Annotated in this window: 100 protein-coding genes and 7 pseudogenes (2 of these 107 cut by a window edge); 45 read left to right on the top strand and 62 right to left on the bottom strand. The window is 72.5% G+C overall.

Annotation, left to right across the window (positions count from 1 at the left end; all coding sequences use genetic code 11):
- A protein-coding gene (locus ABZ576_RS11945; RefSeq protein ID WP_360739089.1) for a Tat pathway signal protein crosses the window boundary here: on the bottom strand, window positions 1–546 show its 5' portion. The gene continues 36 nt to the left of window position 1, outside the view; the window shows 546 of its 582 coding nt (coding positions 1–546); the start codon lies at window positions 544–546; its stop codon lies off the left edge, out of view.
- Between the two features lie 140 nt (window positions 547–686).
- Here ABZ576_RS11945 and ABZ576_RS11940 point away from each other — a divergent pair, with 140 nt between their 5' ends.
- Together ABZ576_RS11940 and ABZ576_RS11935 are read left to right on the top strand one after the other, a co-directional pair.
- Window positions 687–1,967: a hypothetical protein gene (locus ABZ576_RS11940; RefSeq protein ID WP_360739087.1), complete on the top strand. Its 1,281-nt coding sequence runs from the start codon at window positions 687–689 to the stop codon at window positions 1,965–1,967.
- Between the two features lie 512 nt (window positions 1,968–2,479).
- Window positions 2,480–3,274 (top strand): hypothetical protein, encoded by a 795-nt coding sequence (locus tag ABZ576_RS11935; RefSeq protein ID WP_360739151.1) that lies wholly within the window; start codon window positions 2,480–2,482, stop codon window positions 3,272–3,274.
- On the opposite strand, the pseudogene ABZ576_RS11930 reads toward ABZ576_RS11935, so the two are convergent.
- Window positions 3,254–3,418 (bottom strand): annotated as a pseudogene (locus ABZ576_RS11930) (IS5/IS1182 family transposase); the annotation flags it as partial. The gene ABZ576_RS11935 and the pseudogene ABZ576_RS11930 overlap by 21 nt on opposite strands.
- A 5-nt stretch (window positions 3,419–3,423) precedes the next feature.
- Complete coding sequence (locus ABZ576_RS11925) at window positions 3,424–4,107, bottom strand: NAD(P)-binding domain-containing protein (RefSeq protein ID WP_360739085.1); 684 nt, start codon at window positions 4,105–4,107, stop codon at window positions 3,424–3,426.
- 75 nt (window positions 4,108–4,182) lie between these two features.
- Here ABZ576_RS11925 and ABZ576_RS11920 point away from each other — a divergent pair, with 75 nt between their 5' ends.
- The 9 genes and pseudogenes from ABZ576_RS11920 to ABZ576_RS11880 all read left to right on the top strand — a co-directional run bounded on the left by ABZ576_RS11920 (window position 4,183) and on the right by ABZ576_RS11880 (window position 11,657).
- Window positions 4,183–4,563, top strand: a complete 381-nt coding sequence (locus ABZ576_RS11920) for a helix-turn-helix domain-containing protein (RefSeq protein ID WP_360739084.1) — start codon at window positions 4,183–4,185, stop codon at window positions 4,561–4,563.
- A 41-nt stretch (window positions 4,564–4,604) separates the two neighbouring features.
- Window positions 4,605–4,907: pseudogene (locus ABZ576_RS11915) on the top strand (GNAT family N-acetyltransferase); the annotation flags it as partial.
- Window positions 4,908–5,064: 157 nt separating this feature from the next.
- The gene (locus ABZ576_RS11910; RefSeq protein ID WP_360739083.1) at window positions 5,065–6,003 is read left to right on the top strand and encodes an SMI1/KNR4 family protein; all 939 of its coding nucleotides are present in this window, start codon (window positions 5,065–5,067) and stop codon (window positions 6,001–6,003) included.
- A 467-nt stretch (window positions 6,004–6,470) separates the two neighbouring features.
- On the top strand, window positions 6,471–7,250 hold the full coding sequence (locus ABZ576_RS11905; protein WP_360739082.1) for an HAD-IA family hydrolase: 780 nt from the start codon (window positions 6,471–6,473) through the stop codon (window positions 7,248–7,250).
- A complete protein-coding gene (gene rpe / locus ABZ576_RS11900) occupies window positions 7,247–7,948 on the top strand; it encodes a ribulose-phosphate 3-epimerase (protein ID WP_360739081.1) in 702 nt (233 codons plus the stop codon). The genes ABZ576_RS11905 and rpe overlap by 4 nt, the downstream gene beginning before the upstream one ends.
- A 65-nt stretch (window positions 7,949–8,013) precedes the next feature.
- Window positions 8,014–8,847, top strand: a complete 834-nt coding sequence (locus ABZ576_RS11895) for a mycofactocin-coupled SDR family oxidoreductase (RefSeq protein ID WP_360739079.1) — start codon at window positions 8,014–8,016, stop codon at window positions 8,845–8,847.
- A gap of 23 nt (window positions 8,848–8,870) precedes the next feature.
- Complete coding sequence (gene tal / locus ABZ576_RS11890) at window positions 8,871–9,998, top strand: transaldolase (protein WP_360739078.1); 1,128 nt, start codon at window positions 8,871–8,873, stop codon at window positions 9,996–9,998.
- 49 nt (window positions 9,999–10,047) lie between these two features.
- Entirely contained in the window at window positions 10,048–11,253 is a 1,206-nt protein-coding gene (locus ABZ576_RS11885) for an MFS transporter (protein ID WP_360739077.1), read from the top strand.
- A gap of 92 nt (window positions 11,254–11,345) precedes the next feature.
- Complete coding sequence (locus tag ABZ576_RS11880; protein ID WP_360739076.1) at window positions 11,346–11,657, top strand: antibiotic biosynthesis monooxygenase family protein; 312 nt, start codon at window positions 11,346–11,348, stop codon at window positions 11,655–11,657.
- A 156-nt stretch (window positions 11,658–11,813) separates the two neighbouring features.
- Here the strand turns inward: ABZ576_RS11880 and ABZ576_RS11875 are convergent, their stop codons facing one another.
- Complete coding sequence (locus ABZ576_RS11875) at window positions 11,814–12,605, bottom strand: alpha/beta fold hydrolase (RefSeq protein ID WP_360739075.1); 792 nt, start codon at window positions 12,603–12,605, stop codon at window positions 11,814–11,816.
- A gap of 352 nt (window positions 12,606–12,957) precedes the next feature.
- On the opposite strand from ABZ576_RS11875, the gene ABZ576_RS11870 reads away from it, so the two are divergent.
- Window positions 12,958–14,205 carry an SGNH/GDSL hydrolase family protein gene (locus tag ABZ576_RS11870; protein ID WP_360739074.1) on the top strand — a complete coding sequence of 416 codons (1,248 nt, stop codon included), beginning with the start codon at window positions 12,958–12,960 and terminating at the stop codon, window positions 14,203–14,205.
- 120 nt (window positions 14,206–14,325) lie between these two features.
- Here ABZ576_RS11870 and ABZ576_RS11865 read toward each other — a convergent pair whose 3' ends face one another.
- The 17 genes from ABZ576_RS11865 to ABZ576_RS11785 all read right to left on the bottom strand — a co-directional run bounded on the left by ABZ576_RS11865 (window position 14,326) and on the right by ABZ576_RS11785 (window position 31,317).
- A complete protein-coding gene (locus ABZ576_RS11865) occupies window positions 14,326–15,090 on the bottom strand; it encodes a metallophosphoesterase family protein (RefSeq protein ID WP_360739072.1) in 765 nt (254 codons plus the stop codon).
- Window positions 15,091–15,177: 87 nt separating this feature from the next.
- Complete coding sequence (locus ABZ576_RS11860; protein ID WP_360739071.1) at window positions 15,178–16,401, bottom strand: ATP-dependent carboxylate-amine ligase; 1,224 nt, start codon at window positions 16,399–16,401, stop codon at window positions 15,178–15,180.
- Window positions 16,398–17,171, bottom strand: a complete 774-nt coding sequence (locus tag ABZ576_RS11855; protein ID WP_360739070.1) for an inositol monophosphatase family protein — start codon at window positions 17,169–17,171, stop codon at window positions 16,398–16,400. Before ABZ576_RS11855 ends, ABZ576_RS11860 begins: the two co-directional genes overlap by 4 nt.
- Window positions 17,172–17,177: 6 nt before the next feature.
- Window positions 17,178–18,413, bottom strand: coding sequence for an ATP-grasp domain-containing protein (locus ABZ576_RS11850; RefSeq protein WP_360739069.1), 1,236 nt, complete (start codon window positions 18,411–18,413; stop codon window positions 17,178–17,180).
- The gene (locus ABZ576_RS11845; RefSeq protein WP_360739067.1) at window positions 18,410–19,582 is read right to left on the bottom strand and encodes a hypothetical protein; all 1,173 of its coding nucleotides are present in this window, start codon (window positions 19,580–19,582) and stop codon (window positions 18,410–18,412) included. Before ABZ576_RS11845 ends, ABZ576_RS11850 begins: the two co-directional genes overlap by 4 nt.
- Window positions 19,579–20,649 (bottom strand): amidohydrolase family protein, encoded by a 1,071-nt coding sequence (locus ABZ576_RS11840; RefSeq protein ID WP_360739066.1) that lies wholly within the window; start codon window positions 20,647–20,649, stop codon window positions 19,579–19,581. The genes ABZ576_RS11845 and ABZ576_RS11840 overlap by 4 nt, the downstream gene beginning before the upstream one ends.
- A 53-nt stretch (window positions 20,650–20,702) precedes the next feature.
- On the bottom strand, window positions 20,703–21,551 hold the full coding sequence (locus ABZ576_RS11835) for a nucleotidyltransferase domain-containing protein (protein ID WP_360739064.1): 849 nt from the start codon (window positions 21,549–21,551) through the stop codon (window positions 20,703–20,705).
- Complete coding sequence (locus ABZ576_RS11830; RefSeq protein WP_360739063.1) at window positions 21,548–22,576, bottom strand: hypothetical protein; 1,029 nt, start codon at window positions 22,574–22,576, stop codon at window positions 21,548–21,550. The genes ABZ576_RS11835 and ABZ576_RS11830 overlap by 4 nt, the downstream gene beginning before the upstream one ends.
- A complete protein-coding gene (locus tag ABZ576_RS11825; RefSeq protein ID WP_360739062.1) occupies window positions 22,573–23,844 on the bottom strand; it encodes an MFS transporter in 1,272 nt (423 codons plus the stop codon). Before ABZ576_RS11825 ends, ABZ576_RS11830 begins: the two co-directional genes overlap by 4 nt.
- Window positions 23,841–24,533 carry a class I SAM-dependent methyltransferase gene (locus tag ABZ576_RS11820; protein ID WP_360739061.1) on the bottom strand — a complete coding sequence of 231 codons (693 nt, stop codon included), beginning with the start codon at window positions 24,531–24,533 and terminating at the stop codon, window positions 23,841–23,843. The genes ABZ576_RS11825 and ABZ576_RS11820 overlap by 4 nt, the downstream gene beginning before the upstream one ends.
- Window positions 24,530–26,581 carry an alpha-hydroxy-acid oxidizing protein gene (locus ABZ576_RS11815; RefSeq protein ID WP_360739060.1) on the bottom strand — a complete coding sequence of 684 codons (2,052 nt, stop codon included), beginning with the start codon at window positions 26,579–26,581 and terminating at the stop codon, window positions 24,530–24,532. Before ABZ576_RS11815 ends, ABZ576_RS11820 begins: the two co-directional genes overlap by 4 nt.
- Before the next feature lie 17 nt (window positions 26,582–26,598).
- Window positions 26,599–27,171 carry a thiamine pyrophosphate-dependent enzyme gene (locus ABZ576_RS11810; protein ID WP_360739059.1) on the bottom strand — a complete coding sequence of 191 codons (573 nt, stop codon included), beginning with the start codon at window positions 27,169–27,171 and terminating at the stop codon, window positions 26,599–26,601.
- Window positions 27,172–27,177: 6 nt separating this feature from the next.
- Window positions 27,178–27,699 (bottom strand): thiamine pyrophosphate-binding protein, encoded by a 522-nt coding sequence (locus ABZ576_RS11805; RefSeq protein WP_360739057.1) that lies wholly within the window; start codon window positions 27,697–27,699, stop codon window positions 27,178–27,180.
- 109 nt (window positions 27,700–27,808) lie between these two features.
- Window positions 27,809–28,903, bottom strand: a complete 1,095-nt coding sequence (locus tag ABZ576_RS11800; RefSeq protein ID WP_360739056.1) for a GNAT family N-acetyltransferase — start codon at window positions 28,901–28,903, stop codon at window positions 27,809–27,811.
- Window positions 28,900–29,658 (bottom strand): YqcI/YcgG family protein, encoded by a 759-nt coding sequence (locus tag ABZ576_RS11795; protein ID WP_360739055.1) that lies wholly within the window; start codon window positions 29,656–29,658, stop codon window positions 28,900–28,902. Before ABZ576_RS11795 ends, ABZ576_RS11800 begins: the two co-directional genes overlap by 4 nt.
- Window positions 29,651–30,628 (bottom strand): nucleoside-diphosphate kinase, encoded by a 978-nt coding sequence (locus ABZ576_RS11790; RefSeq protein ID WP_360739054.1) that lies wholly within the window; start codon window positions 30,626–30,628, stop codon window positions 29,651–29,653. The genes ABZ576_RS11795 and ABZ576_RS11790 overlap by 8 nt, the downstream gene beginning before the upstream one ends.
- 521 nt (window positions 30,629–31,149) lie before the next feature.
- Window positions 31,150–31,317 carry a hypothetical protein gene (locus ABZ576_RS11785; RefSeq protein WP_360739052.1) on the bottom strand — a complete coding sequence of 56 codons (168 nt, stop codon included), beginning with the start codon at window positions 31,315–31,317 and terminating at the stop codon, window positions 31,150–31,152.
- Between the two features lie 643 nt (window positions 31,318–31,960).
- Here ABZ576_RS11785 and ABZ576_RS11780 point away from each other — a divergent pair.
- The 3 genes from ABZ576_RS11780 (at window position 31,961) to ABZ576_RS11770 (ending at window position 34,588) form a co-directional block, all read left to right on the top strand.
- The gene (locus ABZ576_RS11780; protein WP_360739050.1) at window positions 31,961–32,383 is read left to right on the top strand and encodes a DUF1232 domain-containing protein; all 423 of its coding nucleotides are present in this window, start codon (window positions 31,961–31,963) and stop codon (window positions 32,381–32,383) included.
- Window positions 32,384–32,439: 56 nt separating this feature from the next.
- Window positions 32,440–32,958, top strand: a complete 519-nt coding sequence (locus tag ABZ576_RS11775; RefSeq protein ID WP_360739048.1) for a hypothetical protein — start codon at window positions 32,440–32,442, stop codon at window positions 32,956–32,958.
- A 373-nt stretch (window positions 32,959–33,331) separates the two neighbouring features.
- Window positions 33,332–34,588: a PQQ-binding-like beta-propeller repeat protein gene (locus ABZ576_RS11770; RefSeq protein WP_360739047.1), complete on the top strand. Its 1,257-nt coding sequence runs from the start codon at window positions 33,332–33,334 to the stop codon at window positions 34,586–34,588.
- Here the strand turns inward: ABZ576_RS11770 and ABZ576_RS11765 are convergent.
- Entirely contained in the window at window positions 34,581–34,823 is a 243-nt protein-coding gene (locus tag ABZ576_RS11765) for a hypothetical protein (protein WP_360739158.1), read from the bottom strand. The two genes, ABZ576_RS11770 and ABZ576_RS11765, sit on opposite strands and share 8 nt — an antisense overlap.
- 40 nt (window positions 34,824–34,863) lie before the next feature.
- Here ABZ576_RS11765 and ABZ576_RS11760 point away from each other — a divergent pair.
- The 7 genes and pseudogenes from ABZ576_RS11760 to ABZ576_RS11730 form a co-directional block, all read left to right on the top strand.
- A pseudogene (locus tag ABZ576_RS11760) lies at window positions 34,864–35,304 on the top strand (helix-turn-helix domain-containing protein); the annotation flags it as partial.
- A gap of 42 nt (window positions 35,305–35,346) precedes the next feature.
- Window positions 35,347–35,574, top strand: a pseudogene (locus ABZ576_RS11755) (cupin domain-containing protein); the annotation flags it as partial.
- Window positions 35,571–35,930, top strand: a pseudogene (locus ABZ576_RS11750) (GDSL-type esterase/lipase family protein); the annotation flags it as partial. The pseudogenes ABZ576_RS11755 and ABZ576_RS11750, both read left to right, overlap by 4 nt.
- A 164-nt stretch (window positions 35,931–36,094) precedes the next feature.
- Window positions 36,095–36,472, top strand: a complete 378-nt coding sequence (locus tag ABZ576_RS11745; protein ID WP_360739046.1) for a VOC family protein — start codon at window positions 36,095–36,097, stop codon at window positions 36,470–36,472.
- Between the two features lie 131 nt (window positions 36,473–36,603).
- The gene (locus ABZ576_RS11740) at window positions 36,604–37,161 is read left to right on the top strand and encodes a hypothetical protein (RefSeq protein WP_360739044.1); all 558 of its coding nucleotides are present in this window, start codon (window positions 36,604–36,606) and stop codon (window positions 37,159–37,161) included.
- Window positions 37,162–37,308: 147 nt separating this feature from the next.
- Complete coding sequence (locus ABZ576_RS11735; RefSeq protein ID WP_360739042.1) at window positions 37,309–38,547, top strand: epoxide hydrolase; 1,239 nt, start codon at window positions 37,309–37,311, stop codon at window positions 38,545–38,547.
- A 192-nt stretch (window positions 38,548–38,739) separates the two neighbouring features.
- Window positions 38,740–39,141, top strand: a complete 402-nt coding sequence (locus ABZ576_RS11730) for a hypothetical protein (protein ID WP_360739040.1) — start codon at window positions 38,740–38,742, stop codon at window positions 39,139–39,141.
- A 105-nt stretch (window positions 39,142–39,246) separates the two neighbouring features.
- On the opposite strand, the gene ABZ576_RS11725 is transcribed toward ABZ576_RS11730, so the two are convergent.
- On the bottom strand, window positions 39,247–39,792 hold the full coding sequence (locus tag ABZ576_RS11725; RefSeq protein WP_360739038.1) for a GNAT family protein: 546 nt from the start codon (window positions 39,790–39,792) through the stop codon (window positions 39,247–39,249).
- Window positions 39,793–39,971: 179 nt separating this feature from the next.
- On the bottom strand, window positions 39,972–40,484 hold the full coding sequence (locus tag ABZ576_RS11720; protein WP_360739037.1) for a DUF1203 domain-containing protein: 513 nt from the start codon (window positions 40,482–40,484) through the stop codon (window positions 39,972–39,974).
- A gap of 190 nt (window positions 40,485–40,674) precedes the next feature.
- Between ABZ576_RS11720 and ABZ576_RS11715 the strand changes: the two genes are divergently transcribed.
- Window positions 40,675–41,058, top strand: coding sequence for a DUF393 domain-containing protein (locus ABZ576_RS11715; RefSeq protein WP_360739036.1), 384 nt, complete (start codon window positions 40,675–40,677; stop codon window positions 41,056–41,058).
- Window positions 41,059–41,088: 30 nt separating this feature from the next.
- On the opposite strand, the gene ABZ576_RS11710 is transcribed toward ABZ576_RS11715, so the two are convergent.
- From ABZ576_RS11710 to ABZ576_RS11650, 13 genes are all read right to left on the bottom strand, one after another.
- A complete protein-coding gene (locus ABZ576_RS11710; protein WP_360739035.1) occupies window positions 41,089–41,670 on the bottom strand; it encodes a nitroreductase family protein in 582 nt (193 codons plus the stop codon).
- 227 nt (window positions 41,671–41,897) lie between these two features.
- Window positions 41,898–43,235: an aminotransferase class V-fold PLP-dependent enzyme gene (locus ABZ576_RS11705; RefSeq protein ID WP_360739034.1), complete on the bottom strand. Its 1,338-nt coding sequence runs from the start codon at window positions 43,233–43,235 to the stop codon at window positions 41,898–41,900.
- Window positions 43,236–43,421: 186 nt separating this feature from the next.
- Complete coding sequence (locus tag ABZ576_RS11700; RefSeq protein ID WP_360739032.1) at window positions 43,422–45,113, bottom strand: DUF885 domain-containing protein; 1,692 nt, start codon at window positions 45,111–45,113, stop codon at window positions 43,422–43,424.
- A complete protein-coding gene (locus ABZ576_RS11695; RefSeq protein ID WP_360739031.1) occupies window positions 45,110–46,015 on the bottom strand; it encodes an EamA family transporter in 906 nt (301 codons plus the stop codon). Before ABZ576_RS11695 ends, ABZ576_RS11700 begins: the two co-directional genes overlap by 4 nt.
- The gene (locus tag ABZ576_RS11690; protein WP_360739028.1) at window positions 46,012–47,274 is read right to left on the bottom strand and encodes an ATP-grasp domain-containing protein; all 1,263 of its coding nucleotides are present in this window, start codon (window positions 47,272–47,274) and stop codon (window positions 46,012–46,014) included. The genes ABZ576_RS11695 and ABZ576_RS11690 overlap by 4 nt, the downstream gene beginning before the upstream one ends.
- The gene (locus tag ABZ576_RS11685; protein ID WP_360739025.1) at window positions 47,271–48,596 is read right to left on the bottom strand and encodes a biotin carboxylase; all 1,326 of its coding nucleotides are present in this window, start codon (window positions 48,594–48,596) and stop codon (window positions 47,271–47,273) included. The genes ABZ576_RS11690 and ABZ576_RS11685 overlap by 4 nt, the downstream gene beginning before the upstream one ends.
- Window positions 48,593–50,017 (bottom strand): ATP-grasp domain-containing protein, encoded by a 1,425-nt coding sequence (locus ABZ576_RS11680; protein WP_360739023.1) that lies wholly within the window; start codon window positions 50,015–50,017, stop codon window positions 48,593–48,595. The genes ABZ576_RS11685 and ABZ576_RS11680 overlap by 4 nt, the downstream gene beginning before the upstream one ends.
- A 77-nt stretch (window positions 50,018–50,094) precedes the next feature.
- Window positions 50,095–50,847: an iron-containing redox enzyme family protein gene (locus ABZ576_RS11675; protein WP_360739020.1), complete on the bottom strand. Its 753-nt coding sequence runs from the start codon at window positions 50,845–50,847 to the stop codon at window positions 50,095–50,097.
- 48 nt (window positions 50,848–50,895) lie between these two features.
- On the bottom strand, window positions 50,896–51,195 hold the full coding sequence (locus ABZ576_RS11670) for a 2Fe-2S iron-sulfur cluster-binding protein (RefSeq protein WP_360739017.1): 300 nt from the start codon (window positions 51,193–51,195) through the stop codon (window positions 50,896–50,898).
- Window positions 51,192–52,208, bottom strand: coding sequence for an NAD(P)/FAD-dependent oxidoreductase (locus ABZ576_RS11665; RefSeq protein WP_360739015.1), 1,017 nt, complete (start codon window positions 52,206–52,208; stop codon window positions 51,192–51,194). The genes ABZ576_RS11670 and ABZ576_RS11665 overlap by 4 nt, the downstream gene beginning before the upstream one ends.
- A 594-nt stretch (window positions 52,209–52,802) precedes the next feature.
- A complete protein-coding gene (locus tag ABZ576_RS11660) occupies window positions 52,803–53,771 on the bottom strand; it encodes a ParB/RepB/Spo0J family partition protein (RefSeq protein WP_360739013.1) in 969 nt (322 codons plus the stop codon).
- Window positions 53,772–53,868: 97 nt separating this feature from the next.
- The gene (locus tag ABZ576_RS11655) at window positions 53,869–54,324 is read right to left on the bottom strand and encodes a helix-turn-helix domain-containing protein (protein ID WP_360739010.1); all 456 of its coding nucleotides are present in this window, start codon (window positions 54,322–54,324) and stop codon (window positions 53,869–53,871) included.
- A 548-nt stretch (window positions 54,325–54,872) separates the two neighbouring features.
- Window positions 54,873–56,132, bottom strand: coding sequence for an MFS transporter (locus tag ABZ576_RS11650; RefSeq protein ID WP_360739005.1), 1,260 nt, complete (start codon window positions 56,130–56,132; stop codon window positions 54,873–54,875).
- Window positions 56,133–56,498: 366 nt separating this feature from the next.
- On the opposite strand from ABZ576_RS11650, the gene ABZ576_RS11645 reads away from it, so the two are divergent.
- Window positions 56,499–57,617 carry a transposase gene (locus tag ABZ576_RS11645; protein ID WP_360739002.1) on the top strand — a complete coding sequence of 373 codons (1,119 nt, stop codon included), beginning with the start codon at window positions 56,499–56,501 and terminating at the stop codon, window positions 57,615–57,617.
- 90 nt (window positions 57,618–57,707) lie between these two features.
- Here ABZ576_RS11645 and ABZ576_RS11640 read toward each other — a convergent pair whose 3' ends face one another.
- The 4 genes from ABZ576_RS11640 to ABZ576_RS11625 all read right to left on the bottom strand — a co-directional run bounded on the left by ABZ576_RS11640 (window position 57,708) and on the right by ABZ576_RS11625 (window position 61,186).
- The gene (locus tag ABZ576_RS11640) at window positions 57,708–58,289 is read right to left on the bottom strand and encodes a TetR/AcrR family transcriptional regulator (RefSeq protein ID WP_360738999.1); all 582 of its coding nucleotides are present in this window, start codon (window positions 58,287–58,289) and stop codon (window positions 57,708–57,710) included.
- Window positions 58,290–58,714: 425 nt separating this feature from the next.
- Window positions 58,715–59,482, bottom strand: coding sequence for a glucose 1-dehydrogenase (locus ABZ576_RS11635; RefSeq protein WP_360738997.1), 768 nt, complete (start codon window positions 59,480–59,482; stop codon window positions 58,715–58,717).
- Between the two features lie 214 nt (window positions 59,483–59,696).
- On the bottom strand, window positions 59,697–60,566 hold the full coding sequence (locus ABZ576_RS11630) for an NAD(P)H-binding protein (RefSeq protein WP_360738994.1): 870 nt from the start codon (window positions 60,564–60,566) through the stop codon (window positions 59,697–59,699).
- Window positions 60,563–61,186, bottom strand: coding sequence for a ScbR family autoregulator-binding transcription factor (locus ABZ576_RS11625; protein ID WP_360738991.1), 624 nt, complete (start codon window positions 61,184–61,186; stop codon window positions 60,563–60,565). The genes ABZ576_RS11630 and ABZ576_RS11625 overlap by 4 nt, the downstream gene beginning before the upstream one ends.
- 91 nt (window positions 61,187–61,277) lie before the next feature.
- Between ABZ576_RS11625 and ABZ576_RS11620 the strand changes: the two genes are divergently transcribed.
- Window positions 61,278–62,327, top strand: a complete 1,050-nt coding sequence (locus ABZ576_RS11620) for a ScbA/BarX family gamma-butyrolactone biosynthesis protein (RefSeq protein ID WP_360738988.1) — start codon at window positions 61,278–61,280, stop codon at window positions 62,325–62,327.
- Here ABZ576_RS11620 and ABZ576_RS11615 read toward each other — a convergent pair.
- The 3 genes from ABZ576_RS11615 to ABZ576_RS11605 form a co-directional block, all read right to left on the bottom strand.
- Entirely contained in the window at window positions 62,290–62,838 is a 549-nt protein-coding gene (locus ABZ576_RS11615) for a hypothetical protein (protein ID WP_360738986.1), read from the bottom strand. The genes ABZ576_RS11620 and ABZ576_RS11615 overlap by 38 nt on opposite strands.
- A 193-nt stretch (window positions 62,839–63,031) precedes the next feature.
- Window positions 63,032–63,574, bottom strand: a complete 543-nt coding sequence (locus ABZ576_RS11610; RefSeq protein ID WP_360738984.1) for a GNAT family N-acetyltransferase — start codon at window positions 63,572–63,574, stop codon at window positions 63,032–63,034.
- A complete protein-coding gene (locus ABZ576_RS11605; RefSeq protein WP_360738981.1) occupies window positions 63,571–63,909 on the bottom strand; it encodes a helix-turn-helix domain-containing protein in 339 nt (112 codons plus the stop codon). The genes ABZ576_RS11610 and ABZ576_RS11605 overlap by 4 nt, the downstream gene beginning before the upstream one ends.
- A gap of 97 nt (window positions 63,910–64,006) precedes the next feature.
- On the opposite strand from ABZ576_RS11605, the gene ABZ576_RS11600 reads away from it, so the two are divergent.
- Window positions 64,007–64,888, top strand: coding sequence for an NAD(P)-binding domain-containing protein (locus ABZ576_RS11600; protein WP_360738978.1), 882 nt, complete (start codon window positions 64,007–64,009; stop codon window positions 64,886–64,888).
- 62 nt (window positions 64,889–64,950) lie between these two features.
- On the opposite strand, the gene ABZ576_RS11595 is transcribed toward ABZ576_RS11600, so the two are convergent.
- The 5 genes from ABZ576_RS11595 to ABZ576_RS11575 form a co-directional block, all read right to left on the bottom strand.
- Complete coding sequence (locus tag ABZ576_RS11595; RefSeq protein WP_360738976.1) at window positions 64,951–66,117, bottom strand: alkaline phosphatase PhoX; 1,167 nt, start codon at window positions 66,115–66,117, stop codon at window positions 64,951–64,953.
- Between the two features lie 219 nt (window positions 66,118–66,336).
- Window positions 66,337–66,882, bottom strand: a complete 546-nt coding sequence (locus ABZ576_RS11590) for a DUF3291 domain-containing protein (RefSeq protein WP_360738973.1) — start codon at window positions 66,880–66,882, stop codon at window positions 66,337–66,339.
- A gap of 31 nt (window positions 66,883–66,913) precedes the next feature.
- The gene (locus ABZ576_RS11585) at window positions 66,914–67,594 is read right to left on the bottom strand and encodes a transcriptional regulator (protein WP_360738971.1); all 681 of its coding nucleotides are present in this window, start codon (window positions 67,592–67,594) and stop codon (window positions 66,914–66,916) included.
- Window positions 67,595–67,682: 88 nt separating this feature from the next.
- A complete protein-coding gene (locus ABZ576_RS11580; protein WP_360738968.1) occupies window positions 67,683–71,759 on the bottom strand; it encodes a hypothetical protein in 4,077 nt (1,358 codons plus the stop codon).
- Between the two features lie 181 nt (window positions 71,760–71,940).
- Window positions 71,941–72,681: a VOC family protein gene (locus tag ABZ576_RS11575; protein ID WP_360738965.1), complete on the bottom strand. Its 741-nt coding sequence runs from the start codon at window positions 72,679–72,681 to the stop codon at window positions 71,941–71,943.
- A gap of 121 nt (window positions 72,682–72,802) precedes the next feature.
- Between ABZ576_RS11575 and ABZ576_RS11570 the strand changes: the two genes are divergently transcribed.
- Window positions 72,803–73,060, top strand: coding sequence for a helix-turn-helix domain-containing protein (locus ABZ576_RS11570; RefSeq protein ID WP_360738962.1), 258 nt, complete (start codon window positions 72,803–72,805; stop codon window positions 73,058–73,060).
- 191 nt (window positions 73,061–73,251) lie between these two features.
- Here ABZ576_RS11570 and ABZ576_RS11565 read toward each other — a convergent pair whose 3' ends face one another.
- Entirely contained in the window at window positions 73,252–74,112 is an 861-nt protein-coding gene (locus tag ABZ576_RS11565; RefSeq protein ID WP_360738960.1) for a hypothetical protein, read from the bottom strand.
- Between the two features lie 539 nt (window positions 74,113–74,651).
- Here ABZ576_RS11565 and ABZ576_RS11560 point away from each other — a divergent pair.
- From ABZ576_RS11560 to ABZ576_RS11550, 3 genes are all read left to right on the top strand, one after another.
- Window positions 74,652–75,209 (top strand): GNAT family protein, encoded by a 558-nt coding sequence (locus ABZ576_RS11560; RefSeq protein WP_360738958.1) that lies wholly within the window; start codon window positions 74,652–74,654, stop codon window positions 75,207–75,209.
- A 556-nt stretch (window positions 75,210–75,765) separates the two neighbouring features.
- A complete protein-coding gene (locus ABZ576_RS11555; RefSeq protein WP_360738955.1) occupies window positions 75,766–77,940 on the top strand; it encodes a discoidin domain-containing protein in 2,175 nt (724 codons plus the stop codon).
- Window positions 77,941–78,070: 130 nt separating this feature from the next.
- The gene (locus ABZ576_RS11550; RefSeq protein ID WP_360738953.1) at window positions 78,071–79,159 is read left to right on the top strand and encodes a DUF1996 domain-containing protein; all 1,089 of its coding nucleotides are present in this window, start codon (window positions 78,071–78,073) and stop codon (window positions 79,157–79,159) included.
- A 29-nt stretch (window positions 79,160–79,188) separates the two neighbouring features.
- On the opposite strand, the gene ABZ576_RS11545 is transcribed toward ABZ576_RS11550, so the two are convergent.
- Window positions 79,189–82,326: an amidohydrolase family protein gene (locus ABZ576_RS11545; RefSeq protein ID WP_360738951.1), complete on the bottom strand. Its 3,138-nt coding sequence runs from the start codon at window positions 82,324–82,326 to the stop codon at window positions 79,189–79,191.
- A 231-nt stretch (window positions 82,327–82,557) separates the two neighbouring features.
- Here ABZ576_RS11545 and ABZ576_RS11540 point away from each other — a divergent pair.
- From ABZ576_RS11540 to ABZ576_RS11520, 5 genes and pseudogenes are all read left to right on the top strand, one after another.
- Window positions 82,558–83,246, top strand: a pseudogene (locus ABZ576_RS11540) (alpha/beta hydrolase); the annotation flags it as partial.
- A 245-nt stretch (window positions 83,247–83,491) separates the two neighbouring features.
- Window positions 83,492–84,466, top strand: a complete 975-nt coding sequence (locus ABZ576_RS11535) for a thiopeptide-type bacteriocin biosynthesis protein (protein WP_360738949.1) — start codon at window positions 83,492–83,494, stop codon at window positions 84,464–84,466.
- Window positions 84,463–87,171 (top strand): lantibiotic dehydratase, encoded by a 2,709-nt coding sequence (locus tag ABZ576_RS11530; RefSeq protein WP_360738947.1) that lies wholly within the window; start codon window positions 84,463–84,465, stop codon window positions 87,169–87,171. The genes ABZ576_RS11535 and ABZ576_RS11530 overlap by 4 nt, the downstream gene beginning before the upstream one ends.
- The gene (locus ABZ576_RS11525) at window positions 87,168–87,323 is read left to right on the top strand and encodes a hypothetical protein (protein ID WP_360738945.1); all 156 of its coding nucleotides are present in this window, start codon (window positions 87,168–87,170) and stop codon (window positions 87,321–87,323) included. Before ABZ576_RS11530 ends, ABZ576_RS11525 begins: the two co-directional genes overlap by 4 nt.
- A 142-nt stretch (window positions 87,324–87,465) precedes the next feature.
- Complete coding sequence (locus ABZ576_RS11520; protein ID WP_360738943.1) at window positions 87,466–88,770, top strand: lanthionine synthetase LanC family protein; 1,305 nt, start codon at window positions 87,466–87,468, stop codon at window positions 88,768–88,770.
- A 221-nt stretch (window positions 88,771–88,991) separates the two neighbouring features.
- Here the strand turns inward: ABZ576_RS11520 and ABZ576_RS11515 are convergent, their stop codons facing one another.
- A complete protein-coding gene (locus ABZ576_RS11515) occupies window positions 88,992–89,435 on the bottom strand; it encodes a MarR family winged helix-turn-helix transcriptional regulator (protein ID WP_360738940.1) in 444 nt (147 codons plus the stop codon).
- A gap of 88 nt (window positions 89,436–89,523) precedes the next feature.
- Here ABZ576_RS11515 and ABZ576_RS11510 point away from each other — a divergent pair, with 88 nt between their 5' ends.
- Together ABZ576_RS11510 and ABZ576_RS11505 are read left to right on the top strand one after the other, a co-directional pair.
- Window positions 89,524–90,081, top strand: a complete 558-nt coding sequence (locus tag ABZ576_RS11510; RefSeq protein WP_360738938.1) for a quercetin 2,3-dioxygenase — start codon at window positions 89,524–89,526, stop codon at window positions 90,079–90,081.
- Complete coding sequence (locus ABZ576_RS11505; RefSeq protein ID WP_360738935.1) at window positions 90,078–91,025, top strand: alpha/beta hydrolase; 948 nt, start codon at window positions 90,078–90,080, stop codon at window positions 91,023–91,025. The genes ABZ576_RS11510 and ABZ576_RS11505 overlap by 4 nt, the downstream gene beginning before the upstream one ends.
- Here ABZ576_RS11505 and ABZ576_RS11500 read toward each other — a convergent pair.
- The 3 genes from ABZ576_RS11500 to ABZ576_RS11490 all read right to left on the bottom strand — a co-directional run bounded on the left by ABZ576_RS11500 (window position 91,014) and on the right by ABZ576_RS11490 (window position 95,127).
- Window positions 91,014–92,549 (bottom strand): patatin-like phospholipase family protein, encoded by a 1,536-nt coding sequence (locus tag ABZ576_RS11500; protein ID WP_360738933.1) that lies wholly within the window; start codon window positions 92,547–92,549, stop codon window positions 91,014–91,016. The two genes, ABZ576_RS11505 and ABZ576_RS11500, sit on opposite strands and share 12 nt — an antisense overlap.
- A gap of 7 nt (window positions 92,550–92,556) precedes the next feature.
- Window positions 92,557–94,260, bottom strand: coding sequence for a GMC family oxidoreductase (locus ABZ576_RS11495; protein WP_360738931.1), 1,704 nt, complete (start codon window positions 94,258–94,260; stop codon window positions 92,557–92,559).
- 192 nt (window positions 94,261–94,452) lie between these two features.
- Window positions 94,453–95,127, bottom strand: coding sequence for a triacylglycerol lipase (locus ABZ576_RS11490; protein ID WP_360738929.1), 675 nt, complete (start codon window positions 95,125–95,127; stop codon window positions 94,453–94,455).
- 667 nt (window positions 95,128–95,794) lie between these two features.
- Between ABZ576_RS11490 and ABZ576_RS11485 the strand changes: the two genes are divergently transcribed.
- Entirely contained in the window at window positions 95,795–96,565 is a 771-nt protein-coding gene (locus ABZ576_RS11485; protein WP_360738926.1) for a class I SAM-dependent methyltransferase, read from the top strand.
- A gap of 110 nt (window positions 96,566–96,675) precedes the next feature.
- Here ABZ576_RS11485 and ABZ576_RS11480 read toward each other — a convergent pair whose 3' ends face one another.
- Window positions 96,676–97,119 carry a hypothetical protein gene (locus ABZ576_RS11480; RefSeq protein ID WP_360738924.1) on the bottom strand — a complete coding sequence of 148 codons (444 nt, stop codon included), beginning with the start codon at window positions 97,117–97,119 and terminating at the stop codon, window positions 96,676–96,678.
- Between the two features lie 265 nt (window positions 97,120–97,384).
- On the opposite strand from ABZ576_RS11480, the gene ABZ576_RS11475 reads away from it, so the two are divergent.
- Entirely contained in the window at window positions 97,385–97,867 is a 483-nt protein-coding gene (locus ABZ576_RS11475) for an FxLYD domain-containing protein (protein WP_360738921.1), read from the top strand.
- A gap of 121 nt (window positions 97,868–97,988) precedes the next feature.
- Here ABZ576_RS11475 and ABZ576_RS11470 read toward each other — a convergent pair whose 3' ends face one another.
- The gene (locus tag ABZ576_RS11470; protein WP_360738918.1) at window positions 97,989–99,212 is read right to left on the bottom strand and encodes a cation:proton antiporter; all 1,224 of its coding nucleotides are present in this window, start codon (window positions 99,210–99,212) and stop codon (window positions 97,989–97,991) included.
- Window positions 99,213–99,222: 10 nt separating this feature from the next.
- A complete protein-coding gene (locus ABZ576_RS11465; RefSeq protein ID WP_360738915.1) occupies window positions 99,223–99,459 on the bottom strand; it encodes a hypothetical protein in 237 nt (78 codons plus the stop codon).
- A gap of 11 nt (window positions 99,460–99,470) precedes the next feature.
- On the opposite strand from ABZ576_RS11465, the pseudogene ABZ576_RS11460 reads away from it, so the two are divergent.
- Both ABZ576_RS11460 and ABZ576_RS11455 read left to right on the top strand, forming a co-directional pair.
- Window positions 99,471–101,381 (top strand): annotated as a pseudogene (locus tag ABZ576_RS11460) (DUF2254 domain-containing protein).
- 142 nt (window positions 101,382–101,523) lie between these two features.
- Window positions 101,524–102,048, top strand: coding sequence for a phosphatase PAP2 family protein (locus ABZ576_RS11455; RefSeq protein WP_360738913.1), 525 nt, complete (start codon window positions 101,524–101,526; stop codon window positions 102,046–102,048).
- Between the two features lie 34 nt (window positions 102,049–102,082).
- Here ABZ576_RS11455 and ABZ576_RS11450 read toward each other — a convergent pair whose 3' ends face one another.
- Window positions 102,083–103,045, bottom strand: a complete 963-nt coding sequence (locus ABZ576_RS11450) for a LysR family transcriptional regulator (RefSeq protein WP_360738910.1) — start codon at window positions 103,043–103,045, stop codon at window positions 102,083–102,085.
- Window positions 103,046–103,175: 130 nt separating this feature from the next.
- Between ABZ576_RS11450 and ABZ576_RS11445 the strand changes: the two genes are divergently transcribed.
- The 3 genes from ABZ576_RS11445 (at window position 103,176) to ABZ576_RS11435 (ending at window position 107,321) form a co-directional block, all read left to right on the top strand.
- On the top strand, window positions 103,176–104,459 hold the full coding sequence (locus ABZ576_RS11445; protein WP_360738909.1) for an MFS transporter: 1,284 nt from the start codon (window positions 103,176–103,178) through the stop codon (window positions 104,457–104,459).
- 87 nt (window positions 104,460–104,546) lie between these two features.
- Window positions 104,547–105,503, top strand: coding sequence for a Rieske (2Fe-2S) protein (locus tag ABZ576_RS11440; protein ID WP_360738907.1), 957 nt, complete (start codon window positions 104,547–104,549; stop codon window positions 105,501–105,503).
- A gap of 126 nt (window positions 105,504–105,629) precedes the next feature.
- Window positions 105,630–107,321, top strand: coding sequence for a RecQ family ATP-dependent DNA helicase (locus tag ABZ576_RS11435; protein WP_360738905.1), 1,692 nt, complete (start codon window positions 105,630–105,632; stop codon window positions 107,319–107,321).
- 43 nt (window positions 107,322–107,364) lie between these two features.
- Here ABZ576_RS11435 and ABZ576_RS11430 read toward each other — a convergent pair whose 3' ends face one another.
- The gene (locus tag ABZ576_RS11430; RefSeq protein WP_360738902.1) at window positions 107,365–108,432 is read right to left on the bottom strand and encodes a PP2C family protein-serine/threonine phosphatase; all 1,068 of its coding nucleotides are present in this window, start codon (window positions 108,430–108,432) and stop codon (window positions 107,365–107,367) included.
- A 288-nt stretch (window positions 108,433–108,720) separates the two neighbouring features.
- Here ABZ576_RS11430 and ABZ576_RS11425 point away from each other — a divergent pair, with 288 nt between their 5' ends.
- Window positions 108,721–109,596, top strand: a complete 876-nt coding sequence (locus tag ABZ576_RS11425) for a PhzF family phenazine biosynthesis isomerase (protein ID WP_360738900.1) — start codon at window positions 108,721–108,723, stop codon at window positions 109,594–109,596.
- A 57-nt stretch (window positions 109,597–109,653) separates the two neighbouring features.
- Here ABZ576_RS11425 and ABZ576_RS11420 read toward each other — a convergent pair whose 3' ends face one another.
- Both ABZ576_RS11420 and ABZ576_RS11415 read right to left on the bottom strand, forming a co-directional pair.
- Window positions 109,654–111,057: an MATE family efflux transporter gene (locus tag ABZ576_RS11420; RefSeq protein ID WP_360738897.1), complete on the bottom strand. Its 1,404-nt coding sequence runs from the start codon at window positions 111,055–111,057 to the stop codon at window positions 109,654–109,656.
- Between the two features lie 5 nt (window positions 111,058–111,062).
- On the bottom strand, window positions 111,063–111,612 hold the 3' portion of the coding sequence (locus tag ABZ576_RS11415) for a cysteine synthase family protein (RefSeq protein WP_360738895.1). The gene runs 479 nt beyond the window's last position; only the last 550 of its 1,029 coding nucleotides appear in the window; its start codon lies off the right edge, out of view; the stop codon is at window positions 111,063–111,065.

Below are 111,612 nucleotides of genomic sequence, written 5' to 3'. Positions count from 1 at the left end.
GTTCAGCGAGGTGGTGAAGTAGTAGTTGGGCGCCTTGGACTTGCCGTCGGGCAGGTAGGCGCTGGTCAGGGCCGGGCTGTAGCTGCGGAAGATCGCGAGCGACTTGGTGAGGCAGTTGTTGGTCAGCACGGCGTAGCCGTTGGCCTTCATCTGGCGGTACGTCTGCTGGGCGGTCGTGAGATCGCCGTTCGCGGTGTTGATGCATCGGTAGTAGTCGTAGCGGGTCAGGCTGACGCTGCCGCGCAGCTGCGTCCAGCTGCCGCCCTTGATCCAGCTGCCGTTGTTCTTGCCCGGCGCGGTGTAGCTGTCTCCCTCGGCGTTCTCCGTCGCGCCCCAGATCCAGTGGCTGGAGTTCTTCGGGTCGCGGATGGCCCAGGCCACGTGGCCGGCCCCGCGGGCCCCCTCCTTGTCCTGGAACAGGCACACGCGGCCGAGCGGTGCGGCGTTCGCAGGGGTGGGCAGAAGGGCGGGCGTCGCGGAGCCGATCAGCGCCGCCGCCAGGACGGTCAATGCAGCACGACGCGCACGTACGTTCGTTCGAATCATGGTGCGTTCCTCTCTCGGTGTTGCGTGAGTTGTGGGCTTCGGCGACGCGGTGCAGCGCCGCCGGAATCGACAGTGCCAAGGGGATTCGAGAGAGGCCACACGGTCGGAGCGGTGCATGTTGCAGTACAACTTGCACCGCTGTGACCAGCGCTTTCATCGTCACGGTGCAACAAAGAAGGGGTGTTCAGGTGGGGCATTCACCACCATCGTTCGAGAAACTGGCCGAGGACTTCGCTGACGCCCTCGACGCCTGGTCCCAGGAGGTGAAGGTTGCGCTCAACGGACGACCGCAGAAGGTGCTCGCCAACGGGCTGAACGTCAACCGGGGGAACGTCTCCCGGTGGCTCGGCGGCCGGGAGCAGATCTGGAAAGGCGGAGCAGCTCTCCCCGGCGCAAGGCTTACTCAGGAAGTGCTGCGAGTCCTTCAGCGGCAAGAAGGCGAGTCCACCCGCCTGATGCAGTTGGCCGGCCAGGTGGATTGCCTGCAGAGACAGTTGACGGTTCACGGCAGGGACTGGAGGAAGCGAGCGGGAGATCATCTCCAGCGCCTCACCGGGGCACCGTCTGGCACCGTCACCTGTGCAGAGGCACCTGTCGGCGCTACGGAGGAAGGGAACGAAGCTGCCGCCCTGTCCCCCACGGACGGTGACCTGCCTGTTGGTCCTGGTCTCGGTCCCGGCACTTCCGTCTCACCGGTCAAGAGCTCAGCCGGCGGCGGGGAGCCGCACGGCCTTGGCCGGCCCGGTCCCGCCGGCCGTCAACCGGTCACCCAGGACAGCCCGCGACGGGCGCGCCGACGGGATCGCATCCCCAGGAAGGCGAAGATCACTTCCGCTGTTCTCGCGACGCTCTCAGTCGGCGGCGTACTGGGAGCCTGGATCTGGAACGGCGACACGGCCGAAGGGCCTGTTTCGTCGGCCGGTAAAGAGAGCGCTTCCGCGGAGACGGGCGCCACTGCTGCTCCCGGAGCACTGGAAAAGGGAGTCCTCGGCGAGGACAGCCGATGCAGCGCTCCCTTCCACGGTCCGGAGGCGGTCACCTGGAGGGTGTGCGCACGGGTAGAGCCGGAGCGCGTGTCCTTCGCCCTCAAACTCACCAACCAGGGCCGGGCAGCATCCACGGTCAAGATCCGCCTGGAGTATGTGCAAGCCACCGCATTCCACCCCTGTCCGAAGGCGACGAGCGCCCATCCGCTCAGCATCCCGGCGGGGAAGACCGTCATCACGGATCCCGGGCAATGCAGCGTGCCCCGGGAAGAGGCGCCCGCCGCGTATCAAGGCGTCGGCTGGGTACTCGCCGAGCACGCGAACGCGGGCTCGTACGAGCTGTCCCCCACCGCGAACGTCTACCTCGACCGGGTCATCTGGAAGCCGGACCTGGTGGAGGCGCCGCCAATGACCGGGCCGCGTCCTGCAGGGTGACGGCGCCGCGGCGCAGCATCGCGTCCAGGCCCTCGCCGCGGACCAGTTCCATCACCAGGAACGGGACTCTGCTGTCCCCCGTGCCGGTCTCGCCGAGCTGCCGCACCAACCGGTAACGGCGCCCGAGGAGTTGGTCGCGTACTGTCTGCCCTCCCGCTTCGGTGGACCGCCTCCACCGGCGAACCGACACCCCAGGATCATGGCGCGTCCGCGAGCACGGCGCCCCGGATAGGCAGCAACTTGTCACACGGCAGAAGCGTTCCGCACGAAGACCCGAGCGTCGTGCGCGCTTGACACCGAGACCGGGAAGTCCCTTCGGGAGCGGGCGGGACGGTCAGGCAGGTCGGCCGAAGCCGGCGGCGGCCGGATCCAGGCCGCGCAGCGGGGTGAAGTCGACGTCCGGCTTCGGGTCGTACGCCTCCTACGGAGGCCTGGCAGGATTGCGGCTTCGTGGCTTTGAGGGGGCGGAGGTGAGAAGACAAGACCTCGCGGATGCGCTGGACGCGGAACTTATGAGACGGCTGTTGCCGGCGTCTGCGGTTCACGCCATCGGGGGTTGGCTAGCCGAAGGTGGAGCGCGGTACGCGGCTGGCGTTGGTGGTCACGCCGTCGAGTACCTGCCTGCGCAATGGACGGGTGTCGAGCCGTGGCCTCGGGTGTTTCCGGACCGGAGCCAGGGAACTGTGGCGATGGTCAGCCGTACTCAAGTGGTCGCTGCGGTGCAAGCGGCATGTGAACGGCATGAGTGGTCCGAGGCTCTCGTGGCCTCGTATGTGTGGGGCCAGGGCAGGACCGCGTATGGCCCCCACCGCCTCAAGGGAATTCTGGAGGGCGACGCAGTCGACACGGCGGTCGCGCAGGCGGCCTTGGCTCTGCGTGAAGAGGACGCGGTCGCAGGCTACAGGGCTATGCAGGGAGTGGTTAAGGGCTTGGGCCCGGCGTTCTTCACCAAGCTCCTGTACTTCCTCTCTCTGGCGATGGCCTCCTCAGGCGTACCTCGTGCGCTCATCCTCGATCGCAGGGTCGCGCGTGTCCTACGCCGTCACGCAGCGCGGGTCGGGGCGGTCATGGGTCTTCCCTCCGCGGAAGCGATCGCGGCCTGGACTTGGTCGGACGGCGGCTGGACACCGCACCGGTACGACATGTACCTGCAATGGATGACAGCCGCCTCCGCACAGCTCGCCTCGGCCGGTGTCGGGTGGCCCGACTCGCCGAGCCCGGACCTGTTGGAGCTGGCGCTCTTCCATGGGGTCTGGGACCCGACGGCCTGGGCGGTGTCCGCAAAGTCAGGGCAGCCACAGTCGTAGGCAGGCGAGGGTGACCATGGCCTGGTGGTGGCGGGCTCGTTCGTCGTGGCGGGTGGCGAGGGCCTTGTCGTGTTCGAGTTCGTGCAGGCGGCGCTCGACGACGTCGCGGAGCCGGTCGGCGTTCCGTTCGAGTCGGCAAAGGCTAGGGCCTAGCGGAAAGCCGCCGGGCCGACCTCCGCTTCCTGGTGGCTCGGGCCGGCCGCATATGCGAGCGGAGGAGCGATTGCCTGGGCGTCCGCTCCCTCGCCGACCCACAGGGTGATGAACAGCGCGGCGGTCGCTTCCAGGAGTCCCGCACGTTCGAGACCGCCGCCGGATACGGGTTCACAGCCGATGTCCCTCACCAACTCGTACACGTGCGCAAGGGCCGTCGCGTCATCCCCGCAGACCGGCACGGCCAGTGGCCGCCCGTCGAAGACGGGTGGCCGCATGCGCCACACGTCCTCGTGGCAGAGGTTGAAAGCCTTGACGACGTGCGCTTCCGGTACCGCCGCAGCCAGTCGTTGCGCGGCGGAGGGGCCACCTTCCGTCAGCAGCCGGAAGCCCGGCCCGACCGGGTTGGAGCAGTCGAGCAGCACCTTGCCCTCCAGAGCCGCGTGCAGGTCTCGTGCCACGTCCGCTCCCGCCCCGAAGGGCAGCGCGGCCAGCACCACCCGGCCGAACTCGGCCGCCGCACGCAGACTGCCAGACTTCGCGCTGCGGCCCATGCGGGTCGCGAGCAGCTCCGCCTTGTGTGCGTCCCGTCCCCCGATCATCACCTCGTGCCCAGCCCCCACCCAGTGGGTGGCGAGCGCGTCGGCCATGTTGCCCGTTCCCAGCACGCCGATTCTCATCACGTGGTCCCTTTCCGTCCCCTGCTTCGACCGTTCACACCAAGGCTAGGAAGCTGTTCGGGCACCATTTGGTACGTGACGACCGACGCCTTCCTCGCCGACTGCCGCGCCCGCCTCGCCTTCGACCTGCTCTCCAACACCTGGAACGCCGTGGTGCTCTGGGCCCTGCGCGACGGCCCCAGGCGCCCGGCCCAACTACGGGAGCGGATCGGCGGCATCAGCTCCAAGGTCCTCACCGAGACTCTGCGCCGGCTGCAGTTCAACGGACTGGTCGACCGGCAGGCACACCCCGACGCTCCATCGCGGGTCGAGTACCGACTCACGGCTCTCGGGCGGACCTTGCTGGCACCCATCGATGCCGTCGGCGCGTGGGCCTTCGCGTACGGCGATGAGGTGATGGCCGCTCAGGAAGCGGCGTGCGCTCCTGAGCAACGGTCCTCTCGTCCGGCTCGCTAGACGGGTCGACAGCGTGCACAGACGCCGCCGGCTGCGATGCATCGCGTTTCGGCGACAGACACTTCACGTTCTGGGAGACCCCGGACGGCACCACCGTCTCGATGGCGGCCGCGACCTCGGTCGTCGGCGGCATGGTCCGGGTGGATCCCGTCTACACCCCGGCCCACCTGCGGGGCCGCGGCTACGCGGGCGCCGTGACGGTCGGGGCGAGCCGGGCAGCGCTCGCCGCCGGCGCGACGGACGTCGTCCTGTTCACGGACCCGGACAACCCCACGAGCAATGCCCTCTACCAGCGCATCGGGTACGTCCGCATCGCCGACTTCGCCGGCTACACGTTCTCCTGAGGCGCACCACGAACCTGCCGAGTAGCATGATCGACGCAAACGCCCGAGGAATCCCCCTCGAGCTCGCCACCCGCGAGGCACGGCAAGTCCCCCTGGCCGGAACGGCCGAACGCACTTAACCGTACTGTCGAGCCCCACGCTAGGAGCACGCTCTCCGGTGACCGTCGATGTCGATCTCCCCGATCACATACGCGCTCGCTGCACCGAGCTCGGCGACGGTGTCCTGTACGCGGTCAGGACCCTGGCCCGGCAGCTGGCCGACGATCCACGCCTGGGCGAGCGCGCCGGCAGGCTGGGCCTGTACACGGCGACGATCGACAGCGACACCTTCGATGCGTGCCCACCCCTGATCGTGCGCTACGCCTACGGTCCGCCCCTGCTGGAAGCAGACCGGGTCGAGATCCGGGACGTCGAGGCGACCGGGCCACTCCCCCACGCCGGCGAGGAGCAGGCCCCCGCGCCCGCGCCGGATCCCCGTATGCGGCAGATCGCCGCGCGACAGGTGACCGAGGCGTGGCGGCGGATCACCGGCTGGCTCGAGCAGCACGCGCCCGCCACCCATGCGGCACTGCTGCCCGGCGCGTCCACGCACGAGATCGGCGCGCTGGAGCGGGCGCTCGGGGTACGTGTACCGGCGGAGCTGCGGGCGTTGTGGCTGTTGTGCGCGGGGTGCGAGGACGCCCCGGGGGCGGGTGTGATGCCCGGGCACGGCTGGGCGTTGATGCCGCTGGGCACGGTGGCTGCCTCCTACCGGCGGCACAGGGATGACCAGCGGCAGCCAGGCGTCGGGTGGGGCGGTGACGACTCGACGGTTTGGAAGCCCTCCTGGATTCCGTTCTGCTCATGGTCGGTGACCGACATCAGCTTCGGCCTTTTCCTCGACGTCGAGACGGGCAACGTCGGGCACTGGGACGACACGTCTGTGCGCACTGTCGGGGGCCAGACATTGAGCGTGCTGCTGGAGGAGACGGCCGACAAGCTGGAGAATCCGCAGCTGGCCACCGGCTACCTGCCGGGGCTGATCGGCGGCAGGCTGGTATGGGGGCCGCCGCTCGCCGCGGATGAGGCTGCCCTGTGGGAGCGGTTCACCGGCTGACGTGCGGGGTGCTTGCGGATACCGCTCCGGGCATGGCGCCGGCCGGGCCTCGGGGAGGAGCCGGCGGCCTGTAGGAGGGCTGCCGTTTGAACCTGCCTTGTGCGGGCCGGGCGTTGAACCCCGGTCGGCCCGGCCGCGCGAGTCGTTTGGCCTGTAGAGCCGTAGTCCGCCATCCGCTACCGCGCGGGTGAGCCCGTCAGACGACCGAGGGCATTGCCGGACGTGACCAGGTCAGGCCGTGGGAATAAGCCGGACCCGGGAATCCGCCTGGAAGTGCCTCGGAGGGAGCCGTTCTCTTGCGCGGAAGCCGAATGGTGCATTGTTGGTGGCGCAGAAGTGTGGTTTGACTCGGGCGTTCAGGGGGTGGGGAGTTGGTCACCTGTTGGAGAACGTCTGTTTACCGCCATCCTAAAACGGACAAAAAGGGCGGGATGTTTCACGGTATGTGATCACCGCAGGTGATACCGATGGCCTGGCGGCTTTCTGTGCGGCTGATACGTGGTTGCTGCATCCAGGTGGCGCCGGTTCGCGCCTGTAGTGTGATCAATCCAGCCGAACAATCCTGCCCGGAAGGCGAGTACATGGCTGTACTGCGCAACGCTGTCCTTTTCGACCTCGATGGCACGCTGATCGACTCCTACCCGGACGCGGAGGACTGCTGGAACGAATGGGCCGAGTCCGTGGGGCTCGGTGACGTATTCGACCTCGCTCCCTTTTACGGGCAGAAGCGCGCGGATATCATCCGGACGCTGCTCCCCCACCTGTCGCAACAGGAGACGGAAGAGCAGGCGGAGAAGGTGCGACTGGCCGAGCGGGCCAGGGTGGCGAAGGTCGTCGCCCTCCCCGGCGCCGCGGACGTACTGGCCGCGCTGCCTGTCGAGCGCTGGGGAATCGTTACTTCCAACGACACCGAAGTGGCCCGGGCGCGTCTGCTCAGCGCCGGACTGCCGGTGCCCGAGGTGATCGTGAGCGCGGATCACGTGGTTCACCCGAAACCGCATCCGGAAGGTTTTCTGCTCGCCGCCCGAAAGCTGGGGTTCGAGCCCGCCTCGGTCGTCGGGATCGACGATTCCCCCATCGGTATCACCGCCGCACGGGACGCCGGCATGACGGCGGTCGCCGTGCGATTCCGACACGAAGTCAGCGCCCTGAGCAACGCCCACGTCATCGCTGACGGCGTCGGCGCCATCGATTTCTCTGTGCAACCCGGCGGCATCACTCTCAGCATCGGAGGGAAACACGTATGAGCATTCGCATCTCGCCCAGCATCCTGGCCGCCGATTTCACCCGGCTCGCCGACGAGGCGGAGGCCGTGGCCAATGACGCGGACCTGCTGCACGTGGACGTCATGGACAATCACTTCGTACCGAACCTCACGGTGGGATTACCCGTCGTGGAATCCCTCGTGAAGAAAGTGCGCTTACCGCTCGACATCCACTTAGGGGTGGAGGCCCCCGACCGGTGGGCGCCCGATTACGCCGAAGCCGGTGCGGGGAGCGTCACGATCCACGCCGAGGCGACGCACTCCCCGGTACGCACGCTCAGGTCCATACGCGCCGCCGGAGCGCAGGCAGGGCTGGCCCTCAATCCGGCCACTCCCCTGCAGCCGTACGAAGGGCTGCTCGCGGAAGCCGACACCCTGCTCATCATGACGGTCGAGCCGGGATTCGGCAGCCAGCGTTTCCTGGACTTCACGCTCGACAAGGTCCGCCAGGCGCGCCGCATCATCGACCAGCTCCGCCGATTCGGCGGCAGGGACGTGCCCCTGTGGCTGCAGGTAGACGGAGGAGTCAACGAAAGCACGATCGAGCGGTGCGCCGAAGCGGGCGCGGACTCGTTCGTGGCCGGGTCGGCGGTCTACGCGGCGTCGGACCCCGGCGCCGCCGTGCGCGCTTTGCGCCGGCGTGCCGACGCTTCACGCACGGTGGGCGCGCGCGCCTCGTGACAGGCGGCGCCACCGCAGCGGGCGCAGCCGCCGTTCCCGGATCCGGCATGGAGAGGAAGACACACATGGGACGCGTAGAAGGCAAAGTCGTACTGATCACCGGTGCAGCGCGCGGCCAGGGCCGTTCGCACGCCATCCGGCTGGCGCAGGAGGGCGCGCACATCATCGCCTCCGACATCTGCGAGGAGGTCGGCAGCACGCACTACACGCTGGCGACCTCCAAGGACCTGGAGGAGACGCGCCGCCTGGTGGAGAAGGAGGGCGGCAAGATCCTCACTCTCGGCGCCGACGTCCGCCGGCTCGACCAGGTGGAGGCGATGGTGGCCGCGGGCCTGGCGGAGTTCGGCCACATCGACGTGGTGTGTGCCAACGCCGGCATCGGTTCGCTGGGGCGCTCCTGGGAACTGAGCGAGAAGCAGTGGCACGACATGATCGACGTCAACCTCACCGGAGCGTGGCACACCATCCGCGCCACGGTTCCCCACATGATCGACGCCGGCCGCGGCGGCTCGATCATCTTCACCAACTCCGTCGCCGGTACGCTGGGCCGGCCGAACATGTCGCACTACGCGGCGTCCAAGCACGGACTGGTGGGGCTGATGAGGTCCCTCGCGAACGAACTGGCGCCCTACTTCATCAGGGTCAACAGCATCCACCCGGGGAACGTGGACACCGACATGGTGCAGAACCCCACCGGACGTCGTCTGCTCCTGCCCGACGTGGAGAACCCCTCCCGTGAGGAGTTCGCCCGCGCCGCCACGGAACTCAGCCTCATGCCGGTGCCCTGGGTGGAGTCCTCGGACATCAGCAACGCGGTGCTGTGGCTGGCCTCCGACGAGGCCCGCTACGTCACCGGCGCGACCCTGCCCGTGGACGCCGGCGCCGCGATCAAGGCCTGACGACACCAAGGAGCCACTCCCCCATGGCAGGACCCTTACGGCAGCTCAGTGAGGCAGGCGTGTCCGTCTGGCTCGATCACCTGAGCCGCGAGAGCCTCACCTCCGGCAGCCTGGCCGCCGCCCTACGCGAACGAGAAGTCGTCGGCGTCACCACCAACCCGTCCATCTTCCACAAGGCGATCACCGGCCCGGGATCCGCCTACGACGCGGACCTGCGCGACCTCTCGCTGCGGGGCGCCACCCCGGAAGAAGCCGTCCGCACACTGGCGACCGCCGACGTGCGCGCCGCCGCCGACCTCCTGCTCCCCATCCACCAGCGCACCGGCGGGCAGGACGGGCGCATCTCACTCGAGGTCGACCCCCGCTTCGCCCACCACACCGAGGCGACGCTGGCGGAGGCGCGGCACCTGTGGTGGATGGTCGACCGCCCCAACCTGCTCGTCAAGATCCCCGCCACTCCCGCGGGGCTGCCCGCCATCAGCGCGGCGATCGCCGAGGGCATCAGCGTCAACGTCACCCTCATCTTCTCCGTGGAACGCTACCGGGCCGTCGCGGACGCCTACCAGGCCGGCCTGGAGGCAGCGCTGCGCAACGGCCGGGACATCTCCACCATCGAGTCCGTGGCGTCCTTCTTCGTCTCCCGGATGGACACCGAGGTCGACCGCCGCCTGGAGAAGATCGGCAGCCCCGAGGCGCTGGACCTGCGCGGCCGGGCCGGGCTCGCCACCGCGCGGCTCGCCCACCGGGCGTACGAGGACATCACCCGTTCGCCGCGCTGGCAGGCCCTGCGGGCGGCCGGGGCCCGTACCCAGCGCGTGCTGTGGACGTCCACCAGCACGAAGAACCCCGCCTATCCCGACACCCTGTACGTCAGCGGGCTGGTCACGCCGGGCACGGTCAACACCCTGCCTCCCGAGACCCTCGCCGCGGTCGCCGACCACGGCGACATTCAGCCGGAGACCGTACGCACCCACTACGACGAAGCCGCCCGGGTACTGTCCGCGCTGCACGACCTGGGCATCGATCACGACGAGGTCGTCCAGCTCCTGGAGGACCAAGGCGTCGGGGCGTTCGAAGAGGCGTGGGCATCACTCCTCGACAGCGTCGGCGCCTCCCTCGACCGCTTCCGCCACGCGACGAAAACCCGGTGAACACCGTTCCATGACGTCCCCGACTCCCCCCACCGAAGCCGGGCCACGAGTGTCACGTGCCTTCGTGGTCCGGCTCGGCCTGGCCTATCTGGGTCTCTACAGCGCCGTCCTCTCCGTGGCCCTGGTGACCCTCGCGCTGCGCATCGAACACGTCGATCCCGAGCACAAGGAGAGCAGCCTGGCCGTCGCCGCGGCCCTCGGCGCGCTCGTCGCCCTGTTCGCCAACCCGCTGGCCGGACGGCTCTCGGACCGCACCACCGCCGCCTGGGGCCGCCGCCGGCCCTGGCTGGTCGCCGGCGTCCTCGGCGGTGGCGCGGGTCTCGCCGTCGTCGCCCTCGTGCCGTCGGTGCCGGCCATCACCGCCGGCTGGTGCCTGGCGCAGGCCGGGTTCAACGCCTCCATCGCCGCACTCGCGGCCACCGTGCCCGAGCAGGTCCCGCTGCACCAACGAGGCATGGTGTCTGGGGTCATGGGCTTCAGCCAGCGTCTGGCCGTCCCCCTCGGGATGGGCGCCGCCGCGCTCTTCTCGGCCGGGCCCGCCGGCCTGCTCGTACCGGCGGCCGTCGCCGCCGGCTGCATCGCCCTGTTCGCGCTGCCCCTGCAGGACACCCGCGCACCGGAGCGGCAACGGCCGTTCTCCCTGCGCGAGTTCGCCGGAACCTTCTGGACCGATCCGCGCAGCCATCCGGATTTCGGGTGGGTGTGGCTGACCCGTTTCCTGACGTACTTCGCCTCCGTGGCTCCGGTGCCCTACCTCGCCTACTACCTCACCGACCACATCGATCTGTCGGGCGGCACGGTCGCCACCACCGTCGCCCTGCTCACGACGCTCAACTACACGCTGAGCGCCGTGACGGCGGCACTGGGCGGATGGCTCTCCGACCGCATGGGCCGCCGCAAGATCTTCGTCACCGCGGCCGCGGTCCTGCTCGCGGCCGGCCTCGCCCTGCTCGCCGTCGCCGACGCGCTGCCGGCCGTCTACCTCGCGCAGACCCTGCTCGGTGTCGGCTCCGGCTGCTACTTCGCCGTCGACATGGCCCTGGCGACCGAGGTCCTGCCCAGCTCGGAGGACGTGGGCAAGGACCTCGGCGTCATCAACAGCGCCGACGTCCTCCCCCAGTCCATCGGCCCCGCACTCGCCCCGCTGCTCCTCGCCGTCGGCCACGGCCACAACTACACCGCTCTCTACCTGTTCACCATGGTCGTCGGCCTGCTGGCCCTCGTCACCGTCACCCGCATCAGGAAAGTGCGCTGACCCGGCCCGCACGACAACCCCTCGCCGGTCCGGCGGTACCGCCGGGGGCCTGCGAGGCGATCAAGCCCACACGCGAAAGGCAAGGACACACGATGATCTACGAGAACGCCTACCTGTACATCACCCCCGGCCGCGAGGAGGAGTTCGAGCAGGCACTGCTCACAGCCGCTCCCATCCTCAAGTCCGCCGAGGGCTGCGTATCGGTCGACCTGCACCGCGACGTCGAGACGCCCGGCGCCTATCTGCTGCGGGTCGGCTGGGCGTCCCTCGAACACCACGTCGAGATGTTCCCCAAGAGCGAGCAGGCACCCCGTTTCGCCGAGGCCATCGAACACTTCTTCGCCAAGGCGCCGGAACTGCGGCACTTCGCGGCGGACCCGGCCGGGACGCCCGCCGGGGAGTGAGGCACACGGCAAGCGGCGGTCACCGGGGCTCCCCGGTGACCGCGCCCCGCTCGCCGGACCGCCGGTGAGCGGCCGCCATGGTCTCGCCGCCGGGGCCGGCCGGTTCGTCGGCCGGTTCGTCGGCCGGTTCGTCGGCCGGAGGCGGCCGCGGTGTTTCTACGGCTGGTGCGCGGCGCTGGTGAGGAAGTCGAGGACGAGGGGGCCGGCGTGGGCGCGGGCTTCTTCGAAGTAGGCGTGCCTGGCTCCGGAGATGAGGTGGAGGCGGGCACCGGGGATGCGGTCGGCGAGCAGGGGTGCGTTTGCGGTGGGGTTGAGCAGGTCGTCCGTTCCGTGGACGACCAGGGTGGGTGCGCTGATGGCGGGCAGAAGGTCCCAGGCGTTGTGCCGGTTGCTGGCCGTGAGGTGGTGGCGTCGGGAGTGGGCGGGCATGGCGGGGTCGCCGAGGGTGTGGTGCGGACCGGGGTGGTCGGCGAGCCATTCGGGGGTGTACATCAGCTCCAGCAGGGCCTGCCGCGCGGCTCCGGGCCGGGGCTGGGCCAGGGCTCGACGGACTTCGTCGCCGCGTTCGATGCCGTGCGGGCCGCCGGGTGAAGTGCAGCCGAGGACCAGGGCGCCGACCCGGTGCGGGTGGCGGGCGGCGAGTTGCTGGGCCACGCGGCCGCCCATGGACGTGCCGTAGACGTCGGCCCGGTCGATGCCGAGTTCGTCGAGGACGGTGATGACGTCCTGGGCGAACAGTTCGGTGCTGTGGGGGGTGTCGGGCTTGTCGCTGTCGCCGGTGCCCCGGTAGTCGAGGGTGAGGGTGCTGCGGGCGGGGTGGAAGTCGGCGCGGACCGCGTCCCACCAGTGGTGGTTGTTGGCCTGGCCCGCCAGCAGGACCAGCGGCGCTCCCTCGCCTTGCAGCTGGTAGGCGATGCGGGTTCCGTCCGGTGCCGTCGCGTACGTCATCGGCTGGTCCCCTCACTCGTGTGCCGGCGGGCCCAGTATCTCCCGCTCGGGCCCCGCGGCCGGGGCCGGCCTCGTACGTCCACCGGGGTGCGTGGCGATCGGACAAGGGGCCGGCCGGCATGAGGAGCCGGCCTCGGCCACCGTTGACGCCCGGGACGAACGCGTCGTACGGCCGTGGCCCGGCCGGTGCGGGGCCCGCCGCCGGCGGACCGCACGGGGGTTCGCCGCGTCCTCTTTCCGTGTGGTCCCCTGCCTCCCGGCGCGCAATCACCGAGGCCGACGGGCATGTCCCGGGTGACCAGCGTCGCCCCGCGACCGTGGGGCTCCGACCACGGTCCCGTCGGGAGAGGTCATGCAATCCAGCCGAACACCGCACGACACCGGCGCGGAGGCCACCTCCCGCGGCGCCGTGCAGGTACCGAACGCCCGTGCAGCGGCGGGGCCGGACGGTGTGCTCGGCGGAGGCACGTCGGACGAGCCTCCCCGCCCCGTACGGATCATGCCACTGGGCGACTCCATCACCGTAGGCGTGGGCAGTACCGGTATGGCCGGCTACCGCGACGCACTCTTCGACCACCTCCACCGCCTCGGCCAGGACGTGGACTTCGCCGGGCCGTATGTCGACGCCCTCGAACCGCAAGGAGATCCCGACTACGCCGCGATCTCCGGCATCACCATCCAGGCGCTCGCCGAGCTGCTCCCGCAGTGGGTCCCGGCCGCCCGCCCGGACTGGGTGCTCGTCCACATCGGCACGAACAACATGTACGGCCCCGAATACACCGCCGCCCCCGGTCAGCTGCGCGCCTTCGTCGAGACCCTGCGGCGCCTGGCCCCGTCCGCCGGCATCCTGCTCGCCTCGGTCATCCCCTCCCGGGTGCCGCCGTGGCAGGCGCACATCGACGAGTACAACCGCCATGTGCGCCGGATCGCCCAGGAAACCGGGGGCGGGAACCGGGTCTTCTTCGTCGACATGGCCCCTGCGCTCCACGCCTCACCGCAGGGAGGCGACGACCTGTCCGACCTCGTCCACCCCAACGACCAGGGCTACGCCAAGATGGCGGCCGTCTGGCGCGACGCCCTCCACGCCCACCTGCCCGCTCCCGCGGGAGGCCCGATCCTCGACCACAACCCGCACCTCCAGACCCCCTGGCTCTCCGACGCGGTGCAGCAGGCCCGCGGTAACGCCCCCGCCTGCTTCCCGGGCTGGTCGAACCAGGGCGTGAACGCCTGCCACGGGCGTCTCGTCGGCCTCGACAACGGCTCCCACGCGGTCGGCCTCTTCACGGCTCCCGGATTTCTCGGCATTTCCACCCGGCTCGCCACCACCCCCGGCCGTCCGGTCCGGGTCACCTTCCGCGCCCGCGCCAACACGCTCGGCGCGAGCGTGGCCTGCGGCGAGCCCGCCACCCTCGGCAGGACCTTCGGCATCCAGGCCGAGGGGCACCCCCTGGCCACCGTGACCGTCACCGACGACTGGCGTACGTGGACGTACGACTTCACGCCCACCGGCCCGGACACCGACCTCCGCTTCACCCCGGGTGCCCAGCCCGGCTGCGGCCCTGTGTTCACGGACGTCGTGGCACGCGAGAACAGCTCGTGACGGTGGGGGACCCGCTCCCACGCCCGGCGGAGCCGTCCGTCCCACAGGGGCGGCCGGCGCCCGGATCCGAGGGAGCGGGTGAGCGGCGGGCAGTGCCGCTCGTCGGCCGGCGACGTCGGCTCAAGAGGTGGTCCGGCCGTCCCGGGGGCCGAACGTGCGGACTGCCTCGGCGTCGGTGGTGACCGCCCGGACGTAGTGCTCGGCCCACGCGCGGCAGCCGTGGTAGCCCGACTGTCCGGAGACCCGGTCGACGGCGCCGTCGACGTCGAAGCGGGTGTGCCGCAGCTGCACCTGTCCGTCGTGCAGCAGGGCCCAGGAGCTGCCGGCCCTGCCGTACGGCATGCCGATGCTGCCGGAGTTGACGACGAGGCGCTCGTCGACGAGGCGCATGAACGGCATGTGGGTGTGCCCGCACACCACCGTCCGTACGTCGTCGGGCAGTTCGGCGAAGACCTCCGCCCAGCGGTCCAGGCGGGTGTCCACGAGGACGACCTCGTCGTCGTCGCGCGGTGTCCCGTGGCAGAACACCACCGTGCCGAAGCCGTCGACCTCCATGGTCACCGGGTGGGGTAGCTGCGCGAGGAATTCCACGTCCTCGTCCCGCAGTTGTCCGGCGGCCCACAGGTCGATCTCCCACGCCTGGTCGGCCGGGAACTCGCCCCGCGCCATCTCGACCAGTTCCCGGTCGGCGTTGCCGCGGACCAGGACCGCCCTGTCACCGAGGGCGCGCAGCCGGTCCAGTACCTCGACCGGCTGCGGACCGGCCGCGTGGTCGCCGGTGACGACGATCAGGTCGGCCGCCATGACATCGGGTTCGTCCAGTACCGCCTCCAGGGCCGGCAGCACACCATGGATATCGGACAGGACGGCGACACGTGCGACCATCGGGCGGCCTTTCGGAGACATCGGGCGTTCGGGGCTGCCGTCGGCCCTTCGCCCGGGCCGACGAGTACAGGAATCCTAGGGGGGTGCCTAGGCCACCTCCAGCCGGAAACGGGACAGCACCTCAGCCATGCGTTCCCGCACGACACCCGAGTTCTCTCCCTCGATGTGCACGTGGCCGCTGGCGGCGTTGGAGGCGCGCGGTGGGTCGAGCCGGTCGCCCACCGCGGCGGTGAGCTCGCCGCAGACCACACCGGGCAGGGCCAGGAGTTCCGCCAGGGACGAGATGTCCGTGACGACGCCGGGACGGGTCGGCAGCAGCAGCTCGCCGACCGAACGGTCGCGGGTGTACGTCAGTTCCGGTCTGCGGCCCACGTACACGTCCGCCACCGCGGCCAGCATGTCGAATCCGCGGGAGAGCCCGTGGCTGGTGGGCAGTTCCGCACCGCCCGGACGCGCCGCTATCTCCCCCATGACGAACGATCCGTCGTCCCTGATGAAGAACTCGCCGTGCAGATAGCCGGTGCGGAGATCGAGTGCGTCGGTGATCCGCTGCGCCACCGCGCGCCCGTCGACGGGTTCCGGCTCCGACGGAGCCAGCGTGATGTCGCCGTTGACGGCCCCCTCCAGCGTGTCCAGTATGGGAGCCGGGTTGACCGCGATGTAGGCGTCCTGCACCTTGCCTTCGTGTACCAGCGCGCACAGCTGGTGCTCGGTGCCCCGAACGTATTCCTCGGCGATCCACCGCCGGTCCGGGCGGCTCCTCAGCGTCAGGTCGATCGCGGCCAGCCGGTCGGCGTCGACCTTCCAGGTGTCCACCGCCGAACCGGAGACGGCGGGCTTGACGATGACGGGCCAGCCGTGCCGGTCGGCGAACTCCTTCACCTCGGTGGCCGAGGTGACCGGGCGGAAGCGTGCCGCCGGCAGGTCCGCGGCGGCGAACAGCTCCTTCATCGCCACCTTGTCGGTGACCAGCCGCACTTGCCGGGGAGACAGGTGCGGCAGCCCGGCGGCGGCCGCGAACCGGTGGGCGAGGGGCTGCGCCGCCTCGTCGGGGTTGCAGAAGAACGCCGGACGCGGCAGGCCCAGGTCGAAGAGCCAGCGCCGGTAGCGCGCGGCCTCCTCCTCCGCCGGGACGCCGGCGCGCAGGCGGAACGCCGGTCTGCCGTCCGGCACTTCGACCGTGGAGGTCTCCGGGCACAGCAGAACCGTGTCGATGTCCGGTCTGTCCAGCACGTGCCGGGTGAAGCGCCGGCGTCGGCTGATCACCAGCAGCAGCGCGGGGCGTTCCGGACGGGGGCGGGGTGCGCTCATGCCGCGTCCTCCCTCACGTGGGAGTGCTCCGCCAGCAGCCGCGCCAGCGAGCGCACCACCTCCGGCCGCCCCGAGATGTCGATCCGGGTGCGCCTCGGTGACCGTCCGTGCACCACGGTCCGGCCGCTGGCGCGAACCAGGCCGTGGCCCGCTGCCGTGTCCCACCACGGGAGCGCCACCGAGACGTGCGCGTCCAGGGCGCCGGTGGCCACCCGCAGCAGGTCGCACGCCGCCGAACCGGTGCGCGCCACCTCGTAGCGCTGTCCCACCAGATCGAGGATCGCGCGGGCCTCGACGAGCTCGGCGGCACCGTAGGGGAGCGCGACGGCCACCCGTGCGCCCTCGGCCACGGCGGGCGGGTCCTGGGTGAAGTCGCCGTCGAGCGCCCCGTCGCGCAGGGCCATCCACTGTCCGTCGGCGGGCCGGACGATCGCGGCGGCCAGGCACCCGGCCCCGGAGACCGCGGCGACGCTGACCGCGTAGTGCGGCGAGGCACGGACGAAGTTCGCCGTTCCGTCGAGCGGATCGACGATCCAGGTCACCCCGGTGTGGCCGGGCCGGTAACCGGACTCCTCCGCGAGGACCGCGTCACCGGGCCGCGCCGTTCGCAGCAGGTCCGTGATGACCGCCTCGGCCCTGAGGTCCGCCTCCGTCAGCAGGTCCTCCGGACCGCTCTTGCGGCTCACCCGGTATGCCCGGCGGGCCGTGGCGCGGATCTCCGTCGCCGCGCGCTGCGCCATCATGATCGCGAACCGTTCGATCTCCGCCATGGTCACTCACCCCCGCTTCCCGCTCCCGCTGCCCAGCCTGTCCTGGAGCATGGCGATCACCTGGTCGAGACGGGACGTCACCTCCGCCTCGGACCGCCCCCGGACGGTGACCGTGGCCGCCGCCTGGTTCCAGCCCGTGGGCCGCGGCATGACCTCACCGACCTGGAAGCGCAGCTGGGTGTCGATGATCCAGTCGGTGGGGGGCGGCGTCAGGTCGGTCTCCAGGCGGCCTGGCGGGGCGTAGACCAGCGCGTAGCCGGTGAGGTGGTCGGCCGGGGGCGAAGGCCGGGTGATCTCCTCCCCCAGGTGTGCCCGGACGGCCGTCTCGTCGAGGTTGACGCCGGTGCGCGAGTGGAAACCGGGGATGATGCCGCCGCCGCCCGGACGGCCGCCGATCTCGCAGAAGACCACCTCGTCGTCGTTGAGGAACACCTCGTGGTGGGTGACGCCGCTGAAGTGCGGGTAGCAGGCCAGCACCTCACGGTTGAACCGGAGGAGCCGGTCGAGCGTCTCCCCCGGACCGACGGCGACGTCCCGGAAGGCACCGAGGTGCCGGTACGACGTCGTCTCCTCGATGCTCCGGCCGGCGGTCGCGGCGAGTGGCACGCCGTTGCTGACGACGCTGTCGATGTGGAAGAGGGTGCCGTCGATGCGCTCCTCCACTTCGTAGGTGTCGGGGGTGATGCCGGAGCGGTCCGCGCCGGCGAGGAACCGGCTCAGGTCGTCGGGGCCGTCCAGGAAAGCGATCCCGGCGGAGCTCTCGCCGCGGCGTGGTTTCGCCACCACCCGGCCGTGCCGGGCGAGGAGGCGCTGTGCGGCGCTCTCGGAGAAGGGCGCGTAGTCGGGGACGCGGATGCCGTGCTCCTTCAGCCGGTCCTTCATCGTGACCTTGTCGCGGTAGCCCAGGACCTGCTCTTCCGTGGGCCCCGGCACCCCCAGCTTGTCCCGCAGCCTGGCGGCGGCCAGCAGCAGGCCCTCGCTGATGGCCACGACGCGCTCCACGGGGTGCCCGTGGGCGCCGTGGTGGAAGAGCGCCGCGGCCTCCAGCAGTGCGTCGTCGCCGCGGGGAATGCCGACGACCGAGGCCAGTTCGTCACCGCGCGCCTGGTCCAGCTTGCGGATGTCGGTGACGAGGTGGACGCGGTTGCCGTCCGCCGGCAGGAACTTCCGGCCGTCGGTGTCCTGGTAGTAGCGGTACCCGATGTGGTCGATGACGAGTACGTGCCTCGGTCGGCTGCTCATCGCCGGCAGTACTCCGCGTAGCGCGCGGCCAGTTCGTCCGCCGCTTCCTCCGCGTCGGCGAGGGCCAGCTGTTTGCAGGTGTAACCGAGTTCCTCCCGCATGATCTCCACCGACTCGTCGGTGAACTCCACGAGCCCGTCCTCGGCGATGCGGGCGATCCCGTCGTGGCGCTGTCCGTCGCGGTTGATCTCCGTGGCCTCCCGCTCGCCGAGCCGTGGCGGCAGGTCGAGTGCGGTGCCGTCCGGGGTGATCCGGACCGGGAAGCCGCCGGGCAGGCCGTGCCAGCCGGGTACGTGCACCGTGGACTCGGAAGCGGCGGCCAGTGGCTCGAGGACGCCCAGCGCGGACGCCGCGGTCATCAGTTGTCCCTGACGGCCCCCGGTCCTGCGGTATTCGGTGCGCATCGAGTGGAACACGGTGTCCATCGGCAGCCGGTCGGTGACCTCCGTGCCGCCCTGCCAGAAGGTCAGGTCGTAGGCCGCGCCGCCGCTGTCGCCGGTACGGGAGATCCGGTGGCTGACGAAGTGGTGGGCCACGAAACGCGGCTGTACGTCGGCGGGGGCGCACCCCAGGTGCCGGGCCGCGATCATCCTGAGCGCCGGTATGGAGTTCGCCACGTTGCCGATGCCGAGCGCCGGGCTCAGGCCGGCCCCGGCGAGGGCGGGGTGCACCGCGTCCGGGTAGGAGGCGTTCACCACCACCGCGCTGGTGCCCGAGGCGCGTACCGCCTTCATGAGCTTGAGCACCGGGTCCAGGTGCATGGGCAGCCAGGGCCCGAAGTGGGCGGCGCCGACGCGTGCGAAGCGGTCGGCGGGGAGTTCGGAGATGACGTACCAGGACTGCCGGCTGGCCGCCGAGAAGATGATGTCCGGGTCGAACCGTGCGATGGCCTCCGCGGTGCCGGAGGTGTCGGCCAGGTCGTGTACGAGGGGGTCGACCGGGCAGTGCCGGCCCAGCTGCGTCGCGGCGAGCGACACCATGTTCGCGGTGCGTACGACCGCTTCGCCGTCGCGCCCGAGGAGTGCCAGGTGCCGGGGCTGCGAGGTGGCGGTCAGCCCGTGCAGGACACGCACCGACAGATCGCCGCAGCCCACGACGAGGATGCGGACGGGACGGTCGTGGTCCCGCCGGACGCGGTCGTCGAAACCTGTCGTCGGTGTCGCGTTCATGACGCCGCTCCCAGCAGGCCGGGCACGAACCGGGCGGTGTTGGCGGCGAGTTTCTCCGGCGGGCAGAGGCCGGAGAAGCGGGTCAGCCAGCCGGAGGCCTCCACGGTGTCCCAGTGCGGATAGTCGGAGCCGAAGAGCACGGAGTCGGCGCCGAGTTGCCGCACGGCCCAGTCCACGTGCTCCTCGCCGGGGTCCGGTACGACGGCGAAGTGGCGGCTGAAGATCTCGCTCGGGGTGGTCACGGAGCCGGTGAGCCGCCGGGTGTGACTGGTCAGCCGCCCCAGCACACTGGGTATCCAGGCGATGCCGGACTCCAGCATGACGATGCGGAGGCCGTCGGGGAGCCCGTCGGGCCGGGTGACCAGGTCGGCGAGGGCGATCATGTGCTCGCCCATGTGCCCGAAGGCGTGGGTCATGGCGTAGTCGTCGTAGGCGTCGGCCAGCGGGGACCACTGGAAGCAGCCGGTGCCGCCGTGGATGAACAGCGGCAGCCCCAGCCGCGCCGCCGTCAGCAGCAGCGGTGTCACCGCGGGAGAGTTGAGACGGACCGAGGGGGTGCGGCCGGTCGGCCGGACCACCACGGCCACCAGGTTCTGGTCGTGTTCGTCCTCGGCGTACCTGCGCAGGGTCTCCTCGCTCCACCGGGGGTCTTCGACCGAGGCGAGGAAGGCCCACTTCAGGGACAGCGGGGAGCGGGCGCAGGAACGCGCGGCCAGCCGGTTGTAGCCGTCGAACAGCCGGATTCGGGCCGCCTCGTCGTCGACGGCCTGTACCGACAGGCCGACGAAGCCGGGCTGGAGGAGGGCGGCGGCGATGGTGTGCTTGGCCATGAAGGCGGCCCGGTCCTCGTCCTCACCGGGGCCGATGAGGTGGCCGAGGCCCTTGGGGTTGCCGTGCCCGGGGCCGCTCGGCCGGGGAAACAGCCGGTCGCCGAGCCTGAGCCGGGTGGTGCCCGCCTCCGTGACCACTTCGGGGGCCTCCTCGGCGGAGAAGCCGATCTCCGCCCAGAGTTCGGGCAGGTGGTCGGTGAAGTGCGTGTCGCAGTCGTAGAGCTGGGTGTCTGGCATGGCTGACGCCTTCTTTCTCGTTCCGGCGGTTGTCGAAAGGCGTGGGATGCGCATCAGGTCCGGTGGCCGGGGCCCATGTGCTCGCCTGCGGCGAGCCAGCCGAGTCCGTCGTCGACGTCGACGCCCAGGTCGTCCGCGGCCTGACGTACCACGGCCTCGGTCAGCCTGCCTGCCGGCAGCTCGGCCAGGCGCTCGCGTGCCCTGTCGTCGAGGGCGCCGGCCTCGCCGAGCAGGCGTTTGGTGATGGGGTACCAGCGGCCCCGGGAGATCAGCCTGGCGTGGGCGACCGAGGTGGCCGCGGCGAGCACGTGCTCCAGGGCGCCCAGCGGTTCGCCCGCCGTGACATGGTCGATCGCCAGCAGCAGGGCGCAGGAGGCGCGCCCCCGCCACCACGGCACGGCGGCGGCGACGAGCGCCTCGGGGCAGGCCACGGTGCCCACGTCCCCGTGGACGGGTGCGGAGAGCGCGGCCTCGCTCAGCAGGATGTACGAGGGCACGCCGCCCGCCGTCTTGGGGTAGGAGTGCACGGTGAACAGCCCCCGGGCGGCCCGGTCCTCCTCCTGCCGCAGGTGGGCGAGCGGCCGGAGGCAGACGTCGATCCTGGGGGCGACCGGGACGGTGAACTCCGTCTCCTGGAAGGGGTGTCCGGGGTTCGCGGTGTGCGGCTCGGACCGGTTCCCGGTTCCGGCACCGGGCGGCAGCAGTCGACGCAGCTCGTCGCGGTCCGGGAGCGTGTCCGTGTAGGCGAGGATGTCCCAGTCGCTGTCGGGACTGGTGGGTTTGCCCCGTGCGCGCGAGCCGGCGACACGGACCGACCGCACCGTGGGGAGCGCGGCCAGGCCGTCGACGACGTCGCGGACCGCCGGGGGGAGTTCGGGGGCTTTCAGCTCGGCCGTGCTCATGTCTGCGCCTCCTGGACGTGGCCCTGTTCCGTTCGGACGTGCCCTGGTGCGGCCGGGGCCCGGTTTTCTCCGCCCCCGTCGTGGTCCCACGCCTCCACGGGGCCGCTCTCCGCCTCGGCGTAGCCCTGTCCTGCCAGGTAGTCGGCGGCCGTACGGCCGTAGGGGGCGGATCCGAGCCCGCGCAGCAGGTGGGCGGAGCACTCGTCGAAGAGGGCGAACAGCGCCGGGCCGGGCTCCATGCCGTGGCCCAGGAGGCGGACGGCCTGTTCGAACAGGCGTGACTGCCGGGCTCCGGCCGCGCGGACGGCGCCGATGGTGCGGCCGAGGTTCTTCACCTCGTGCAGCACCCGGCCCTCGGCAGCCAGCGCGCTGATGAGGAGGTGTTCGACGGCCAGCCGGAACAGGACGGAGGCGTCGAGCGGCAGCCGGTCGGCGTGGGCCGTCAGGGCCTTGCGGCGGAAGTGGTCGGCGGTGAGGTAGGTGGTGGCGCAGTGGAACGCGGGCAGCCACCGCACCCCTGTACGCAGCCGCCAGCGCTCCACCGTCTCCGGTCCGTGGAGCACCCGGCCGCCGCGGAGCCGGGAGAGGAAGCGGATCTCCAGCGTGTCGAGCACGGGGAGTTCCAGGTCGGGGGTGCCCGGGTCCTGGATCCGGGACATGCCGGAGGCGAGTTCGGCCAGGTCGTGCAGGGGGCGTGCCCGCAGGACGTCCATGTTGACCACGGGGTCGCCGGGGAAGAGGTGGTTGCGGGCCAGGCTCATCGGCCGCAGCACGGATCCGGTGCTCTCGTGGTCCGGTGTCCAGTCGTCCGGCGCATCGAGCACCAGCACGTTCACGTTGGAGCCGCGCATGGCCACGCCTTCGGCGGTGGACCCGGCCAGCAGGACACCGCTCCCCCGGGGCCAGGCAAAGCGCCGGCCGAGCAGCGCAGTGACCTCGTCGGCGGTGGCGCCGGCCGTGCCGTCGCTGGCCCCGGCCGTGCCGTCGGAGGCGGCGGCCGTGGTGAGGTGGGTGTCGTCGCTCAAGGGTTCCTCATCTCCGGTATGCGCCGTGCCTGCCGGACGACCAGCACGGCTGGGACGCAGATCAGCCCGCCCACGGCGGCCACCAGCAGCGTCGTGTCGGTGGAGGTGACCCCCGCGAACGCGCCGGTCAGCGAGTACGAGATCGGCACCAGCACCTGGGACAGCGCCCAGTCGATCCCGAACACGCGTGCCACGTAGGCGCGTGACACGGCGCTCTGGAGGAGCGCTCCCCAGAGGACCGCGGAGATGGCGAGCGCCGCGTTGATCACGAAGCTCCCGATCAGCGCGGGCGCCAGCGAGGCGTCGAAGGCGAAGCCCACGAGCCCGCCGGCCATGCCGCCCCAGGCGAGGTAGAGCCAGAGCAGTGTCCGCCGGTCCAGTGACCTTCCGCCGACGAGGAGCGCGCCGCTGATCTGGCCGACGCCGCCGACGGCCAGCACCAGCCCGTAGGTCTGCGCGCCGTCTGCGGCGGCGCCGTGGAGGATGAAGGGCACGAGGACGTTCCACGGCCCCATCACACAGATCACGGTCACCGCTCCGGCCGCGAACGCGTAGAGCAGCCACTTGTGCCGCCACACGTACCGGAAGCCGTCGAGGCTCTCCGCCAGCAGGCTCCGTGGCTCCTGCTGTTCCAGCGGCTCGCGTTCGGCCCCCACCTTGAGCAGGAAGCCGAACGACACGACGAAGGTCAGCGCGTCCGCCAGGAACACCCAGTCGGCGCCGGACCCGGCGACCAGCGCACCGCCGAGGGCCGGCCCGATCAGCCGCCACATCAGCGGGCGGATGACCTGGTCGACGGAGTTGGCGCCGACCAGGTGCTCCGCCGGTACCAGCGCCTGCACCATGGTGTTGAACGCCGGTATGAACGCGGCCTCCGCGGCGGAGAAGACGGCCAGCCCCACGTAGAGGTGCCAGGTGGTGAGCGCGTCCGCCAGGCTCAGCGACCCGATCGAGGCCAGCACGGCCGCGCGCAGCAGATCCCCCGCGAGCATCACCCTTCGTGCGCCGTACTTGTTCACCCAGGAGCCGGCGAGGAGGGCGGCGGGCAGGGCGGTCACCGCCATCACCACGCCGATCGCGGCCAGCGCCGTGGTGGTGTCGTCCAGCGACAGCACGAGCCACGGCAGGGCGACGAACATCATGCCGTCGCCGAGGAGCGAGACGGCGAACCCGGCCCACAGGTACCGGAAGTCCTTCGCCCTGAACGCCTGGAGCTGCGCCGGCCGCGTGATCCGCGCCGCCAGCGCCGACCGGCGCTCCCGCGTCACTCGGGCCCCCCTGCCTCCCTGGGCAGCTCGAACAGGCAGTGCCAGTGGAACGATCCGGGGGCCGAGTGCTCCTGGTCGTGTGCCTGGAGCAGCGCCGCCGGCTCGTTGAGGGCGATCAGCTCCGCGGCGTCGCAGTAGAAGTGCGGATGCACCTTGTCGTCCGTCGCCTCCGGCTGCACGAAGGCGCCCTGACCCACCTCGATCCCCTTGCCGTGGTTGTGGTTGCGGTGCGAGAGCATGGTCAGCTGGTACAGGCCCCCGGGCCGCAGCACCCGGTGGATCTCGCGTACGTGGCTGCGCACCGCGTCCCGGTCGCCGTGGTAGATGGCGTTGTAGGCCAGTACGTAGTCGAAGTGGTCGTCCGGGTACGGCAGCTGGTGCATCGGTCCGGTCCGGAGGTCGATGTCCACGCCCGCCTCTTCGGCCGCCGCCCGGCTCTGCTCGATCGCGGTGTCACTGGCGTCGACCGCCCAGCACGTGAAGCCGGACCGGGCGAAGAAGACGGCGTGTCGCCCGACCCCGCAGGCCAGGTCCAGCACGTCCCGTACCTTCCGCTCGCGCAGCAGGCCGAGGGTGTCCGCGACCCAGGGGTCGACCCTGGACCAGTCGGCGCGGCCGTCGCTGGTCTTCCACACCTCGTCCCAGTGCTGGTGCGCTGTCGTGCTGCCGCTCGTGTTCGCTGTGGTCATGCCTGCTCCAGGGAACCGGCCGGTTCACGGCCGAGGTCGGTGACGGCGGGGGCCCCGAGGAGGGCCATGGTGTGGTCCAGTTCGGTCAGCAGGGAGGCGAGTGCCTTGGCGGCGCCTTCCCGGCCGCCCGAGGCGAGGCCCCACAGCACCGGCCTGCCGACGAGGACGGCGCTCGCGCCGAGGCTCAGCACGGACGCGATGTGCGCCCCACTGCGCACCCCGGAGTCGAACAGGACGGGCACCCGGTCGCCCACCGCCGACACCACGGCGGGCAGCGCGTCCACCGACGCCACGTGCCGGTCGGACTGCCGGCCGCCGTGCGTGGACACCTGGATCGCGTCGGCGCCCGCGTCCACGGCGCGTTCGGCGTCCGCCGGGTGCAGGATCCCCTTGACGATCAGCGGCAGCCGGGTGCGCGACCGCAGGCTCGCCAGGTCGGCCCAGGACACGGCGGGGTCGGGGAAGAGTTCCGACACCAGGTCCGCCGCGGTGAGCGAGGGCGTGCGCTTCCTGCGGTGTTCGAGGAGGTCGAGGAAGGACGGGTCCCGCACGATGGCGGGCGGTGCCGCGTCGAACCTGCTGAACCGGTTGCGCGCGTCCCGGCTGCGGCGGCCGACGACCGGCACGTCCACGGTGCAGACCACCGCGCCCGCCCCGGCCTCCTCGGCCCTGCGCAGCATCGACCAGCTGACCTCGCGTTCCCGCAGCAGGTAGATCTGCTGCCACAGGCCGGGGGCTGCGGGTGCGACCTCCTCGACGGGCCGCGAACTGAACATCGACAGCGTGAAGCCGAGGCCGAGCGAGTCGGCGGCCCCCGCGGTGGCCACCTCGGCGTCCGGGTGGCACAGCGCCTGGAGCCCCATGGGGGTCACCAGCACCGGCGCGGCCAGCCGCCTGCCGAACAGCTCGGTGACGGTGCTCCGTTCCGAGACGTCGCGCAGGACCCGCGGGGTCAGGGTGAGGGCGTCCAGCCGCTCCACGTTGCGCCGCATCCCCGACTCGTCCCCCGCACCGCCCGCGCAGTAGTCGAAGGCCGCCTCGGCCATCAGCAGCCGGGCTCGTTCCCGGTCGGCCGGCGCGTCCGCCACGGATGTGCCGGCAGGTGCGGCGCCCTCCGTGGCGATGACGGCGCCGCCGGGCCGCCGCTCGTCCACCGGATCGGCCCCGGGCCCCCGCCCGTCCGGTGCCTGCCCGCCGGAAGCCCGCCCGTCCGATGCCCGCGCGCCGGACCCGGGCCCGCGGCCGGCCACACGGGCCCGCTCGGTCAGCTCGAACAGCCGTTCCACGTCGGCCAGTTCCGACGCGACCGAGGTCAGCCGCCGGGAGCTCATCACCTCCCGCAGCACACGGGAGGTCCCCGCCACCAGGTTCCGCATGATGACGTTGGCGAAGAGGACCGTCACCGGGCCGTACTCCGCGAACGCCTCGGCATCGGTGTGGGGCAGCACGGTGGGCGCCAGCACCATGGGGCGCAGCGGAGCGATCTTCTCCACCACCGGGAGCAGCTGGTCGGCGCTGGCCCGGTTCGCCTGTGCGAACAGGGCGTCCGCGCCGGCGGCCGCGTATCGCCGCAGCCGCTCGACCGCCGCGTCCGTGCCATGGCCGGCCACCAGGGCTTCGGTCCTGGCGATGACCTTCAGTGAACGGCGGGCGGCCACCATCGCCGATATCCGGTCGGCGAAGACTTTCGGGTCAAGCAGCTCCCGGCCGCCGAAGCGGTCGTCGAGCGAGTTCCGCTTGGGGAAGAGGTTGTCCTCCACGCAGATCGCGTCGGCGCCGGCGTCCTCGTACAGCTTGGTCGCCAGAACGGCCAGTTCGTCGCTGCCCCGGCCGGTGTCGGCGTCGACGTAGATCGGCAGTGAGGTCACCGCCCGCACCGAGGAGATGATCCCGGCGATCTCGTGTGGCTCCAGGACCTCCTGGTCCGGCACTCCGCGGCTGGTGGACATCTCCAGGCTGCCGAGCCAGAGGACGTCGGCGCCTGCCTCCTCCGCCAGCAGCGCCGTGACGGGGCTGTGCACGCCTATGCCCATGCGCAGGTCGTTCATGAGGTCACCTCGTTTCGTCAGGTGTGACGTGTCCGGTAGCGGGCGGTGAACCGGGCGGTGATGTCCGCCGGGTGGTACGGGACCCGAGGGGGCGGTGGTGCCGAGCCGGCTGCCGTGCGTACGTGGATGAACCCGGGCTGCTTCGCACCGATCGCCTCCGAGAGCGCCGCGGAGAACGCCGCGGGATCCGTCACCGACACGGCCGTGGCGTACCGGGCGGCTCGGGCGAGTCCGACGAAGGAGAAGCCGGGCGCGGGCGACCGCTGCCCGCCTGTGCTCTCGTAGACCTGGTTGTCGAGGACGATGTGCACGAGCGGCCCGCGTGCGGCCGGGGCCAGCGCCATGGCGGACATGCCCATGAGGGTGTTCCCGTCGCCCTCGACCGCGAGCGCGGTCCTGCCCGACCACCGGGAGAACCCGATGGCCAGGGGCAGCGCGAGGCCCATGCTGCCCATCATGTAGAAGTTCTCGTCCCGGTCGGCGATCGCGTGCAGTGCCCGCGGGTTGAGCCCGTTGCCGATGAACACGGCCGCGTTCCCGGCCTCGGCCGTGCGGGCGATCCGGGCGAGGGCGTCGTCTCTGGTCAGCATCCGGTCTCACTCACCTTCCGGGGCGCACAGCACCGCGACGGGGCCGCGGACGAGGGCCGCTTCCTTCAGCGCCACGCGCAGTTGTTCCGCGAGGTCCGCGGTGTCGCCGAACCGGCACCGCAGGGCCGGGATGCCGAGGGCCTGGAGCATGGCGGGGGCCGGCTGGCCGATCACGTTGTGGTGGGGCACGTCGCGGCCGTCGTGTCCGGCCCAGGAGACGAGCAGCACCACCGGGACGCGGTAGACCAGCGCGAGGCTGGTCAGGGCGTCGACGCAGGTGCCGAGCCCGGCGCTCTTCATGAATACCAGCGGTGTGGCACCGGCGAGGTGAGCCCCGACCGCCAGGCCGACGCAGTTGTCCTCGCGTGTCCCGGGCAGGAAGCACTCGTCGGCCCGCTCGTGCGCGGCCAGCGCGTTCAGGAAACCGGCCAGATAGGAGTCCGGCACGCCTGTGATGAAGTCGAATCCCGCTGAGAAGACCTCGTCGATCAGCGCGGAGTTCTCAGCTGCCTGTTGTGTGGTGTCCACGTTCAAGACCGTGTCTCCCGTCGGCCGGCGATGGCTTCGCTCACCCGGCACCGGTGTGCGCGCCGGATGCCGGTGTCCCTTTCGGTCCGCCGCCCCGGGCGGCGGGCCCTCACCACGGGGTGAGGCCCCCGCCGAGGTCGGTGACCCAGATGTCGCGCTGCGCGCCGTGGCACCCCCGCCACTTCTTGCTCTGCTCGTAACCGAGGCCGTAGTCGATCACCCGGACCCCCTCGGTCTGGGCGGCGCGGACCGGGGCGTAGAACATCACGTCGAAGTACGTCCTGCGGGAGGCCGGGTTGGTGTAGTCGAATCCGCACCAGAACACGTGCCACTGGTCGCCGTACACGATGAAGAGACTGAAGGCCACGATGTCTCCGTCGGCCGTGGCACAGCGGAAGAGGCGGAGGCGGTCCGCGGGGAAGAGCGCGACGAGCCGGTCGAGCCTGGACCACTCCACATCCCGGCTGCTGTATCCGCCGTACTTCGCGACGAGGTTCATCCGCAGCCGTACTTCCGTGGCCCCGAGCCCGGCCGCGTCGGCGCGTGTCGTGCGAACCCCGGCGCCCGCCAGGTCGCGCAGGTCCCAGCGGACCTTCTGCCGGCTCGTCTTGCGCAGGCCGGCGACGTAGTCGTCGAAGCCTCCCGCCGGGACGTCGAGAACGGACCGCACCGTGCCGCGTCGCCGGTGCCAGGTCGCCTCGGCGTCCAGCGCCGCGGGCAGCGCGGTGCCGGCCGCGTAGAGCACGGCCGCGCAGACCGCGCCCGCCCGGCGCGCCCACCGGGTGACCTCGGCGAGGAGGCCACGGACCGCTTCCTCCCCGGGCTGCCCCGGGGTGACCACGTCGCAGTCGTAGCCGGGCTGCACGATCGCGAGGAACGGGAAGCAGGCGGCCCGCTCGGGCCCCCGTGCGGGCGGTCTCCCCTGGTCGGGGAAGACGGGAGGGTCCCGCCACAGCAGGTCGTGGATGTTGAAGGACTCGTAGCAGTCGGGGTCCTCGATGAGATAGCCGGTGGTCGCGGCGACGGTGACGCCGTCCTGTACGAGCCGGAAGAAATGGCCGCGGCCGGGCGGCCGGTCGCCCATCATCTTCAGCCACGCGGGCGAGGTGAGGAAGGTGCGGTCGGGCCACTGGTCCGGGAGTTCCTCGTCGACCACGAGAACCGGGGCCTGGGTGCGGACGGCTGCCGTATCGGGTCGTGTCACTGTTTCTCCCAGCGGACAGGGCAATTCCCGCTCAGCGGTTGGCCGTCGACCTCGGGGAAATACTGTTTCCATTTCTCTGCCGTGGAACCCTGGCCGTCCCCGGCGTCCGCGAGAAGGGGAACGTCCTCGTACTCGGCAAGGCTCCGGCGGATACGTTTCTTCGCCGCGCGGCCGGCTGCCGTGGAACCGCTGATGGACGTGAAGACGCTTCTGCACTGCACGCCGATCACCAAACATTCACCCAGCGTCCGGCTTCGGCGTGGGCCATAGGCGGGGCAGGTGCCGAAGGTGAAGAGCGGTTCTCCCGCGAAGGCGAATTCCCATTTCGGGTCCTGCGGGTCGTCCGGAACTCCGGCCGGCCACGGATGCCGGTCGTGTTCGTGCAGGGCCGAGAGCATGCGCCAGAAGCACTCCCGGTACCCGGCGAAATCCCTGTGCGCCTGGGGAGGCCCGGCCATGATGAGCAGGGAGAGACGTTCTTCCGGCAGAGCGCGTTGTTTCTCGACGAACGCTTCGAGATCACGCGCCACGGCCTTCGCCTCGTCCGCGAAGTCGTGGTCCAGATCCCAGTAGGTGTAGTGGTTGGTTCCCTTGTTCTCGCCGATGGACCCGAAGTGGCAGGGGTACGGGGCGGGATGGACGCCGAGGAGGGTGCCGCGCACTCGGCGCCGTTCTTCCACGGCCCATCGCGGGGTGCCGTGCGGCATCGCCCCCTCCGCGCCGGCCCAGAGCCGTGCCGTCGCCGCCTCAGCCATGAGCCGCGGGTTCGGTGCCGGAGTGGGTGAGCTGCGCAGCGACCGCCGAGCGACCGGACTCCCGCGGGTCCTCGACGGGGTCGAGGGGCGGGAAGTACTGGCAGGTCGTGAGCACGGCACGGGCCCAGGGGTCGACCGTGATGCCGTGGCCTTCCAGCGTCCGCCACAGCCTGTCCGTGTCCAGCGGCGGTTCGTCGGGGGTGAAGGACGCGGTGAGCGCCTTCCGGAGCAGGAGATCGGCCGACCCGTCCAGGCTCTTCGCCATCGCGGTGACGAATTCCCCGCTCAGCGGGCCCCCGTCGAGCGCGGCCAGGCGCTGCGCCATGGGTGCGCCCTCCGGCTGAGGCAGGAGTTCCCACAGGTGCGCGACGAGGCCGCGCCTGAGCTGGTCGCGGACCTGGAGGAAGCCCCGGCTCTCGCCGGTACCGGGCGGGCTGTCGAGGAGACCGGCGAGCACGCGCGCCCCAGGGGTGCTCAGGCGGGTGGGGGACTCGGGCAGCTCGCTGGGGCCCGGGTTGTTCCAGTCCCTGACGAAGAAGGTCTGCCAGTCGAGTTCGGCCTCTTCGGGGCTGTCCGAGGCGTGCAGGAGCCCGAGGATCGTGTTGACGGCACCGAAGCGGAGCCGCAAGGAGGAACGGGACGCCTTTTCCAGCGGGCCGGACCCCTTGAGCCGGGTGAACTGCTGGTGGATGCCGGGGGAACCCCGCAGGAGGAGCGCCAGCGAGGGGCCGAGACCGTAGAGTGCGTCGATTGCGCGGTACCGGTAGGTGCCGAAATATATTCGTTTGCGGGCGAGGTCGTCGTAGATGGTGTCCAACAGCAGACTGCCTGGTTGCACGACCCGCGCCGCTAATTCCTCGCAGCCGGAGAGCAGCACTTCGTCCACGATGCGGCGACCCACACCACGAATGAAGGAATCCGGGCTCACCACCACCACGACACTGCGGGACCAGTCCACAGTTCTTCGCATCCTTTCACACTTGCGTGAACGACTTGCAATAGCGCGTGTTCTGCTGGCAGGTGTAGTCGAGGACGAAAGTACGGCCCATCTCGGGCGCGGGCCGGCGCCATGGAATAACGGCGCCCGACGCCGGCTCGTGACACGTGGGGCAGCCGCCGTGCGACGCCCGGGAATTGTGGCGCTGTGCTCCGACGGTGCCGGATTCCCCCTGGGGTTATCCGGTGTACGTGTCACTTATTCACGTAAAGCTAAGTAGTCACATCTGGTTGGTCAACGGGTTTGACAGGTGAGGCAGGGGAGTCAAGCCATCCTGCCCCACAGGCACCTTGCGTTGACTTTGTCCTCTATTATCACGGTGTCAACTGGGGGTTCATCGGGCCGCCGACCGCGATGCGGTGTGATCTTCACGGAGCATCACCCTGAATGTGCGGATTTGGCCAGGCGGACAGTTGACGGCCGAATATGCACGTCGCAACCTTACGGTTTGTTCCGTACGCCCCTTGCGTTTACCTACGGAGCGTTTCGCCGCATCAGCCCTGCCGCAGGACGTCCAGCACGGCCCTCGCGGTGTCGATGTGGCGGTGTCCGGGCTCGAGCGCGCGCTGCGCCTGAGCGAGGATCCGGGTGAGTTCTCCGGCCGCCTCCGCGATACGGCCCTCGGCGATCAGCGTCTGGCACCTCGGGAGGCGGGAGTGCACCAGGTGCGGGTGGCCGGCGCCGAGGACCCGGCTGCGGTCGGTACCAGCCGGGTGAACGCCGCCACCGCCTCGCCCGTCCGGCCTGCCCGGGCGGCGAAGGCCGCCGCGGTGCTCACGATGGCGAGTGTGTGCGGATCGCCCGGTCCGAGGCATCGCTGCGCATCACGAACGCCAATTGGTGCCGGTGTGGTCCGCCACGAGGCCGTACACGGCCGTCCACGCCTGTGATCCGGTGGCGACGTCCACGAGCATCACGCCGGTGCCGGTGGTCATGGCGGCCGCTCCGGTTCCGGTGGCGAGGGGGCCGGTCGTCCAGGTGGCGGCGAGTGCCAGCGCACAGGCTCCGGTCGCGACGGCTGTCAGGTACCTCGGCCAGCCCCGGCCCGGGCCGCTTCCCTGCCGCGGAAATGGCAACACGCCCGCCCCCATCGCGTGATGTGGCTGCCCATTGTTTCCGTACCGCATCGGCGATGTCGGCAGGTCCGCGCGCGCCCGCCCGGTGAGCGCCCGGCACATGGTGCGTACCCTTGTTCCGTGTGCCGAGCGCGCCACCGAGTACGGCGAGGTCGTCGAACCACCGGGCCGGGGCCGGCGCGCTGCCGTCGTCGGCGAAGCTGCACGCCGTCGAGTAACGGAGCATCACATGTGGGACATTCTCCTCGCCGTCGGAGCCGGCCTGCTGGCCACCTGGCTGGCCCTGCTGATCGCCCTGCTCGTGATCCGCCCCAAGGGACCCCTGCTGGCCGAAGCCGTACGCCTCTTGCCGGACCTGGTCCGACTGCTGCGCCGCCTCGCCGCGGACCCGGCACTGCCCCGCGGCGTACGGATCCGCATCGGCGCGCTGATGGTCTACCTGGCGCTGCCCATCGACCTGATCCCCGACTTCCTGCCCGTCATCGGATACGCCGACGACGCCATCATCGTCGCCTGCACCCTGCGCTCCGTCGTCCGCCGAGCCGGCATCGACGCCGTCCGCGCACACTGGCCCGGCACCGACGACGGCTTCGCCGCCCTGGCCCGCCTCGCCGGACTCCGGCGCACAGGGCACGACGCCGGGCCGAGCTGATCACCACCCGGGGTTCCTCCGGTCTCGGTGTCGTACCCGCCTCCTATGCTCCTGCGATGACGTCTTACGAAGGCACGCATCCCACCGTCCCGGTCCGGGTGGGTGACCGCCACGCGCAGATCGACGAACGACTCGCCCCCACGATCCAGGCGATCTGGGAGTGCGGTCTCGACACGTTCACCTGTTGCCAGGACCTGGCCGAGAGCAACGCGAGCTGGCCGGAGAAGCTGCCGCACATGGCGCAGTGGGTGGAGTCCCACCGCGGCTGGATGCTCATCGACTTCCCGGTCGACAGCGGCCTCGCCTTCCTCTCGGCCGTGGCGAACGCCGGTCCGCGGGACGCCTTCTACGTGAGGATGACTCACTGGGCCGCCCCGGACGCCTGGAAGGTGACGATCAAGCCGATGGACGCGGCGATGTTCCGCGCCGACCAGCCCTCGGACTTCGGCCTGCGACTGCTCCAGGTGAGCTTCCCCGGCTACGACCTGCCGGAACTGACCCGGCGCCTTCGCGAACACGCCGCGGGCCGTACGGTGCCGCCGGCCCCCGCCGACTGGAGCACCGTCGGCCGCTAGGTGTACTCGCTGGGTCGACGAGTTTCACGGTGACGGTCGCCACGATCGCGTCGTGTATCAGCTTGAGGAGTTCGTCGCGGTTGGCCACGTGGAGGACCGGCCGAGCTGAAAGCTGCGGTACGGACTGGTGACGGCGGGCGTCGGATCGCCTCGGCGGATGACTTCGATGGCTGGTCCGCGGAGCAGCCGGCGGCAGAGCCGGCCTCATTGTTCACCGTCGTGGTCGGTACAGATGGTGTGCTCCGGCTGGCGCCGCGGCGACGGTACCCGCCCCCTGCCCCGCGGAGCCGCCGGCGAGTCGCCGCAAGGCCGAGCGCTACGCTCTGGGTCGCTCCCCCCGCCCATGCCATTCCCCAGCCCGAGAGTACGTGCCGTGGAAATCGAAGACAGACTGCCCTTGACGGTCGACGCCGATACGGAGCGCCGCCGGTGGACGCTCGGCGCGCCGCCTGGAGTGCTGGGCCGGCCGGTCGTGGCCGGCGGCACCGTCTACCTGCCTGTAGCGGACGGACGTCTCGCCGCCGTCGACCCGGACCGCGGCCGAGTGCTGTGGTGCAGCGCGCCGCTCACCGAGCCGGACAGTGCACGTCCGGTGCCAGTGGGCGAGGTCGTCGTGATCCCCGTACAGAGGGAGCACGGGCGCTGTGGGTATGTGGCCCTGGACGCCGTGACCGGCACGGTGCGGTGGAGGCGCATCAAGAGTGACCTGCACCGCGTCGCGGCCGCCGGTTCGACGCTGGTGCTGTGGAACAACACCTACGACGAGCGCGGGAAGATCGCCGGTGTCGACGCGCTGACCGGCGAAGTGCTGTGGGAGAACGAGTTCGATCGGATCTGGCGCCTGCTGGTGCGCGGGGAGCGGGTGATCCTCGACACCGGGGGCCTGCGCGCGCTGGAGGCCCGCAGTGGTGAGGAACTGTGGCGCGAGGGGTACGGCAGCGGCTACGGCAGCCCCCTTCCCGGACCGGGCAGTCCCCAGCCCGGGCAGCAGGGGACGGACGACGCGGCGGTCTTCCACGCATGGAAGGACGGCACCGAGCCCGAACTGTCCCTGCGTGCGTCGGACACCGGTGAACAGCTCGCTGCCACCCGCTTCCCGCGGCGGGCGCTGCGACACTTCTCCCGGCCGCCCGTCCTGCTCGACGGCGGCCGGGCCCTGTTCGCGCAGAGTTACGGCCGGCGCCTGCAGCTCTACGCCCACTCCGGCCTGACCGCGGCCGAGCCCCTGCTGGAATGGCGGCTCGCCCGCTGGCGCTTCACGTCCTTCTCCGAGGACCCGGTCTGCGTCGCCGACTGGGTGTACGCCGTCGCCGGTCGCCGCGACCAGGTGTACGCCGCCCAGTGCGGTGGCGGGTCCGGCCCGCGGCCACTGCCGGTGACCGCGCCGGACGGCCGGGCGGTGACGCTGCCGCGGACGGTCGCCGGCCCGAGTCACCTCTTCCTCTCCGACGGCCGGACCGTCGCCGCGGTCCGGGACGGCCGGGTGCTGTGGACGACGGCCACGGACATGTATGACAGCTGGCCGGTGCCCCTCGGCTCCGACCGCGTGCTGTTTTCCTCGCGCAGCCGGACCGCGGACAGGTACCGGCTGCACTGCGCGGACGCGGAGACCGGCCGCCGTCTCACCTGACCGCGCTCAGCGCGGCATGACGAAGTCCAGGGCGGCGCAGGAAGCGGTCTCCCATAGGTGACCGCTGACCGTCGTCCGCGCAGAGCGTCGCGACGGGCAGGGGGACGTCCACGAGTGCGCCCGCCATGCTGCGGGGCCGGCGGTCCAGGAGCGGCAGCGTGATGCCCGTCGCCTCGTACTCGTCCCTGGCACCCCCGGCGAGGACGACGGTTTCCCGGTGGCCGGCTGGTCGCAATCTGCCTCGCTCCGCCGGACCACCTGAGAGGCGGTCCGGCGAGGTGGTCGACCGGCTCCGATCGGCGACAACCTGGGCGGCGCGGTTCACCGCGCTGGACGAATCGCTCCTCCGAGCTGTCGGCCGCGGCGACCATGCGCGCTGGGTGCGCCCCGAGGTAGCCGAGGCGTGGCGCCGCCTCGTCGCCGCGCGGGGTTGCGTCCACATTGGTGCGGTCGCCGCGGACCTCGGCTGGAGCCGCCGGTACCTCACCGAGCGGTTTCGCGGTGAGGTGGGCCTGTCGCCGAAGACCTTCGCCCGGGTCCTGCGCTTCGAGCACGCGCACGAACTGGCGGCGGCGCGGGACCCGCTCCCGCGGGGCGATGTGGCAACCGTCTCCGGCTACGCCGACCAGGCCCATCTCGTCCGGGACTGGCGCGAGTTCACGGGCCGGTCGCCGACGGCCTGGCGCCGCAGCGAAGTCCTCCTCGGAGCCGGGTAGCCGCCAACCGTCCGCCCGTCGCCCGCTTTCTCTTCCCTTGTCAGCGGGTCCGTGACGGTCACCCGCGACGTGGACGGGGTGCCCGACCGCGTTCTGCTCGGGCCGGGCGAGGCCGCCATCAACCCGGCCGGGGTGTGGCACGTGGTCGACATGGAGGGGCCGACGTCCCTCCTGGCCATCACCGCGACCCTCGGCACCGACCACCGTTCTCGGACCGACACCCGGCCGACCGAACGCGTCGGCACGCCCAGCCCGGAGGAAGCGCCGTGACGACACGCATCGCGTGCCTCGGCGACAGCCTCACCCGCGCGCAGTTCAGCGTCGACTACCTGGATCTTCTCGGACGACGCCACCCTCCCGGTGACGTGCGGCTTGCCCGTTTCGGCGTCAACGCCGGCTTCGCCTACAACCTCTTGCAGCGCCTCGATGCCGTCGTCACGAACCCGCCCGATGTGATCACCGTGTTGATCGGGACCAACGACGCCCGAGCGAGCCTCGCCGGCTACCCCGTCGAGGCTGCCATGAAGCGCAAGAAGCTCCCCGAACGACCGTCGGCCGGCTGGTTCCAGCAGTGTCTGGAGGCCGTCGTCGCACGGCTGCGAGCGGAGACCGACGCGACGATCGGTCTGCCACTCCGGACACGAACCGCAGCCCGTCCGGTCACCAAGACCTCCGGTTGTGGTGGGCGGGCCTGTGCGTCGCGGGATCTCCGACGGGGTCGGGTCGCCGATGAGTTCTCCGTCCTCGCACGGTCCACCCCAGCGATACGACCGTTCTCGACAGGAGTGCCATGTCCACCATCCAGCCAGTGATCGTGACTGCCCAGCTGGACGTTCTGCTCGGCTTCTATACGGAACTGTTCGGCGCCGAGGAGATCTTCCGGGTCCCGGCGGAAGGCCCGGTCTTCTACCTGGGATTGCGGATCGGCGACACCGACCTCGGGCTGGTGGCCAGGGAGGATGCGGGGTCCGGGGCGGCGTCGCGGATCCTGCTCAGCATCGGTGTCGACGACGTCGAGGAGACACTCGGCCGGGTGGCGGCGCTGGGCGGCTCGGTCCGCAGCGGCCCCAACGACATGCCGTGGGGACAGCGCGTCGCCCACGTCGCGGACCCCGACGGCAACCCCGTCAACCTCACCCAGCCGACGCCGGACGCCGACGACTGCTGACTTCGGCGGCGTGCCCTGTCCCGGTCGTTCCCGCTGCCGTGACCCGGCTGGGCGCCGGCTGACCGGTCGCCTCGCTCAGGGACGGCATCGGGATCTACGCTGGGACCCCTTCCGCCCGTCCAGGGAGCAGCGTGCCGCCGTCCTTCGTCCACCGGATCACCAAGTACGATCCCGCCGACCGTGACGAACACGGCTACTACACCGGTGCCGAAGACACGGTCAGTGAACACGGACCGGTGGAAGCGGCGTACCTGGCGGCGATCTCCGCCTTCGCGGAGGCCTCGGGCATCGACCGGCTGGAGATACGCGATCCCTGGGTCACCGGCTCCGTGCATTTCGGCGTGGAGCCGCCGGTCGACGGGCACGGCCTCGGCGGTCTCTTCCCGCCCGACCTGACCGGCTACCACGACGGGGCCGAGGTTTCCCTTCCGGTCGCTCTGGAGCTGGTCCGGGCCATGCTCCGCGACCAGGGCGCCTGGTGCCGGCTGGAGGCGGGGGACGTCCTGTGGGAGGCGCAGGACGGAACGATCGGCCACGCGGTCGTCGACGACACCGAGTACCAGGAGCTCGCGGCCGTGGTGGCCGGGGCCCGGGCGGCCTGTGCCCTGCCCCTGCACTACGACGAACGCCACCCGCTGTTCTGCGCCGTCCTGCCTGACGGCGACGGCGTGGTGCGTGCCCGGTGGTGACGCGGCGGGCGCGCCGAGCATGCCGCTCGATGTGATGCACGAGGGATTGCCGATGAGGTCAGGTGCCACGCTCCGTCACACCACCCGTGGCCTGGCGCCTCAGGCGGCGACAACCGCGTGCCCCTACCCGGCGGAAGGAATCACGCCATGACCACCCCACAGCCCGTCTTCCCCCTGGAACCCACCGCCCTCCATGTGCCCGACGACGTCCTCGACGACCTGCGCACCCGTCTCGCACGGACCCGTCCGCCGCTGGACGAGGGGAACGGAGACTGGTCCTACGGCGTCCCGGACGGCTTTCTGCGTGAGCTGGTCGCCTACTGGCGGGACGACTACGACTGGCGTGCGGCCGAGGCCGCCCTCAACGTCCACGAGCACTACCAGGTGAGCGTCGCCGGTGTCCCGGTGCACTTCCTGCGCAAGCCCGGACGCGGCCCCCGTCCGATCCCGTTGATCCTCACCCACGGCTGGCCGTGGACGTTCTGGCACTGGTCGAAGGTGATCGACCCGCTCGCCGACCCGGCCGCGTTCGGCGGTGACCCCGCCGACGCCTTCGACGTCATCGTGCCGTCCCTGCCCGGCTTCGGTTTCCCCGGCCCGCTCACCGGCTTCCCGGACGTCAACTTCTGGAAGGTCGCCGACCTCTGGCACATCCTGATGACCGAGACCCTGGGGTACGAGAAGTACGCCGCCGGGGGCTGCGACATCGGCGGTCTCGTCTCCAGCCAGCTCGGCCACAAGTACGCCGACGCGCTGTACGGCATCCACATCGGTTCCGGGCTGCCGCTCGACTTCTTCAGCGGCCCCCGCGCCTGGGACTTCGCCCGCAACCGGCCCCTCGGCGACGACCAGCCCGCCGGCGTCCGCGCCCGGTTGATCGAGCTGGACCACCGCTGGGCGTCCCACCTCGCCGTGCACATGCTCGACGGCGCCACCCTGGCCCACGGGCTGAGCGACTCTCCCGCCGGGCTGCTCGCCTGGCTGCTGGAGCGGTGGAACGCCTGGAGCGACAACGGCGGCGACGTCGAGTCCGTCTTCACCAGGGACGACCTGCTCACCCACGCCACGATCTACTGGGTGAACAACTCCATCGCCACGTCGATGCGTTACTACGCCAACGCCAACCGCTACCCCTGGTCCCCCGCCCACGACCGCACCCCGGTCGTGCAGGCCCCGGTCGGCCTCACCTTCGTCACGTACGAGAACCCTCCCGGCATCCACACCGCCGAGGAGCGCGTCCGGGCGTTCGAGACCGGCCCGCAGGCCCAGTGGTTCAACCACGTCAACGTCAACGCCCACGACCACGGCGGCCACTTCATCCCCTGGGAGAACCCCGACGCCTGGGTGGACGATCTGCGCCGCACCTTCCGGGGCCGCAGGAGCTGAACGGCCCTGCGGGCTCGCCCGGCAACGGAACCGGCGCGCGGGTTTCCCTGGGGGTTTCCCGGTTCCTGCCGCAGTGGGCAACAGGAGGAGCCTCGACAGCCGGTGGTGGCGCCGCTCAGTCTCGAAGTGCCGGCGGCTCGGTGATCCCGGCTCGCCCCGGCAGGTCTCCAGCATTCCCTTCGAGGAGGACTCATGATCGTACGCAGGAAGCTCTCCGTCGCCTTGGCCACCGCCGCGCTGGCCACCGGACTGCTCACCGCCGCCGGGCCGGCATCGGCGAAGCCCGCCGGGCCGGCATCGGCGAAGCCCGCCGGTCAGGCCGCTGCCGAGTGCGGGGTCCGCTCCGACGGCAAGCTGTGGTGCGGCAACCGCGCGGGTGCCAAGGGGTATGAGCACCGCTCGTACAGTTCGGCGGTGCGGGGGCCGCTGAACACGTCGTTCAGCTGGTTCGCGTGCTGGGGTCCCGGTGACTACCACGGCGGCGGGAACAACATCTGGTACTGGACGCAGCTCGACAACGGACAGTGGGGCAACGTGCCGGCCGTGGACGTGTACACGTCCGTCGATCCGGCACCGGGTCTGCGTCAGTGCTGAGCCGGCCTCCGGGCGCGTGCGCGGGGCCCGCCTCCTTCGCGGGGGCGGGCCCCGCCGCGTGGTCACGGCGCGTCGGTCCGGCCGGCCAGGCGGCAGGGGCCGGCATCACACCTGGTCACGCACGAGCGAGTACATGAACATGTCCCGGCGTTCGTCCCCCACCTGCTGCCAGCTCCGCAGCAGTCCCTCACGCCGGAACCCGGCGCGCTCGGCCGTGCGCACGGAGGCCGTGTTCCACGGCTCCACCCACAGTTCGAGCCGGGGGATCCGCAGCTCACGCAAGGCCCAGCGGGTCACCGCGTCGACGGCGGCCGCGGCGGCACCCTGGCCACGCGCCGACTTCACGACCCAGTAGCCCAGCGACGCCCGGCCCTGTTCCAGGTCCCGCAGCCACAGCCCCACCTGTCCGACGGGGCGATCCTCGCACTCGACGACGAACGTGTACCCGGCCCTTGTGGTCGCCCGGCTCCACTGCCGTTCGATGAACGCGACGCCCGCCGGCTCGGAATAGGGCGACGGCACCGTCGTGATCAACGGGATGTACTCGTCTTCGGACGCCTCACGGACCAGCGGGAGATCCGAAAGGCGCCACGAGCGAAGCGTGAAGCCACCGGCAGCGGCGAGTTCGGGCACGTGGAGGGGTTGTTCCATCCGCCCATCCTGCCGGGGTTCCGGAGCACCGTGCACCCGGATTCCGGGCGTCTCCGCGCACCCGCCGCTCCCCCGGAACGAGGTGGACCCGGCCGAAGGCCGTGTCGATGTCGCCGTACGTCCGGCGTCCGGCGTCCGGCGTCCGGCGTCCGGCGTCCGGCGTCCGGCGTCCGGCGATCTCAGTGTCGGCGTACCTCGTAGTGGAAACAGCCGAACTCCACCGCTCGGACGTGCACGAGGGCGACTTCCGGGTCGGCGAAAGCCTCCTCCAGCGCGGTGGCCACGGCGGCCTGCGCTTCGTTCGGGTCCCGTGGCAGTCGCACCAGCGCACCGCCCGCGATGCTTCCCCGGGCGGTGTAGCGGCGGACGACGCGTGCCGCCCCGGTCTCGGCGAAGGGATAGCCGGCCAAGGGATCCGGCCCCGCGCACCGGACGGCGTGGATGAAGACCGGTCCCACCTCGTCGTAGGCCCCCGGCGCAGCACCCGTCCGCGCGGCCCACCGCCGCAGCGGCGCGTACGACACCAGGGCGATCCGCTCGCCGGCACGGCTGCGGCGCAGGCAGCAGCGCAGGGGCGCGCCGTCCGTGTCGTGGACGTACGGGCGGGGAACCGCACCGGCGTCGTCACGTTCGCGGAGTTCCGTGAGCACGTCGGGGGCGATGGCCAACGGCCGAGGGGTCACTGTCGTCATGCGTCCAGGCTGCGCGGCGGCAGCCGTCGTCACCGGCGGGAAAGCGACGTCGAGCTCGGCGGTCGGGCCGGCACCGGCGGCGGTGGGCCGAGTCGGCGGCCGGACCGGCTCGGGAGTCGGTTCCTTCGCGGGCCCCGCCCGCCCGGTGCGGCTCTCGTGCGGTGCGACGCGGACGTCCGATGATGGAGTCATGCGCACACGACCCGTCCTCGTCTACGACGGTGACTGCGGCTTCTGCACGGCCTCGGTGGCCGTCGTACGGAGGTGGATCAGACCGCGCTGCGACATCACGGCCCGCCAGTGGGCCGACCTGGAGGCCCTCGGGGTCACTCCGGAGCGGGCCGCGTACGAGGCGCTGTGGATCACCCCCGACGGGAGGGTGCACGGCGGCGCCCGAGCGGTCGCCAAACTGCTGGCGAGCGCGGGCGGTGGCTGGGCCGTCGCGGGAGCGGTCCTCCAGGTGCCGCCGGTACGGTGGGTCGCGCACGGCGTCTACCGCGCCATCGCGCGCAACCGTCACCGGCTACCCGGCAGCACGCCTTCCTGTGCCCTCCCCGGCGACAGGGGCCCGTAGGGGTCTGGCCTGGTGAGGGCTCGCGCGGGGTTACGAGGCCGTCGGTTCGGGTGCGAAGACGGAGATCCGGTCGGTGACGTCCGCGGGCTTGCGCCGTCTCGACGGGCCGGAGCGCTGCGGGGTGCCGATGTACAGGCAGCCCAGCAGGCGTTCCCCGTGGCCCAGACCCAGCAGGCGGCCGATCCGTTCGGACTCGGTGAAGCCGCCGCTGCGCCAGACGCTGCCGAAGCCGCGGGCGTGCAGCAGCAGTGTCAGCGTGCCGGCCATGGCGCTGGTGGCGGCGAGCTGCTCCCATTCGGGGAGGGAGCCGGCGCCACCGGTGTCGTCCGGGAGGGGGGAGAACACCAGCGCGGCGAGGAGTGGTGCTCTCCAGGGCGCGGCTTTCCCGCATGCCCTGCGCGGCCCGGGCTCCGGGCGCTCCTCGGCGAAGCAGCGTCCCAGGGCCGCGCGGCCTTCGTCGCGCACCAGGATCCATCGCCAGGGCCGCAGCCCGTCGTGGTCGGGCGCGGTGGCGGCCGCGCGCAGCAGGTACGCGAACTCCTCGTCACTTGGGGCGGGTTCGAGAAGACGGTGGTCGCCGCGGCGGGTCAGCACCGCCGTCATGACATCCATGGTTGTTCCTCCTCTTCCTGCCGGGATGGTTCAGGGGCCGCCGGGAGGGACGGGCGGGTCCCTCGCGTGCCCCGGCTTCCCGGCCGGGGTGTGCCGGGAGGTCGGCCGGGGGGGCGGGAGAGGCGGTGGCTGGTGTTCGCCCCGCCCGCCCGGGGGGTGTTCGACCCACCCGGGCCGGGGGGCGCGCCCCGCCTCGGCCGAAAGGCCCCGGCGGTGGATCGCGGTGGTCAGGCCAGGGAGCGGATGACCTTCAGCGCCCTGTCGATGTCCTTGGGGAAGTTGACGATGCCGGCCGACAGGCGCACGTGCGAGACGGCGTACGGGGTGCTGCTGGCGATGACCCGGTTGTCGCGGAGGATCTGCACCACGTCCTGCGGCTTGTAGCCCTCCACGTCGAAGCAGACGATGCCCGCGGACAGTTCGGGGTCGAGCGGCGTGTGCAGCGTGACGTGCTTCATGCGCGCCAGACCCTCCTTGATCTGGCTGTTCAGCTCGGCGATCCGGTTCTGGACCCGGGTGCGCCCGATCTGCCGGTGGAAGCGGAAGGCCTCGACGGTGGCCCACTGGTGTTCGTAGGCGAAGAAGCCTCCCGGGCTGACCCACGCGGCCCGGGTCGGGCCGGCCGGCGGGCGGCCCTGCCGCCAGGCGTCGGTCGTCTCGCTGGCCATCAGGCTGGGGATGGTGGGCTGGAGGAGCGCCCAGCTCTCCGGCTTCCCCCAGACGATGCCGGTGCCGTGCGGCCCGAGGATCCACTTGTGCGTACCGGCGGAGAAGAAGTCGCAGCCCATCTTCGCGACGTCCTCGTCCACGACGCCGAAGCCGTGGACCCCGTCCACCACCAGCAGGATGCGGTCGTCTTCGTCGCGGTGGCGGTTCAGGTCGGCGACGGCGGCCGCGATCTTGGCGATGGGCAGCCGCACGCCGGTGCCGGAGTGCACCCAGGTGACGCCGAGGACCCGGGTGTTGGGGCGGACCGCGGCGCGGATCCGGGCTATGGCCCGGTCCACGGAGAAGTTGAGCGACGACTCGTAGAGCGGGATCTTGCGGACGCTCGCGCCCCACTTGTCGGCCGCCAGCCGCATGGACTCGTGGTGCGGGTAGAACTCGTGCGTGGTGGTCAGGATCTCCTGACCGGGCTTCAGGCGCAGGCCGTTGTAGATGAGGGCGAGGCCCATGGTGGTGCTGCTGGTAAGGGCGATCTCGTCCGGCTGTCCGCCGACGTATTCGGCCGCGGCGGCGCACACCCGGCGCCACAGCATGTCCTCGTCGCGGGCGAACATGTTGTCCTCGAGGAAGCTGTAGGGGTTCTCGTCGAACGCCTTCCGGTATTTCTCGATCGCTTCGCGGACGGGCGTCGGGTTCGAGGCGAAGAAGAAATTCGACAGGTGTGCGAGGTCGGGCCGGAGCCGGAACTGCGCGCGGACGGACTTCCAGTCGCCCGGCACGAAGGGCTGGGATGCGGCCTGGGGCGCGGCCGCGGCGCTCCCGTTGGCCGCGGATCCCAGGGCCAGCGCGGAAGCCGCGACACCGGAGCCGGCCAGGACTTTACGACGCGAAAGAGACACGTGCACTCCTCCGTTGTATTTCACAGGGTGGTTTGGGTATCGCCGGACCAAGACAGCGGCGGTGCATCGAAAGCATTTCCAGAGGCGCGCCGCCGAAATTAACAACGCTTCTTCCGGACCGTCAAGGCGGTTATCCGAAACATTTCCGCGGTAGGGCCGGGGTGCTGAATTGCCGACGATTATGCGTCAGTCGCCAGCGGAAATCGCCGCGTGCTCCGGGGCGGGCGCCGGGGCCCAGTGGGCCAGTTCGGTGCGCAGCAGGTCCAGGCCCATCGGGCCCATCTCCAGGGCGTGCCGGTGGAACTGCTTGAGGTCGAACGCGGCGCCGTGGCGCAGGCGGGCGGTTTCCCGGGCCTCCAGCCACACCTTCTCCCCCAGCTTGTAGGCCAGGGCCTGCCCGGGGCGACCCAGGTACCGGTCGATCTCGAAGGTGACGAAGGCCGGCGGGCCCAGCCCCAGGTGTTCGGTGAGGAACTCGCGGCCCAGGCGGGGCGTCCACCGCTCCCGCTCGTGGAAGGCGGTGCCGGCCGGGATCGGCAGCCGCAGGTGCAGCCCGATGTCGAGGACGATGCGTGCGGCGCGCAACTGCTGCGCGGCCAGCAGCCCCAGCCGGTGCGCGGGGTCGGCGAAGTACCCCAGTTCGTCCATCAGCCGCTCGGCGTACAGGCCCCACCCTTCGCAGTGCCCCGGGTGCAGCTCGCAGGACAGCCGCTGGAAGCGGTTGAGGGTCTCGGTGCCGAGGGTGGTCACGCCCAGCTGGAGGTGGTGGCCCGGAACGCCTTCGTGGAACATCGTGCTCGGCACCGTCCACGTCGGGATCGGCGCGCCGGTGTCGGTCAGCGGCCACCACAGCGTCCCGGGACGCGACAGGTCCTCGCTGGGCGCCAGATAGCAGGCGGGTCCGTCGGTGGCGGCGATGCGGCAGTCGATCCGCCGCAGCGGCCCGGGGATCGCGAAATGCCGGCCGTCGAGGTCGGCGATGGCGCCGTCGGCGAGTTCCTGGAGGAAGTGGTGGAACGCCTCGGCGCCCGTCACCTGGTGGCGCGGGTCGCCGTCGAGCCCGGCCAGCACCGCCGGCACCGGTTCGCCGGGTGCGATCCGGGCCGCGGCCTCGGCCATCTCCCGCTGCACCCGGGCCAGTTCGTCCCAGCCCCAGGCGTATGTCTCCGCCAGGTCCAGCCGGGTGCCGCAGAACTCCCGCACGCCCAGCTGGTAGCGGTCCCTTCCCAGCGCGTCCACCGTGGGTGCGTGCGGCGCGAGTTCCCGCGACAGGTACGCCGCGAAGTCGGTCAGCGCCGCGTTCGCCGCCGCCACGGCCTCCTCCACGGCGTCCCGCAGCGCGCCCTCGCCCAGCCCTGCGGGCAGCCCCGCCAGGTACTGCCGCATGTCCCGGCACTCCCGGGCGTTGCGGACCACCTGGCGGTAGGGCGCGACGCGGCCGCCGCGCCGCGCGGCGGCCAGGCTCTCGCGCAGCCCCGCCAGCGTCGCGGGAACGGCCCGCAGCCGGGCCAGCATCGTCTCCCACACGGTGTGGGCGCCCTGGTCCAGCAGGCCCACCGCGTGCCGCACCCGCTGGACGGGCCCGTCGAGGGTGTCCAGCAGCGTGCCGTAGGCGTCGGCGTCGGCCAGCGCCAGCTCGGTGGCGAGCCGCTCACGCAGCACCGTGGCCGCGATCCGCTCGGCCGGTCCCTCGACCGGTGTGTCGTCGACCGCCTTCAGTGTGCGCCGCGCCAGCTCCGTCCGTGCCTGCGCCGCCTGCGGGCTGAAATCGGTGAGCCGCTCCTCCTGCCCGGCGATGCCCATCACCGCGGCCAGACAGGGATCCAGCTCCGCGAGCTCGTCGACGTACCGGTCCGCGAGGTCGTCGAGGGCGGTCATCGGGTACGACTCGCAGACAGCAGCCGGGCTGCGGCCGGGGCCTCGGTCAGCCGCCTGCCGTACAGCCCGATGACCAGGCCGGTGACGATCAGGGCTCCCGCCACCAGCTTGAGCGGCGGCAGCGGCTCGTCGAAGATCAGCACCGAGCCCAGCACGCCGAAGACCGGGACGAGCAGGGACAGCGGCGCGACGGTCGACACCGGGTACTCGCGCAGCAGCCAGTTCCACACGGCGTAGCCCAGCACGGTGTTGGGGTAGGCCTGGAAGAGGATGGACAGGACGGCCGTCCAGCCGATCTGGTCCTGCAGCTCCGCGTAGCCCGTGGTGCCGTTCACGGCCAGGTCCAGCAGGAACAGCGGGATGGGCGAGAACAGGCTGGACCACACCATGAACGCCAGCGTCTCCTTGGGCGCGGCCTTCTTCATGATCACGTTTGCCACGCTCCACGCGACCGCGCCGAACAGCACCAGGGCGACGCCGGCGACGGTCACCGTGCCGTCGGTGACGAACGTGATGGAGAACAGGCCGGTCAGCGCGACCGCGATCCCCAGGTACTGGAACCGCGACAGCGACTCGCGGAACACCACGGCTCCGAGCAGGATCGTCAGGAAGGCGCTGAACTGGAGCAGCAGCGAGGCGATGCCCGACGACAGCCCGGCCTCGATGCCCAGGTTCACCATGCCCCACAGCCCGACGCCGAACACCAGGCCGTAGCCGACGGTGTACTTCCAGGGCACCTGCGGCCGCTTCAGGAAGAACACCGCGGGCAGCGCGCAGAGCGCGAACCTGATGCCGGCCAGGATGAACGGGTCGACGCTCTTCAGCCCGATCTTGATGATCGAGAAGTTCAGGCCCCAGATCGCGGTGACGGCCACTGCGAGCAGGATGTGCTGTTTCTTCATGCCGGGACCTGTTCCGAGGTGAGGGGGGCGGCCGGGCGGGTGCGCACCGAGAGGGAGTCGAACAGGCCGACCATCCAGTCCCGGGTCTCCTCGGGGGTGTCGCCGGAGACGATCCCGGCGAGGACCGTCTCCCCGGCCTGGTAGGTGATGTGGTCGGGCAGCGGTGCGCCGGGGGGCAGTTCGTGCCAGGCGATCACGCGCGGACTGGTCCGGAACTCGGCGGCTCCCCGCAGGCCGTGGAACGTCCGGCCGGCCAGGTGGTGGCCGGGGTGGACGAACCAGCCGTACCGGCGGCGGCCGGCGGGCGGCTGGGGCAGTGTCCCGGCGACGGGCTCGCCGAGCAGGACGCGCAGTTCGTACGAGGGCAGGTGGACGCCGGTGGCCAGTTCGACGGTCGCCACCACGTCGGCTCCCCCGACGCGGTTGCCGACCTCGAGGAAGACCGGTTCGCCTTCGTGGACGATCGCCTCCAGGTGGAAGCTGCCGTCCTCGATACGCACGGCGGCCAGGGCGCGCGAGACCCAGCTGCGCGTCCGCTCGGTCACGGGGATCTGGAACGATCCCATCGGCAGGCCCTGCGCGTACGTCAGGCAGGTGCCCACGTACTGGCTCGCGGTGAGGACCAGGACCTCGCCGCCCTGCACCAGGCCGTCGTAGTGCCGGACGGGTCCGGACACGAACTCCTCGACCTCGAACTCCTCCAGATGGGTGCCGGCGTCGAGGCCGGCGATGCCGGTACGGCCCTCGGTGATCGCCGCGGCGGCCTGGCTCGGGGTGTCGAAGACGAGCACGTCCTCGCTGGAGGCGCCGCGGTGCGGCTTGAGGACGGTGTGTCCGTGCCAGGGCACACGGCCGTCCAGCTGGAGGAAGCGCGGTACGGGCAGGAAGCGGGGCACCCTCAGGCCGGCCTCGTGGACCGCCTGCTTCATCAGGACCTTGTCGCGGGCGAGCGCGACCTGGTCCACGGGTGCGCCCGCGACGCCCAGGTGTTCGCGCAGCCGGGCGGCGTCGAGCAGTTCGTACTCCGACATCGAGATGACGCGGTCGAAGGTGCGGGGCCGCTGCGCCAGCCAGGTGCGGGCCTCCTCGAAGGCCGGGCGCGTGCCCGGGCGGCTCACGCGTTCACAGCGCAGGTCGGGCGGCAGGGTGGCCAGCGCCCGGTCGGTTCCGAAATAGGTGACCTCGTGCCGGTCGTGGTCGATCCCCCGATGGTATTCGATCTTGAAGTAGGGCACGCGGTGCAGGATGAGGATCTTCATCGGGCCTTCCTGACGGGAGCGGGCAGGGCGAGGGCGCGGTCCAGGGCGTGCGACCAGGCCTCGCGCAGCGCGTGGACGACGGTCCGGATGTCGACGCGGTCGCTGCGCAGGACGACGCAGCCCTGCGCCGCGAAGTCCGCGTTGTCGCGGGCGACCGCGTGCAGGTCGCGGCGCTCGGGCGACAGCCAGGAGAACTCCGCGACCGTCAGCTCCGCGCCGGTCAGGCCGAACCGTTCGGCGGTGGCCCGCACGGCGTCGGCGAACGGGTCGGCGCCCGGTGCGACGTCGTCCGGGCGGAACGAGCGGTCGCTGCCGACGCCGAGCATGACCGTCGCCGCCGAGCATCCGGGGACCAGTCGCTGCGCGCCGACCGCCGTGCCGAAGGCCGCGTCGACCCACCGGTGGTGCAGGTCGACGCCGTAGACCCAGCGGGCCAGCGACCAGATCTTCATCCCGGCCGGCCGCCGGTTGGGCTCCACGATCGCGGCACGCAGTCCGTCGTCGCTCAGCTTGATCTCGTTGTGGAACGGCCCGTCCAACTGGCCGACGAGCCAGTTCGCCAGCCGTCCCGCGCGCATGAGCGTCGCACGTTCGTGGTCGTGCACCTGGGCGGGCAGCACCTGCGCGATCTCGACGGGGTACCGGCCGCTCGCGCTGATCTTCTCGGTGACGAACTCCAGCGGGCCCAGCCCGTCGAAGGAGTACTCACGCCGGTAGGGGATCAGCTCCTCGCAGATGACCCCGCCCTCCAGGTAGGGCAGGACCTCGGCGAACGCCGCCGTCAGGTCGTCGCCGGGGCGGACCACGACGACGCCCCGGTTGTTGCCCTCGGCCGCGGGCTTGATGACGAAACCGTCGGGGTGGTTGTACGCGAAGTCGCCGAGCTGGTCGAGCGAGGCGATCTCGGCGAAGGCGGGCACCATGATGCGCTGCGCCGCCAGCAGGTCGTCCACCCGGCCTTCCTGGAGCCGGTAGCGGTACTTGGAGAACGCGCCCTCGGCCAGGTGCGGCGAGTCGGAGGGTACGCCCAGACGCTCCAGCAGCTCCGCCCCGCTGCGCACGGCGTTGTCGGAGAAGACGATGCCCGCCCTGATGCGCTCGCGCCGGTCGCCCAGCAGCTTCTCGCCCATCTGCGCGAAGTCGTCACGCAGCGGATCGAGGTCGATCACCTCGTCGGCGATGGCGTGGTCGGTCTCGGTGGGATTCGCGCGGATGAGGACCACCGTCGCCGAGTGGCGTCGGCGGGCGTGGTCGCCCAGGTGGCGGACCTCGTCGATCCGGCTCAGGTTGTAGTCGACGATGAGGAGGATCGGCCTGGTCATCCGCGCTCCGTCTCGTACACGATCTCGATGGCCCGCCGGGAGGCGGGCAGCAACTCGGGCAGGACCGCGTCGCGGCCGGCTCGGTCCATGCGCCACAGCACCTGGCCGAGGAACACCTCGCGAGCGGTGGACTCCACGACGTCGCCGGGTTCGAGCAGGACGTGGGAGAGGGCCGGCCGGAGGGGGAGGTCGTCGTTCAGCACCACCGCGCCGATCGTGCCGGGGGCGGCGAAGAAGACCCGGAAGAACGTCGCGTGGCGGCTCGGGGTGGTGCCGTCCGCCGCGAACGACAGGCCCTTGAGCCGCTCGCGGAACGCCGCCGGGCGGCGGGCGGCGAGCAGGCAGTCGAGCCAGAGGTCGAGCAGGCCGGGCCCGCCGGTCAGCGCCGCCACGCTGGGCGAGATCAGGCTGCCGCCGACGCGGGGGTTGACCTCGATGAGGTCCCAGCCGGAGGGGGTGTGCCGCGCCTCGATGTGGAAGCAGCCCCAGCCGAGACGCAGGAGGTCCACGACGTCGGCCACCCAGCGCAGCCCGGCGGCGATCTCCTCCTGCGCGAGGCTCGTGGGCGGACTGACGCAGGCGTTCTCCAGCACGGTGTCCGCCGCTTCCGTCACCTCACACTTCTCGTGCACGGCCACCACGTGCGGCTCGCCGTCGACGGCGATCACCTCGAAGCTGAACTCCCGGCCGGGTACGTAGTCCTCGATGAGGAAGTCGACGCCCATGCCCCCGCCGTCGTGGGCGCGCTCCTCCCGGCCGGCGCCGGTGTCCGGGGCCGGGCGGGCCTCGGGGTGCGCGGGGCCGGCGGGGTCCGGGGCGGTGGTGAAGGCGTCGGCGTAGACCGTGTCGCGGCGGGCCTCGGCTGCGATCCGTTCCAGGTCGGCCCAGGTCACCTCGGGAGTGAGCGGGAACGTGCCGAACGAGGCGATGCCGCTGACCGGCTTCACGAAGTAGCGGCCGGGTGCGCCGCGGCGTTCGGCCAGTGTCCGCGGGGTGAGCGCCACCGCCCGGCCCCGGCTGAGGCCGGCGTCGGCGAGGCGGTTGCGCAGTGTCAGCTTGTCGCGCAGTTCGAGGACCTGTTTGTCCTCCAGGTCCGGTACTCCCAGCCGGGCGTTGGCCAGCGCCATCAGGTGCCGGTAGCCCTCCCAGACGGTGAGGCAGCACTGCACCTCCGCGCCCGCGGCCTGAAGACGGTCGAGGTAGTCCTCGACGTCGTCCGCCGTCAGCACGTGGCCGGCGGTCGTCCGGACGTCGTCGGCGAGGCCGGCCAGCTCGGCGGGCCTTGATCCCTGGTGCGCCGGCTCCGGCAGCGAGCTGAGCACATAGGTCTCCAGCCCGCGCGCCGTGACCGCGCCGACCAGGTCCTCCATGAACGAGAACCCGACATGGCTGAGCAGCAGCACTCCCCTGGCGTTTTCCATGCTCAATCCGGCCTCCTCACCGGGCAGGCGGGGGCGCGGCGCAGAGCCGCGCTGCGCCCCCGCCGGGGACAGGGGGTTTAGGCCGGCTGCTTGTCGGCCTTGGCGAGGGTGTCCTGGTAGAGCTCCTCGAAGTACTGCGCCAGGATCCTCTGGTGCTCGCGCAGGTACCGCTTGAAGGCGGCGATGTCGTCCTCGCTGCGCAGGAGGTGGCGGACGGCCGCCCACACCTCGCCGGGGTGGTCGTCGTTGATGTCGGTGTGGGAGTGGTTGATCTGGCCGCCGATGTTGCCCTCGCCGACCGACTCCTTCAGCGCCTTGAGCTTCTTGGGCTCCAGCTTCACGTTGACGTACTCGACGAGGTAGGAGTACGCCACCACGCCGAGGGGGCCCTCGTGGTCCAGCAGGTAGGAGAAGTAGCCGGTCAGCAGCTTGGTCGAGAGGTAGGGCTCGGTGGCCAGGAACTGTTCGCGGGTCACGCCCACCTTCTCCAGGTCGGCGATGAACAGTTCGTCGTGGAGCATTTCCTCCTGTTCGTAGTTGGCCCACACCTGCGCGGCCTCGGGGCTGCGCTTGGCGATCTCCGCCAGTGCCTTGGCCTCGGCCACGCGCAGCAGCCGGATCCGCCAGGCGGTCTCGATCAGGTTCCGCTTGTAGTACTCGGAGTCGACGTTCTCGCCCTCCAGGTGCGCGGCCTCGGGGACGTTCGCGTACCACTCGAGGACCTGCTGGTCGAGCTGCTGGTCGATCTCCGCGCGCAGTCGGGCCGAGGCGGTCGCGCTGAGGAACGGGGTGCGCTCCCCGTAGCCGACGTTGGTCACACGGTTGGGCATGGTTGACCTTTCTCGTGGACGCTCACACCTTGGGGTGCGGGCGGTTTGTCAGATGTCGTCGGCGACGCGGACGGTCGCGTCGCCCCGCAGCCGGCACTGGCAGGCCAGGCGGTGCGAGCCGCCGGTCCGGCCGAGGTCTTCGAGGAAGTCGAGTTCGTCGTCGTCGGGTTCGCCGAGGCCTTCCAGGCCCTCCAGCACCTCGATGACGCACGCGCCGCACGAGCCGGAGCGGCATCCGAAGGGGATGAGCCGCTGCGAGGTCTCGTACTCGACTTCGGTCAGGGCGCTCCCGGCGGGCAGGAGGATTTCGGTGCCCGCGGGAAGGATCGTCAGTTTCTTCAGGGTCATGACAGCAGCGCAGCCTCGCGGTCGGTGGAGTGCTCGGGTGCGAGGCGGGCGCCGGGGCGCAGCTCGACCGCCGCGTGGTTCACCGCGGTCGCCGCCTCGCCGAAGCCCACCGACAGAAGCGGGACGCGACCCTCGTAGCAGCAGATGTCGCCGACCGCGTACACGCCCGGCAGGTTCGTCCGCATCGCCCTGTCGACCGCGATCTGGCGGTTGGCCAGCCGGAGTCCCCAGTCGGCGATCGGCCCCAGCTGGGTGATGAACCCCAGGGCGGCGACGAGGGCCTGGGCCGGCAGGGTCCGTTCCTCTTCGCCGGCGCGCACCCGCACCTCCTCCAGGCGGTCCGCGCCGTGACAGGCCGTCACCTGCGCGTCGGTCAGCACGCGGACACCCGTGGTGTACAGCTGCCGGACACTGTGCTCGTGTGCGCGGAAGGCCGAACGCCGGTGGACGACGGTGACGGACCGGGCGATCGGCACGAGGGCGAGAGCCCAGTCGACCGCGCTGTCACCGCCTCCGACGACCACCACGTCCCGGCCCCGGTGCTCCTCCAGACGCGGCACGTGGTAGGCCACCCCGCGCCCCAGGTACGGCTCCAGGCAGGGCAGCGTGCGCGGGACCGGGCGGCCCAGGCCGGCCGCGATGACGACGGCTCCGGCACGCACCCGCGCGCCGTCCTCCAGCCCGATCACCCAGCCCGCCGGCTCCCCGGGCGCCAGGGAGACGACCGTCCGGCCGAGCAGGTAGCGCGGAGCGAACGGCGTGACCTGCGCGACCTGCTCGACCAGGTTGTCGACCAGTTCCCGGCCGCGTACGGCCACATGACCGGCGACGTCGTGAATCTTCTTTTCCGGGTACAGGGCCGCTATCTGGCCGCCCGGCTCCGGCAGGCAGTCGACGATCACACTGGAAAGCCCCCTGAACCCAGCGCAGTAGGCGGCGTACAGGCCGGCCGGGCCGGCCCCGACGACGGCCACGTCCACGCTCGTCTCCGCGCCGGACCACGTCGTCTCCACTCGATCCCCCGCTCGATTCATCCTGAACTCCAGGCTCTGTGCGGCGTTCGGTCGAACAGCTCGGCTATCTCGATAAATGTCGCGGCCGGTCACCCGGTCGGGAGACCGAGAATTGCCCATTGATGCCGCCCGGCGTCTTTCACGCCGATACATAAACACCACAGCGAAATCCGCGTCCGGTCAAGGGCGCTCATCACCGAGTGCCATTTCATCATTCACGGACCTGATCGCGTCGTCAAGAAAAGGAGCCCGGAATTCCGTCCGCCCATATACGCAGGACGGAAAAGAGGGTGGGACGCGAATGGGAGTGCAAGAAAGAAGACGGAAAGGGGAAGCGAGCGGGTCTCACACGGCACCGGCCGCGGGTCCGCACGTGCTGCCCGGCCCGGGCGTGCGGGGGACGGGGCCCTCGCCGCCGCGGCGGTCATCGCGCCCTCGACCGGGCGCGTCGCAGCCGCGAGCCCTCCTCCCGGGCACGCTGCGGGGCTCGGTCGCGTCACCGCGGTCCGGTTCGGGGTACTGGTGCGGTGCCCGCACCGCGGGCGGGGGCGAAGTCCGCCGGGACGCTTGGGACGCTCGGTCTCCGGGTGAGCGCTACTCCGCGCCCGCGTCACCGGCCGTCCGGTCGAGCGCACTGGCGAAGTGCTGCCACTGCCGGGCGTAGGAGTGGGCGAGGTCCGCGACCGCGACGGCGCAGTGCGGCGGCACCGCCGCCATCAGCCGCCGCCCCGCCTCCAGGTCGGGTGCGCGCTCGTTCAGCCAGCGCAGCAGCGCGCGCCCCGACTGGGTGAACCTCAGTGACGGGTCCTTCGCCAGGGTCTCGATGACGGACTGCGCGCGCGCATGGGGCGTCCCCCGGGTGCCCTCCGCCGGCCCGGTGGTGCCCGTACGCCTGCCGGCCCCGGCCTCGCGCACGGCACCCCGCCGCGGCGGCACGAGGTCCTGCCCGCCACGCCGTACCCGCTGCCGTATCTCGCACGCGGTGCTGACCGACACCCCCGCGCTGTCGGCGATGTCCTGGAGCGTGGCGTCCGGGTTCTCGGCGAGGAACGCGCGGGCCGTTTCCCGGCGCCGCGCCGCATCCAGCGGGCGGGAACGGCCGTCCGCGCCGACCCGGACCTTCGAGTGAGGAAGTTCCTCACTCGAAGCGCGCCGGACGGCACCGACGGTCTTCGGCGACAGCCTGGTGATGCGCGCGATCGCGCGGTCCGACAGATGGGGGTGCGAGGCGAGGATCCGCTCGGCCGCGGCCTTGCGGTCCGCGAGCGTCAGCGGCAGGCCGTGCAGGACGTTGGCCGCCACGGAGTGGAGGAAGATCTCGCTGGCCGGCCCGTCCAGGTAACGGACCGCGATCAACTCCTCCCCCCGCAGTGTGGCGGCCTGGAGGCGATGCATCCCGTCGACCACGCGCCGGGTCTCCCGGTGCACCAGGATCGGCTCGATGTCACCCTGCGCGAGAACCTTCACGTGATCCCGGCTGGTCCCGCCCAGACGGGGCGAGTCGGCGGCGACCAGGGAGGCGATCGGCACCCAGTGGACGTCGGCACACCGACTCTTCGTCACGGGCTCCGGGATCCGGACCGTTGTCTCCAACCGGTCCGTCAGACGCGTGCGAGGCGAGGTGGTGGAAAGGTTGGAAGGCACCGAGATCTGCTTTCTGTCAGGTCTTCTGAACGTGGGTGTTGCCGGCGTCCAGGAGCGCGCCGTCGGCTGCGACCAGCGCGATCTGCGGCACCGGAACGCCGTGATCGTCCACAAGGGTCGAGTGGGTCTCGCCCGGCGCGAAGGCGTGGCGCTCCCCCCACTGCCGCAGGGCGAGGATCACCGGGAACAGATCACGCCCGACATCGGTGAGCACATACTCCCGGCGACGGCCGGACGGTGCGGTGCGCTGGGCGAGGAACCCCTGAGCGGTCAGCTTCCGCAGCCGGTCGGAGAGAATGTTGCGGGCAATACCGGTACGCCGCTGGAATTCGGTGAACGATCGCGCTCCGTCCATCGCGTCCCGGACCACGAGAAGACTCCACCGGTCACCGACGAGATCCAGCGTGCGGGCGACAGGGCAGTCGGGATCGGTCCAGTCAGGATGGGGGCCGGGCGTGCTGACGCGCGACATGACACCTCCCAATAAGTTGCGGAACGAAACCATCATGCCGTACCGGCAAAATGATCGCGATCCGCTACCCGCGGGAAGAAGCCACGGCCCGCTCCGGCGAGCACGCACGGGCGGCGACCGCGGGGGGCACGGGACATCGGGCGAGCGCGGCCGCCCCGAGCGGTGACGTGTCCGAGGCGGCCGGCGAGCGGAGCGCCGGCGGCGCGCACCGGGCAGCGGAAAGGTTCTCGGCGAACACCCCCGGCGCCGGCTCAAGCAACAGTGCCATCGGGACCGTCCCTCCCACACGACGTGGCCGCCTGTCCCCCGGTCCGTACGCGAACGGCCCCGCCGCCGGTGACCGGGGGATGCACCGACGACGAGACCGAGCCAAGCATAAATAGCGCTATTTATGTACGGCGGGAGGGCAGGTGCACCGCGACTTTGCCAAGTCCGGCGGTGCCAACCCCCTCAAAAGCCGCACGCTGCCGTCTTCGAGACGGTTACCCCGGTCCGACGCGCGGACACCTCATGGGCGGCGAAGCGCCGCGCGCCGGACCGGGGAGCAGTCACCGGGCCTGTCCGGCCCGGTCGGCGTCCGCGGCGTCCTCGGCGTCTTCGGCGTCCTCGCGTGCCGGAGGCGCAACCGCGTCCCGCGGGCGGAGGCCGGCGCCCTCGGGGACGCGCCGCCTGTCGAGTGCCCAGACGACCAGTCCGCAGGCCGCGAACGCCGCGCCCAGCACACTGGAGCCCGTCCACCCCCAGGCGCTGAAGACCGCGGTGGTCGCGGCCGCGCCGAGGGCGGAGCCGAGCGAGTAGAACACCATGTAGCTGCCGATGACACCGCTGATGCGGTCCGGGTGCGCGGTGGTGAGCAGGTGCTGGTTGCTCACGTGCACGGCCTGGACCGCGAAGTCGAGCAGCACGATCCCGATGGCGAGGAGCCACAGCGACCACGGCAGCTGTCCGATCACCGCCCAGGAGAGGATGAGCAGGCCGAGCGCCGCACCGGTGACCGGGACCGCCCGTCCCGCATCCGCCCAGCGCCCCGCGCGCGCCGCACCGAGCGCGCCGGCGAGTCCGGCGATGCCGAACAGGCCGATCTGGCTTTCGCTCAGCTGCCACGGGTCGTCCGCCAGCGGCAGGGACACCCCGCTCCACAGCGTCCCGAAGGAGGCGAACAGGAAGAACGCGATGAGCCCGCGCGTCAGGAAGAGACGCTGCCCGAACAACTGGCCGACGGACGCCACGGCCCGCCCGTACCCGGTGGGCCGCCCCGGACGCTCCTCCGACGGCAGGACCGCCAGGACCAGGAGTGCGAGGCCCAGCGACAGCACCGCGAGCACGGCGTACACGCTGCGCCAGCCCCACACCTCGGCGAGCGTGCCGGTCGCCACCCGTGCGCCGAGGATGCCGACCACCACCCCCGAGGTCACCACGCCGATGTTCCGGCCGCGTTCGTCGGGGAGCGAGACCGATGCCGCGTACGCCACCGTGGTCTGCACCACCACCGCGAACACGCCGGCCGCGGCCAGCCCCGCGAACGCGACCCACGCGGCCGACGCCAAGGCCGTCATGAGCATTCCCGCCGCGGTGACCGCCAGGTGCACCGCGATCAGCCGGCGCCGGTCGACCACGTCACCGAGCGGCACCAGCAGCAACAGCCCCGCCAAGTACCCGAACTGGCCCGTGGCGACGATCCAGCCGGTGAACTGGGCCGAGAGACCCAGATCGTGACCCATCGGCTCCAGAACCGGCTGCGCGGCGTAAATGCTCGCCACCGCCACACCGCACACCACCGCCAGCAGCAACCGCCGCCACGCGTCCATACACGCAACCCCAATCGGTAGCACTTTGAAACCGATTCGACCGTACGGCACGACGGTTTCACTCCGCAACCCACTGCGGCTCGGGCCGGGGCGAGCCCCGCACCGTGATCCGCCATCCGGCTGGCCACTGCGCACCGGCACCGGCTCCTTCTCGGCCGTTTCACAGCACTGAACTTGCCAAAGTCGCCGCACAGGCACCTCCGGCCCGCCAAACATAAATAGCGCTCTCTATGCTTGTCCCGGTCTCGCCGCCCGGGAATCCCCCGTCACGGGCGGCGGGACCGTCCACGCATCGACCGGGGACAGCGGCCACGGCGCCCAGCGACCGGGAGCGGCGGCCGCGTGGTGTGGGAGGGGACAGTCGCAATGGCACTGCTGTGCGAGCCGGCGCCGAGAGCGCTGACCGAAGCCGGCCCGGCCGCCCGGCTCGGACCGTTCGTCGAGACGGTCTTCGCCTGTCTGCCACGGGCGGACCAGCGCAAGTGGGCCGAGCTCTACATCAGGGCACTACTGCTCACACCGGGCAAGAAATCCCTGCGACGCCTGGCCCAATCCGTCACCGATTCCCCCACGGCGCCCCAGGCCATCCACCAGTTCGTCAACGCCAGCCCGTGGGACTGGCTCGCCGCACGCCAAGCCCTGCTGCGCTGGACGGAAGACCTGCCCCGGACACCGGCCGCCTGGACACTGGCGCCCGCGTTCATTCCCAAACGCGGCACCCAATCCGCCGGGGTCCACCGCAGATTCCATCCCGCACGCGGCCGGATCACGAACTGCCAGCTCGGCATCGCCCTGCTCGCCCACAGTCCCCACGGCCCGCTGCCCGTCGACTGGCACTTACACATTCCGCCGGAATGGGCGAGCGATTCACCGCTGCGCAGGAAGGCCCGCATCCCCGACGAAGCCTGCGGGCCCCTGTGGGCCCAGGCCGCCCAGCTCCTGCACCGGGCCGCCGCCTGGTCCGCCCACCGGCGGATCCCGGTCACCGCCGAGCTGTCGTGGCTGCCGGGCCACGAGCCCTTCCTCGCCCACCTCACCCACCGCGGACAGCCCTTCCTGGTGGAAGTGCCCGACACCACACGCGTCAGGCCCGCGGCACCCCTGACAGCCCACACCCGCACCGTCCTCGTCCGGGACCTCATGGCGAGCCACGGCACCGCCGACGTGGAGAAGCGACAACACCTGCTCACCTGGACGGTCACGCTGCCCGGTCATGCGCCGGAGCACGCCCCGCTACGTCTGCTCGCCCAGCACCGGTCCGAGGGCGCACCCCGCACCTGGCTGACGAACCTCGACGACCGCCCCCTGCCCGACCTGCTCCCCCTGATGCAGCAACCGCGGCAGGCGACGGCCGTCATCGACAGCCTCGGCGAGGACTACGGTCTGCTGGACTTCGAGGGCCGGTCCTTCCCCGGCTGGCACCACCACACCACACTCCTGTCCGCCGCCTACACCTACGCGCGCACCCACGGCCGGCCGCGCTGACGAACTCGGCCCCCGTTCGTGCGCCGGGGCCGGCGCGGCACGGTGCGGCCGGACCGGGGGGTGTTCGGACGGGGCACCCCCGGAACGAGCTCAGCACCTCGCCACGGCCAGGCCGCCCAGCACGACGTCCCACACCTCGGCGAAGTCACATGCCGTCGCCACACCCAGAGCCTCGGCACTCCGCGCCTCGGCCACGGCCCCCTGCACCACATGCATCACGAGGCGTACGGCAGCGGCCGGCCGCACCTCCGGAACGAGTTCACCGGTGGTCGAGGCTCCCTCCAGCAGCCGCAGGACCTCCCCGCGGAAGACGCCGGGCCAGCCGGAGTCGACACGCCCCTCCTCGACCAGGCGGGCGGCGGCCCGCGTGAGCACGCTGTTGCGCAGCGACCTCACCACCTCGAGCACGAAGGCGGAGAGGTCGCACAGGGGCCGGCCGGTACCGGAGCCGGCCGAGCGGATGCGTTGCAGTTCGCCGACGCCCTCCTCCACCACCGCCGATGCCAGTGCCGCCTTGGAGCGGAAGTGGAAGGTGAGGGCTCCGAGCGTGACGCCTGCCTCGGCGCAGACGGCTTTGAGTGTCGTACCCTCGTAGCCGTGCTGGTCGAAGTGGCGTGCTGCGGCCAGGACGAGGGTCGCCCGGGTTCGTGCGGCTCGTTCCGTTTTGTTCATGACGGGGCCTTCGAGGATCGCGACGACAGGTCAGGGCACCGGCCGACCCCTGCGCGATGGGATGCTCACGAGGCCGGTCGGGTCGCATCAGGCTCCGGTCAGGGGCCGGGCCGGATGAGCAAGCGCTGCCGACGAGCCCCGCCCGCCGCGGAACACGTGCCACCGCGGGACCGAACGGGTCCTTCCCCTTCCGCTACCCGCACTCGGCCGCCGTTCGCCATGACCTGGCCAGTCAGGTCCCTCACCTACCCTCCCCAGCTTCGACCGCCGTGGCCGCGGGCGACGAGGGCCCGCGGCGGCAGTTCGGCAAGCGGTCCGACCATACGGTGAGCATCGGACGACGAGCATGGGAACGGGAGGATCCCAAAACGTTCTTGGCAAGTCCGTTGGCAGCCCGGTCGTGGCAGGTCCGGGGTGCCGTACGGCTATCGGGCGGTCCACCCCCCGTCGGCCGGGATGACCGCGCCCGTGGTGAACGACGAACGGTCCGAACAGAGCCAGGCAGCCGTCTGGGCGATCTCGACGGGGTCCGCCAGACGCTGCTGGATGGCACGCTCCGTGAACGGCTTCAGCAGCGAGGGGGTGTCGGACAGCACCTGTTCCATCAGCTCGGTCCGGGTACTGCCGACGGCGATCGCGTTGACGCGGATGTGCTGCTGGACGTACTCGTCGGCCGCGGCCCGGCTCAGACCGATGACGGCGTGCTTGGCGGCTATGTACGGGGCGGAGCTGCCGGTCGCGCGCACACCGGCCACGCTGGAGGTGTTCACGATGGAGCCGCCGCCGTGTTCGAGCATCACGGCTATCTGTGCCCGCATCGCGTTCCACACGCCCCGGGCGTTGACGTCCATGATGCGGTCGTACTCGTCGTCGCCCATCAAGTGCATGGGCGTTCCGGTGGAGGTCCACCCGGCGTTGTTGAAAGCGGCGTCGAGGCTGCCGAACGTCTCCAGTGCCGTCCGTACGGCCGCGTGCATGTCCTCGGCGCGGGTGACGTCGGCCACCACGGCGGTGGCCTGCCCGCCTGCCGCGACGATCCTGTCCACGACTTCCAGCAGCCGGTCCTTGCGGCGGGCGGTCAGCACCACGCGGGCCTCCTCCTGGGCGAAGAGCTCCGCCGCCGCCGCTCCGATGCCGCTGCTCGCTCCGGTGATGATGACTGTCTTGCCGTGCAGCAGGCCCCGCGCGGGCATGTGTCTCCTCGACGTGGACATCGCACCTCCCACATAACGCTTGCTCCCGTGTACGTGACCGGAAGATCGTCACGTCGGGACGGTCCGGCGTGCAAGCCGCGCAGGCAGGGCCGGCCGACCTGCCGGGAGCCGGCCGGCCGGCGAGCCGGGCGCCGCGGCCACTGGGCCGCGGGGGTCGCGCGCGGGTCCCGCGCCCGCCGCACCCCCGCTCGCCTCAGGCGAAGCGGTCGATGTGACCGGCCGCCCACTGGGCGAAGGTGGTCGCCGGCCTTCCGGTGAGCCGCTCCACCGTGTCCGTGGTCTGTGCCTTGGCGCCGGCCTCCTGCCGCTCCGCGCCGGCGAGCAGCGCGTCGGCCATCGCCGGCGAGTACCGCCGGGCCCAACGCGCGTGTGCCTCCTGAGGGGAGAGCTCCCGGCAGACGAGGGGGCGTCCCAGCAGTTCGGAGAGGACGGCGGACTGTTCGTGGGCGGAGAGCGACTGCGGGCCGGTGAGCTGATGGGACCGGAAGTGGTGCTCGGGATCGCCCAGGACGCGGGCGGACGCCTGCGCGACGTCCTCCGGTGCGACGCACGCGTTGCGGCTGTGCGCGTGCAGCGCGCACGTGACACCGCTGCTCCGGATGCTCGGCGCCCAGGCCAGCGCGTGCGACATGAACGAGCGTGGCTGGATCATGGTCCACGGGATCCCGCTCGATCTGATGAGCTCCTCGCTGCCGCGCTGCCACTCGGTGATGAGATCGTGCGCCGCGTCGTCGTGCACCGCCGCCGCGGACAGTTTGACGATGTGCCCCACCGACACCTCGACAGCTGCCCGCACGATGTTCCGGTCGTGTTCGGGGCGGGTGGGCTGGTTCGTCACGACGAAGAGGGCGTCGGCGCCACGGAACGCCCGTACGAGGCTGGCGGGATCGTCGTAGTCGCAGGCGACGTGTTCCACGCCGGGACGTCGCAGGTCCGCTCGGGTCGTGCGGCTGGTCAGGGTGAGGCGGTGGTGGGGTGCGAGGTGCCGGACCATCAGGGGGGTGATCTGTCCGGTGGCCCCGGTGAGGACGATCTTCCGGCTGGGCGCTGCCTGCCCGGTCATGACGCGGGCACGCGCTCGGGACTGATGCGGATGTCGGGTACCACCGACTCGGCGGCGACGCTGGGCAGGAGCAGCTCCCACATGTCGCAGACGCGTTCCATGAGGTCGGCGCGGTTGGTGGCGAGCTGGGAGTAGACCTGCATGCCCGTACAGGCGCCGACGATGAAACGGGCCAGCTGATCTGGGCTGACGGCCTCCCGGAGTTCACCGTCGGACCGGGCCACGTCGAGGTGGCTTCGCATGAGCGCCCGCCATTCCTCGAAGGAGGAGGCGTCGTTCATGCCGTGACTGCCCTGTTCGACGGCCAGACGGACTCCGGCGCGCAGGATCGGGTCGCGCTTCATGCGGTCCGCCCACACCAGGGTGATGTCCACCAGCCGCTGCAACCCCGTGGAGTTCAGGTGGGGTTCTATCGTCGTCGGCTGCGCGTTCATCAGCGCTTCGGCAAGACCCTGCTTCGACCCGAAGTGGAAGTAGAGCGCGCCAAGGGTGAGCCCCGCCCGTTCCACGATCTGGGTCACTGCCGCCTTCTCGTAGCCGGTCTCGTCGAAGACCTCGGCTGCGGCCAGCAGGATCCTCTGTCGCGTCCGGGCGGCTCGCTCCGCCTTGACAGTTGACACTCGCAATCACTCCTCGACAGACATAGAGAACGTCCTTTATGTTAGCCACACCGCTGCAAACGAGCCATCCATTCAGGGGGAAAGGGCTGGCATGTCCCACTCTCACGCTCGCGGACACGACCGACCGCAGCTCATACCGAAAGTGCCTCAGGAACTCGTGCACAAGCACGCGTCGGACGAGGTACTGCTCACCGACTGGACCACCCACGGCGACGACCGGCACACCGTCCGCGCCCACTGGCCCCGCTTCCACAGCTTCTACTGGCCCCGCAACCGGCGCTTCGACCCCTTGCTGTTCGTCGAAACGGTCCGCCAGACGTTTCCGCTGCTGTCCCACGTCGCCTACGGCGTGCCCCACGGCAGCCACCTGGTCTGGGACGACTTCGCCTTCGAGATCGAGCCGTCGGCCATGCAGGTCCCCCAGGCCCCGGCCGACGTCGTCCTGGAGATCACCTGCACGGACGTCCGGACCCGCAGGGGCTGCCTCGTCTCGATGTCCATGCACGCGGACGTCCGCGTGAACGGACAGTACGTCGGGAACGCCGGCACCCGCTTCACCAACCACTCCCCCGCCGTCTACCGCCGGTTGCGGGGCACACACGACCTGGCCGGATTACGCGACCGGGTGTTACCCCTGCCGCCCGCCCTGCCGCCCGCCACGGTCGGACACTGCCTGCCGGAGAACGTCGTCCTCGCCGCCACCGAACGCGCCGACCGGTGGCAGCTGCGGGCCGACCTGGACCACGGCATCCTCTTCGACCACCCTGTCGATCACGCTCCCGGCATGCTCCTGCTGGAAGCCCTGCGCCAGGCCGCCCACGCGAACCGCCCCGACGCCCACAGCATGGTGACCGCGATGTCCGTCTCCTTCACAGGCTGGGTGGAACTGGACGCCCCGACCTGGGTCACCGTCGAGCCCCTCTCCCCCGACGTGCTCAAAGCCGTCATAGCGCAGGACCACGGAGTCTGCCTGACCGGCGAGGTCACCATCAAGAGCGTGCCGCCCCCGACGGCGGAAACCGGCCTCCCGTGCCTCGACCCCTCATGCCTTCTCGACACCCCCCACGCGCCTGCCCGGGCGCACCGTGAATCCGCGGGCCTCGTCAGCCGGCCGCCGACAGCCGGTTGCCCGGTCGGCTGATTCCGCCCCGGCCCCGCGAACCCGCGCCCCGCGCCGGCATCCCGGCGCGGGTTTCGCGGTGACGGGGCCGACCAGGGGCTGTCGTCGCGTGCCCAGTCGCGCGCTGCCGGTACGGCGCGGACGCCCAGGCGCTTCGACGGCCCGCCCGAGCGCGGGCAAGGGCCTGCGGCCGTCCGCCGTGCGCACGAAGCCCCTCCCGGGCCTCGTCCGATCCGGCCAGCGCCAGCGACTCCAGGACCTCACACGCTCGGGCACACGCCTCCTCGTCCCCCGCCGGCTGGTCCACGACCGGCGTGGGGGACAACTCCAGGTCCCGGACCAGCCGCGCCAGGTACAGGGACCGGTGGTCGGTCCCGTCCCACCGCCAGTCGCGGCGGATGCCGTCGTACACGTGGGCGGCGGATCCTCGCGGGTCCCGCAGCGCTCGTACCGCGCCCAGGCCACGCCCCCGTTGCAGCAGGCCCTCGACGGTATCGGGGTGGGCGTATGCCATCTCGTACTCTTCGCTCATCACCCGGAACACTGCCCGACACGGGCACCGGCCCGCCACGCGGTATCGGCAGGGTGCCACCGGGAAGGTACTCCGGGCCGGACACGGCCGCGCGTCGGCCCCGCCTCCTGGCCGGCCCTCGGGCACACCGGGATGCCGGAGGGCCCACCCCGGGAGGCGAGCCGGCCCGTCGTGGGGCCGGCCCGGGCACCGGTCACGCGTCGGCGGGCCGCACGCCGAACCACTGCTCCGCGCCGTACTCCTCGTACCGCTCGACTTCGGTGAAGCCGAGCTTCGACGCCAGACGGAGCGCACGGCCGTTGGCGGTCCGGGTGCAGAGCACCACCGGCTCACCGGGAAGCACGCCGGCGCACCAGTCGAGTGCCGCCGCGCACGCCTCGGCGGCGTACCCGCGCCCCCACGCCTGCGGCAGGAACAGGTAACCGAGCTCGATCTCGCCCCCGTCCGGACGGAGGTGACCTGGGCGCTGCGCGTCGCGCCGGACGAAGGTGACCATGCCGATCATCGCTCCGCCGAGATCGACCACGAAAACGCCGGGACGCCGGCCGGGTACCTCGGGTACCGCAGACCGGATTTCGTCACGCGGCCGAGCGCCACCGATGTAGGTGCCCACCTCCGGCGACGCGAACAGCTCGATGAACGCCGGGCGGTCCCGGGCCTCGGACTCGCGCAGCACGAGCCGTTCGGTCGTGATCGGTGCGGGTGGCCAGGTGACGTCTCCGAGCTCGGCCGTCACGGGCGCCTCCGCTCGCGTCCCCAGGCGGCCAGCGGCTGGAGTGCGTCGTTGAGGCGCGCGCCGTCCTCGGTCAGCGAGTACTCGACGCGGGGCGGCACCTCGTCGTAGGAGACGCGGTGGACGACGCCGTCCGCTTCCATCTCGCGCAGGTGCGAGGCCAGCACCTTCTCGGTGATCCCCGGGAGCAGTCGGCGCAGTTCCCCGAAGCGGCGGCAGGGGTGCTCGTGCAGTGCCCAGAGGATCAGCACCTTCCACTTGCCGCCGATCACCTCCATCGCGGTGTCGATGCCGCAGACGTGTCCGTCCGGTGCGCCCGGACGGTTCAGCGTCGTCATGCCCGCCCCCTTCCGACGTGCTTGCTCACCCGCGGGTAACCACCCACTCCGAAGTGCGTACTTGATCACCGCCAGGCCTGCGACCAGCCTAACCGCCATGACACACAACCCTGTTGAGAAGACCCCCGTCACGCTGCTGGGCCTGGGCGGGATGGGCACCGCGCTGGCCCGTGCCTGGCTGGCCGCCGGCCATCCGCTCACCGTCTGGAACCGCACCCCGGCCCGCGCCGCTGCGCTCGCCGCCGAGGGCGCGCACGTCGCGCACAGCGCCGCCGAAGCGGTCGCGGCCAACACCCTCGTCGTGGTCTGCCTGCTGGACGATGCCTCGGTCGGTGAGGTGCTGACCGGTACGGACCTGGCCGACAGGGACGTGGTCAACCTGACCACCGGCACCCCCGCCCAGGCCCGCGCCCGCGCCGCGTGGGCCCTGGACCGCGGCGCCCGCTACCTGGACGGCGGGATCATGGCCGTCCCCGGGATGATCGGCGTCCCCGAGGCCGGCGGCTACGTCTTCTACAGCGGCTCGCCAGAGCTGTTCGAACGGCACCGGACGACGCTGGGCGTCCCGGCGGGAACCACCTACGTCGGCGAGGACGCGGGCTTCGCGGCCCTGCACGACGTGGCCCTGCTCAGCGCCATGTACGGGATGTTCGCCGGAGCCGCGCACGCCTTCGCTCTCGTCCGCAGGGAAGACATCGACCCCGTCGCGTTCGCTCCGCTGCTCGCCGACTGGCTCGTCGCGATGGCGCCGGCGGTCCACCAGACCGCCGACCACCTGCGGACCGGTGACTACACCACGGATGTCGCCTCCCCTCTCGCCATGCAGGTGGCCGGCACACCGACCTTTCTGAGCACCGCCGCGGAGCAGGGCGTCAGCCCGGAACTGCTCAGCCCGTACTTCGCGTTGATGCGCCGTCGTCTGGCGGAGGGCGGCGGCGACGAGGACCTGACCGGTGTGGTCGATCTGCTGGTGCGCTGACCGAGCGGTCGACGGCCGGGCCGGTGCGTTGCCGCGCCGGCCCGGCCGTCAGTGGATCACCGTCAGGCGGTGGTGCGGAACGGTCCGGTCACCTCGTAGGTGATGCCGCCGGAGGAACTGCCGGTGGTGCCGCGCTGGCTGGAGAAGTACAGCCGCCTGCCGTCGGGGGAGAACGCCGGGCCGGTGATCTCCGAGCTGGACTGGCCGGTGACCCTCAGGAAGGGAGCGACGATGTCGTCGGGAGTGATGATGCAGATCTCCATGTTGCCGCCGTCCTCGGCGACGAACAGGTCCCCCGAACGGCTGCCCGTGATGTTGTCGACGCCGGTCAGCGGTGCGGTGCCGTTGGTGACCAGGCTGTCGTCGTAGGCGAGTTCGTAGGTGTTGTCGAGCAGGTTGAGCTGCCAGACGCGGTTGTCGCCCTTGGTGGTGAACCAGACGGTGTCGTTCGCGTAGTGGCAGCCCTCGCCGCCGTTGAAGAGTTTGGCGGCGGAGACCTGGTCGCGGGTGGCGGTGGGTGAACCGTCCGGATCGGGCACGTTCGTCCAGCTGAAGGAGCCGGAGGTCGCGGTGCCGGCGACCAGTACCTGGAGGGTGCCGGAGGACAGGTTGCCCCAGGTGCCGGGCACGAACCGGTAGAAGCAGCCGTCCGGCTCGTCCTCGGTCAGGTAGACGACCTTGCGCACCGGGTCGGCGGCGGCCGCTTCGTGCTTGAACTGGCCCATCGCGGAACGGCGGACCGCGGCGTTCACACCCCACGGGTCCGTCTCGTAGACGTAGCCGCCGCTCACTTCCTCGCAGGACAGCCAGGTGTTCCACGGAGTGGCGCCGCCCGCGCAGTTGTTGCGGGTGTTGGACAGCACGCGGTAGGCGCCCGTGATGGAACCCGAGGAGTTGAACTTGACGGCTCCCACGCCGCCACCAGTGGACACCTCGGAGTTGGAGACGTAGATCCAGCCCGTGCCGTCGGCGAAGCACGCGCCGCCGTCGGGGGCGTTGTGCCAGGTGTACGAGGTGCCGGTGACGGTCTGGCCGGAGCGGGCGATGACTCTGCTGGTGAAGCCACTGGGCAGCATGATTCCGTTGGCGTCGGCGGCCAGCAGGCCACCGTAGGGGCTGACGCCGTTCTGCGCCGGGGCCGCGTAGGCGGCGCCACGCATGAGGGTGCCGCCGAAGACGGCGGCCGAGGTGCCCAGCACGGCACCACGCAGGAAGTTGCGACGTTCCACAGCTACTCCTTCAGCCTGGACAGGGTGAACGGTGACTTGTCGAGCGCCGCCGACTGGTCAACGGGACCCTAGGGCTTGGCCGGAGGGGCGGTAAGCCGCCTCCGGACCAACTTCTCCTGGCCGACTGGTGAGTAGAATTGACGCAGAAAAGACGTCTCTGCGGCGAAATGAACGAACGGCGAACATTCGCGGATCCAGCGGACTGCCGGACGCCGTTGACTACGCGCCGGCCCCCATGGGCCGTGCGCTCCGCGCGCCCTGCTCCGCTCGCGCGGGCGGTGCGGCCGCCGGAAGGTACCGGGCGGCCTCGGCGGCGGAGTGGGAAGAGGCGAAGGTGAAGGCGCGCGGGGAGGGCCCGTGCGCCCGCAGGTGCGCCAGCCGCTCCAGGGCCTCGCCGACGGTCGGGAGGTGGCCGGCGGGGACCCACCAGAGCACCAGGTGCGCCTCGACGTGCCGCTCGAACCATTCGCGGCGCCGCCGCATCGCCTCGAGGTGCCCACTGCGGTAGGTGAAGTCCCACAGGGCTTCCCGGGTCTGCCACACCGTCAGGTTGACGATGACGTCGTCGCCCGCCGGGCGCAGGCCGGTGGCGTCGGCCGTCCCCTCCTCCACGAGCCGCCACACGAAGCCGGGCGCGCCGTCGGCGGCGGAGTTGACCGGGTCGAGCATGTCGACGAACGGCGCCATGCGCGGGTCGTCGAGAGGGTGGCGCAGCGTGGCGACGTTGAGCTGGGCGAGATGGGCGGCGTGCGCGGACGTGGTCATGCCTCATCCCAGCACGGCCCTCATTTCTATGTCAACCAGAATTGTTTTTAGAAGCCTCGATCACCACGCAGCACTCCCCCGGCCGGGCGTCCATGCGGGCGCGGACCGGGCCGTCCGTGCCGAACAGCCCTTCCAGCAGCGCGAGGTTCATGCCGCAGACGAGCGGCGGGAAGCGTTCGGCGACGGCGTGGAAGGGGCAGTTGCGCATGCGGACGGCCCGCGCGGCCGTCCCGCTCGCCCCCTCACCGGCCTCCAGGTACGGTTCGTAGCCGCGGGCGGCCAGCATCCGCGCCGCCTCTTCCAGATCCGGGCAGGGCGCCGCGGCGCCGCGCAGGACCTCGCCCCGGCGGCGTGCCGCCGCGCAGAGCCCGGCGTCCAGCCCGGCCTCCTCGGCCGCCTCGGCGAGCAGTTCGGCGGCCGTGCGATAGTCCCTGGCGGGCAGTGACACCGCCCGCTCCGCCCGTGCCCGCGTGTACACCTTGGCCGGGCGGCCCGCACCCGGCCCCGAGCGGCCCGTCAGGCGACGGCTGCCGCTGTCCAGCAGCCCGGCCTGCGCGAGCTTGTCCAGATGGTGTGCGGCGAGCGTGCGGGCGACCCCGGTCGCCTCCGCGGCCTCGTTGCGGCCGACCTCGCGGCCCTGCCCCACCACGTACTCGTACAGGCGGCGGCGCACCGGGTCCTGCAGCGCCGCGATCGCGTCGATGTCCTCCATCAGGCCATTCTAGGAACAACCCGGATTGTATTTAGAGGACCGGGCCCCGCCCCCGTGCGCGGCGTGGAGCAGGGCGGCCGCGCCTCCGTCAGGCCGCCGAGCCGGCCGACACGCCCTCCCATGCCCGTGTGAACAGTGTGGGCAGGGGGACGGAGGGCACCGCGGCCAGGTGTGACGTCGACCGGTGCTCCCTGGCCAGCGGCAGCCAAGTGAGCTTCGACGCCTCGATCGGCAGGCGCGGCGGCTTGCGCTCCTGCCAGGCGCCCGGCAGGAAGAGGGAGCGGCCCGCTCGCGGCCGGACGGCCCGCAGTACCCGGCCCGAGGCGCCCAGCTCGGCCTCCGCCTCCCGGAAGCGGCGGGGCTTCCATCCCGTCCACACCCTGACGTTGCGGTCCGTCGGATCCGGCAGTGCCAGCAGCATCAGGTACAGCGACGCCGCGTCCTCGCCCAGCCCAAGGGTCCTGGCGCAGTCCTCGACGAGGTGCGGCACCGACCGGACGGGGTGCTGTTCCCAGCCGGGGGGCCGCTCGCCGTCGGTGACCAGGTGCTCCCCGAGCGCGGCGAAGTCGTCGCTCAGCAGCAGCCGCAGGTCGGCGAGGGCGGGCAGGCCGGAAGGGGCGGGCAGCCACTGGGAGGGCAGAACGGAGTCGAGGTAGGCGTCCAGGGTGTCGAGCAGCGGATCACCGGGTCCCGTGAGCGCGGCGGGGTCCACCCGCAGATGACGCATGTCGTGCACCGGGTCCGCCACCTCCGTGACCGCGGGATGAGCGGTGAGCGCGTCCGTGGGAGGGGGTGGTCCCATCAGGTGGTTGCTCTGCAGGGAGAAGAGCGTGAGCGGGCCGGGATCCGCGGCCCGCGCCTCGCACAGCCGGGCTATCGCCGCGCCGACCGCGGGCCGCGAGGGGTCGCCGGCCGCGGTGCGGTAGGCGGCCCAGGCGGCGATCCTCGGCAGGGCGAGCGGCTGCGGTTCGCCCAGCAGACCGGCGTGGTGGGAGGCCAGGCAGTCCGCTCCCGTGGCGAGCCGGCCCAGGAGGGCGGGCAGTCGCAGGTGGGGCCACCGGCGCCCGCGGCCTCGGTGCTGCGACCGGGCGACCGCCGCCTCGCCCGTGGGGGTCAGTGTCTCCTTGGCGGCCAGGGGCAGGAGCGCGGTGGGTACGGGCAGTGGAGCGCCCAGCTCCCCCAGCCACCACTCGGCCGCCCGGTCCACGTCCGGCCCCGTGACCCACAGCTGCTCGGGATCGTCCGGGAGGAGCTTGTCGTAGAAGTCCGTGAAGAACCGGGGGCCGAGCGCGTCGGCCAGTGCGGCCACCGCCTGTTCCGACTCCTTCTGCCGGATCTTCCAGGGCTCCAGGTCGGCGGAGGAGTGGCCGGAGAGGTAGTCGTCCTCCTCGGCCAGCTGGTGCGGCGCGCAGGGAACGCGTGCGGTCAGCAACGCGGTGGCCTCCGCCGGCGAGAGACCCAGCCGCTCGGCGAGGACCGCGGCGAGCTCGGGGCGGGCCGGCGCGGGGCCGTGCTTGCGGTACAGCTCGGCGAAGCGCGTGAACCAGCCGCCGGGACGCACCGGCTCCAGCACATGGGCGCACGTGAGCTTCACGCCCGCGGCAGCCAGCGGGCCGTCGTCGCGGAAGGTGCCGTCCGGGGAGTACTCCCACAACGTACGACGGGGGTCTCGGCCTCTGCTCGTCAGGACGAAGGCGACGGACGTGGCCGTCCGGAAGACCGTCCCGGGAAGCGGGGCGTTGGTGTCGGTGCGGTCCTCGGGGACCTCGCAGTGGACGATCCGCCAGTGGCCCGGTTCACCGGTGACGAAGGGGTGGGCGGCGTACATCATCAGCGACCGGGCCGCCGAGCCGTCCGGCCGCGAGGAGACGGCGCACAGGGCGAGTGCCGCGGCGCACGCGTGCGTGCGGCGGAACCGGCCGTCGCGGGGCATGCGGTCGAACGTGGTGGTGGCCTGCGTCAGATCGCCGCCCCAGACGGCGCCGCCGTCCCGGGCGAGCTCCATCATCTGCCGGCTCACCTGGTCCTCCGGCTCCTCCGGCCGCGCGCCGGCGGTCGTCGCCGCCTCACCCTCGCCGGGGGTGAGGCGGCGGACCAGCCGCTCCAGTCCCGCACGGCAGTTGACGGCCATGACCAGGGAGCGGGCGGCCTGGCTGTGCATCGGCTCGCCCAGCTGCGGCAGCGCTTCCAGGATCGGCCCCCGGTTGGGTCCCCGGACCCCCTCCCGCTCGACGTAGCAGGGCTGGAGCCTTCCCAGCAGCTCCTCGACCTGCGCGCGCGAGACGGTGTCGGGCAGCTCTGCCATCAGCAGCGGCATGACGTCGAGGGCCGCGAACTCCGCGGCCGCGGCCGCGTCCTTGAGGAGCAGCTCCACCGCCACACCCGCGTGTACGAGCCGGCCGAGGAGCAGGACCAGCTCCTGGAAGCCGATCCCCGCGCGCAGCTTCGCCCGCTCGCGGCCGAACCAGGCGCGGATCTCCTCGTGCCCGGCCGGATTGTCGAACGGCCGGGGGATGCTGTCCCAGCCCTTGGTCTCGTGCGGCTGGTACCAGCTGTTGGACGCCAGGTCCTTGGTGGTCATCTCCAGGTCGGCGCGCACCCGTGCCCGCAGCTCCCGGGCGAAGCGCTCGTCCGCCAGGAGGTTGTGCAGCTCCGGCCGGTGGGCGAGCTGGATGTCGTACAGCTGTGCCGGGCCGAGGAGCTCCGGTGGGTCGGCGACCGGCGCTCCGTGCTCCAGGAGCAGGTCGATCAGGTCGAGGGGGGTCTTGCCGTCGGCCCGCTCGCCGATGCGCCGATAACGGAACTCCACGGGCACGCCGTCGGCGGCGAGCTTCGGCGCCATCCTCTCGGCGATCTCGTACATGACGGGCCAGGTGCCGTTCCGGTCGCTGTTGGTCCGGACGCACGCGGACAGCCAGGCGGCGGCCTCGCCCACGGGCAGCCCCGGGGCCTCACCGGTGAGCAGCGCCAGCGCACCGGTGCGTTCCAGCAGTTCCCGCCACACCCTGGGGCTGTCGCCGTAACGGCGGGGGCGCAGGCTCAGCACCCGGCGGACGGCCTGCGGGGTGTGCGTGCCCAGCAGCTCCACGGCCGGGCCCTTGAGGCAGTCGGTCCAGAACTTGTCGTCGGACAAGGTGACACCGCCGGTGGTGAGCATCTCGCCGAGCAGCGTGGACAGTTCCGCCTCGGGTTCGAGACCGGCGGCCCTGGCGAGTCTGCGCACGTCGACGGCGAGCTGCGGGTAGACCTCGGACGACGCCTGGACGCGGCGGATCACCACCCGGCGGAAGCCCGCGAGATCCGCCTCGGTCGCCACCCCCTTGACGGCCAGCTCGCGAGCCCACGCCCGCAGCACCGTGGCGGAGAGGGCCTTGCCCTCGGCGTACTCGAGGTACCGGCCCAGCAGCCATTCCTTGTCGACCTCGCGCGCGTGTACCCGCTCGGCGGTGCGGGCCCGCCCGAACCAGGCGGCGGCCGCCGCGTGCTCGCCCTCCCGCAGCGCGAGGTCGGCCATCTCGTCGAGGAGCGTGGTCAGCAGCGCGGGAGCCGACTCCTCCAGGCCCTGGAGCACGCTGTCGATGTCCGCCTTGAAGACGTAGCTCCAGTCGTGCGTGCGTTTCTCCAGGAGCAGGAGCTTTTCGGTCGCCAGGTCTTCGAACCCGGGGTGGGCGGCGATGACCCTCTCGGGGAAGGGGAGCGCGCCGTCGGAGGTATCCGGTATGCCGGTGGAGAAGCAGCCGTCCGGCTCCCAGTGCCGGCCGCGCATCAGGCGGTCGCGGTACGGCACGGCCTGTTCGGGCATCAGCTGCGTGAGTGTGCGGCCGTCGAAGCCGGCGTAGGTACGGGCCCACAGTCCGCCGTCGCCCCGCTCGTCGGTGAGCTCGGCGGACTCGGCCTCCAGAGCCTCCCGCCACAGCGGGTCCGCGGCGGCCAGGGCGCGGGGCACGCGCACCCCGGCCGCCGCCCACTCGGCCGCCTGCGCACGACAGGCTTCACTGTGCTCGCGCAGACGCCTCCGTGCTTCCAGCAGGGAGACGAGTCCCGGGTCACCCGAGAGCGCGGCGGGCACGTTCTTGAGCCTGCGCCCCTGTGGGTTGCGGTAGACGGCCTCCAGGTCATCCGTCAGTTCCGCGGTGTACCCGTCCCTCTCGACACGCCTGCCCATGCTGCGGCCTTCCCCCGTCACGCTGATCGATGATCACACGTTACGCGGTGCCACCGACATCGCCGTCGCAGGCGAAGCAGCGCAGCGCGCTCTCCGCTCGACGTACTCGACGTACTCGACGTACTCGACGTAGCGGAACGGGCCACGGGCCCCGCACTCGGTGGCCGTCGACGGCTCCGCGTCAGTGCGGGGCGAGGACGCAGAACTCGTGACCCTCCGGGTCGGTCAGGCAGGTCCACGGGACGTCGCCCTGGCCGACGTCGAGGTCGGTGGCGCCGAGGGCCCGCAGCCGGGCCACCTCCGCCTCCTTGTCGTCACCCGGGTACGGCAGCAGGTCGAGGTGGACACGGTCCGGCACGGTCTTCACGTCGGGCGTGCGGAGGAACTCGAGATACGGGCCGGTCCTCTTGGCGGAGCGCAGTACCGCGCGATCGTCGGTCACCTCGTGCAGGGTCCAGTCCGTCGCCCGGCCCCAGAACCGCGCCATGGCACGCGGGTCCGTGCAGTCGACCACCACCGCGGCGATCGGCCCGGTGTCCCGGTGGACCTCCCGGGGCTCCAGCACGCAGAACTCGTTGCCCTCGGGGTCGGCGAGGACCGTCCACGGGACATCGCCCTGACCCACGTGGGCGGGCGTCGCTCCGAGGGCCCGGAGGCGCGCGACCAGCTCCGCGTGGTGGGCGGCGGAGGTGGTGGCGAGGTCGAGGTGCACCCGGTTCTTCGTCGCTGTCCTGGGTTCCGGGACGGGGACGATGTCGACGCAGACGGCGACCGGGTCCGGCCAGACCAGGCCGCCGGCGGGTCCGACATAGGTGGTGACGCCGGGGTGGTAGGCGGTCCAGCCGAGCGCTTGGGCCCAGAACCGGCCGACCGCCGGGCCGTCGAGAGCCTTCATGTTCACCTGAACCGGTCGCAGCGCCATGCCGGTGATCTTATGCGTCCGGTCCACAACGCCACCCGGGTGCGGCGCCGTTGACCACCGGCACGCCTCGCGCCGGAGGCCGCGTCGGCTGTCCGCACGCTCGCCCGCATGGGTCACGGTGATGCGGGCAGACGGTGATCACATCTCGGCATCTCGGGAGGAGAGCACCGTGAAGGGCAAGTGGATCACAGGCAGTGCGCGCAGGGAGCTGGCCGAAACCTTCAGCAAGCAGTACAGCGAGGGGCGTTCCATCCGCGCCATAGCCGAGGAGCATGGGCGGTCGTACGGCTTCGTGCACCGGGTGCTCACCGAAGCACACGTGCCCCTCAGGGCCCGGGGAGGCGATGTGCGTGCCGGAACCGCCCAGGCGACGCGCTGACGGGTGCCGCCGACCGCGTCGGCAGCCGGTCTCACCCGGGGCCGCGCCCACTCCGGGCGCGGCCCTCCTCGGCACTCCTCGAACCAGCACGGAAGCTGCCGCTGACGATGGACGGGTCACCACCGTTCCCACGCGATCGTCACCGGCAGCACACCCCTGGCCATCCGCGGGCTCCGCAGCCGCGCCGCCCCTCACGTGCCGGCGAGGGTGTGCTCGACGCGCTCCACGGCCATGCGAGTCAGCTGTGTGATCTGGTCCTGGTGCGCCGCCAGCGAGCCGAACGGCCAGTAGCTCAGTGAGACCACGACCGTCCCCACACGGACCACGGACCGTGCCCGGCCCTCTCCGCCGTACGCGTAGGCCGTCCTCTGGTTCCCCAGCGGGGGCAGCGGGATCGGTGTGGTGCTGCCAGGGCTGGAGCCCGCCAGGACCGACTCGTTGTCGGCGGTTGCCTGGCCGGCCTTCTCGAACATCTCGGCCGCCTGGGCCGGTGAAGAGCACGCGTAGACACGGAACCAGGCCACCAGGTACGAGCCGCCCCCTGGAAGGTCCTTGGGCGGGTCGTTCTCGAACTCGATGCCGTCCGCGTGGCAGTCGCTCGTCCTGTCGTCTTCGGAGAGCATGTCGTAGTCGAAGAGAGTCCAGCCGGACGGCATGGCCTCCAGGGTGGGCAGGGCCTCGTTGGCCTCTGCCGCTGTCATGATCCTTGGCCTGTCGGTCCCGCCGCTGCCTTTGCCGTCCCGTGGCGTCGGCTGTCCTCCTCCCTGGCTCCCAGTCGCCTGGGGCTGGGCCTTCGGCTCGTTGCCGGCGGTGATGACCTGCACCCCGCCATACACACCGAGGACGACCAGGGCGAGCAGCAGGAGGGCCGCGCAGGCCAGGAAGACCCGCACCCCCGGCGTGTTGTTGATGGTCAGAGGGCCCAGCGCTATCTGGTTGTGTTTCAGCCGGCTGCCCGTGATGACCACGCTTCCGGTGTTCTGCCGGGTGGATGCGTGGAGAAGCACGGCAAGCCGATCAGCGAACTCGGTGTCGCTGCGCAGCTCGTCCATGAGGGCGGCTTGGACATCCTGTTGGGCCGTGGGATCGCCGGGTGAGGCGCTCAAGCCGTCCAGAGCCGCGCGGCCGCGAGCGGAGTGGTGCAACCTGTCTTGTATGAGCTGGGATGTCGCCGTGCTGGCCGCGCCCCCCAGGACGGAGATCAGAGCCTGTGTAGCCATTGCCGCCAGGTCGTTCTGGTTCATCCGGCACCCCCGTGTGTCACCTCAGCCGTGACATTGTCGCCATGTTCGCGACACGCCGCGACTACTTCGCCGGAGGAGCCGACGGCTCCAGACGCGGGTGACGCGGCCCGCCGCTTCCACGAGCCCGTTCCGAACGGGGGGCGTCGGTCCGTGGGGCCGTACGGGTTGACGAGCGGCCGGAAGAGCGTGGTCGGGCCGCGCCGGTCCGCGTCCGAGGCCTTCTCGGTCCAGACCGGTTCGGCGGGAACTTCCGCTCGACGGGTGGTGAGGGCCCGGGTGGCCTGACGCCCGCTCGCGGATCCTCGCAACCCGTCCGGCTCCGGCCGGCCGGCCGGTACAGTCCCGGAATGCATCCGATCGTCCGTCGCAGCGCACGCCTCGCCCTCCGGGAACTCGCCGTCGAGGACGTGGACGCGGTGCTGGCCGTCTACGGCAGCCCGCAGGCGACAGAACACCTGTCGTTCGCACCGCGCAGTCGGGAACAGGTCGGTCACCTCGTCGCCCGATCGATCGCGGCGGCCGGCGAGACGCCGCGCCAGGAGTATGCGCTGGCCGTCCTGGAGCGGGAGACGGCGACCGTCGTCGGGATCGGCCGTCTGGCTCTGGACCCCCATCAGCGGCGTGCGGCCACCCTGGGCTTCGCGCTGCGTCCGGACGCATGGGGTGTCGGCTACGGCGTCGAGACGGTGCGGCTGCTGCTCGGTGTCGGCTTCGACGACTTGGGCCTTCACCGCGTCTGGGGGGCGAGGTCGCCGCTCAACGAGGCGTCGGCCAGGACCATGGCCGCCGTCGGCATGGTCGAGGAGGGCGTGATTCGCGAGCATGTACGCAAGGCCGGGAAGTGGCGGGACTCCGTGGTCCACGCAATTCTCGATCGCGAATGGGCAGCCGTACGTGATGCCTGAGTGCGCGCGGTGCCCGGCCCGGCCTCAACAGGTAATGGCTTAAGTCAAGTTGAAAGAAAAGCCCGCTCACCTTCTTGACCGACGTATGACCGGCAGGCATGGTTCGGGAGAGGGAGGGCGCTTCCCATCGCGCTCCCGCCTTCCGACTCCCGTGAACCGGAGGTGACTTGTGTCCGCGACCGGTACGGCCGGGGTGCCACTCCGCGTGGCCGGACGCCCGGTCTGAGGACGTCGGGTGGATCGGCCGCCCCTCGGCGGCCGGCTCCTCCACCCGGCCCCGCACCGGGGCCGGGCCGCCCGAGGCCGACCCCGGCACCGACTTCCTCCGGGCCGCACCCGCCTGCCCCGCGACCCGGCCCGGAGGAACATCCCCCTCAGCACGTGCGGTGACGCCCGCCCGCGCCCGGAGCGTGGCCGCCGTACCCCCACACGCCGCTGCGCCGGAGCGTGGCCACCGCATCCCCACACGCCACCGACCGGGACGGGACGGCGGAAGACACGCCCCCCGCCGGTGACCACCTCCCCCGCTCGGTGACCCGACCCGTCAGGAGCCCCCGTGCCCAGACCCGCGTCCACCCCCGCCCCGGTCCCCCGCCGTGCGGGCGTGTTCCTCCTCGCCCTCGGCGCGCTGCTCACCTCTGTGTCGACCGTCGCGCTCGCGCCCGGGGCGCACGCGGCCGACACCCTGCTGTCCCAGGGCAGGACCGCCACCGCCTCTTCACAGGAGGGAGACGGCTACGCGGCCGCCGCCGCGGTGGACGGCGATCTCACCGGCACCCGGTGGGCCAGCCAGTGGAGCGACCAGCAGTGGCTCCAGGTCGACCTGGGCCAGGTGTCCGCCCTCAGCCGTGTCGTGCTCAGGTGGGAAGCGGCCTACGGCAAGGACTACGAGATCCAGGCGTCCGACAACGGCACCGACTGGCGCACCGTGCGCAAGGTGACCGGCGGGGACGGCGGCACCGACGACCTCACCGTCTCCGGCACCGGCCGCTACGTCCGCATGCAGGGTCTGGCCAGGGCCGGCGGATACGGATACTCGCTGTGGGAGTTCCAGGTGTACGGCTCCGCAGGCGGCACTCCGCCGCCCGCCACGGGTGCCGTGAAGGTCGAGGGCACTCAGGGCAACTGGCGGCTGACGGTGGGGGGTCAGCCGTACACCGTGAAGGGAGTGACCTGGGGGCCGGCGGCCTCCGACGGGCCCACATACCTGCCCGACGTGAAGGCCATGGGGGCCAACACCATCCGCACCTGGGGCACCGACGCGTCGAGCAAGGCACTGCTGGACGCCGCGGCGGCCAACGGCATCCGCGTGATCAACGGCTTCTGGCTGCAGCCGGGCGGCGGTCCGGGCGCCGGCGGCTGCGTCGACTACGTGGCGGACACGACGTACAAGAGCACCATGCTCAGCGAGTTCGCCAAGTGGGTGGACGCCTACAGGAACCATCCGGCGACCCTGATGTGGAACGTGGGCAACGAGTCGGTCCTCGGGCTGCAGAACTGCTACGGCGGCGCCGAGCTGGAGGCCCAGCGCAACGCCTACACCTCCTTCGTCAACGAGGTGGCGAGGAGGATCCACGGCATCGACCCCTACCACCCGGTGACCTCCACGGACGCGTGGACCGGCGCGTGGCCGTACTACAAGCGCAACGCCCCGGACCTCGACCTGTACGCGATGAACTCGTACGCCAACGTGTGCAAGGTCCGCCAGGACTGGATCGACGGCGGCTACACCAAGCCGTACATCGTCACCGAGACCGGACCGGCCGGCGAGTGGGAGGTGCCCGACGATGCCAACGGCGTCCCCGACGAGCCGACCGACGTGCAGAAGGCGGACGGCTACACCCGGGCGTGGAACTGCGTGACCGGCCACCCGGGCGTGGCGCTGGGTGCCACTCTGTTCCACTACGGCACCGAGCACGACTTCGGCGGCGTCTGGTTCAACCTCGTGCCCGACGGGCTGAAGCGGCTGTCGTACTACGCCGTCAAGAAGGCGTACACCGGCTCGGCGGGCAGTGCCGGCACTCCCCCGGTCATCAGCGGCATGACCGTCTCCCCCGCCTCCTCGGCGCCGGCCGGCGGCGAGTTCACCGTGCACGCCGACGTCCGCGATCCGGACGGCGACCCGATCACGTACCGGATCTTCCTCAGCGGCAACTACGCGAACGGCGACAAGCGGCTCGTCGAGGCGCGGTGGCGGGCGACCGGGAACGGCGACTTCGCCGTCACCGCGCCCCAGCAGCTCGGCGTGTGGAAGGTCTACGTCCAGGCCGAGGACGGTCACGGCAACGCCGGCATCGAAACCGAGTCCGTCAAGGTCGTCGCCCCGCCGGTGAGCGGGACCAATCTGGCACTGAACCGGCCCGCGACCGCCTCCTCCTCCCAGCAGTCCTACGGCGACTGCCCCTGCACCCCGGCGCTGGCCGTCGACGGCCGCACGGACACCCGCTGGGCCAGTGACTGGAGCGACCCGCAGTGGTTCCAGGTGGACCTCGGCGCGTCGAAGTCCCTGCGCAGGCTGCAGCTGGTCTGGGACCCGGCCTACGCCCGGTCCTACGAGGTGCGGGTCTCGGACGACGGTGCCGGCTGGCGCTCGGTGTACTCCACGACCGCCGGAGACGGCGACGTCGACACCGTCGATGTGACGGCCACGGCCCGCTACGTGCGCCTCCAGCTGACGGCACGCGGCACGGGCTGGGGCTACTCCCTGCACGAGCTGGGGATCTACGGCTGACGGCCGTGCCCCGGACGACGGTGGCGAGGTCCTCCGGACGGTCTCGCCACCACCGCACCGATCGCACCACCCGCGCGGCACGCGTGCGTGCGCGCGGGCCCTCTTCCCACCGCACGGGCAGGAGATTCCCATGAGATCGAGTCCGAAGCGACTCCCCGCACTCCTCCTCGGCACCGCCCTCCTCGCCGGCGCCCTCGGCTTCGGCAACCTCGCCCGCGCCACCACCGACAGCGGTCGGGAGGCACCCGCCGCGGCGGCCGTCGTCCACACCGGGCACACCGCGGCCGGGTCCACCCAGGCGTCCGGCGACGATCCGGACGGCGACGGCTACATACCGGCCGTACCGCAGGTCACCGGAGTGGTGCCGTCCACGGCCACCCCGCCCGCGCGCTACTTCCACGAGTTCCAGGCCAACTGCTCGGTCACCCACACCGCCCCGGACGACCCGATCGTCTACCCGGGCCGGCCCGGCGCGTCCCACGACCACACCTTCATGGGCAACACCTCGACCGACGCGGGCAGCACCACGGCCTCCCTCTACGGCGGCGCCACCACGTGCAGGGCACCCGCCGACGCCTCGGGGTACTGGATGCCCTCGCTGTACAAGGGCGACCGCAAGATCCTGCCCGTCGGCCCGCAGACGATCTACTACAAGGCCGGTGTCACCGACTACACCAGCGTGCGGCCGTTCCCCAAGGGGCTGCGGTTCGTCGTGGGCGACCCCCAACAGAACGCCGACGCGTTCCGCCACCACCGCGGCTTCGTCGAAGGCTGGGAATGCGGCGACAGCTACTTCAACGTCGACTTCCCCGCGAGCTGCCCCGACCGGGCCGACGTCCAGCTCAACATCCGCTTCCAGGCCCCCAGTTGCTGGGACGGCAAGTACCTCGACACACCGGACCACAAGAGCCACATGGCCTACCCGGTCGTCAAGCCCGGCACCAACGACAACATGTGTCCCGCCGGCCATCCGGTCGCCGTGCCGATGGTCGAGTTCAAGATGGCGTTCCCGGTCAACGGCGACATGAGCCAGGTGCGCCTGGCCAGCGGCCGCGGCTACTCCTTCCACTACGACTTCTTCAACGCGTGGGAGGAACGCACCCTGAAGGCCATGGTCGGCCACTGCATCGTGGGCGGACTCCAGTGCGACGCCCGCGGCTACGACCAGACGCACCCGGAGGCGGGCGCCGCCCTGAACCAGGACTACCGACTGCCCTGACCCGCGAGCCGGCCCGCCTCCGCCGGTCGTCATTCATGACAGCACGAACCCCGGCGGAGGTGGTGCGCGACGTCCAGCCAGGTGGAGCCGGCGGGGCCGGGGAGGCCGGAGGGGGCGCCGGCCCCGAGGAGGCCGGTCTGCGAGTGGACGATGCCGTCGCGCAGCACCAGGGGGGTGTGCGGGAGGCGGCTGAAGTCGGTGAAGGGGTCGCCGTCCACGATGGTGAGGTCGGCGATCCTTCCGGCCTGGACGGTGCCGAGGTGGGCTTCGAGGCCGAAGAGCCGTGCGGGGGTGGTGGTGGCGCAGTGCAGTGCCTGGGCGGGGGTGAAGCCGTGGAGGTGCAGGGCGCGCAGGGACAGGTGGAGGGAGAGGCCGGCGGGGACCAAGGGCGCGTCGGTGCCCAGGGCGAGGCGGGCGCCGTGTGCGGCGAGCCGGCGGTAGGCGGCGATCTCGGTGGCCAGGGCGTGCCGCTGCTCGTCGGTGGGCGGGGTGCGGGCGCCTTCGCGGACGGTGGCGGCGTCCCAGGGCGGCATCAGGGTCAGGACGCGGGGGTCGTCGGCGAGGGCGGGGTCGGTGCCGAGCAGGAACTGCGCCGTGAACGGAGTCATGATCATCGCGAAGGCGCCGTCGGCGTACTGCTCGACGAGGTCCTGGTGGATGTGGCCGGCCGGGGTGGTGGCGTGGCCGTAGGGCAGACGCTGGGTGGCTTGCAGATGGGTGGTCAGGTCCTGCCCGGCGGCACGGCCCGGCGCGCACAGGTGGCTGCCGCTGGGCACCCCCAGGCGGTGGGCGGCGTCGGCTGCCTGCGCCATGACCTGCCCGGAGGCGCGGACATAGGTCTTGACGAAGTCGACGTCCAGGGCGGTGGCCCGCTCCAGCGTGCGACGTACGCCCGCGCCGGTGCGGTGGGCGCGCCCCATGGAGTAGGCGGTGCGTGCGCCGTCGATCAGTTCGGCGCAGGCCAGCAGGCGGGGGCCGGTGCTGTGTCCGGAGGCGAGGGACTCGCGCAACCGGATCGCCTCGTACAGGGGGGCGCCGAGGCAGGCCGTGGTGGTGATGCCGTAGGCGAGGGCGGTGAGGCTGTGCCGGGCGCCGTAGGTGGCGCTGTAGGGGTGCGTGTGGCTGTCGAACAGGCCCGGCAGGACCGTGTACCCGGAGGCGTCGACGGTCCGGCGGCCCGGACGGCTGCCGCGGTGGGGCTCGACTGCGGTGATCCGGCGGCCGTCGATGAGGATGTCGACGTCCTGCCGCGGGGCGCCGCCGGTGGCGTCCCACAGCTGGCCGGCGTGGACACGCAGTCGCTGCCGGGTGGGAGGCGGGCGGTGGGTGACGGGTACGGGCAGTGTGCGGCGCGGGGACACGGCCGGCCCGGTGGGGTGGTCGAGGAGCCGGAGCCGGCCCGCGGACAGGTAGAGCAGGGTGTTCGTCCGGCGGGCCCAGGTGGGGTGGTCGGCCGGTTCGTCCGTGAGCCGGCGGGCGGGGCCGGCCGGGGTGCCGTCGGTGGTGACCGGCAGCAGCCACAGCGCCGATTCGGCGACCAGTGCCATCCAGCGGCCGTCGGGCGACCACACCGGTCCGGCGGCGGCGCGGTCGGACAGGGACTGGTGGGCGGCCGGCAGGTGCCGTTTGTCGGTGCCGGTGCGGGTGTCGAGGACGCGGATGAGGTGGTAGCCCTCGCGGAAACGGTGGTTGAGCCGGTTGCGGTCGCAGAAGGCCACGTACCGGCCGTCGGGCGACCACGTCGGGGCGCCCGGCGGCCCGTCGGTGGCCAGCGGCCGGGCCAGTACGTGCTCGTCACCGGTGCCGAGGTTGCGCAGCAGCAGGTTCCCGGTGAGGTCCTGGCAGGCGAGGCGGGAGCCGTCCGGGGACAGCGCCGGGTACAGGCGGCCGGGTCCGGTGACCGGCTCGTCGCGCCCGCTGTCCAGGTGCAGCCGGCGTACGGCCGTCAGCCCGTCCCGGTCGGTGCAGTACAGCAGGCTCCGCCCGTCCGGGGCCCACGCGGGCATCTGGACGTGATGGACGGCGGCGGCCTGGACGAGCTTGCGGGGCGCACCGTCGAGGGGCATCAGCCACAGGGCGTTCAGCGCCACGAAGGCCACGCCGTCCCCGTCGGGGGACAGGGCGGGCAGGTGGATACCGCGCACCGGCCCGGCGGCGTCCAGGGAGGGTGACCTGGGGCGCCGACGGGTTCGCGGGACGGGCATCCGCGCGGTGAAGGGGATGTCCCGTACGGATCCGGGCGGGTCGAGGGCGCGGATGCGGATGCGGCCGTCGGCCAGGTACAGGATCCGGTCGGTCCCGAGCCAGCACGGCGGGGCGGCCGCCAAGTCCTCGTCGTCGGTGAGGACCTGACCGTCGATCAGGAGGGCCGTCCGCGCAGGGGGAAGGGACGGGGAGGTGGTGGCGCCTCCGGACAGGTACAGACAGGCGATCCGGCCGGCGGGCGACACCGAGGGGCACAGCAGCCGCCCCTCCCGCACGCGGTGGACGACCTGCTCGCGGCCGCCGTCGACGGGCACGCGGACCAACGTCAGACCGCCGTCCGTGCCGCCGCCGGCGGTGTGGGCGGCCCGGACGCACACCACCGACCGCCCGTCCGGCCACCAGGCCGGATCGAAGTCGTCGAAGGCCCCGCCGGTCAGCCGTACCGGCCGGCCGCCGTCGGCGCCGACGGTCCACAGCCCGTACGACGTCCCCGCCACCGCGTCGCCCCCGCGTTCGGACGAGAACACGAGCCGGTCGCCGTCCGGCGACCAGTCCACGCCCCGGTCGTCCCACGGTCCGTCGGTGATTCGGCGCAGCCCGCTGCCGTCGGTCCGCAGGGTCCACAGGTGGAAGCCGCCGCCCTGGTAGCCGCCCACCGCCAGCCGTTCCCCGTCCGGTGACACGGCCGGGCGGGTGGCTTCCAGCCGCCAGTCCGTGAGGCGCCGCGCCGCGCCGCCCTCCGGGGGCACACGCCACAGGACGCCCTGCACCTCGGCGACCAGCACCGACCCGTCCGGCGAGGACGTCACCGAACCGCCGGTCGACGCGCGGTACTCCAGGACCTCCCGTTCCCCGCCGGCCGAGGCCGCGGCGTCGGGGAAGGTGACCGGGAGCGCGGCTGCCGTCAGTCCGGCGGCGGAGGCCCGCAGGAGGTCACGGCGGCTGAAACGGCCGTAGTCCATCGTCGTCGGCTCCCTCGTCACGTCACCGGGCGACCCGCGTCCACCCTGCCGGCGCTCATGTTCCGTGACTGCCCAGGAGAGGCCCGCACGACGCTCCGGGGCCGTCACACGGTCGTCCCGTGCGGCCGCGGCGGAAAGGGTGACGCCTGGTCGGAAGCCGCGGGGCCGAGGTGAACGTGACACCGGCCGTGGGACCGCCGCCGGGCCTCCACCGCCCTGCGGCGGGCACGGTCGGCGGTGATCGTCGGGCACGACTGGGGCGCGAGCATCGCCGCGGCCTGCGCCCTCGTCCGGCCCGACGTGTTCCGCGCGGTCGGGCTGCTGAGCGTGCCCTACACACCGCCCGGAGGCCCCAGGCCCAGCGAGGTCTTCGCGCGGATGGGCGGTGAGGAGGAGTTCCACGTCTCCTACTTCCAGCGGCCCGGCCGGGCCGAAGCGGAGATCGAGCCCGACGTGCGCGGCTGGCTCGCGGGGTTCTACGCCGCCCTGTCCGCCGGTACGGTGCCCGCGCCCGGCGCCCGGACCCGCACTTCGTCGGCCGTGACGGCAGGCTGCGCGACCGCTTCCCGGCCGGCCGGCTCCCGGCGTGGCCCGGCGAAGGCGACCTCGACGTCTACGCCGGGGAGTTCGAACGCACCGGCATGGCGGGCGCGCTGAACCGCTACCGGCACGTGGACCGCGACTGGGAGGACCTGGCCGGCTTCCGCGGGGCCCCGGTCACCCAGCCGTCGTTGTTCATCGGCGGGAGCCTGGACGCCTCCACCACCTGGCTGGCCGACGCCATCGCGGCGTACCCGACGACCCTGCCCGGCCTCGCCGGCTCGCACGTCCTCGACGGCTGCGGCCACTTCGTCCAGGAGGAACGCCCCCGGGAGACCAACCGGATCCTGACCCGCTGGCTCGCCTCGCTCGGCACCTGACGTACGGCCCGGCGCGCCGCGGATGCCGGCGCGGTGGGGCGGGCGGACGGCGCGTGGCGTCCGGGGCGCGGGATGCGCGCCGGTGTTGCGGCTGTGCGCGCGGGTTGCGCCCGCGGCGTGCGGGTGTGAGCGTGCACACCGGCGCAACCCCGTTGATTATATGAGCATTTGTCCTTTGTCTTTCAGGTGGCGGGAGGTGTGGAAATCGGAGGAGTGAAGGGGCCGATGCGGCAGGAGGCGGTACCGTGCTCGATGTCGAACAGTTGCTTGCCGACTGCCTGCGCGACGCGCGCGACACACCGTTCGGAACGGTGCCGGTCGACTCCCGCAGCCCGTCCTACGCATCGGCACGCCGCACCTTCGTGACGGCGGGGCTGTCCGCGCTGCGCGACGACTTACCGGAGGCGGGCTGGGTACAGATCGGTCTCGCGCCGGGCCCGCCGCCCTGGACGCGGACGTACCAGGTGCTCGCCGACACCGCCCGTGAGCTGATCGCCCGCGGCCGGGCGCGCTCCTTCTTCTTCATGCACAAGCCGCCGGGACTGCGGGTCCGGTTCGAGGTCTCGGCACCGGGGGACGGCGACGCGCTGCGCGAGGAGCTGCTCGGCCGGTTCGGTCACCTGGACGGGCGGCCGGGCCCGCCGCTGTGCGGGGTGTACGAGCCGGAGACGTACCTGTTCGGCGGAGCACGGTCGATGCGGTACGTGCACGAGCTGTTCACGATGGACTCGCTGGCCTGGCTCGACCATCACGTCGGCCACGGCGAGGGCGGTGGGTCCGCCCGGCCGGTGGCCGACTGGCGGGTGTCCCTCGCGCTGTTGAGCGACCTGCTGCGGGGCCTGGGCGTCGTCGGCTGGGAGCACCGCGGGGTCTGGCAGGTGGTGCGGGACGAGGCCGGGCGCAGGCTGGCCGGCCCGGCGCCGGACGACGACACCCGCCGCGCCGCCGCCGGCATCGCCGAGGCGTGGCACGCCGGACGTGACGGTCTGCTCGCGCCCGTGCCACCGGAGCGGCGTGCGGTACTGGAGGCCCACGGGGACGCCGTGTTCCGGGCCGCCGAACGGTGGCGCACCGGGTACTTCGAGTCCGGGCAGGCGCGGGTCGGGCCCCGCCGCGCCGCCGCCCATCACGCCGTCTTCCACTGGAACCGCGGCCGGCTCTCCCTCGCCCGGCAGAGCCTGCTGGTCCACGCCCTCGCCGGTGACGGGACGCCGAGATGAACGGGGTCCGGCAGCCGGGTGGCACGGCGCTGCTGCGCGTGGCCGGGATGCCCCTGCGCACCTGGGCGGCGGCCGGCAATCCGGAGCTGTTCGCCCGGATCGCCGCGCACGCCCGGCAGGAGGAACGGCGTGCCGGACGCGCTCGCGCCCTGGCCGAGGGTCTGGGCGCCACCGTCGTACCGCACCCGGACCTGACGGCCGCCGACCGTCGCGCCGTGCTCGCTCTGCGCCGGCGGCTGCACTCCGGGGCGGCTCCCGGCCCGGCGGACTGCCGGCTGCTGGAGCGTCTGCCGGCCGCGCGGGCCTTCGCCGAGGAGGCCCTGCGGCTGTGCGGCGAGGCGGAGCCGGCGGCGGCCGTCCTGCTCGACCTGGAGCGCGCGGTGGCGAGGGACCGGGAGCGGGTCGCGGTGCTGGGCTGGTCCCTGGTGTGCGCGGACCCGGTCATGCGCGCGCTGGTGGAGGAGGCCGAGCCCGGGTTCACCGCGGACGTGGCCCGGCGGCTGGCCGCGGGCGGCTCCTGGGACGGCAGACCACTGCGCAAGCGGGGAGCGTACCTGTGGCGGGTGCTGGGCCGGGCGGCGGCGAAGACGACCCCGCGGGGCTGGGCCGGGCAGGTCGCCCTGCTGCCGGTCGGCTCCGCGCGGGGCGACGGGGACGCGGCCGACGGTGGGGGCGGGGACGGGGGCGGCGTGCCGCGGCTCGTTCCGGCCGGTACGGTCCTCGGCTCGGTGGCGGCCGAGGCGGTGGAGAACGTCCACCTGCTGCGCGCCCGCCTGAGCGGCACCGACCTGCGGGCGGCCGACCCGGCGACGCCGCTGGCCCTCGCCCCGCTGCACTTCCTGCGGCCGACGGGACCCACGAGCGGCAGCGGTGTGCTGCGCTGCTGGGCGATCGACCCACGGGAGCACGGCCGGATGCGGGAGGTCGTGCTCAGGCGTACCCGCCCGCTGGAGAGCGTGCTGGCCCTGCTGACCGAGGGGCCGCGGCCGTTGGGCGAGATCGAGGCGGCCCTGCTCGGCACGGCGGCGATCCGTGCGGCGGCACCGCGCCAGGCCGTCCTGCGCGGCTTCCTCGCCCACCTGCTCGACCTCGGCGTCCTCCAGGTCTGCGCCGCCCCCCGCCGCCGTACGACGGGCTGGACCACCGCCGAGGAGGTCCGGACCCGCGGCACCCTCCCCCGGCCGGCACCGCGGCCCCGGCCGGAGGCGACGGCGGAGTCCGGGGCGGGGGACCCGGCCGGTGCCTGTCACGACTGGTTCACCGACTCCTACCGCACCGTGACCGCCTCGGTCCCCGCGGCCGCCGCCGGGCGGGTCCAGTGGGCCCTGGGCATCGCCGCGCGGGTGGCCTGGTTACGGGAGGCCGACCGGTGGGCCGCGCCCGACGGACCCCCGCCGTTGCCGCCGGAGCTGGCGGAACTGGACGAGAAGGGCTGCCCGCTCGGCGAGGTCCTCACACGGCACCTGCCCGACGGCTCCGCTCCCCCGCACCCGCCGCAGGCCCCGCGCCGGTACGCCGGCTGGCACCGCGCCGAGACGCCGGGCTCCGGGTACGCGGCGCTGCTGGCCCACCTGGCCGCGCACGCCGACGACGAGCAGGTGGACCTGGACGACGGCCTGCTGGACGCCGTCGGGGCACCACCGGCCGCGACGGCCCTGCCGGCCTGGCCCCTGGACTGCCTCCTGCGTCCGCTCCCGGGCCCCGGGCCCGTGGCGGTGCTGGAGACCGCCTCGCCGGCGGGGGTGCTGGACGCCCGCTTCGCCGACGCGCTGCACACCCTGTACGGCGCCTATCCCGGCCCGGGCGGTCACCGCGCCTTCCTCGCGGCCGTGGAGCGGCTGACGGGGGCCCGGTTCGTGGAGTTGCTGGTGCCGCCGCTGGCCGAGCGTGCCGCCAACGCCGTACGACGGCCCGTCGTCACCGGCTGGTGGACCGGCGACCCGGACTCGGCGCCGTACCAGGGGCCGGCCGGACCGGCGGCCCGCTATCTGCCGCTGGAGCGGATCACCCTGCGGCGGGCGGGCGACCGGGTCCTCGCCGAGGCCGACGGGCAGCGGCTGTTCTTCGTCCACCACGCCACCCGCACCCCGTTGCCCCCCTACGACCTGCTGCTGCGGCTGCTGCTGCCGACCGGTCACCCCGCGGCGTCGCGGGTGATCCGCCTGGACGGGCTGGCCCAGGCGTGGCGCGGCCCGGGCCGGGTGCCGCGGGTGACCGTGGGCGGCACCCTGGTGGTCAGCCCGGCCTGCTGGCGGGTGCCGCGGGAGCGGCTGTGGCGGCCCGGTGACGGCGATCTCGCGAAGGTGCGCGCTCTGAACGGCTGGCGCCTGGACGCGGGGCTCCCCCGCTTCGCGTTCGTCAGGGGCACCTCCCAGGGCAGACCGGTGCCCGTCGACTTCGCCGCGCTCACCGCCGTACCGCTGCTGGAGCGGCTGACCGCGCAACAGCCCGGGCCGGACCTGCTGGTCGAGGAGATGCTTCCCGCCCCGGGCGGGGAGGTACTGCGCGATCCACTCCACAAGGGCGCCGCCGTCGCCGCCCAACTGCTGCTGCGACTCCCGTACGACCGCAGCGCCGAGGAGCTCGCGGCGCTCGCCGCCGCTGCCGTGCGCGGCGGACCAGACGTCCCCGGGACACCCGTCCGCGTAGGCGGGGTCCCGGGGCGGTCCACACCCAACACCACTGGTGAAGGAGAACAACCATGAACGAATCCATCGAATTCGCCGACCTCGACGCCCTGATCGGCGACCTGGACGAGCGCATCACCGAGAGCAGCCTGCCGTCGACGCAGGCCTACACGGAGGGCTGCAGCGGCCTGTGCACGATCCTCATCTGCGCCACGGCGGTGATCTGCTGACGGTCCATCAGGCGGCCTGAGGGCTCAGCTCAGGCAGCTCTGGCCGGCGGTCCGCGCCCGGCGCGCGGCCGCCCCGCCCTGCCCCGCCCCGGTCACCCGGGGCGGGGCTGGGCACCGGTCCCGCCGCTTCGGAGGAGAGACCATGCCGCTCACCCGGGATGACGCCCCGCACACGAACGCCGACGTCGCCGCTGTCGCGGTGCGGCTGCTCGACGCCTGGTCCGCCCGGCGGCGGGAGGGCACCGCCGGGGCCACACCCGGCGAGCACCCCGGTGATCCGGGCGTCCCGGTACTGGCGGCCCTGGTGCACGGCGCCCGCACGCCCGGGGCAGAGGAGTCGGCCGCCCGCGCCGTCGCCGTCTGGGCCGGCACCGCCGGCCGGGGGCCCGGGCACCGCGGCCTGTACGACGGAGGGCTGGCCGGAACCCTGGTGGGCCTGCGGCTCGGCGGGCTGGTGCAGCCGCGGCTGCTCGCGGTCGCCGACCGGCTGGAAGACCACCTGGTGCGCGGCGCGACGGCCGGGGGGTGGCGCCGCGAGCGGGTCACCTTCCCCGACTACGACCTGATCGTCGGCCCCGGCGGCATCCTGCTCGCCCTGTGCGCCGGCGCCCGGCCGGCTCCGCGCCGGCTCCGGCCGTTCACGGAACACCTGGCCCTGCTGTGCGACACCGAACAGCTGCCGCGACTGCGCACGGCGGGCTATGCGGGCCATCCCCACCTGGACTGGCTGAACGGGCGGATCAACACCGGCATGGGCCACGGCGTCGCCGGGGTGACCGCCGCGCTCACCGCGGCGATCCGCCACCTCGGCCCGGCCCCGGTCCCGCCCGCGGACCCCGAGCCGGCCCAGCAGTCACCGCACGCGGACACCGGCCCGGCGCTGGGAACCGGTTCCGGCCCGGCCCTGCGGACCGCGCTGCGGCATGCGACGGGGTGGCTGCGGCGGCAGTCGTTCGTCGACGCCCGTGCCATCCGGACCTGGGACGGCGCCGGGCTCGACGGGCCGCCGCCCGCCGGCCCGCGCGCCCGCCAGGCCTGGTGCTACGGCACACCCGGCGTGTCCTGGGCACTGTGGGACGCGGCGGACGCGACGGGCGACCAGGAGACCGCCGCCTGGGCCGCCGCGGCCTTCACCACCCTCGCCGAACGGTACGACGAGGGCTTCCACCTCTACGGCGACCGGCCGGCCGACGTCCTGGGCCTGTGCCACGGTGCAGCGGGCGTGCTGGCCGTGGCCGACGCCTTCGACCGTCACGCCCGGCTGCCCGCCGCGGCCGGCCTCAAGGAACGCCTGCTCGCCTACGTGCTGGACCGCCTGCCCGCGGTGGAGGCTCTCGGCGGGGAGTCGATGGCACTGCTGGGCGGAGCGGCGGGCTCCCTGTGCGCCGTGCTCACCGCGACCCACGGCGCCTCGCGGGCCTGGCTGCCCTGCCTGGGGCTGCGCTGAACGACGACCGCGCCTGACCGCGCCCGGTGTGGCCGCAGGGACGTGGTACGTGCGGAGGACGGCGGCGCGCACGCGGAGGCCGGTGCGTCGGGTGAAGCCGGCGCGCACGCGTGAAGCCGACGCGCACGCGTGAAGCCGGCGCGTACGCGTGAAGCCGGCGCGTACGCGTGAAGCCGGCGCGCACGCGAGAAGCCCGCGTGCGCACCGCCGCGGGCCCGGCCTCACGCGGAGTCCGGTGCGGGCGGCTGTCCCCAGGGCGCTTCGAGTGCCGCGCGCAGGGCGTCGACGTGCTCCCGGCCGATCCGTCCGGCGAGCTGTTCCTCCAGCCGCCGCAGGATGAGGACGGCCTGCTGGTGGGCGCGCTGCCCGTCCCGGCTGCGCCGGATCAGCCGCTGCCGGGCGGAGGCCGGATCGGGGACCTGTTCGAGGAAGCCCGCCGCGATCAGGCCGTGCACGGCCTGGTGCGCGGTCTGGCGGGTCACGCCCATGCGCCGGGCCAGCTCGGACACCGTGGTGCCCTGGTCGTCCAGGACGGCGAAGAGCTGGACCTGGGTGGGCGAGACGGGTGCGGCCCCGGCCGCCTCCAGGGCCGCGAGCAGCCCGTCGTCGAACCAGCGCCGGGCGTCGCTGAGCAGCTGGGGGAGGTTGCGGTGGGTGGACTGCATCGGTTCCTCGCGATCGGCTTGCCTGCCCACAGCCTCTCATGTCAGGCTACCTGACATAACCTAGGTCGGTCCGAGGAGGAACGAACCCATGACCATCGAGTACGCCACCCGCTACCGGCGGGCCTCACGCATCCCCGCCGAGCCGGGGAAGCCGTATTTCATCGAGAAGGGCGAAGGAGACCGCGCCCATCTCTTCGGCGACCTGATCACCATCTACGCGGGCGGCGAGCAGACCGAAAACACCTTCAACTTCTTCACCGTCGAAGGCCCCAAGGGCGACCTCATCCCGGCGCACCTGCACCCCGACACCCACGAGGTCTTCTACGTCACCCACGGTGCGGTCCGGCTGTTCGTCGAGGACACCGAGGGTGATCAGCAGGAGAAGCTGCTCACCCCCGGCGACTTCGGATTCGTGCCCAAGAACTGCGCGCACGCCTACCGCATGGAGCGGCACCACAGCCAGGTCGTCGGCGTGGCCGCCGGCCCCGGCGGCACCTTCGAGCGGTTCTTCGAGGCCCTGGGTGCTCCCACCGACCGGCTCGGCCTGCCCACCGAACCGGTCGTGCCCGAACCCGGCAGGTTCGCGACCGTCCCGCGCCGGTACGACGTGCGCTTCCTGCCCGACCACCAGTGGCGCACCCGGTGACGGCGACCGAACCCCCGGTGCGGGAACTGATCGTCGCGCCCCACCCCGACCGCGCCGCGCTGCCGCCCGCCGACGAGCGGGAGCCCGGCGTCCGCGAGCTGCGCGGGGTGCCCTACGGCCTCGTCGAGGGCGGCCGCCCGCTGGCACTCGACCTGTGGCTGCCGCGCGCCGACCCGGCACACCCCGCGCCGCTGGTGCTGTTCGTCCACGGCGGCGCCTGGCGCCGGGGGCGCCGGGACGACATGGGCCTGCGCACCCGCTCCTGGCAGCCGGGACCGTTCGCACGCATCGCGGCCGCCGGCTTCGCCGTCGCGTGCGTCGACTACCGCCTCAGCGGCGAGGCCGTCTTCCCCGCCCCGCTCGACGACCTGCGCGCGGCCCTGCGCTGGCTCACCCTGCGCGCTCCCGAACTCGCCGTCGACACCCGGCGGACCGTGGTGTGGGGAGAATCCGCGGGCGGACACCTCGCGTCCCTGCTGGCCCTGACCCACACCACCCCGCCCCCGGCCGCGGCCGTGATCTGGTACGCGCCCAGCGATCTGACCACCCCGCGCGGGCCCTTCACCCCCGAGGACCCGGCCGGCCCCGAAGCCCTCCTGCTCGGCGCGGCCCCGGCCGCCGTCCCCGAGGCGGCCCGCGCGGCCAGCCCCGTGGCCCGGGCCCACGCCGGCGCACCGCCCTTCCTGCTCGTCCACGGCGACCGGGACACCATGGTCGACCACTCCCACAGCCACGCCCTCGCCGAGGCGCTCCGGGACGCCGGCGCGCCGGTGGAGCTGTGGACAGTCGGCGGGGCCGACCACGGCTGGCACCGGCTCTCCGACGCCGGAGTCGAGGACGTCTTCTCCCGCTCGCTGTCGTTCGCCGTACGTCACGTCACCCGGGAGCCCACGGTCAGCGCGGGCCCCACGACCGGCGCGGCTCCCCTGCCGTCAGAGGGGTGACCAGGTGAGGGCGCGCTGGAAGTAGACGTCCCAGAGGCGTCCGGCGAAGAACCGGCCGAAGCGGCCCAGTGCGGCCACCCGGCCACGGGCCGTGTCCGCCCGCACCCGGAAGCTGGCCAGCTCGCGGAGGAAGTCCGGCAGCCGAAGACGCACGACTCCGGTGGCCACCACCTCGGCGTCCGCCTCCTCGGCGGCCGACACCGTGCCGCGCAGGATCCGGGTGTACAGGGTCGTGGTGTCGGCCCACAGCCGGCCGCCGCGGTCCTCGTCCACGGTCTTGCAGCCGCTCAGCGTGAGCGGGTTCCCGGACCTGTCGGTGAAGAACAGCCGGTAGCGCATGCGCAGGTGCTGCGGGTCGCCCTCCTCCACGAGGAGGTGGAGCGTTCCCGACTCCACGTCACGCCGGCCGCCCAGCGCCTCGCAGTGGATCCGCCCCGTGATCGTCGCCCGGTGCTCGGGGTGGGCGAGGAAACGGTCCAGTTCGTCGATGTGCACGGTCAGGTGCACCGACAGTCGCTCCCGGCCCGGCCCCCCGTCGCGCAGCGCACGGGTGCCGGGCGCCCGGGAACCGAAGGTGATCCCGCCGGTCATGGTTTCGCTGAAGCGCAGACGGCTGCCGTCGCCGGCCGGGCACGGCAGCGGGGCGGACAGCGGTATCCCCTGCTCCTCGCACCAGGCCCGGGCCTTGTGCACCCCGAGTTCCACGGCCTGCCGGAAGCGGTCCCGGCTGAAGTTGACCAGATAGTTGAGCGGGACCTCGCACTGGAGCGTCCTGACGGTGATCGCACGGCCGAACTCGCCGCGGCCGCCCTCGCCGATGGCGGCGTTGTTGGCGTCGATCCGCCGCTGCCACTCCTGCAACCGGCTGTTGGCCGCCGTCTCGATGATCTGGAAGTAGTGCGCCACGAAACCGTCGTACCAGCGGCCCCGCCGGCTGACCGTCCAGATCACCCACAGCTCGTCGCAGCCCCGGCGGATCGCCTCACCGATGTTCGCGTCGGTGACGTAGACGGGGTCGATGTAGACCCGGCCGTCGACGGTGACCGGCGGGAACCACATCGGCAGCGACACGGCGGCGGCGAGCAGGTCCTCGTCCATCCGGTCGGCGGTCAGCGCCTCCAGCTCGTTGCGGGAGAAGTCGTAGAGGTTGAAGGTGGCGACCCGGTCGGTCGCCCGGATCTTCTCCCAGTCGAGTCCCCAGTCGCGGAAGACGTTCCGCCGGTACCCGTCGAGCGTGAACAGCGACGAGGCGTAGGGGCCCTTCAGGAGCTGCGGCCAGTTGGGGGTGACGCCCTTCATGGGGCGGATCTCCCGCCAGTTGTCGGCGATCTGGCGCCCGCTCAGGCCCTGGCAGTACATGGCCAGGTTGAACGTGCCGCCGCTCGCGCCGTCCGCGTGATCGAACCGCAGGCCCGCCTCGTCGAGCCACACCTGGAGCACACCTGCCTGGAAGGCGACCTTGACCCCGCCACCGGCGAGGATCAGCGCCCGACGGGTGTCGTCGGTGCCCTGGCCGTCCGTCATCCGTCCGTCACCGCCTTGCCCCCGGTCGTCGTTGTGCGCTGTCCAGGTCCTCGATGACGGCGTCGGCCGCGCGGTCGGCGAGGGCCGCGATGGTGAGCGAGGGATTGGCTCCGACCGGGCCGGGCATGATCGATCCGTCGACGATCGACAGGCCCGGACAGCCGTGCACCCGTCCGTAGGAATCGACCACGCCCTCCTGCCAGGTGCGGCCCATCGGGGCCCCGCCCAGCGGGTGCACGGTGATGAGGCGGTTGAGGTACGACAGGGGGTCCGAGGAGTAGCACCCGCCCAGCGCCGAGGACAGCTCGCGCATCGTGCCGTTCATCCGGTGGAAGTAGGCGTCCGAGGCGGCCGTGTCCACGTCCAGGTCGAGGTATCCGTCCCGTAGCCGCATCCGGCCGGTCGGCATGTCCCGTCCCATGCCGAGCAGCGGCAGCGAGGTGGCCGTGAACAGCCCCTTGCTCATGGCGTCGGACAGCTGGCGTCCGACCGCGCTCCTGGGGCTGCGGGTCAGGTGGGACCAGCCCCTGCGCAGCACGAAGCGCAGGACGTGCCGGGAGGCGGTGAAGGCGTTCTGCTCCACCAGCCAGTTGATGAAGTCCGGGTATCCCGCGTCCTCGATGAAGAACCCGCGTCCGGTGCCGCCGTCGAGCTGGTCCGGGAAGCGGATCGCACTGGTGATGACCGGACCGAAGCTGGGGTGCAGCAGGCGGGGCGCGTGCCGGTCACCGCGTCGTTCCCGGGCCTTGAAGACGAATCCCAGGAAGTCGCCGTTGCCCGAGAAGCGGGTTCCGAGTGCGGGGCCGAGGTCCGGGAGCCGACTGCGGTTGCGCAACAGCAGGTAGGGAGTGCCGAGCGCCCCGGCCGAGAGGACCAGCCGGGTCGCCCGTACGACGCGCGGCACGGGCGTGTCCCGTTCGCCGTCCGCCCGGTCCAACTGCCGGTCGAGGTACGAGACGACGAACCCGTCGGCCGTGGGCGTGAAGGACTTCACCTCACACCCGGTGCGCAGCTCGGCGCCGTACTCCCTCTCGGCGGTGCTGAGGTAGGTGAGATCCAGGGTGTTCTTGCTGCCGAAGTTGCATCCGATGTCGCACTCGCCGACGAGCCGGCAGGTGTAGCGCGGAACTCCGTACCGGTTCTCCTCGCCGCCCGTGACGGGCACGCCGGGCACCGGCTTCTCCTCGGGGTTGCCGAAGGTCACGGCCAGGTTCGGCAGGTCCCAGTCCAGGCCGAGCCGTCGCGCCGCCTCCTGCATCGCCAGGGTCTTCGGCGTGCTCCGGTAGGGCTCGTGGTCGGTGGGGTACTTCTGCACCCCCATCGCCTTCTCGACCCTCTCGTAGTGCGTCACCAGTTCCTTGTAGCCGATCGGCCAGTACTCACCGGACCCCGCCAGAGTGTCGTCCTGCGGGAACCAGTTCTCGGGTTTGCGCAACAGGACGTTGGCGTAGATCAGCGAACCGCCGCCGAGTCCGCTGCAGACGACGGCGTCGAGTTCGGAGAAGCTCCAGACGTCGAACATGCCGTACAGCCCGTGGTCCGGGGCCCAGAAGTTCGACGCGGTCGCGTGCGGCCCGCGGGGAAACGTACCCGGCGCGTAGGCCCTGCCGCGTTCCAGCAGGCAGACACGCCGGTGTGCTTGCGCGAGTCTGGCCGTCACGACCGAGCCGCCGAAACCCGACCCGATCACCACGGCGTCGAAGGATTCCATGCCGGCTGCCTCCGAGAAGCGTCAAGCCCCTGCGCAGGACAGGCAAACGTTCGTGTCCTCCCATTCTGACGCAGCCGGTCACCCGGCGCATGCCGAGGCCGGTGGCCCGGTCCGCGAGGGTGCGGACCGGACACGCGGCGCGTGCACCGGAGTCGGGGGGCCGGGGGTCCGGCCGGCTGGTCGGTGAGCGGCTCAGCGGTTGATCGTGTCCCGGGTCTGGGCGTAGACCGTCGCGTCCGTCATCAGGGCCGTGTGGCTGATGCACGCGGTCTGCGTGTTGGCGGCGCCGGACAGGGAGACGGAACTGTCCGGGTTGATCACCGTGTCGCAGGGCGACCACCAGGTGGCGTACCGGGGTGAACCGGGCGTTTCGTCACCGGAGTTGAGGGCGGCCAGGAAGGCGGAGCCGATACGCATCTCGGTGCAGGAGGTGTCGAAGCAGCTGTTGGCGCTGTCGGTGCCGTGGTTCGGTCCTCCCAGGGAGACCCAGGCGTCGACCTTGGCGGTCCCGCCGAGGTTCTTCAGGTAGTAGCGCGAGGAGAGCCCGCCCATGGAGTGGCTGACGATGTCGACCTTCGAGGCGCCGGTGGCCGCGAGGAGGCGGTCCACCTCGGCGGACAGCTGCTGGGCGGTCGTGGCGTTCGACTGGCGCCAGTCGTAGGACCACTGGTCGAGGTGGGAGGAGGGCCAGCCGTCGGTTCTGAAGCGGTTCGCCATGGTGTTCCAGTTGCTGCCGTCACCGGTGTAACCGTGCACGAACAGGACGGGGTTGCTGGTCGCGTCGTAGCCGGAGCCGCCCGACGCGTGGGCGGGGAGGGACGCCTGCACGGCGAGGAGGGCGACGGCCGCGGCTGCGGCCGTGCTCACGAGGGTTTTCTTCACGAGGGGACTCCCGGGTGGGGTGCGGGTGCGTGACAGTGCTCGACGGCGCGCGGTGGACGAGGGAGGGGAGAGCGTCGCGGCGGCGTCTCCCGGGTGACGGGAGCGGTGCCTGCGGGCGTGCGGTGGCACGCCGAAGGGCCGTACACCGTGGTCGCACATGGGGAGCGGACACCGGCGTCATCGAGGGTGACGTGAGCGTACTGACCAGTAGGTGATGGTGGTCAAGAGGCGTGCGCGCAATTCGTCGGCCCGCCCGGGGGCCGCCGCGCCGCGCGCGGGCGGCCGGGCACTGCGGAGCGGGGCGTGCGCCGTGCACCGGGTGGGCTCCCTGGAGCGGGGCGTGCGCCGTGCACCGGGTGGGCTCCCTGGAGCGGGGCGTGCGCCGTGCACCGGGTGGCGTCCCTGGAGCGGGGCGTGCGCCGTGCCCTGGGCGGGGCCCTCGCAGTGGGGCGTACGCCGGACCGCAGGCCGGCCACCTGGAGCGGGGGCGTACGCCGCGCCGTCCGGGTCCGCTTCGGTGCGCCCCGCCCCGGCGGCCGGCGACGGCGCGCCACTCACCGGGCCCGGGGTGCCGCCCTGCCACCGTGGCGTCGAAGGCGTAGACCGGTGGCGGGCCGGGCGGGCGTGCCACCTCGCGGAAGGAGTGGGCCAAGTGGGGCTGCGGGAGGCTGCGCAGGCGGGTGTCACGGGAACGGACGGCGACGCCTACCGGGAGGCTTTCGACCTGTTCCTCAGGGGCACGGACGAGAAACCCACCACCCACGCGTATCTGCGCGGCGTGGTGCACGGGCTGTCCGCCCGGCGCGTGTTCCTCGACGTCGGTGCCGCCGACGGCACGACGACGCGGTGTCTCGCGCCGCACTTCGAACGCACCGTGTGCATCGAGCCGAGCGAGCCGATGCGGCGCGCGCTGGTGCGGGCCTGCCCGGGGGCCGAGGTGGTGGCCGAACCGGTCGGCGAGGCCCGCGTGGACGCGCAGGCCGATCTGGCGCTGCTGTCCCACGTGCTGTACTACGTTCCCCGCCCGGAGTGGGCCGCGACGACGGCACGCATCATGGAGTGGGTGGCGCCGGGCGGTGTTCTGCTCGTCCTCCTGCAGGATCCCGACAACGCCTGCATGAGCATGGTGCGTCACTTCACCGGCTGCCGCTTCGACGTGCGGGAACTCGTCGGTGAACTGGCCGCCCTCTCACCCGGACTGGTCGGCCGCACGGAGCTGGACGTCGTGCCCGCCCTCTACCGGGGCCGGGATCTCGCGGAGACCGTCACGGTCGCCGACTTCCACCTCGGCGTCGCCGGCACTCCTCCCCCGCCCCGCGAGGCGGTCGAGCGGTATGTGCGGCGGCACTTCGGCGACGGCGACGGCTCGTACGCGTTCCGCCACGACCAGCATGTGCTGCGCCTGGAGCGGCCGGCGTCGTAGGCGGGCACGACGGCGCGCGGACCGGGGGAGCCCCTGCGCGGCGGCGATGGAGCCGGGCGGCCGAGGCGGGCGGCCGAGGCGGGCGGCCGAGGCGGGTGGACAGCGGCGCGTCAGCGCCTCGCCGCCTCCGGCCAGGAGGTGGCGAGGGCCCAGATGACGAACACGTCGATGGCCATCGCGATCACCGACCACACGGGCGCGTACGGCAGGAACAGGAACTGGGCCAGCAGGCTCAGCGAGGCGAGCACGATGCCGACCGCGCGGGCCCAGGAGGCGCCGGAGAGGATCCCCCCGCCGGTCAGGGCGGCGACGACGCCGAGGATCAGCAGGATCCAGCCCCAGCCGGTGAGGTTGATCGCGTACACGTAGTCGTCGATGGCCGCGTAGACGTCGTCCGTGGCGATCGCGGAGATGCCCTGGAAGATGGCCAGGAGCCCGTTCAGCAGCAACAGCACACCGGCGAAGGTGACGCCGCCGGTGGCCAAGGGGCGGTTCCCGGGCGGGACGCTGCCGTAGCCGCCCGAGGGTGGGGTCGAGTGGGGCTGCGCGGTCATGGTGGCGCTCCGTTCTCGTACGGGGGGACGGTGTCGGGACGTCCGTCCGGCTCATTCGACCCTCGCCGCCGCCGCGCCGGCCGGCCACAGACGTTGGGCCGAACGGGTGATGGAGGCGAGGGGCGCCGCGGGCCGCTCCCCGGCCCTGCCGCCAGGCCGTTCACGGTGGTCGGACCCTCGCGCGTCCGGCCCTGGGCATGCGGATGCCGGGCGGCGGCCCTTCACTCGTAACTGACCGATCGAGGCAGTACAGGGAGGCCGCGGCGTGACCGGACACGTGAGACGAGGAACGACGGCGACCGTGCTGGCGGCACTGCTCGCCGTCGGGGCGAGCGGGTGCTCGGACGGGGACAGCCCGTCGGACGCCGCCAGCAAGGCGGCCTCCGCCGCCGAGTCGGTGGGCTCCCGGGCGGCCGAGTCCCTGGCTTCGGCGACCGCGGAGGCCCGCCGCAAGCTCGACTCCGTCAAGGGTGGCGTCGACGCCAAGCCGGACGTGAAACTCGGCAACCCGGCCACGGACGGCGGCGGACGCAGCACCGTCACCGTGACCGCCCGTAACACCACGGACGCGAAGAAGTCCTTCGCCGTCCAGGTCGACTTCCTCGACGACGGAGGCAACCTGATGGACGTGGTCGTGGTGACCGTCCCCGACGTGGCGGCCGGCGAGTCCGGTACCGGCACGGCCCGCAGCACGCGCAAGCTCTCCGGGACGGTGAAGACCGAGGTCGGCACGGCCGTACGGTACTGACGGCGCCGGGCCGCCGGGCCGCCGGGCCGAAAGGAGTGGGCCGGGTCGGCCCCGCACGGTACCTCCCGGCGCGGGTGCGGCGGTCCTGCGCGAGGTGGGTGGAACCGTCGCCCGCGGTCCGTCACCACGCCTCGGACTCGGCCGAGGACGAAGGTGCCCGCTCCCTGGCGCCGCGGCTGCCACGGCCGGCCCGTAGCCGCATCGCGAGCAGCGGCAGCACGAGCACCGAGACCATCGCGGCGCCGACCAGCGCCGCCGCCTCGTTCGTGCGGAGCACCTTCTGGTCCACCCCGATGGTCGTGATGGCGACGACGAGGGGCAGACAGGTGGAGGCGAAGAGCATGAGCGCGGTGCGGTCGCGCCGGGGAAGGCCGCGCGGGGCCAGGAGGTACACCGGCCCGCCGCGTACGACGAGGAACAGCACCAGGAAGACCGGGAGGAGCAACAGGGCCCGTCCGCCGTGCAGCAGGGCGCGCAGGTCGAACTCGATGCCGGTCACGATGTAGAACAGGGGCACCAGGAACCCGAAGCCCAGCGCCTCCACCCTGCCGACGACCTCCGCGCTGTGCTCGGGTGAGGCGCCGTGCAGGACCAGGCGGGTGAGGACACCGGCGGCGAAGGCGCCGAGCAGGATGTCGAGGCCGAACACCGACGCGAGGCCCAGCATCCCGGCCAGCAGCAGCATGACGAAGCGGACGGCGAACTGCCCGCTGCTGTGCAGGGTGGTGTCGATCAGCCGGGAGAACCAGGGTGGCCGCGGGCGCAGGGCCCAGAACACCGCCCCGGCGGTGATCGCCGCGAAGGCGGCCAGCAACGCCGTCGACTCGCCCGGCCTGCGGCCGCTCAGCAGCAGCGCGATCGCGACGACCGGGCCGAACTCCCCGACGGCGCCGAACGCCGACATCACCGTGCCGAAGGAACCGTGCAGGTCGCCGGCGTCCCGCAGGATCGGCAGCACGGTGCCCAGGGCCGTACTGGTCAGGGCCGTACCGATGACGAACGCCTTGAAGGTCTCCCCGCCGCCGACGGCGAAGCCGAGACCGAGGCCGGCGGCGAGGGAGAGCAGCCAGGCCCCCAGGGCGCGGTGCAGGGTGCCGCCCCGGACCTCGGCAAAGTCGATCTCGTACCCGGCGAGGAAGATGAGCATCGCGAGACCGAGGTCGGACAGCGTGTCGACGACCGGGTCGGGATGCGCCCAGCCGAGTACGTCCGGGCCCACGACGATGCCCAGGGCGATCTCGAAGATCACCAGGGGGATGCGGATCCGGCGTGCCGCGCCCTCCGCGAGCAGCGGTGCGAGCACGGCCGCCGCCATGATCAGGACCAGGGTGCCGGGATGGGACATCAGCCGCTCGTCACGGGGAGACGACGGCGGAGTCCGGATCGGGCGCGCCGAGGTGGCCACGGAGTACGGCCGGCTTCCCGGTGTCTCCGGTCACCTCGGCCTCGTCCCGGGCACCCGGCTCCGCCGGCGGCAGGCCGCCGGGCGGAACGGCCCGCGGCCCGTCCTCGGCGCGGGTGACCTCGGCGTGCGGGTCGCCCGCGGCCGGGCCGGTGCCGGTGCCGGACGCGCGCCGCGACTTCGCGGGCATCGTCCGGGAGAGTGTCGTGGAGGGCGCCGGGGGCCGCGTGCCGTGGGACCCCGCTGCCGGCCGACGCCGCGCACCCGGTCGCTGCTCCCACCGCACCGGCACCGGCACCGCCGGGTCCCGGGTGGCGTCGGAAGGGAAGCGGCGCGGCGCGGCTTCGTCGGCCCGCACGCCGGCCGGCTGTCCGGGCCTGGCTTCGCTGTACCGGGGCATCGGGGTCTCCCTCGCTGACGACGGGCCGACGGCCGGCACCTCGACGGCCATGCCCGTGCCACTCTCACCCGGCGCACGCACCGGCACGAGCGGATCCGCACCGTACGGGTGACCGGAGCCCCCTCGCGCCCACCGCCCGGGCGCGTCACACGAGCGGCCCAGGACGGCGTGCCCCGCCGGCCCGGCCGCCCCACGCTCGAAGAGGCAGGAACCCGGTGCCGGAGGACGTGACCGAGGACGTGACCGAGGACGAGAACGAGAACGAGAACGAGGACGAGGACGAGGACGAGGAGACCGATGAGCGCACGGGCCGCAGCGCGGCCGGAACGCGGGCCCGGGCCCGGCCGTCCCAGCCCTGTGCGGCGAACGCCCGGCCCGGCCGCCCCAGGCCGCCCGTGACCCAGACCGTCCACGCCCGGCTCCCCGGTCCCGGCACGGGCGCGCGGCGCGCCCGCCGCGCCCGCAACCTCGGCACCGCCTGGGGCCTCGTGGCCGCCGGGGCCCTCCTCGGCTGGGCGCTGCCCCGGTGGGAACAGCGTCTCGCGGGGCCCGGGCTGCACTTCGACGCGTCCACGGCTCAGGCGACGCTCGCCGCGATCGCCGGCGGCATGATCACCCTCGCCGGATTCGTCGTCACGGCCATCACCCTCGTCGTCCAGACCGTGCAGGCGATGTCTCCCCGGCTGGTGGCCGCCCTCGGCCACTTCAGCCGGTACCTGGTGCTGTTCGGCCTGCTGGTCGGTACCGCGCTGTACGCGCTGGTGGCGCTCAGCCACGTGCGCGGCGACCACGTGCCCCGGGCGAGCGTGACCCTCGCCATCGGCCTGGTGCTGGTCGACGCTTTCACGGTGCTGTCCCTGCTGGCCTCGCTCCGGCACGCCGTGACGGGCGGCGGACTGGCCCGTGCCGTCGGCCACCGGCTGCGCGCCGTCATCGACCGGACCACCGCGGTGGACCCGCCGCCCCCGGTCACCCCTCCCCCGGATCCCGCCCGTCCCGGTGAGGCGGTGCCCGTCGGGCGTCCCGGCGCGCCCGCCGTCGTCCAGGCGGTCGACGAGCCGCGTCTCACCCGGCTCGCGGCACGGCACGGCGTGCGGGTCGTCCTGCTCCACGCCATCGGCGACGTCGTCGCAACGGGCACGGTGGCGGCGTACGTGGCGTCCGACGCCGACCGGTCCGTGGACCGCCGGCTCGTCCGGCGCGTCGCCGCCTGCATCCGCTAGGACCCGAACCGGACCGTGGAGCAGGACTGCGGGTACGGCTTCCGGCTGCTCGCCGACATCGCCGTACGAGCCCTGTCCCCCGCCGTGAACGACCCCACCACGGCGGTCCAGGCACTCGACCAGATCGAGGACGGGCTGCTCCGCCTGGCCAACCGCCCGCTGGGCCCCGCCTGGCTGCTCGACCCCGCCGGGCGTCCCCGCGTCTTCGCGCCCGGGCCGCGCTGGCCCGACCTCGTCTCCGTCGCGCTCGACGAGGCGCTCCTGTACGGCGCCGCGAACCCCCAGACGGCCCGGCGCCTGCACGCCCTGTTCGACCGGCTCCTGGCCGCCGTTCCCGAGGAGCGCGGGACCCCGCTGCTCGAACGCCGCGAGGCATTGCGGCGGCTGGCCGCAGGTGCCGTCCCGGACCCGTTCTTCATCCGCCTCGCGGACCACCCGGACCCCTCGGGGCTCGGGGGGCCGCCCCCCGTGGACCCCGGGGACGGCTGAGCGCCCGGCCGGTCCGGACCCGGCGTGGGCGACCGTGACCGGCGTGCGGTGAGGATGTGGCAGGTCCGGGGGTGGCCGGTCAGGTATGGGGGGCGGGTGACGGGGATACCAGCGAGGCATGACAGTGCGCGCCGATTTTCACATGGTCGATCGGGTCCTCACGCAGCAGGCGGCTTCCCGCGTTCCGAAGGACGTCGGCAAGGTGTTGTCGGCGGTGGAGGAGGCGGCGGAGAGCAGCAAGCTGTGGTGGGGGGCCGCCGTGGTGATGGCCGTGACCGGGGGCCTGCGGGGGCGGACGGCGGCGGTCGCGGGCCTGTCCGCGCTTGCGCTCGCCCAGCTCGTCGCGTGCGGGGTGTGCAAGCAGCTCTCGGACCGGCCGCGGCCGCCCAAGGAGTGGATCCCCCACGACGAGGTGCACGACCGGCCCGACTCCTCCTCGTTCCCCTCCGGGCACACCGCGGGTGCGGTCGCCTTCACCGCCGCCGTCGCTCCTGTGTGGCCCGTCGCGAGTGCGGTGTGCGCGGTACCGGCCGCGATGGTCGCCCTGGAGCGCGTGCAGTCGGGCGCCCACTACCCCAGTGACGTCGCCTCCGGTGCCGTGATCGGCCTGGCGAGCGCCTGGCTGACCCGGCGTGCGCCGTCCCTGCTCCTGCGCCGCCTGTTCTGAGCACCCGCCCCGGCCGTCCGCCGGACGGCGGCGTTCAGCGCGGGGTCGCCCAGCCCGGGACCCAGGTCCCGGCGGTGCCGTGGCCGGCCGCCGTGGCGGCCAGGTGGGCGCGGAGGGTGGCCAGTGCCGGGTGGGGGTTGTCGCGGTGCCACAGGAGGGAGTGCGGGTAGACGGGCGTCGGGTCGGTCACCGGGATGCGGCGCAGCCCGTGGCCGGCGGGCGAGACGGCGGGGGTGCCTCCCGGCGGCAGCCGGGGGATGGTGTGCTCGCCCAGGAAGGTGGCCAGGTCCGGGGTGCCCGCGACGGTGTCGAGGAGGGCGTCGGAGCCGAAGTTCGGCCCGGTCGCCTCGATGGTGAGTCCGAACTCGGCGACGAGGTCGTCGTAGAAGGCGGCCCACTCGGAGCCGGGGACGATGCCGGGCATCCAGATCCGGTGACCGGCGAGCTCGGCCACGGTCACCGACTCGGCGCCCGCCAGCGCATGGGCGGATCCGACGAGGAGCTGGAGCGGTTCGTCGAGCACCCGGACGGACTCGATGTCGTCGGGCAAGGGCCGGCCGGGCGCGGCGACGGCGCGGAAGGACGCGTCGATCGCACCGGACCGGACGGCCGTGACGGCCGCCTCGATGTCGAGCAGCATCACCACGTCGAGCTCGATCCCGGGGTGCGCGCGGTGGAAGCCCTGCATCAGCCCCGACGCCGCGCCACGCGAGGCGATCACGTCGACGCGCAGCGGACGGCGGCCGGGGCGTACGGAGGCGGCCGCGCGCTCGGCGACGCGCAGCAGCTCGCGCGCGTGGGGCAGGAACGCCTGCCCGTCGATGGTGAGCTCGGCGCCGCGCGGGGTGCGGGTGAACAGCCGCACCCCGAGGGTGCGCTCCAGCGCGGCGATGCGCTTGGAGACGGCCTGCTGGGTGACCGCCAGTTCGGCGGCGGCCTCCTGGAACCGGCCCGCGTCGGCGGCGGCGATGAAGGTCCGGACGGTGTCGAGGTCCATGGCGATCACCCTACGACCTGGTACAACCGCTGGTTGTGTCCGACGGGGCCGCGGTTGTTTGATCTGCCGGCGTCGCGCTCGCTTTGATACTCGCGGTCGCTGGGCGGTTGTGCGGGTGAGGGGCTGGCGTATGAGGGGCGGGCACCGGCTGGGACGCCGGTTCGGGTGGCTGTGGGCGGCGTACGGGACCAGCGCGCTCGGCACGTGGCTCGCCTTCGGCGCGTTCCCGCTGATCGCCGTCCAGGTGCTGCACGCCGGACCCGCCGAGGTCGCCGCCCTCTCCGCCGTGGGGTCCGCGGCGGGCGCGGCCGTGGCGGTGCCACTGGGTCCGTGGGTGGAGTTCCGGCGCAAGCGGCCGGTGCTGATCGCGATGGACCTGGTGCGGTGCGGGGCACTGCTGACGGTTCCCGGCGCGTTCGCGCTCGGCGTCCTCACCTTCGTCCAGCTCCTGCTGGTCTCGGTCGTCGTGGCGGCGGCCGACATCACCTTCCGCGCCGCCTCCGGCGCGTACCTGAAGACCCTGCTGCCCGCCGAGGACCTGCTGGTCGCCAACGCCCGGTTCGAGTCCACGGCCTGGACGACCACGATCGTCGGCCCGCCGCTGGGCGGCGCGGCGATCGGGTTCCTCGGTCCGGTGGCGACGGTGCTGGCGGACGCGGTCAGCTATCTGCTCTCGGCCCTGGGCATCCGCGCGACGGGCGGGCGGGAGCCACGGCCCGGTGGCGGGCCGGCCGCGGGCGGGCGGGAGCCACGGCCGGGGCGCGGGCCGGCCGCGCGCACGCGGGCCCGGGACCTGCCCGACGGCTGGCGGTACATCCTCGCCGACGCGGCACTGCGTCCGCTGTTGCTCAACACCGCCTTGTTCAACGGCCTGGTGATGGCCGTCCAGCCGTTGCTCGCCGTCCTGATGCTCGGCCCGCTCGGGTTCGCACCGTGGCAGTACGGCCTCGCCTTCGCCGCGCCCTCGATCGGCGGGCTGCTCGGGTCACGGCTGGCCCGGCCGCTGGTCACCCGGTTCGGGCAGCACCGGGTCCTGGTCGCGGCCGGGGCCCTGCGCGCGCTGTGGCCCGTCGGCCTGGCCTTCCTGGGGCCGGGCAGCGCGGGGCTGCTGCTGGTGACGGGCGTCGAGCTCGGCCTGGTCTTCTGCTGCGGGGTCTTCAATCCCGTCCACGCCACCTACCGCCTGGAACGCACCGCGACCGACCGGGTCACCCGCACGCTGTCCGCGTGGGCGGTGACGACCAAGGCCTCGACCGCGCTGCTGACGGCCGTCTGGGGCGTCCTGGGCGGTCTGCTCGGCCCGCGCACGGCCATCGGCCTGGCCGGCGTACTCCTGCTGGCGACCCCGCTGCTGCTCCCCCGCCGCGCGGCGGCGACGCCGGCCGAACCGGAGCCCGCACCGAGCCGCGCCTGACCGGCGGCCGCGGCCGGCGGCCCGGCAGGGGCCCCTGCCGGGCCGGGGCCCGTTTGCCGCCCTCGCAGGCGGGGGACCCGGCGGCCCATGAGCACGAAGCCATCCCGCCGGACGGGGCCGAACCGGGTGCTGCGGATCCTGGACGGCCTGGAACGACAGACCACAGCGGACTCACTGATCGACGCGGTCGGCCGGGGCGTGCGGGCCCTGCCGCTGCGGCGCGGCCGGGACCTGCTGCACGGCAGGTGGCTGGGCCACCCGGTGCACCCGCTGATGGTGCAGGTGCCGATCGGCAGCTGGCTGTCCGCCGCGGTGCTCGACCTGCGCCCCGGCCGGTCCCGCGAGGCCGGCCTGCTGATCGGCGTCGGCACGGCGGCGGCCGTCCCGGCGGCCCTGGCGGGTGCCGTCGACTGGGCGGAACTGCACCGTCCGCAGCAGCGCGTCGGCCTGGTGCACGCGCTGGCCAACACGGCGGCCGTCGCCCTGTACGCCGCCTCGCTCGCCTGCCGGGCCAGGGGCGCCGCGGGTGCGGGCCGTGCGCTCGGCTTCCTCGGGCTGACGGCGGCCGGGACCGGCGGCCTGCTGGGCGGCCACCTGGCCTACCGGCAGGCGTCCGGCGCCAACCACGCCGAAGAGGTCCCGCACGTCGTCACGGAAGGCTGGCACCGGATCGGCGCCGTGGCGGAGTTCCCCGCCGGCCGGGCGGTACGGCGCACGGTGGACGACGTGCCGGTGCTGGTGGTCCGCGAGTCCGACGGGACGCTGTACGCGCTGGCCGACCGGTGCAGCCATCTCGCGGGACCGCTCTCCGAGGGCACCCTCGCCGACGGATGTGTGCGGTGCCCCTGGCACGGCAGCGTCTTCCGGCTCTCCGACGGCTGGAACGTACGCGGTCCCGCCACCGCCCCCCAGCCCGCCTTCGACACGCGCGTCACCGACGGACAGGTGGAGGTGCGCCTGCGCAAGGAGGCTCCCGGGCGGGCGCCGGAGAGCGGCGGGGAAGCGGGCGGGGCCGAGGAGGCGGCCCGTGGACACGACGGCTGACGACCGCGCCCCCCGCCGGTCGGGAACGCGCGCGCGGACCACGAGGCTGACGGCACCGCCCGGCCTGCCGGGCCCGCTGGTCGTGCCGGTTCCGCCGGGCCTGCCTGGAGCCGGGAGCCGGGAACCGTGAGCCGGCCGGACGCAGCGGCCGCGGACCGGGACCCGCGGGACCGGGCCGCCGAGCTCGGCCGCGTCGCCCGGGAACGTTTCGGATGGAGCGATCTGACGCCCGAGCAGACGGAGGCGATGGGTGCCCTGCTGGAGGGGCGGGACGTGCTCGTCGTCATGCCCACCGGTTCCGGCAAGTCGGCGATCTACCAGGTGCCGACCGTCCTGCTCGGCGGCCCCGCCGTCGTGGTGTCACCGCTGATCGCCCTGCAGCGCGACCAGGTCGCCGGACTGAGACGGAGCGCCGCGCCGGACGCCGTGGCCGTGAACTCGGCGCAGCCGGAGTCGGCGACCGACAGGGGCTGGCGGGCGGTCCGGGAGGGGGAGGCCGAGTACCTGTTCCTGTCCCCGGAGCAGCTGGCCAAGGACACCGTGCTGCGGCGGCTGCGCGAGCTGAACCCCTCGCTGTTCGTGGTTGACGAGGCCCACTGCGTCTCCGCCTGGGGGCACGACTTCCGCCCGGACTACCTGAACCTCGGCGAGGCCGCCGAACGGCTGGGCCGTCCACCGGTCCTCGCCCTGACGGCGACGGCCGCGGCGCCCGTACGGGACGACATCCTCGAACACCTGCGCATGCGCGACGCCCGTGTCGTGAGCACCGGGACCGACCGGCCCAACATCCACCTCACGGTGCGCATCTGCACCGACGACGCCGCCAAACGCGAGACGGTCGCACGCTGGACGACGGGGGCACGCGCCCCGGGCATCCTCTACACGGCCACCCGCAAGGACGCCGAGGCGTACGCGGCGCGGCTGCGGCAGGACGGGGTGGACGCCGCGGCGTACCACGCGGGGATCAAGGCAGCCGACCGGCGCCGGATCCAGGACGGCTTCATGGCCGGGTCACCGTCCGTGGTCGTGGCCACCTCGGCGTTCGGGATGGGCATCGACAAACCCGACGTACGGTTCGTCGCCCACGCGTCCGTTCCCGAGTCGCTGGACTCCTACTACCAGGAGATCGGCCGCGCCGGCCGGGACGGCGAGCCGGCCCGGGCCATGCTGTTCTACCGCCCCGAGGATCTCGGGCTGCAGAAGTTCCTCACCTCGCGGTCGCTGGACACCGACGCACTGCACAGGATCATGACCACGCTGCTGGGTGCGGACGTCCCGCAGAGCCGCGCGTGGGTCGCGCGCACGTGCGGTCTGTCCCGCCAGAAGGCCACCGACCTGCTGAACCTGCTCGAAGAGGCCGGGGCGGTGACCGCCGAGGGCGGGCGCCGCGCGGTGCGGGTGGCCCCCGGTCACACACCGGAGAAGGCCGCCGCCGGGGCGTCCGAGGTGTTCGAGCGGCGGCGCCGCACGGACCGGTCGCGGATCGAGATGATGCGGGGCTACGCGGAGACCCCCTCCTGCCGGCGCCAGTACCTGCTCGGCTACTTCGGCGACCAGCTCGACGAACCGTGCGGGCGGTGCGACGTGTGCGACCGGGACCACGACCACCGCCCCGGGACCGGGCACCGGCAGGCCGCTCCCCCGCCCGGTCACGACGCGCCGTTCGAGCCGAACGACAAGGTCCGCCACGCGGAGTGGGGCGCGGGCACGGTGATGCACACGGAGGAGGACCGCATCGTCGTGCTGTTCGAAGAGGTGGGCTACAAGACGTTGTCCCTGGCATCCGTCCGGGACCACGACCTGTTGACGGGGGCCTGAACCGGATCGCTCTTGACGTGGACCGGGGCCGGACCGGGTCGGTTCACGCGCCGGAGGCCGGGGCGGTGCCGGAGGCGCCGTGGTCGCGCGCCGGGGGACGGAGGCGTACGGCGAGGGCCGCGATGTCGTCGTCGAGTCCACCGCCGCTGTGGAGGAGGAGATCCCGGTGCAGCCTGTCGAGCAGCGCGCCGGGCTCGGTGGGAGGCTGCCGGCGCATCCAGTCCTGGAGGGGGAAGAACTCGCCTCGGTGGTCCCGGCTCTCGATGACGCCGTCGGTGTAGAAGAGCAGCTGGTCACCGGGGGCGCAGGCGATGGTGTCGGTGACGTAGGGGGTGTCGATCAGTGTCGCCAGGTTGAGGATGGGCGAGGCCTCGGTGGGGTCCAGGACCTGGAGCTCGCCCTGACGCAGCAGCAGTGGGGGCGGATGCCCGCAGTTGATGAGCTTGATGTGACTGCCGTGGTCGGGGAACTCGGCGAGGACCACGGTGGTGAACTGCTCCAGCAGGTCCCCGGTGGGGAACGTGCAGCTGTGCCGGGTGCTGCTGACGTCCAGGCGGCGGACGATGCCCTCCAGACTGGGCTCGTCGTACGCGGCCTCGCGGAAGCAGTTGACCACGGCCGCGGCCGAACCCACCGCGGGCAGGCCCTTGCCCCGCACATCCCCGATGATCAACCGCACCCCGTAGGGCGTGGTGACGGCCTCGTAGAAGTCCCCGCCGATGCGGGCCTGCGCGGCGGCCGCGAGATACAGGGACGCCAGCTCCAGGGAGCCGACGCTGCGCGGCAGCGGGCGCAGGAGCACCTTCTGCGCCGCGTCGGCAACGAGGCGGAGCTGCACGAACTCCTGTTCCCGCCGGATCCGGACACGGCAGGCGTACGCGGCGGCGACGGTGACGGCGGCGATGGCTCCCACCGTGAACCAGGTGCCCAGGTCCGGATAGACCAGGCTCAGCGCGACCATGATCAGGACGCAGACCACCCCCAGCAGGACGGTGGGCAGCACGGGCCAGATGGCGGCCGCGAGGGCGGGGGCGGCAGTCAGGAGGCGGCTGAAAGCGATCTTTCGTGGAGTGGAGAACGCCAGGCCCGTGACGACCACGGTCAAGATCACCGGTGAGAGCAGAGCGGGGCTCCACTGTCGGCGGAGAGGATGACGGATGCGCATCCACCCAGTCCAGAGCATGAAACACAGCATATCGGCACATACCGCGCATGCTTCGTTCAAGAGCGCGGGCGGCTTCCGGCCAGGCGCGCCGCTGCTCCGCCCGGACGGCACGGGGGCGCGGGACCGGCCCGGCGGGACCGGCCCGCAGCCCCCGCCGCCTCTTTCCCTCGCCCCCGCCACCTCTTTCCCTCGCGTCCAGGAATAGCCGCCGGTCCGACCCGGGTTGCTGCAAGCATGACAACGAAGACGCCGCGGCCCGAGGTGCTGCGCTACACCGCCTTCTCCAGCACCCCCGACGGCGGGAACCCGGCCGGTATCGTGCTGGACGCCTCCGCCCTGGACGACAGTGACATGCTGGCCATCGCCCACGACCTCGGATACTCCGAGTCCGCCTTCCTGACCGCGCCCCCGGAGGGTCTCGGCGGCCGGGAGGGCAGGGCGTACGGCATCCGTTACTTCAGTCCCAAGGCCGAGGTGCCGTTCTGCGGGCACGCCACCGTCGCGACCGCCGTGGCGCTCGCCGAACGGACAGGCCCCGGGGAGTTCGTCTTCGCAACGCGCGCCGGCACCGTGCCGGTGGAGGTGACCGAGGAGGGCGGGACGTTCCGGGCCACACTCACCAGTGTCGAGCCGTACGTCGAGGAGACCGCCGACGCCGATGTCACGGAGGCGCTCGCCGCGCTCGGCTGGCCGGCCGCCGATCTCGACCCGGACTTCCCGCCCCGTACGGCGTTCGCCGGCGCCCGCCACCTGGTCCTCGCGGCGGCGACACGGGAGCGCCTCGCCGATCTCTCCTACGACTTCGCGCGCCTCGAAGCCCTGATGCACCGGCTGGATCTGACCACGGTCCAGCTGGTGTGGCGGGAGTCGGCCACCGTCTTCCACGTCCGTGACCCGTTCCCGGTCGGCGGCGTCGTCGAGGACCCGGCCACCGGGGCCGCGGCGGCCGCCTTCGGAGCGTACGCCCGGGAACTGGGCCTGGTGCCCGCGGACGCCGTCCTCACCCTGCACCAGGGCGCGGACCTGGGCCGCCCCGGCGAGCTCACGGTGACGCTGCGCGCGGGTGACCGGCGGGTCCGGGTCAGCGGCACGGGAACCCGCATCCGCTGACCCGGCCAGGCGGGGCGCGGTGCGGGGCACGGACATCACCGCGCGGCGCCCTGCGTCTCAGGCCGCGGCCGGCTGGCCGGCCGCTCGCACGGACAGGGCCTGCCGGTAGCGGCGCAGCAGGAGCAGGGCGGTGGCGGCGAGGCCGGTCAGAAGGCCGAGCCAGACGCCCACCGTGTCCAGGCCGGCCAGGTGCCCGAAGAGCCAGGCGGCCGGCAGGCCGATCAGCCAGTAGCCGACCAGGGTGATGCGGAAGCCGCTCCCGGTGTCGTCCAGGCCCCGCAGGAGGCCGACGCCGATGTTCTGCGCGCAGTCGAAGAACTGGAGGACGGCGGCGACCAGGAGCAGGTCGGTGGCGATGTCCGTGGCGCTGCGGCCACCTGCGGCCGACGGGTCCAGGAACGGGCGCAGGACCGGGCCGGGGACGGTCAGGTAGACGACGCCGACGACGGCCATCACGGCCGCCGCGCAGGCCAGTGCCGTGTTCCCGATGCGTCGCGCGGCGTCGATGCGGTCCAGGGCGAGCTCGCGGCTGACGTTGAGGGAGGCGGCGTGGGACAGCCCGACCGCGATCTGGAAGACGATGTAGATCAGTTGGTTGACGGCCGTGTGCGCGGCCAGCGCCGCACTGCCGAAGGTGCCGATGAGCAGGGCGACGACGGAGAAGAAGCCCGCTTCGGAGCCGTAGGTGGCGGCGATGGGCACGCCCAGTCCGGTCAGCCGGCGCAGGGTGGCCGGGCGGGCCTTCCAGATCCGGATGTCGAGCAGGGGGGCGAGCCGGGGGTCGCGGCGGGCGGAGGCGTACAGGGCGGAACAGCTCAGCAGGTGGACGAGCGAGGTGGAGATGCCGATGCCGGGCAGACCCAGCTCGGGTATGCCCCAGGAGCCGTGGATGAACGCCCAGTCGAGGCCCGCGTTGACGGCGACGGAGGCGAGCGTGATGCGCAGCAGGGCCTGGGGGCGGCGCATCCCGACGGTGAACTGGCGTACCGCCTGGAACCACAGGCAGGGGACCAGGCCCGGCGCGAGGGCGAGCAGTACCGGCCAGGCGGCGTCCACGACCTCGGCGTCCTGCCCGAGGTGCGCCACGGCCCGGCCGATCGCCAGCATGACGAGGGCGCCGGCGACGCCGGCCAGGGTGGCCAGCGCCAGCGCGGCGCGCACCACGTCCCGTACCTCCTGACGCGCCGCCGCGGTGAGCTCCTCGGCCTCGTCGGCGCGGGCCGATGCGGCGGAGACCTGGTTGCCGACGGCGGTGACCAGGCCGACGCCCATGGTGCGCAGCTGGTTGAAGACGACCATCGCCAGGCCGCCGCCGGCCAGCGCCTCGGCGCCCATCAGGCCCATCATCACCGTGTCGGTGGTGGTGAGGGCGACCTGGGCGAGCTGGGTCAGGGCGAGCGGGACGGCCAGCGTCGCCAGGGCGCGGCTGTCGCGGAGCAAGGTGGTGAGCGGTGTCCGCATGGGTGTCAGTTCTCGCGGAGTTTGGTCAGCAGCTCGTCGATCTCGCGATCGGCGGCCGGGTCGAGGAGGTCGCGGGCGCTCATCCAGTCGTCGTCGAAGACGGTGTCCAGGTACTTCTCGCCCCCGTCGTTGACGAGCGCGACCACGGTCGTGCCCGGCGGCCAGGACGCCAGCCGGGTCAGCGCCTCGTACACCACACCGCCGGCCGAGCCGCCGATGAGCAGCCCGGTGCGGCGGGCGACGACCCGCGCGGTGGCGAACGCCTCGACGTCGCCGACCTTCAGGCCCTCGTCGATCAGGTCGAAGTCGACCAGCAGGCCGATGCTGGCGCCCTCGGGGGTGCCGGTGCCGGACTGGTAGTAGTCGTGGGCCGGACCGCCGAAGGCGATGGACCCCTTCGGTTCGACGCCCACGATCCGCACGCCGGGCACGATGCGGCGCAGTTCCCGCCCGGTGCCGCACAGCCCGCCGCCGGTGCCGACCGCCCCGATGAGGATGTCGATCCGGCCGCCGAGGGCGGTGTGCAGCTCGTGCGCCACCGGGTGGTAGCCGACC

This window comes from Streptomyces sp. NPDC013455, from assembly GCF_040632975.1.
In the GTDB taxonomy this organism is placed as follows: domain Bacteria; phylum Actinomycetota; class Actinomycetes; order Streptomycetales; family Streptomycetaceae; genus Streptomyces.
This window is presented reverse-complemented; position numbering and strand designations above follow the sequence as displayed.

Excerpts from the sequence above, each read along its gene's own strand:
- ABZ576_RS11935 (WP_360739151.1), top strand. The coding sequence starts at position 2,480 with ATGAGACGGCTGTTGCCGGCGTCTGCGGTTCACGCCATCGGGGGTTGG.
- ABZ576_RS11925 (WP_360739085.1), bottom strand. The coding sequence starts at position 4,107 with ATGAGAATCGGCGTGCTGGGAACGGGCAACATGGCCGACGCGCTCGCC.
- ABZ576_RS11905 (WP_360739082.1), top strand. The coding sequence starts at position 6,471 with ATGGCCTGGCGGCTTTCTGTGCGGCTGATACGTGGTTGCTGCATCCAG.
- rpe (WP_360739081.1), top strand. The coding sequence starts at position 7,247 with ATGAGCATTCGCATCTCGCCCAGCATCCTGGCCGCCGATTTCACCCGG.
- ABZ576_RS11895 (WP_360739079.1), top strand. The coding sequence starts at position 8,014 with ATGGGACGCGTAGAAGGCAAAGTCGTACTGATCACCGGTGCAGCGCGC.
- tal (WP_360739078.1), top strand. The coding sequence starts at position 8,871 with ATGGCAGGACCCTTACGGCAGCTCAGTGAGGCAGGCGTGTCCGTCTGG.
- ABZ576_RS11880 (WP_360739076.1), top strand. The coding sequence starts at position 11,346 with ATGATCTACGAGAACGCCTACCTGTACATCACCCCCGGCCGCGAGGAG.
- ABZ576_RS11875 (WP_360739075.1), bottom strand. The coding sequence starts at position 12,605 with ATGACGTACGCGACGGCACCGGACGGAACCCGCATCGCCTACCAGCTG.
- ABZ576_RS11870 (WP_360739074.1), top strand. The coding sequence starts at position 12,958 with ATGCAATCCAGCCGAACACCGCACGACACCGGCGCGGAGGCCACCTCC.
- ABZ576_RS11865 (WP_360739072.1), bottom strand. The coding sequence starts at position 15,090 with ATGGTCGCACGTGTCGCCGTCCTGTCCGATATCCATGGTGTGCTGCCG.
- ABZ576_RS11860 (WP_360739071.1), bottom strand. The coding sequence starts at position 16,401 with ATGAGCGCACCCCGCCCCCGTCCGGAACGCCCCGCGCTGCTGCTGGTG.
- ABZ576_RS11855 (WP_360739070.1), bottom strand. The coding sequence starts at position 17,171 with ATGGCGGAGATCGAACGGTTCGCGATCATGATGGCGCAGCGCGCGGCG.
- ABZ576_RS11850 (WP_360739069.1), bottom strand. The coding sequence starts at position 18,413 with ATGAGCAGCCGACCGAGGCACGTACTCGTCATCGACCACATCGGGTAC.
- ABZ576_RS11845 (WP_360739067.1), bottom strand. The coding sequence starts at position 19,582 with ATGAACGCGACACCGACGACAGGTTTCGACGACCGCGTCCGGCGGGAC.
- ABZ576_RS11840 (WP_360739066.1), bottom strand. The coding sequence starts at position 20,649 with ATGCCAGACACCCAGCTCTACGACTGCGACACGCACTTCACCGACCAC.
- ABZ576_RS11835 (WP_360739064.1), bottom strand. The coding sequence starts at position 21,551 with ATGAGCACGGCCGAGCTGAAAGCCCCCGAACTCCCCCCGGCGGTCCGC.
- ABZ576_RS11820 (WP_360739061.1), bottom strand. The coding sequence starts at position 24,533 with ATGACCACAGCGAACACGAGCGGCAGCACGACAGCGCACCAGCACTGG.
- ABZ576_RS11815 (WP_360739060.1), bottom strand. The coding sequence starts at position 26,581 with ATGAACGACCTGCGCATGGGCATAGGCGTGCACAGCCCCGTCACGGCG.
- ABZ576_RS11810 (WP_360739059.1), bottom strand. The coding sequence starts at position 27,171 with ATGCTGACCAGAGACGACGCCCTCGCCCGGATCGCCCGCACGGCCGAG.
- ABZ576_RS11795 (WP_360739055.1), bottom strand. The coding sequence starts at position 29,658 with ATGGCTGAGGCGGCGACGGCACGGCTCTGGGCCGGCGCGGAGGGGGCG.
- ABZ576_RS11790 (WP_360739054.1), bottom strand. The coding sequence starts at position 30,628 with ATGCGAAGAACTGTGGACTGGTCCCGCAGTGTCGTGGTGGTGGTGAGC.
- ABZ576_RS11780 (WP_360739050.1), top strand. The coding sequence starts at position 31,961 with ATGTGGGACATTCTCCTCGCCGTCGGAGCCGGCCTGCTGGCCACCTGG.
- ABZ576_RS11775 (WP_360739048.1), top strand. The coding sequence starts at position 32,440 with ATGACGTCTTACGAAGGCACGCATCCCACCGTCCCGGTCCGGGTGGGT.
- ABZ576_RS11745 (WP_360739046.1), top strand. The coding sequence starts at position 36,095 with ATGTCCACCATCCAGCCAGTGATCGTGACTGCCCAGCTGGACGTTCTG.
- ABZ576_RS11735 (WP_360739042.1), top strand. The coding sequence starts at position 37,309 with ATGACCACCCCACAGCCCGTCTTCCCCCTGGAACCCACCGCCCTCCAT.
- ABZ576_RS11730 (WP_360739040.1), top strand. The coding sequence starts at position 38,740 with ATGATCGTACGCAGGAAGCTCTCCGTCGCCTTGGCCACCGCCGCGCTG.
- ABZ576_RS11725 (WP_360739038.1), bottom strand. The coding sequence starts at position 39,792 with ATGGAACAACCCCTCCACGTGCCCGAACTCGCCGCTGCCGGTGGCTTC.
- ABZ576_RS11720 (WP_360739037.1), bottom strand. The coding sequence starts at position 40,484 with ATGACGACAGTGACCCCTCGGCCGTTGGCCATCGCCCCCGACGTGCTC.
- ABZ576_RS11715 (WP_360739036.1), top strand. The coding sequence starts at position 40,675 with ATGCGCACACGACCCGTCCTCGTCTACGACGGTGACTGCGGCTTCTGC.
- ABZ576_RS11710 (WP_360739035.1), bottom strand. The coding sequence starts at position 41,670 with ATGGATGTCATGACGGCGGTGCTGACCCGCCGCGGCGACCACCGTCTT.
- ABZ576_RS11700 (WP_360739032.1), bottom strand. The coding sequence starts at position 45,113 with ATGACCGCCCTCGACGACCTCGCGGACCGGTACGTCGACGAGCTCGCG.
- ABZ576_RS11695 (WP_360739031.1), bottom strand. The coding sequence starts at position 46,015 with ATGAAGAAACAGCACATCCTGCTCGCAGTGGCCGTCACCGCGATCTGG.
- ABZ576_RS11690 (WP_360739028.1), bottom strand. The coding sequence starts at position 47,274 with ATGAAGATCCTCATCCTGCACCGCGTGCCCTACTTCAAGATCGAATAC.
- ABZ576_RS11685 (WP_360739025.1), bottom strand. The coding sequence starts at position 48,596 with ATGACCAGGCCGATCCTCCTCATCGTCGACTACAACCTGAGCCGGATC.
- ABZ576_RS11680 (WP_360739023.1), bottom strand. The coding sequence starts at position 50,017 with ATGGAAAACGCCAGGGGAGTGCTGCTGCTCAGCCATGTCGGGTTCTCG.
- ABZ576_RS11675 (WP_360739020.1), bottom strand. The coding sequence starts at position 50,847 with ATGCCCAACCGTGTGACCAACGTCGGCTACGGGGAGCGCACCCCGTTC.
- ABZ576_RS11670 (WP_360739017.1), bottom strand. The coding sequence starts at position 51,195 with ATGACCCTGAAGAAACTGACGATCCTTCCCGCGGGCACCGAAATCCTC.
- ABZ576_RS11655 (WP_360739010.1), bottom strand. The coding sequence starts at position 54,324 with ATGTCGCGCGTCAGCACGCCCGGCCCCCATCCTGACTGGACCGATCCC.
- ABZ576_RS11650 (WP_360739005.1), bottom strand. The coding sequence starts at position 56,132 with ATGGACGCGTGGCGGCGGTTGCTGCTGGCGGTGGTGTGCGGTGTGGCG.
- ABZ576_RS11645 (WP_360739002.1), top strand. The coding sequence starts at position 56,499 with ATGGCACTGCTGTGCGAGCCGGCGCCGAGAGCGCTGACCGAAGCCGGC.
- ABZ576_RS11640 (WP_360738999.1), bottom strand. The coding sequence starts at position 58,289 with ATGAACAAAACGGAACGAGCCGCACGAACCCGGGCGACCCTCGTCCTG.
- ABZ576_RS11635 (WP_360738997.1), bottom strand. The coding sequence starts at position 59,482 with ATGCCCGCGCGGGGCCTGCTGCACGGCAAGACAGTCATCATCACCGGA.
- ABZ576_RS11630 (WP_360738994.1), bottom strand. The coding sequence starts at position 60,566 with ATGACCGGGCAGGCAGCGCCCAGCCGGAAGATCGTCCTCACCGGGGCC.
- ABZ576_RS11620 (WP_360738988.1), top strand. The coding sequence starts at position 61,278 with ATGTCCCACTCTCACGCTCGCGGACACGACCGACCGCAGCTCATACCG.
- ABZ576_RS11615 (WP_360738986.1), bottom strand. The coding sequence starts at position 62,838 with ATGAGCGAAGAGTACGAGATGGCATACGCCCACCCCGATACCGTCGAG.
- ABZ576_RS11605 (WP_360738981.1), bottom strand. The coding sequence starts at position 63,909 with ATGACGACGCTGAACCGTCCGGGCGCACCGGACGGACACGTCTGCGGC.
- ABZ576_RS11600 (WP_360738978.1), top strand. The coding sequence starts at position 64,007 with ATGACACACAACCCTGTTGAGAAGACCCCCGTCACGCTGCTGGGCCTG.
- ABZ576_RS11590 (WP_360738973.1), bottom strand. The coding sequence starts at position 66,882 with ATGACCACGTCCGCGCACGCCGCCCATCTCGCCCAGCTCAACGTCGCC.
- ABZ576_RS11585 (WP_360738971.1), bottom strand. The coding sequence starts at position 67,594 with ATGGAGGACATCGACGCGATCGCGGCGCTGCAGGACCCGGTGCGCCGC.
- ABZ576_RS11580 (WP_360738968.1), bottom strand. The coding sequence starts at position 71,759 with ATGGGCAGGCGTGTCGAGAGGGACGGGTACACCGCGGAACTGACGGAT.
- ABZ576_RS11575 (WP_360738965.1), bottom strand. The coding sequence starts at position 72,681 with ATGGCGCTGCGACCGGTTCAGGTGAACATGAAGGCTCTCGACGGCCCG.
- ABZ576_RS11570 (WP_360738962.1), top strand. The coding sequence starts at position 72,803 with ATGCGGGCAGACGGTGATCACATCTCGGCATCTCGGGAGGAGAGCACC.
- ABZ576_RS11565 (WP_360738960.1), bottom strand. The coding sequence starts at position 74,112 with ATGGACGAGCTGCGCAGCGACACCGAGTTCGCTGATCGGCTTGCCGTG.
- ABZ576_RS11560 (WP_360738958.1), top strand. The coding sequence starts at position 74,652 with ATGCATCCGATCGTCCGTCGCAGCGCACGCCTCGCCCTCCGGGAACTC.
- ABZ576_RS11550 (WP_360738953.1), top strand. The coding sequence starts at position 78,071 with ATGAGATCGAGTCCGAAGCGACTCCCCGCACTCCTCCTCGGCACCGCC.
- ABZ576_RS11545 (WP_360738951.1), bottom strand. The coding sequence starts at position 82,326 with ATGGACTACGGCCGTTTCAGCCGCCGTGACCTCCTGCGGGCCTCCGCC.
- ABZ576_RS11530 (WP_360738947.1), top strand. The coding sequence starts at position 84,463 with ATGAACGGGGTCCGGCAGCCGGGTGGCACGGCGCTGCTGCGCGTGGCC.
- ABZ576_RS11525 (WP_360738945.1), top strand. The coding sequence starts at position 87,168 with ATGAACGAATCCATCGAATTCGCCGACCTCGACGCCCTGATCGGCGAC.
- ABZ576_RS11520 (WP_360738943.1), top strand. The coding sequence starts at position 87,466 with ATGCCGCTCACCCGGGATGACGCCCCGCACACGAACGCCGACGTCGCC.
- ABZ576_RS11515 (WP_360738940.1), bottom strand. The coding sequence starts at position 89,435 with ATGCAGTCCACCCACCGCAACCTCCCCCAGCTGCTCAGCGACGCCCGG.
- ABZ576_RS11510 (WP_360738938.1), top strand. The coding sequence starts at position 89,524 with ATGACCATCGAGTACGCCACCCGCTACCGGCGGGCCTCACGCATCCCC.
- ABZ576_RS11500 (WP_360738933.1), bottom strand. The coding sequence starts at position 92,549 with ATGACGGACGGCCAGGGCACCGACGACACCCGTCGGGCGCTGATCCTC.
- ABZ576_RS11495 (WP_360738931.1), bottom strand. The coding sequence starts at position 94,260 with ATGGAATCCTTCGACGCCGTGGTGATCGGGTCGGGTTTCGGCGGCTCG.
- ABZ576_RS11480 (WP_360738924.1), bottom strand. The coding sequence starts at position 97,119 with ATGACCGCGCAGCCCCACTCGACCCCACCCTCGGGCGGCTACGGCAGC.
- ABZ576_RS11470 (WP_360738918.1), bottom strand. The coding sequence starts at position 99,212 with ATGTCCCATCCCGGCACCCTGGTCCTGATCATGGCGGCGGCCGTGCTC.
- ABZ576_RS11465 (WP_360738915.1), bottom strand. The coding sequence starts at position 99,459 with ATGCCCGCGAAGTCGCGGCGCGCGTCCGGCACCGGCACCGGCCCGGCC.
- ABZ576_RS11455 (WP_360738913.1), top strand. The coding sequence starts at position 101,524 with ATGGTCGATCGGGTCCTCACGCAGCAGGCGGCTTCCCGCGTTCCGAAG.
- ABZ576_RS11450 (WP_360738910.1), bottom strand. The coding sequence starts at position 103,045 with ATGGACCTCGACACCGTCCGGACCTTCATCGCCGCCGCCGACGCGGGC.
- ABZ576_RS11445 (WP_360738909.1), top strand. The coding sequence starts at position 103,176 with ATGAGGGGCGGGCACCGGCTGGGACGCCGGTTCGGGTGGCTGTGGGCG.
- ABZ576_RS11440 (WP_360738907.1), top strand. The coding sequence starts at position 104,547 with ATGAGCACGAAGCCATCCCGCCGGACGGGGCCGAACCGGGTGCTGCGG.
- ABZ576_RS11425 (WP_360738900.1), top strand. The coding sequence starts at position 108,721 with ATGACAACGAAGACGCCGCGGCCCGAGGTGCTGCGCTACACCGCCTTC.
- ABZ576_RS11420 (WP_360738897.1), bottom strand. The coding sequence starts at position 111,057 with ATGCGGACACCGCTCACCACCTTGCTCCGCGACAGCCGCGCCCTGGCG.